Source organism: uncultured Campylobacter sp. (genome assembly GCF_947255105.1).
Taxonomy (GTDB): Bacteria; Campylobacterota; Campylobacteria; order Campylobacterales; family Campylobacteraceae; genus Campylobacter_B.
On sequence record NZ_CAMYFP010000001.1, the window covers coordinates 115,343 to 230,685 of the forward strand.

Consider the following 115,343-nt stretch of genomic DNA (forward strand, 5'->3'; position numbering starts at 1 on the left):
TTACAACATTTTGAATGGCTGCAGCGATCTGTTCGGTAAGCTGTTCTTGAATTTGAAGCCTTTTTGCAAATATATCCACCATGCGCGGTATTTTAGAAAGCCCAACAACTTTTCCATTTGGTATGTAGGCAACGTGCGCTCGTCCGATGATTGGCAAGAGATGATGTTCGCAAAGGCTATAAAACTCAATGTCTTTTATTAGCACCATTTCGCTGTTGGAGCTGCTAAAAAGTGCATCGTTTAAAACCTCTTTTGGATTTTGTTCATAGCCACTTGTTAGGTATTGATATGCTTTCATAACTCTTTCTGGAGTTTTTATAAGCCCCTCTCTTTTGGGATCTTCGCCTATAAGTTTAAGTATAGTTTTGACGGCATTTTGAAAATCTTCGCTTTTTTCTACCATATATTTCCTTTTTTTGCTTGATTTTACTCTTTTTAGACTTTTATACTCTTTAAATTTGTGTAAATAAAAATAAAGGTAATTTTTGCTATATTGACAGATAAAAAATTTTAAATTTACAAAACAAAAAGGAATAATATGGAGATTAGTTCACAACTCTTAGACTCTGCAAATGCAGTTATAAAGGCAAAGATAGATCAAGAAAGTATCGATAAAAAGATAAAAGAGCTTGCTACAAAATGGTCAAAACAGGTAAAGATAGATGGCTTTAGAAAGGGAAAAGTTCCACTAAATGTAGTGTTAAATCGATACAAAAAAGAGCTAGACAGAGATGCCAAACAAGAGCTTTTTAAAGAGATCGTAGATAGCGGTTTAGAAAAGATTGGCAAAAAGGCAGATGAGATTTTAGGTGATCCTATATTTTCTAAATTTGAAGAAAAAGAGGGACTAGATCTTGAGATGGAGGTTGCTTTTAGACCTAAAGTAGATATCACAGGATACGAAGAGGCAATTCCTACCTATCAAACTCCACGAGTTACAAAAAAAGAGATAGAGGCAAAAGTAGATGAGTTTTTGAAGATGATTGCACCGATTAAGCCATCAGAAAAAGAGGTATTAGAAAAAGGCGATTTTGCTAAATTTGACTTTGAGGGCTTTGTAGATGGAGTTGCGTTTGAGGGCGGTGCAGCAAAAGATTATCTTTTGGAGATTGGATCTGGTCAGTTTATCCCAGGCTTTGAAGATGGAATGATAGGCATGAAGGTAAAAGAGAGTAAAGAGATAAAAGTTACCTTCCCAAAAGAGTATCAAGCAAAAAATTTAGCTGGAGAAGATGCTGTTTTTAAAGTAGTTTTAAATGGTATTGAAGTTAAAGATGTTCAAAAAACTATCACAGATGAGACCTTGAAAAAATACTTTCCAAATGACAAAGAGATCAGTGTTGAGAAGTTTGAGGAGCGCATAAAAGAGCAGCTAAGAGATGGCAAGATGAAAAAACTTATAGAAGATGAGTTAAAACCAGCCTTTGCTAAAAGTATAGTTGAAAAGATTGAGTTTGATCTTCCTAAAAATATAGTAGAGCAAGAGATTGATATGAGATTTAGAGGAAAATGGACTGAGTTTAGCAAAGAGCAGTTGGATAAATTTAAAGAGGATAAAGAGGCTATCAATCAAGAGCGTGAAAAGCTAAGACCAGAAGCTGTAGAGAGTGTAAAACTAACATTTATAGTTGATGAGTTAGCTAAAGAAAAAAAGATAGAAGTAAGCGACAATGAGTTAGTTCAAGCAGTCTATCTAGAGGCTTATAACTATGGAGCAGATCCAAAAGAGCATTTTAAAAGATATCAAGAGCAAGGAGTTTTGCCAGCGTTAAAGATGGCAATGGTAGAGAATAAACTCTTTGATGAGCTTTTTGTAAAAAGTAAAAAGAAAGACAAAGAGGATGAGCAATGAGCTACTATATCCCTTATGTAGTAGAAAAAACTGCAAGAGGAGAGCGAAGCTACGATATCTACTCAAGACTTTTAAAAGACCGCATTATTATGCTTGGCGGAGAGATAGATGACGCTGTGGCAAGCTCTGTTGTAGCGCAACTTCTCTTTTTGGAAGCTGAAGATCCTACTAAAGATATCTATCTATATATCAACAGCCCAGGTGGCGTTGTGACAAGTGGGCTTAGTATATATGACACTATGAACTACATCAAATGCGATATATCAACTATCTGCATAGGACAAGCTGCCTCTATGGGGGCATTTTTGTTAAGTTGTGGAAGTAAAGGCAAAAGATATGCATTGCCAAATTCGCGCATCATGATACATCAACCACTTGGCGGAGCACAAGGTCAAGCAACAGATATCGAAATACAGGCCAAAGAGATACTTCGTATAAAAGAGGCACTTAACCAAATTTTAGCCAACAACACAGGGCAGAAACTTGAAAAAATCATAAAAGATAGCGATAGAGACTTTTTTATGAGCGCTGCTGAGGCGGTTGAGTATGGGCTTATTGACAAAGTTTTAAAGAAGAGTAACAAAGAATGATTCTTCCGGTTTTGACATATCCCAATCCAAAGCTCTATGAAAAATCAAAAAAGATAGATAAATTTGACGAAGAGCTTCACTCTTTTTTAGAGGATATGTATGAAACCATGATAGAAAAAAAGGGCATTGGACTTGCAGCCATTCAAGTTGGGCAGGCAGTGAGAGCACTTATTGTAAATCTTCCCAATGAAGAGGGAGAGCAAGAGCCTTCTAAGAGATTGGAGCTTATAAATCCAGTCATTACCAAAAGAAATGGCGAGATTTTATATCAAGAGGGTTGCTTGTCTGTGCCTGGATTTTATGAAGATGTAAAAAGAGCAAAAGAGATAGTAGTTGAGTTTCAAGATAGGCATGGCAAAAAGCAAAGCATTGAGGCTAGCGAACTACTTGCTGTTTGCATTCAACATGAGATCGATCACCTAGATGGACATCTTTTTATAGAGCATATTGGTTATAACAAAAGAAAAAAGTTTGATAGAGAGTTTAAGAAAAGATTGAAAAAATGAGATCGCTTAGATGTGCTACATTTAATGATGAACTAAACATTGTTGATGTAGAGTCTACTTTTATAAGGGGCTTGCCAAGCTTCAATATAGTTGGGCTTCCAAGTCAGTCTATAAAAGAGAGCGAAAACCGCATAAAAGCGGCTCTTCTAAATAGAGGTTTTTCATTTCCACCCAAAAAAATCATCATCAATCTCTCTCCATCAGATCTTCCCAAAAAGGGAAGTCACTTTGACTTAAGCATTGCTCTGCTTATTTTTTTACAACAAGAAGAGATAGATAGTGAGTTTTTTGTCTTTGGAGAGCTAGGACTTGATGGCTTAGTAAAATCAACAGCAACTCTTTTTTCACACCTACTTTTTCTAAGTAGCAAGGTAAAAAGTGCTAAAGTTTTAGTTCCAAATGAGATAGCCAATAGAGCGGCAAGCATTCCAAATTTAGAAATTTACACCGTTTCAAATTTGGACGATGCGATACAATTTTTTAGAGATGAAGAGTTTAAAAAGAGCTGTTATTTTGCAAAAAAACACAAAATATTTGAAAACGTTATAGAGATAGATGGTGAAATTTACGTGCCAAACTACAACTATCCGCTTGATTTTATCTCTGTAAGAGGGCAAAAAAGAGCCAAAAGAGCCTCGCTTATCGCAGCTAGTGGTATGCACAACTTACTATTTGAGGGAAGTCCTGGAAGTGGCAAAAGTATGTGTGCCAAAAGGATAAGATATATCTTGCCACCACAAAGCTTGGATGAGATACTGTTAGCATCGGCTTATGAGTCACTAGATAACAAAGATAGTGATTTTAGTGCCTTTCGTCCCTTTAGAAGTCCTCATCACACCTCTACTAGAGGTTCTATTTTTGGAGGAGGCTCACAAAATGCAAGAGTTGGCGAAGTTGCATTGGCAAATGGTGGAGAGCTTTTTTTTGATGAGTTGCCACACTTTCCAAAAAAGATTTTAGAGAGTTTAAGAGAGCCTTTGGAGGATAATAGAATTCTCATCTCAAGAGTAAATTCCAAAATTTGTTATGAGACGAAATTTATCTTTGTAGCGGCAATGAATCCTTGTCCTTGCGGCTTTTTATATAGCAAAAATAGCGATTGTATCTGTAGTGCAAATGAGATCAAAAGATATAAAAATGCCATCTCAGGACCACTTTTGGACAGAATCGATCTTTATGTTGCAATGGATGAGATAGACAAAAACGACACTTCAGATGTCAGTAGTAAAGAGCTATATAAGCTAGTTTTGAAAGCTTTTTATGCACAAAAACAAAGGGGGCAAAAAGAGCTAAATGCAAAACTAAGCGATGATGATGTGGAGAGATTTTGCAAAACTTCAGCCTTGGCAAAAGAGCTTTTAAATAGCGCTATATCAAGATTTGCTCTTACACAAAGAGGGATAAATAAGAGTTTAAAAGTTGCAAGAACTATAAGTGATCTAAGAGGCGAAAAAGAGATCTCAAAAGAGGCGATGATTGAAGCGCTTAGCTTTAGAGTGCGGGAGTAGATGTGTTAAATTTATATGAAGAGACAGAGTTTTTAGACAGGATTGCCATAGATGAGCTTGGGCTTAACAGTGAGATATTGATGGAAAATGCCGCCTTTGCTATCGCAAAAAGAGTTAGAAAAGAGCTTAAAAAAGGCTCTAAAGTATTGCTTTTTTGTGGAAGTGGCAACAATGGTGCCGATGGAGTGGCTGCACTTAGAATGCTTAGCAAAGAGTATAAAACTTATTGCTACCTTTGCTTTGATAAACTCTCGCCAATGCTTCAAAAACAACTTCTTATCGCACAAAAAGCTGGAGTTGTAGTAACAAAAGAAAAGATAGAGGCAAAGTGCTATTTAGATGGGATTTTTGGCAGTGGGCTAAATAGAGATATTGGGCAAAATATAGTAGAGATCATAGATTGGATAAATGACAAAAAAGGGCTTAGGATTGCTATAGATCTACCTAGCGGACTTGGGCGAAATACCACTATAAAGGCAGATTTTACCATAGCGATGGGTGGTATTAAATTGCTCTGCTTGAGTGATTTTGCCAAAGATTTTGTAGGTAAGATAGAGGTTGCAAATTTGGGAGTAGATAAAAGCCTCTATCAAAAAGAGAGCGACTATAAACTAGTTAGAAAAAAAGATCTAGAGCTTGTAAAAAGAGAACAAAATACTAACAAATCAGACTTTGGAAGAGTAAATGTTGTTATGGGCAGGATGAGTGGAGCAGCGATACTTTCAGCACTTGCAGCGCAAACAATGGGTGCTGGGCTTGTTAGCATTGTTAGTAAAGAGAGAGTATCTGTGCCGCCAACTATAATGACTAAAGAAAATATAGAAGATGACGCTGTTATTGTAGTGGGACCTGGATTTGTAGATGAGTTTAAAGAGTTTGATAAACTAACAAAAAAATCAGTCGTTATAGATGCTGGTTTGTGCTACAATAGCGCTACTATAGAGTTTTTAAAAAACAATACTAACACAGTTATAACACCTCATCCAAAGGAGTTTGTTAGCCTACTTTCTCTTTCAAGGTTAGCGCACATCGATGTGGCAACTCTTCAAAAGGAGAGATTTAAATTTGCAAAGATGTGGAGTTTGGAGTTTGGCGGAGTTTTGGTTCTTAAGGGTGCCAATACAATAGTTGCAAAAGAGGGCAAACTCTTTGTTGTTAGCTGCGGAACGCCAAAGCTTGCAAAGGGCGGAAGTGGCGATGTACTAACAGGAGTTATTGCAGCACTTATTGCACAGAAACAAAATCTATTGAAAGCTTCTATAAATGGAGTTTTGGCACATGCCTTGAGTGCCAAAAAAAGCAAGGTAAATGACTATGCATTTGATAGCATGGAGCTTATAAAAGGTTTAAAATGGTTATAAAAAAAATTGCAATTTTATTTAGTGGCAGCGGCTCAAATTTGGAGGCTATTTTACAAAAGGTTCATAACAAGACATTTGGCAATACAAAAATAGTCTGTTCGCTTCTCATCTGTAACAACAGCAAAGCTTATGGTATAGAAAGAGCTAACAAATATCAACTAACAACACAAATTATCGATCACAGAAAATTTAACAGTAGAGAAGAGTTCGATAGAGCGCTAGTTGATAGGATAAAAAAGGAGAATATTTCACTAACAGTTTTGGCAGGATTTATGAGAATACTAACACCTGTTTTTACAGATAACATCAAAGCTATAAATTTACATCCATCGATTTTGCCGCTATTTAAAGGGGCTAATGCTATAAAAGAGAGCTTTGAGAGCGATATGATGTTGGGCGGTGTTAGTATTCATTATGTTAGTAGTGAGCTAGATGGTGGCAAGCTTATAGTACAAAGGGCATTTGAGCGAACTAACAATATGAGTTTTGAAGAGTGGGAAGAAAAAATCCACTCCATAGAGCATGAGCTTTTGCCAGAGACTATTATAAAACTTCTTACTAAAAAGGTTGGCAATGCTTGATTGGATTTTTCTACCAGAGGCGTGGCTTAGCCTCTTTACACTTGCAAGTTTGGAGATAGTTTTAGGTATAGACAATATCATCTTTATCGCCATTATGTGTAATAAACTTCCGCTGCATCAAAGAGATAAGGCAAGATATCTAGGACTTGGCTTTGCTATGATAACAAGAATTTTGCTTCTACTTACGCTCTTTGTCATAATGAAACTAACAAAACCGCTTTTTTATCTCTTTGGACTTGGGATTTCGGGGAGAGATCTCATCCTTATAGTTGGTGGCGCCTTTCTTATCATTAAGTCTGTGATGGAGATTTTGCATAGCGTTAAACAAAGTGGAGAGAGCGCTCATCAAAGCTCTATAGGTAAAGGTGCAAGTTTTTTTGTCATTGTTTTTCAGATAGGGATTTTAGACATCGTTTTTTCACTTGATAGTGTAATTACAGCTGTAGGTATGGCAAATCATCTAGAGATCATGATACTTGCAGTTATCATAGCTGTTATTGTTATGCTTTTTGCAAGTGGAGCTATCAGCAAATTTATAGACAAAAACCCAACTATAAAAATTCTAGCTCTCGCATTTTTAGTGCTTATCGGCGTCTTTTTGATAATAGATGGTTTTGGCATACATCTATCAAAGAGCTATCTATACTTTGCTATGGGCTTTTCTTTATCAGTAGAGCTTATCAACATCTACATCAAAAAAAGGTCGGGTGGTTGAACTTACTAAAGGACGATATTCCAAAGCTTGTAAAAGATATCGCTCTGCCTGCAAGTACTGGCATGATATTTAGCACTTTATACAATGTCAGTGCTCTGTTTTTTGCTGGAATGATTTCAAGTAGTGCGGTTGCTGGGATTTCGGTCTGCTTTTTTCTCTACTTTCTAATCATTGCAGTAGGCTTTGGTTTTGGTGCGGCAATCACTGCTATTATTGGCAACTGTTTGGGCGATAGAAAAGTTCAAAGGGCAAAAATTTATGCTCATAAAGGGCTAGTTTTTATGATGCTTTTTGGCTGTTTTATGGCGGTTGTTGGCTTTTTGTCTGCCCCATTTATCATAAGAGTTCTTGGTGGTATTGAGGGTGGATTTTATCATCTAGCACTTTCATATATCCAAATCATCTTTTTATCAGCACCATTTTTTCTAGCAACAAATGCGCTAAATGGCATACTTATGAGTTTGGGGGATTCTAAAACCTATAGAAACTGGCTCATAGTTGGGCTTTTTATAAATATAGCACTTAGCTATCTTTTTGTTAAGGGCTATCTTTTTTTACCACCACTTTGTATGGAGGGAATTGCATTAGCTACTGCAATAGCTCAAATTTGCGGAGTTTTTTATCTGCTTTTGAAGGTCAAAAAGAGCGGCATGCTTACCTTTGTATCGCTTAAAAGATATCTTCCAAATTACCAAATTTATCGTCATATCATAGCTCAGGGCATTCCAAGTTGCCTAAACTACAGCTCTATTGCCATTGGAAGTTTTATTACGATGTATTTTGTCTCCACCTACGGAGTTGAAGCTTTGGCAGGAACTGGTGTAGGACTTAGAATTGAGCAGATGATTTTGCTTCCAGCTCTTGGGATTAGTAGTGCAACTCTTGCCATAGTTTCTAGGAACTATGGAGCCAAAAACTTTCAAAGGGTGAAATTTACACTTCAATATGTGCTTAAAATCATGATGATTTACTGCTTTTTTGCAGGCCTTTTGTGTATATTTTTTGGACCAAAACTTATAGCTTTTTTTGATAAAAGTTTGCCTGTCATAGAGTATGGATCTATCTATCTTTATGTAGATAGCTTGGGATTTATCGGCTATGCTACTATGTTTGTCTGTGCTGCATTTTTGCAAGCTGTAAAAAAACCTATGATGATTTTTATCTTAAATTTCTTAAGACAAGTTGTCTTTTTGCTAATCTCTTTTTATCTCATCGTTACTGTTTTTGGACTAGAGATTGTCTATATGTGGTTTGGAGTCCTTTTTACAGTCTATTTGGTAACTTCTATTTTTCTCATCTATAGCTTTTATCTACTAAAAAAAGAGGCTTGATATAAGCAGATATAAAACTTTTATTTAGTAGCATAGCTCATAGTTGGCTTGATTTTGATATTAATTATCTAAAATATCAAGATTTAGTGATTTTATTTGGAGATGGCATGAGTTTAGATGAGATGAAATGAGATGAAAAGTGGACAACGCTGTAGGATTCTGCTATAAACGCAAAATGGAAGTTGTTTAAAAAGCTTCTTGATATGAGATTTATCGTGGGATCTATAGTTGAAGTAGTTAGAACTGCACCTTTACTAGATCCAATAGAGTTAAAAATTCACAACTATTTAGTAGCTTTGAGAAATAGCGAAGCAAGGCTTATAGAGGTTGAAAAGATAGATGAGTAAGAAGATAAAGCTAGTCTTAGCAGGTCAGCCAAACTGCGGCAAATCAACACTTTTCAACATGGTAAGCGGGATTAAACAGCATATTGCAAACTATCCTGGTGTAACTATTGATAAGAATTCAGGTTATTTTAGCTATGACGATTATGATACCTAGTTTATAGACTTACCAGGCACCTACCTTTTAGCTCCTACTTAACTAAAGAGCGTATTACAAAAGAGGTTATTTTATATGAAGATCCAGATATAATTGTAAATATAGTAGATGCTTCAAATTTAAAGAGAAATTTATACCTTACATTCCAACTTCTTGAGATCTCAAAACCTACAATAATTGTCTTAAATATGATTGATGTTGCAAAAAGAAGTAGATATAAATCTCAAAAAGATATCCAAAGGGCTAGGATGCCCTGTTGTTGCGACAAATAGTGCCAAGGGAGTAGGCAAAGAAGAGGTTATGGAGGCTATATTGTCACTCTTTATGAGAAGCGCGACAAATACAACAATTTTTAAGATAAATTATGAAGAGCTTGAGCCTTTTATTGAAGAGCTAGAGCCCAAATTTAGAGATGAAAAGCTAAATATCTCTTCAAGATGGCTTACTATCAAAGCTTTGGAGAGCGATAATATAGTTTTTGATCTCTTTAAAGATGAGAAGCCAAAAAAGCTAGTTTTGGAAAAGTCAGAGCTCTTTAAACAAAAATACAATAAAGAGATTAGTTTTTTAGCAGCATATAGACATGATTCAGCCGACATCATCTAACACAACGTCATAACAGAGCAAAAAAGGGGAGAGCAGACTGCTACAGATATAGTTGATAAAATAGTTTTAAATAGATGGTTGGTCTTTCCTGTCTTGCTTTTGGTTATATTTTTGGTCTATTAGTTGGACATAGTTTTTGGCTACAAACTTACAGACTGCACTTGGCATATCCTTGCAGGCTTTAAGAGCTTTTTCATCTCTATATTGCCAGAGCCATATCTTGCGCAAGTCCCTATGATAACGGACTTTGGAGAGTGGATGGTAAATAGTGCAAACACACTCTTAAACTATATACTGATTTTTATAATTCTCTTTGCAATCATTGCAATTATTGAAGATGTCGGCTATATGCCACGAATCGCCTTTATACTTGATAGGATATTTAAAAAATATGGTCTTCACGGACAATCCACACTACCTTTAGTTTTGGGTGGAGCGGTTTTGATTGCAGCTTTGTATCTTTATAAAACTTACTTTAAAGGCAACAAAGGATGTGGTTGTGGCGATAAATCATGCGCCAAAGGCAAAAAAAGAAGAGGTCTAAAGAGTAGTTGCCCGCTTATAAAATAGCGGGCTTTTTTATTTGACTATTAAAGCAAGAGAAGATTTGTATTGATAGACTTTGCAATCTTTATTGCCCTAGCTCATCTTTGTTGCAGCTCTTGGGTATCATAAGCTATCGGTCTAACTAAACTCAAAAGCTGCAAAATTCATACCACTGCTGCTATAGTCTTTAAAACTTCCAAAAATTTACTCTTGTTGCAAAGCTTTGTATTTTTAAATTTCAATAATTTCTCTTTTTAAATTGAAGTGGGGTTATTTAAACATCTTTGTAGTAAATTTGTAGAAAAATTTAGCAAACACTGAGCCAGCGATACAATTACTATCTCTTTTTTAGTTTTATTTATCTCCCGCTTACCACCTTTTAATCCAGAGGGTTGCCTTATAGTAAGGTGCAACTATTTAAGGCTTCATTGATGGTTTTTTTTATTGCTCTTGCCAATAAGCGCTTCCCCCTTTAAAATAAGAGTAAAGGTCACTCGAAATTTAGCTTTGGTCTTGGGTGAGATTTTAACTTTGCAAGTTAATATGTATTATTTAAATTTAAGTGGCTAGCTTAATAGTTTTTAGTTTGAAATTTAAGAGTAAATTTATAATGAATGCGGCTGCTTGGAGAGTTTTTAAAAGTTTAGTTTTTTTGCTTGACAATAAATTTAAAATAAGCTACAATTATCCTTTGTTATTAAAAGAGCGACCAAATTACAACGACGGGGCGTAGCGCAGTCTGGTAGCGCATCTGGTTTGGGACCAGAGGGCCGAAGGTTCGAATCCTTTCGCCCCGACCATGTGGTGAGTTTAGCTCAGTTGGTAGAGCATCAGATTGTGGTCCTGAGGGTCACGGGTTCGATCCCCGTAACTCACCCCACTATATTGGCGCTCGTAGCTCAACTGGATAGAGCAACAGACTTCGGATCTGTAGGTTGAAGGTTCGATTCCTTTCGAGCGTACCATGGTTTTGATATTGATGCGTCCTTAGCTCAGCTGGATAGAGCAACGCCCTTCTAAGGCGTAGGCCAAAGGTTCGAATCCTTTAGGGCGTACCACTTTGTTATACACGTGCGGACGTGGTGAAATTGGCAGACACGCTAGACTTAGGATCTAGTGCTTTACGGCGTGAAGGTTCAAGTCCTTTCGTCCGCACCATCTTTTTAAAGTTTAAATTTACTTCTCATTTATACTGTCATAAAGTTCTGGCATTGAGGTAAAGATATGATTCTTGCCTATAAAGCTGGTAATATTTTTTATATTTTTCTTTTCTAACTGCTCTTTATTAAATATAAAATAGAGTGGCAAGTTCTTATTTTTCTGAGTTATAAAGAGATCTTTTAGTCCATAAGTTGCAGAGAGATCTATAAATTTAACACCTCTAAGATCGATCACCAAAGGCTCATCAAGATGAGATTCTATCTTTTGCATTGTGCTTGAGAGATTTGCAAAGAAAAAGCTATTTTTGATACTTATTAGGTTAAATTTCTCATATTTTATAACTTGTAGATCTCTTGACTCAACTACTATCTCCCAGAGCGAGAAAAGTGCTGAAAGAATCGATCCAATGGCAACTGCAACTATCAAATCAACAAAAACTGTTAGAAAAAAGACCACGCCTGCAACAACTAGCTCACTCTTTGGGACAGCTTTGTAGTTTTTCAAAAGTCTATAGTCAATTATGTCAAAGCCAACTTTTATAAGTATAGCGCTTAGTGCTGCTATTGGGATTTGTGCTACTAAAGAGCCAATAAACAAAAAGACAATCAACAAAAATAGCGCGCTAATTACGCCAGATAGCCTGCTGTTGCCGCCTGTTTTTATGTTGATGACTGTTCTCATGGTTGCTCCAGCACCAACAAGTCCGCCTATAAAACCTGCTGCCATATTGCCAAGACCTTGACCGATTAGCTCTTTGTTTGAGTTGTGCTTTGTGTTTGTTATGGAGTCTGCAACTACTGAAGTAAGCAAAGAGTCAATAGAGCCTAAAGCAGCCAAGATAAAGGCATAAGTTGCTATTTTTATAAGATGATCTGACTCTAAATTTGGGATTATAAAAGAGGGCAAAGAAGTTGGCATGGCACCTATTTTTGCTACATCTATATCAAACAGCACCACAATTGCTGTAATTGCTATGAGTGATATGAGCGGTGTTGGAAGCAGTGTAGCTATCTTTTTTGGCGTTAGATACAAAATTGCAAGTCCAAAAAATGTAATAAGCACTGTATTTATGTGGATATCTTTTAACATAAAGGGTATTTTTAAAAGATCTTTTGTAATGCTACCAGTTGAGTTATATCCTAGCATTGGGGCGATTTGAAGTAGGATGATGATAACTCCAACACCGCTCATAAAGCCAGAGACCACAGGATAGGGTATAAATTTGACAAAATCTCCTATTTTCAAAAATCCAAAGAGCATCTGCAATATTCCTGTTAAGATAAAGATAGCAGCCACAAGCCCAATATTTCCATCAAAAGCTAAAACTATCGTTGCAACTACAACAGTCATAGGTCCTGTTGGTCCAGAGATTTGTGTTTTGGTACCACCAAAGATGGAGGCAAAAAAGCAAAGCGCTATAGCGCCCCACAGTCCAGCACTTGCTCCAAGTCCGCTTGCTATACCAAAGGCTAGGCACAGAGGAAGTGCTACAATTCCCGCTGTTAGGCCGCCCGTTACATCACCAACTATTCTCATTAACTATCCTTAAATTTCTATTGCAATAACTCTAAATTTATCCATAAGATTGTAACATTTTACTTGTTTTATTTGAAATTTAGTATAATTGCATTTATTTGGAGGTATTTGATGAAAGAGGGATACAATTTTTTTAAAAACTCAAAATATGCATTTGAAGGAGTGCTTTATGCTTTTAAAAATGAGATGGCTTTTGTAATAGAGCTCTGTTTTGTCCTTATTTTCTCGGTATTGCTCATCTTTTTAAATTTAGAACTTCTTTTTAAGGCGCTACTTTTTAGTTCAATGTTTTTAGTTTTGATAGTTGAGCTTTTAAATAGCGGCATTGAAAAGACTGTTGATTTGGTAACTTTGGAGTTTCATCCTCTTGCAAAGGCTGCAAAAGACCTAGCATCAGCTGCTGTATTTTTCTCTATCTCAAACTCAGTAATTCTTTGGTTGGTAGCCTTTTACTATATTTTAAAATAATTTTTTTAGTGTATAATTTGGATTAAATTTACAAAAAGGGAAGTTATGAGAAATTCGTATCTCAATGTTTTTTTTGGTGGATTACTCATAGGGTTTATTATCTATTTTCTTATATGGGGCTTTGGTTTTATAGGCGATGGGAATAAAACTATTTTTGTGCTATCTTCTCTTTTTGGTATCTTTATGGCATTTAATATCGGCGGAAATGATGTTGCAAATGCCTTTGGCACGAGTGTAGGTTCTGGAACACTTACTCTTACTCAAGCACTTTGTATAGCTGCTATTTTTGAAGTAGGTGGTGCTGTTCTTGCTGGCTCAAACGTAACAAATACTATTAAAACTGGACTTGTAAAGCTTGATGATATGGGGCTAGATCCTCATGATTTTATCTTTATAATGATGAGTGCGCTAATTGCTGCTGCACTTTGGCTACTTATTGCTACATTTAAAGGTTGGCCAGTCTCTACAACTCATGCCATAGTTGGAGCAATAGTTGGCTCTAGCCTTACTTTTGGATTTATAATAGAAGATCCAAACATTCACATACTCTCTTTGGTAAAGTGGGGCAATCTCTCTAAGATAGTCATCTCGTGGTTTTTATCGCCTCTGCTTGGAGGGGTGGTTTCATATCTAGTTTATAAGGCGATTAAGTATTATATACTTGACTATAATGTCATAGCGCAAGCAAAGATTGACAATCTCAAAAGAAAAAGAAGGCAGCTAAAAAAGGAGCATAAAGAGTATTTTGACTCTTTGAGCGATAGGGAGAAGGTTATAGTTGCTGAGGCGATGAATAGAGATGCCCTTGCGATGAAAAGTCCCTTTTTTGAGCCAAGTGATCTTGACTCAACTTACTATAAAAAAATGTATGCAATAGATAGTAAAAAAGAGAATTTAAAGAGTCACAAAGCTTTGGAGATTGGCGTTCCTATAGTTGCAGCACTTGGAACCTTTGTCATTGGTAGTATGGTCATCTTTAAAGGTTTTAAGAATTTAGATCTTGGGCTTTCGTTGCTACAAAACTTTTTAATTCTTATTATGATTAGCTCTGCTGTTTGGATGTCGATGTTTATCTTGGCAAAGACACTTAGAAAGTCAAATTTATCCAAATCAACATTTCTTATATTTTCATGGCTTCAAGTCTTTACCGCCTCTGGTTTTGCCTTTTCTCATGGTTCAAATGATATTGCCAATGCTGTTGGGCCATTTGCTGCCATTTTTGATACTTTGCGAAATGGCGAGATTGCACTTACTTCAAATACTCAGCCAATAGTGCTTCTTACCTTTGGAGTTGCACTTGTTGTGGGGCTTTGGTTTATAGGAAAAGAGGTGATAGCAACAGTTGGTACACATCTTACCAAAATCCACCCCGCCTCTGGGCTAAGTGCTGAGCTCTCAGCTGCTGGAGTTGTGATGGGAGCTTCAGTTCTTGGGCTTCCTGTCTCTTCTACTCACATTTTGATAGGTGCAATTATTGGAATTGGACTTGTAAATAGAGAGGCCAACTGGCGCCTTATGAAAAAAATAGGGCTAGCGTGGGTTGTAACTTTGCCTGCTGCAGCACTACTTAGCTCAGTTGGATTTATATTAATTAGATCTCTTTTTTGATTTTTTAGTCAAATCGTTGCTAAGCAATATGGCAATGAGTTTTGTTTTTGGGTTGGAAGCTAGAGCAATTTGCATAGTCATAGTAAGTGGAATTGCCAAAAATAGCCCCGCAATGCCAAATATATAGCCCCAAAGAAGCAAACTAACCAAAACTAAAATGGTGGAGATACCAAGTCCTTCTCCCATGAAACGAGGTTCAATTATATTGCCAATCAAAATATTTACAAAGAGATAGACACTAGTAACCCAAAAAGCAGTTGTTATATCGCTAGTTGCAAGTGTGATAAAAAGCGTTGGAATGGCAGCTACAATTGATCCAATAGTTGGTATGTAGTTTAATAAAAAGGCAAGAACGCCCCAAAGTGCTGCATAAGGCACAGATAGCACCCAAAGTAGCAATGCTATAATCGCACCTGTTGCTCCAGAGGCGATAGTTTTTATAAGAAGATATTTTTTAAGATTGTAGATAAAAGTTGCTATAAAAACCTTTGCTCTTGGGTTGCTTCTATCTAAAAAATCAATCTTTTTTCTAAGTGAATCAACCTCAAATAGCATAAATGAGACCATCAAAAAGATAAAAAACGACATTGACAAAAACGATCCTGCACCTTTGATAAATTTCTTTGATGTTGCAAGCACGACATTTGTATCAAATCCAATTAGTTTGGTGTCTATATAGACTATACCATAGGAGTTTATTTTATCGATGCTTTCTTGCATGAGAAGTTGAAATTTATGCTGAAGTTCTGGAAATTGTGTTGTAAAATCAGCCAGTGTTGTAAAGATAATCTTTCCAACTATTGTGATGATTCCAAAAAAGAAGGCGCAGGTTATAAAAAAGGCGATAATACGCGGTATTTTAAATTTCTGTAATAAATTTAGAGCAGATGAGGCAATAACTGCCAAAAAAAGAGCCAATAAAAATGGCACTACCACGCTTGAGGCCGCTTTTAAGCCTGCCAATATGATGACTATACAACTAACTGAGATTAATGCTATTAAATTTTTCAACACAACTGCCTTGATTTGAAGTGTTAGAATTATATCATTAAAATAGACAACCAAAGCTATTTTTTAAAATGTGTAAAAAAAGAACTCACTATCTACTTTAGCTAAGAACAAAAAATATTTTAAAGATAAATCAAAGATTATTAAAGTAGAATTATCTAATATAACGATAAGGAGTTACTTAAATGTCACATATGGCTTATAGCTCTTATTTTGGCGCATTTGTGATGCTAATTCTTACCTTTTGTATATTTTGGCTTATAACTACACTTTCAGCTATGGTTGGCAATCGCTTGGCAGATAAAAAAGATGAGCGACTAAAAACAGAGACCTATGAGAGTGGTCCAGTATCAATCCGTCAGCCAAATAAGATAAATTCACATTTTTTTCTAATAGGAATGCTCTTTATCCTTTTTGATGTTGAGATAATTTTTATGTTTCCATGGGCGGTAAATTTCAAAATACTTGGCATGTTTGGTCTTATTGAGATGATTTTATTTATTACAATTCTTGTTATTGGACTAATTTATGCATGGAGTAAAGGGGCGTTGGATTGGCAGAGAGTAAAATAGACTATAGAAAAAATAACTCAAGTCCAGTTGTATTGACCACTATAGATAAGCTCATACAATGGGGAAGAAGTAACTCACTTTGGGCGGCCAATTATGGACTTGCATGCTGTGCTATAGAGATGATGGCAAGTGGAGCAGGAAGATATGATTTTGATCGCTTTGGAACTATTTTTAGAGGAAGTATAAAGCACTCTGAAGTTATGATAATTGCAGGGACGCTAACCAAAAAACATGCTGAGTTTACAAGAAGACTTTATGATCAGATGCCAGAGCCAAAATGGGTCATAAGTATGGGAAGTTGTGCAAATACAGGTGGAATGTTTAATACCTATGCAACAGTGCAAGGAGTCGATAGGGTAATTCCTGTAGATATCTATCTTCCAGGCTGTGCCCCACGTCCTGAGACTCTTCAATATGCACTTATGATACTTCAAAAAAAGATAAGAAAAGAGAGCCCAAAAAGAGCTAGAGCGCCAAAGAGGTTGATATGATGAGAGGCTATAAAGATAGATTTTACGTTCCTTTAAAAACTAAGAAAAAAGAACCAAAAGATACTAAGTTTGCTAGTGATTATGAGAGATTGAAGGGCTTTGTAGATGTTGGCTATGTTGAGTTTGAGCAACTTATACTAAAGGCAGATAGAGAGCTAAATTTAACCATCTTAAAAGAGATGAAAGAGCTTGGTTATACTATTTTGTGCGATATTTTTGGTGTTGATGAGATAGAGCAAAGGGGTGGTATTGAGGTTTCTTATCAGCTACTAGATATAAAAAGAGCCTTTAGGGCAAGAGTTGTTGTGTTTGTCAAAGAAAAGGAGTTTTTAAAGAGTGTAACTTCGCTTTACAAAAGCGCAAATTGGGCGGAGCGAGAGCTTTACGATATGATGGGAGTTTGGATAAAGGATCATCCAAATTTAAGCAGACTTATAATGCCAGATGATTGGCACGGACATCCACTTTTAAAATCCTATCCTTTACAGGGCGATGAAGCGGCAAAGTGGTATGAGGTAGATAAGATTTTTGGAAAAGAGTATAGAGCTATTATAGGCGAAGAAAATAGAGATCCAAGTTTTATCGATAGCAAAGATAGCTTCAACTTTGCAAGACTTTATCATGATAGCGAGTATGGTGGAGAGATTCCAGAAAAGCCATCTTTGACTGAGTATCAAGAAGAAGAGGGTGTAGCTTTTGTTAAAAAAGTAAAAAGAGATAAATTTAAAGAGATTAAAAAGAGAAAATAATGCAGCAACCTAACAGACTCAAAGCCTTTTTTGAAAATATAGAGTATGAAAAACTTGACTCAAAGATGATATTAAATTTCGGCCCACAGCACCCATCAGCGCATGGTCAGCTTCGTTTGGTGCTTGATATTGATGGTGAGCTTGTAACTAGAGCAAGGCCAGGAGTTGGTTATATGCATAGAGGCATTGAAAAGATGGCAGAAAACATGTTTTACAATGAGTTTATGCCGGTGACTGATAGGGTTGATTATGTAGCTTCTGGTTCCAACAACTACGGACTTTGTGCAGCAGTTGAAAAGCTTTGTGGTATAGAGGTGCCAAGACGAGCGCAGATTATCCGCACAATACTTTTGGAGTTAAATCGTATCTCATCACATCTTCTTTTTTTGGCAACTCATGCGCTTGATATTGGGGCGATGACTGTTTTTTTATACTGTTTTAGAGAGCGTGAGTATATACTCGACATGATAGAAAAGTATTCAGGTGCAAGACTTACACATCACAACATCAAGATAGGTGGAGTTTTTTTAGATCTTCCAGATGGTTGGTTTGATGAGCAAGATGAGCTTTGCAATAAAATTTTAGCCGGTGTGAAAGACTATGAAGATCTACTTGATAACAACAGAATTTGGCAAATGCGTACCAAAGGTGTTGGAGTAGTTACTAAAGAGATGGCGCTTTCTTGGGGCTGTAGCGGCGTTATGTTAAGAGGAAGTGGCTATAAATGGGATATAAGAAAAGAGGAGCCCTATCTTATCTATGATGAGCTTGACTTTGATGTCCCTTATGCGACAGAGGGCGATTGTTATGCAAGATATAAGTGCTATATGCAAGAGATTAGAGAGAGTGTGAAGATTCTTTTTCAAACAAGAGCTCTATACAACAGCTCAGATAGTCAAATCATTGCTAACAATCCAAAATATGTAAGTCCATCTAAAGAGCAGATAATGACTCAAAACTACTCTGTTATGCAGCATTTTGTGCTTATAACACAAGGGCTAAAACCGCCAGTTGGCGAGATATATCATGCTACAGAGACACCAAAGGGCGAGCTTGGCTATTTTATTTGTTCAAAGGGCGAGAGCAGCCCTTATAGACTAAAGATTAGAACACCTAGTTTTTGGCACTGTGCTATCTATGAAGAGCTTATGGTTGGGCAGTATATTGCCGATATCGCCGCTATAATTGGCAGCACAAACATTATCTTAGGCGAGGTAGATAGATGAAAAGATATGACTTAAGACATCTAAAGGGGAGTTTTTTGGTCCGTATGGGCGAGATTTTAAAGGACTCTAAAAGCGGCGAGGTTATGATTTTTTTGTTTGAGATTGGCGATTATAGCTCTGTTAAAAAGAGTGTTGAACTTGTATCGGCGCTAAATTTAACACTGCTTAACTCTTTGAAATTTAATCAAGTTGATTGGACTATAGTTGTAAAAAGGGGAATTATATGAGAATATTAAATTTAACTTCACTTTTGAAATTTGAAGATGAGGAGCTTTTTTCAAAGTATCAAGATGAAAATGTTTTAACGATAAGTCCGTTTGATGATCAAGGCTTTAAAAATGGCGAAGAAATAAAGTGTGAAATAGGGGCGATAAGCTATGTTTTGGCGCTAGTTTGCTCTAAATTTCAAAAGAGCGACTATTTTGCAAATTTAGACCATTGTTATTTGAGTGCTGAGTGCAGTGTTGGTGAAGATGAGATAGAGCATATTGAAGAGTTTTTAAAAAAGGGCTGTTGCTCTATCATCATCGAAAAAGATCAAATTTCTCATCACAAAGATAGCAATAACATAAAGGCTTTTTTATCCATCATCTCCCAAAAAACGGGAGCCAAGATAGTAGGACTTGATGGAAAAGAGTATAAGTTCAAGCAAGAGCTAGAAGAGTTAAAAGAGCTTGATGAGTATGATGGAGCTGTAGTTTTTAAACACAACAAAGATGAGCTTTTTAGAGGTGGCAAGTTTTTTGCACTTGCTGCCAAGATCAAAAATGGACAAAAAGTAAAGATTGAATTAAAAGATGGCATGATAGAAAAAGAGTTTGTTTTAGATGAGAGCTTAAAGGGGACAATAGCCTTACTTGGGCTTAAGAATGTCGATAATTATGCTTTTGAAGTGGCAAAAATAGCTAAAGTATAAAAATGGCACAAATTACAATAGACAATCAACTTATCGAGTGCAATGAGGGCGAATATATCCTTAATATCGCAAGAGCAAATGGGATTTTTATTCCAGCGCTCTGTTATTTGAGTGGTTGCACACCAACTCTTGCCTGCAGACTTTGCGTTGTAGAAGCAGACGGAAAGAGAGTCTATAGTTGCAATGCAAAGGCAAAAGATGGAATGAACATCACAACAGATAGCGAAGAATTAAACAAAGAGCGCAAAGCGATAATGCAAACCTACTGCATCAACCACCCCATAGAATGCGGAGTTTGTGATAAGAGTGGAGAGTGCGAGTTGCAAAACTATGTCCATCTTCTTGAGGTCGATGAGGTAAAATATGGCGTAGAAAACATCTTTAAACCTACGCAAAATTGGGGTATGTTAAGATATGAGCCAACACTTTGCATACTTTGTGAGAGATGTGTTAAGGTTTGCAAAGACAAAATCGGCGAATCAGCGCTAAAAGTTGCTCCAAGTGGCGCCATGCCTCTTGATAAGAGTCTAAAAGAGAGTATGCAAAAAGAGGCTTATGCAGTGCTTAACAGAGTTCAAAAAGGCACGATCTCCATAGAGGGCGACAAAGAGAGTCTTTTGTGTGGTATGTGCGGCGAATGTAGTGCAGTTTGTCCAACAGGTGCCATCATAACAACTCATTTTCAATACTCTTCTAACTCGTGGGAACTTACAAAAATACCAGCCTCCAATCCCCACTCAAGCGACTGCGAACTTATCTACTATGAGGTCAAAGAAAAGGGCATTGAAGAGAGAGAAAAAAAGATCTATAGAGTAAGCAATGACTTTTGCTTTGGGCATATAAGCGGCGCTGCTAGATTTGGTTTTGATTTTCACAAAGAAAAAAGTAGCAAAAATAGCATTGTTTTTGAAAGAATTGCCACCAAAATCCAAAATGGCACCATCAAAACTATCAAATTTAACAGCTTCATAACCAACGAAGAGGCCTATATGTTGGAGCTGCTAAGAGAGAAATTTAACCTAAATTTGATAAACGAAGAGGCTAAAAAATATCAAGACTTTTTAACTGAGTTTTCTAAATTTAGCGGTTCAAATTTATATAGCGGCAGCAGCAGCGATATTGCAAAAAGCGATTTTTTGGTCATAGCTGGAAGTTTTTTAAGATATGACGCGCCAAATTTAAGCTATAAGTTAAATAACGCCCTTAAGCTAAACAAATATGCTAGGGCGCTATATTTTCATCCACTGTCAGATAGTGTTTTGATGAATTACTCCAAAAAGATAGAGTCTGTTAAGCATAGTCCAAATTTAGATATTGAGATTTTACTTTGGATAGCGCAAAATTTTTGTCAAAATCTCCCTGCTTGGCTAGATGAAAAGCTCAAAAATGAATTTAGCAGCGAAAAAAAAGTAGTAAGTGGCGATGAAGAGCCTAGCAAAGATGAGGTTATAAAGATTTCAAATTATGCAAAAGTGCTTGGCATAACTCACCTAAATATTGATGAGATGAAAGAGAGTAGCTCGCCTCTTTTGATAGTTGGCGAGGACTTTATCTATAGTAAAAATAGCTTAGCGATAGCTAGAGTTTTGGGACTTATTCAGAAATTTAGCAAATTTAAGGTGATGATTATACCAACAAAGACCAATACTTTGGGAGTTTCTCTTATCTGTAAGCTATCATCTAAGCCAAGCGAAAAGATACTTGGTTATAACGAAGATGGCGATGTTAAGTTTGATGTTTATGATGGTGATTTGGACGCACCAGCGCTAAACCAACAAGATGGCAGCTTTACAAACTATGATAAAATGGTAGTTCCAACAAGAGCAGCACTTAGATACGATGGATATAGACTTAGTGATATTTTAAAAAGAGTTGGTCTAAATTTGGGAGAGCTTGCAAAAAGTCCCTATCAAAAAATAGAGTTTGAAACTCTTCAAAACTACTATGACAACGCAGGAGTTGCACATAGAGGATATGAGCTTGATTATATAAAAAGCAGTGGCAGCAACGAAGAGTTTAGCATAGAAAACCACAATAGCAAGCCAAAAGATATCACTATCTACAGAGCAAATCCTATCAATCAATTTAGCCGCTACACCAACAAAAGCACAAATCTAAATAGCGCAGGCGGGCTCTATGTTGGTGAGCAGTTTTTAAAAGAAAATAGTTTAAGCTTGGAAGATAGCGTTGTTATAAAAAGGGGCGAGAAGCAACTAACAGTAAAACTCATAAAAGATGACAATATCGACGCAGCTTATATTGGCGACTTTGATGAAAAAATAGATATTGATGGCTTTTTTGAGAGTAGATATGCAGAGTTTGAGGTAGAGAAAAATGGGTGATTTTGCATTTTTTGTCATTGTAACTGTGATAAAAGCTTTGGTTATATTGGCGATAATTTCGCTACTTGCAGGACTTGGAACTTATGCTGAGCGAAAGGTGCTTGCATATATGCAGCGCCGTGTTGGTCCGTGGATGGTAGGTCCGTTTGGTTTAATCCAAATTGTTGCCGATATGATAAAGCTTTTTACCAAAGAGGATAGCGTTCCAGCCAACTCAAACCAAATCATTTTCAAAATAGCACCACTTATCTCAGTTTGCGGCGCCTTTGTTGCACTTAGCGTTGTGCCATTTTTGCCCGAATTTACACTTTTTGGGCGAACTATTCATCCGATATTAAGTGATGTAAACATCGCTTTGCTTTTTTTACTTGGAGTTAGTGCAACTTCTGTTTATGGACTTCTTGCGGGTGGCTTTGCAAGCTATAACAAATGGGGTCTTATTGGCTCTATGAGAACTGTGCTGCAACTTTTAAGCTTTGAGATTGTAAATGGGTTAAGTCTTATACCGATAGTTATGATGGTTGGCTCACTCTCTCTTATAGATATTGTCAATTATCAAAAAGATGGGATTGGCAACTGGCTCATTTGGTATCAGCCACTTTGCTTTATTTTGTTTTTGACGGCAAGTTTTATAGAGTGCAACAGAACGCCGCTTTGTCTTACCGAAAATGAAACAGAGCTTGTGGCAGGTTGCACAACTGCCTATTCTGGTATGCGTTTTGGAACATTTTTTATAGCCGAATATGCAAACATGATTACCTACTCCATAGTGATATCGCTTCTATTTTTTGGCGGCTTTAACTCTATGTGGTTTATACCAGGTGGCATTATGATGATATTAAAGTCAAGCTTCTTTTTCTTTTTGTTTCTATGGGCAAGAGGAGCGTGGCCTCATCTTAGACCAGATCAGCTTATGTGGCTTTGTTGGAAGGTGCTTTTGCCACTTGCTTTGCTTTGCGTATTTGTAACAGCTATTGTTTTGATTTAGGAGTTTGGTTATGGGTGATTATATAAGAGTAGATGAGCGCATAGAGCCAAAAAACTCTTTTGAGAAATTTAAAAGATTTGTGAAAAATAGCTTTGGAGCCGATCTTTTGATAGGACTTTGGGTTGTCTTTAGAGAGATGGTTAAAAAGGGAAACTCACACACTCTTTTATATCCAAGAGAAAAACTCATCTTAAATGACAGGTATCGTGGCGTGCATAGACTTTTGAGATTGTTAGAAAGTGGTAATGAGCGCTGCATTGGATGTGGGCTTTGTGAGAAAATTTGTGTTAGTAACTGCATAGCTATGCAAACTAGCTTAGATGAAAATGGCAGAAAAAAGGTGGAAAACTACTCTATAAATTTGGGTAGATGTGTCTATTGTGGGCTTTGTGCCGATGTCTGCCCAGAGTTGGCTATTGTTCATGGAGGCGAGTATGAGATTGCAACTGAACAAAGAGCTAGCTTTGGCTTTAAGGAGGATTTTTTAACTCCAGCTTCAAAGTTGCGAAGTCAAAAGGAGTTTGGAGGATATGGCTCACTACCAAAAGATGCAGATGAAGCTGTGAAATTTACACCTTTTTGGATGCAAATTGATGAGAGCGGGGAGAGCAAAGATGTTTGAGACTATAGCTTTTTATTTTTTTAGCGCTACTGCAATTATCTTTTTTGCAATAAGTGTTATCTCTAAAAATGTCCTAAATGCCATGACCTCTCTTGCTGCTGCTATGATATTTGTCTCAGGACTTTTTTTTCTTTTAAATGCAGACTTCTTAGGAGTTGTGCAAATCATCATCTACACAGGCGCTGTTATGGTGCTTTATGCTTTTGCGATGATGTTTTTTGATGCCAATAAGGAGATAAAAGAGCAAAAAAACTCAGCCGCTTGGATACTTAGCATCTCTATAGCGATTTTACTTATCTTTATAACGCTATTTGTCACCACCAAAACAAATTTGCAGATAAGATATCCAGTTGTAGAAAACCTCGATAACATAAAATATATCGGTATTTTGATTTTTACACACTATTTGGTGGTATTTGAGTTGGTTGCCATTATGCTTTTGGTTGCTATGATAGGTGGTATTGTGCTTGTTCACAGACAGATGGACAACTCCATAACTACAAAGGAGGAGAGATGAGCATAGGACTTATGCACTACTTAGTAGTTGCTTTTATAATGTTTGCCATTGGACTAATAGGCGTTTTAAAAAGGCAAAATATCCTTATGTTGCTTTTTTCTACAGAGATATTGCTAAACTCAGCAAATGTTGCACTTGTTGCTATTGGGCACTATTATAGCGATTTTGCAGGTGAGATTTTTGCACTTTTTATCATAGCCATAGCTGCTAGTGAAGTTGTTGTTGGACTTGGACTTTTGATACTTTGGTATAAGAAAAGTGGCTCAATCGAACTTAATAGTTTAGAAAATATGAGGTGGTAGAGAATGCTTTTTTATATCTATGTTGCATTTTTTGCTCCGCTTGTCTCATTTATCTTTGCTGGACTCTTTTTTAACTCAAAAAAGTCGCTCTTTGTTGCTATTATCTCAACATTTTTGATTGTTGCAAGCACAATTTGCTCTTTTATGCTCTTTGAAGTTGTTGTAAGATCTGGCCATATGACTATAAATTTGGGAGATTTTATAACTATAGGGGGGCTAAATTTCACCTATTCGCTACTTTTAGATCAGTTAAGTGTAGTTATGATGAGTATAGTTGGCATTGTTGCAAGTGTGGTTCATATCTACTCTATCGGCTATATGGAAGATGATAGAGGCTTTAACAAATTTTTTAGCTATTTGGGACTTTTTGTCTTTTCTATGCTTTTTTTAATCACTAGTGACAACTTTATTGGACTTTTTATCGGCTGGGAGGGAGTTGGACTCTCATCTTGGTTGCTTATTGGTTTTTGGTATGAGCGCAAAAATGTAAGCTGGTGTGCAAATGAGGCTTTTATCATGAATAGAGTTGCAGATCTTGGACTTTTGGTCGGTATATTTGCCATCTATGTCTATTGTGGGACAATTAAATTTAGCGACTTTTTCTTCATGTTAGATACTCTTAGCAGTGGCACACTACTTTTTATCGCTATAGCTCTGTTTATCGGTGCTATGGGCAAGTCAGCGCAGTTTCCATTTCATACATGGCTAGCCGATGCAATGGCAGGACCAACGCCTGTTTCTGCACTCATTCACGCAGCTACAATGGTAACAGCTGGAGTCTATCTTGTAGTAAGAGTCTATCCACTTTATATGATGGTGCCAGAAGTTTCGGCATTTATCGCCTATCTTGGCACCTTTGTTGCACTTTTTGGCGCCTCTTTGGCTTTGGTTTGTAGAGATTTGAAAAAGATTATTGCCTACTCAACGCTTTCACAACTTGGTTATATGTTTGTTGCAGCGGGCATTGGGGCATATGGCATTGCGATATTCCATCTAGCAACTCACGCTTTTTTTAAGTCGCTTCTGTTTTTGGGAGCTGGCAATATCATGCACTCTACAAAAGATGAGCTAAATATCTTTAAGATGGGCGCTTTTTATAGCTATTTAAGACCAACAGCACTGCTTATGATGATTGCCTCTTTGGCACTTGTTGGTATCTATCCATTTGCAGGATTTTTCTCAAAAGATCAAATTTTGGAGGCGGCATTTGGGTCAAATTTATACTATATTTGGGCGGCTCTTTTGGTTGGCGCTATCTTTACAGCCTTTTATAGCACTAGACTTATAATGGTCGTTTTTTTTGGAGAGAGAAAGCTTAGTTTTGAGCCAAAAGAGGTGAAAAACTTTATGTTAATCTCACTTACACCGCTTGCACTACTCTCCATAATCGCTGGTTGGTTTGGTGATAGTTTTTTAGAGATTATGGCTATTTTCCTACCGGAGCTTAAGTTAGAGCTAACTCACAAAGCCCACTATAGCCTTATAGCTTTGACACTTTTTCTTGTCATTGCGACTATATTTTTTGCCATTTATGCCTATAAAAAAGAGCTATTTGGGGCGAAATTTAAAGATAATTTCATCTACAGAGTTCTTATCAACCAATACTACATTCCGCACTTTTATGATAAATTTGTTGTAAAACCATATTACGCGCTTTCTAGGTTTTGTGCGGCGGTTGATAGTAGAGTTATAGATAAGTTTGTAGATGGCTTGGCGAAATTTATAATGGAGATAGGAACGGTTGCTACTAGACTTCAAAGTGGCAATCTCTCATCTATGATTCGCCTTATGGTGATAGGCTTTTTTATATTTTTGCTCTATATTTTGGTTGTTTAAAGGAAGTTTATGGACTATATTTTGACGCTTATTCTGTTTTTTCCAGCAATTGCTGCACTTTTTGCATTTTTTATAGATGAGAAAAGCATTAGAGTTTATTCTATCTTTGCCGCTTTTTTGGAGCTTGCCTTTACTATCATTTTGTGGATAAATTTCTCTTTATTACAAACCAAAGCACCATTTATAGCAGATCCTACGATAAAAATAGTCTCTGAGCTTGGATTTAATTACCAGCTAAAGGTCGATGGAATTTCTCTGTTTTTGGTAATTCTTAGCTCATTTATAACACTTTTAACGCTAATTAGTCTAAATTTAAAAAAGCGAGTAAAACAGAGTATCATCGCAATCTTACTGCTTGAAATGACAATGATGGGAGTTTTTTTAAGCAACGATGCCATACTTTTTTATCTCTTTTGGGAGCTCTCACTCTTACCAATGCTTTACATCATAGGATATTGGGGCGGAGAAAACAAAATTTATGCTGCGGTTAAGTTTTTTATCTATACCTTTTTTGGCTCAATGTTTCTACTAATAGGCATAATAACTCTTTCATATCTACACTATAAGCAGTTTGGAGCCTATAGCTTCTCACTAGATGACTGGAAGAATTTAACCTTGCCATTTAAGACTCAAGTGTGGCTACTTCTTGCACTCTCTTTCTCATTTGCTATAAAAACGCCACTCTTTCCATTCCATACATGGCTTCCATATGCTCATGGCAAAGCACCAACAGTTGGCTCTATACTACTAGCGGCTGTGCTTTTAAAGATGGGAACTTATGGTTTTGTTAGATTTGACCTTCTATTTTTTCCAGATGCGTCACTTTATTTTGCACCATTTTTCTGTATAGTTGCCATTATTATGGTTATTTATGCCTCTTTTATAGCCTTTTTTCAAGAAGATATTAAGCAGGTTATTGCCTATAGCTCTATCGCTCATATGGGAATAGTCATGCTTGGTATCTTTTCTATGAGTGTTGAGGGAGTTGGTGGGGCGCTATTTTTGATGATAAGTCATGGCCTAGTTAGTGGTGGGCTTTTCATGCTTGTTGGCTTTATCTATGATAGAAGAGAAACAAAGCTAATGAGTGAGTTTGGAGGAGTTGCAAAGGTCATGCCTCTTTACTCATTTTTGTTTGCAATAGTAATGTTAGGCTCTATTGGTCTTCCGCTAACTATTGGTTTTGTTGGTGAGTTTTTGAGTTTGCTTGGTGTCTTTAGACTATCGCCATTTTATGCTATATTTGGTGGGCTTGGTATCATAATGGGTGCGATATATAGTTTAAATTTATACAAAAGAACCTTTTTTGGTGAGCTTTCCAACCCTAAAAACAAAGCACTGGAGGATCTAAATTTCAAAGAGCTCTTTTCAATAGTTCCAATCGCTATTTTGGTCTTTGTTTTGGGAGTCTTTCCAAACATTATCCTAAAAGATATTGATAGCGCTGTTAAGGATCAAATGACTCAAATTTATGAGAAGTCATCACCACAAACTAAAGCAAAGCTTGACAATACCATCTATTTTGAGGAGTTTTAATGGGAAGTAGTTTTATTTTGGATTTTGGCACCTTAAACATCTCAACCATAGCTCCGATGATGACACTTTGTTTTTTTGCACTATTTTTGCTTACCATTGCAATAGTAAAAAAGGAGCTTTCAAACAACTTTTATGCACTAACTTCTGCTATGGCTATCATTTTATCAATGGGGCTGATTTTTGGTGCAAAAGAGCTAAGAAGTGGCTTTGGAGGGCTTATAATACTAGACAATATTGCACTTATAGCAATAGTGCTTATATTGCTTTTTGCTCTCTTTTTTCTCTTTATGAGCTTTTCTAGGCTTAAATTTCACGAGTATAGTTTGCATGAGTATTTTGTGCTCTATCTTTTTATGTTGGCGGCATATTGCTTTATGGTAAGCTCCAACAACATAATTCTTATCTTTATCTCTTTAGAAACTGCCTCTCTTGCACTTTATACTTTGATAGCACTGCACAACAAAAAAAGAGCGATAGAGGCGGCAATTAAGTATTTTGTAATGGGAGCGGTAAGTGCTGGCTTCTTTGCCTTTGGTGCGGCACTTTTATACTATGCTAGTGGAAGTGTTGATATTGGCGATATTATCTTTGTTAGCTCAAGACTTGGAGAGGGCGAGGCAAAGATAGTGCTTTTGGGCTCTATATTTATACTACTTTCTGTTGGTTTTAAGATCTCAGTAGTTCCTTTTCATACTTGGCTTGCCGATGTTTATGAGGGCTCTAGTGAAGTAATGGCTGGATTTATCTCAATAGTTCCTAAAATAGCAGCTTTTGTCATCGCTATAAGGCTTTTTGAGCCATTTTTGTTGGGGAACTTTTATGAGTTTAAGTTGCTTCTTTTGGTTGTATCACTTATCACTATGACCTTTGGAAACTTGGCCGCCCTTAGACAGGTAGATATAAAAAGAATGCTTGCTTTTAGCTCCATTGCTCATGCTGGATATATTCTCTCTGTTTTGGTTATTGCTACAGATGTGGCAATAGCTTCAATTTTTGTCTATTGGGTGATGTTTGGTTTCATAAATGTTGGGGCATTTGCCATACTTTGGATCTATGCAGACAAACAAAACAACAGATTTGACCATCCGCTAACAAAATATTGCGGCATGGTTAAAAATGCGCCACTACTTGCTTTAAGTCTTGCTATTTTTATGTTTGGGCTTACAGGAATTCCACCTTTCGGAGTCTTTTGGGGAAAGATGTTTTTGCTAAATACTCTTATCTCAAGTGGCTTTAATTTAGTTGCGTTGGTTGTTGTGATAAATAGTGCAATAGGAGCCTATTATTACTTAAGAGTTATAGTTTTTGTCTTTTTAAAAGAGCCTAAAACAGAGCCTTTTATTGAGAGAAATGGCACAAATGCACTCTATACAATAGTTGGCTTAATGACAGCTTTTGCAATACTATCTGTTTTTGTTATGAAGTATGTAACATGGCTATTTATGGGCGTTTAAATATAAATTTAAAGAGATTGTAGATGGGTAAATTTAAAAAGATTATATTAGATATTGGTGAGCTTATAGTTTTTAAACACTCTGTTTTTGCACTTCCATTTATCTTTGTTGCAATGATTGTTGCTTCAAAGATAGCAAATGGCTCTGCATGGTTTGGATATAGGCTTTTGATTCTTGGGCTTTTGTGTGCAGTAAGTGCTAGAAATTATGCTATGGCATTTAATAGACTTATGGATGAAGATATTGATAGACCCAATCCTAGATGTGCCAACAGACCAAGTGTTGATGGCAGAATCGGACGGGGCAATATGATAATATTTATCTTAGCAAACGCAGCTGTTTTTGTAGTAGTTGCCTACTTCATAAACTCTCTTGCCTTTGGGCTTTCCATTCCGATACTTCTAATTCTTGGCGGATACTCTATCTTTAAACGATTTTCGCCTTTGGCTCACATTGTGCTTGGCTTTAGTTTGGGACTTGCACCAATTGCAGGAAGTGTTGCTGTTATGGAGGCGATACCACTTTGGGTACTTTTGCTCTGCATGGGAGTTGTCTTTTGGGTTGGTGGGTTTGATATACTCTACTCTTTGCAAGATATGGAGTTTGATAGAGCAAATAAACTTTATAGCATTCCCTCTATTTATGGCAAAGAGGCCGCTATGTTTATCTCTAAGATTTTTCATTTTTTAACTGTTCTGTTTTGGCTCTTTTTTGCAATGGCAGCAGGACTTGGCGCGGTAGCCTATGTTGGGGTTGTGGTTTGTGCGGTTATACTTTTTTTCGAGCATAGAATAGTTGCTAGAGATTTTACAAAGATAGATAAAGCTTTTTTTACTCTAAATGGCTATCTTGGAATACTCTTTTTTATATTTATTCTTGCTGATATTGCAGTTTTTAGTTAATTTTGAAAAATGTATAGTATAATAATCTATCTTAAAAAGGGGAGTTGTGATGGTCGATAGTGCAATTTTACTAGGTCTTTGCATAATTATCTTTATACTTATTGTCTATATCTACATAAAAGATAAAAATATGGAGCAAAAATTTACACGTTTTGATACCATCATAACAGAGCATATCAATGAGTTTTTTCTCATCAAAAAAGAGAGTGCACAGCTAAAAGAGATGATAGAAGAGACAGCAAAAAACAAAGATGAGGCGCTAGAGGAGCTAGTAGAAAACAAACTTGAGCCCATCTTAAACTCTTTAAAAAATATCAATGAGATGGTTAAAAACAACATCTCAACTACAAGCGATGAAGAGGCCATTATAAGAGAGTATAGAAGCGGGCTTAGTATAGAGCAAATTGCAGCTTCTAGAGGAATGAGTAGCTCAAGGGTTGAGTTTATCCTCAAATTTAACAAAGTTATATAATTAGTTTTTCATACTTTCGTTTTCCATATAAATTTATAAGTGCTATCAAAATGGCTAATCATTAGAAGTTAGCTATTGCACTATCAATATAAAAAAATCATTTTGAAATTTAGAAAAACTATTTTAAAATAGAGTTAAATTCACTCAAGGAAAAAGTATGCTAGTAGATGGATATAACAGAAAGATCAACTATCTTAGGATCTCAGTTACACAAAGATGCAACTTTAGATGTAGATACTGCATGCCAAATACTCCCTTTAGCTGGACGCCAAAAGAAAATTTATTAAGCTTTGAAGAGCTATTTTTGTTTGTAAAGGCTGCCATTGATGAGGGAATCAACAAGATAAGGATAACTGGAGGCGAGCCACTTATTAGAAAAGATATCGATAAGTTTATAGAGATGATTGCCTCTTATGATAACTCAGTCGATCTAGCTCTTACAACAAATGGATATTTTTTACAAAACTACGCAGCACTACTTAAAGAAAAAGGGCTTAAGAGAGTAAATATCTCACTTGATACACTAGTTGCACAAAAAGCGGAGTTTATCACCCAAAAACAGGGATTTTATAAGGTGCTAGATGGGATAGATAGCGCCATCAAATCAGGACTTAAAGTGAAGTTAAATACAGTTGCGCTAAAGGGCTTTAATGACGATGAGCTTTGCTATCTACTTGATTTTGCAAGAGATAAAAATGTGATGATAAGATTTATCGAATATATGGAAAACAGACATGCCAATAATGGTCTTTTGGGACTAAAAGAGGATGAAATTCTAAAGATACTATCACAACAGACAAAAATAACAAAAATAGAGTCAGAAAAAAACTCCCCATCATCTCTTTATCAAACAGAAGATGGTTATAAATTTGGCATTATAAACCCGCATAATCACAGCTTTTGTAACAGCTGCAACCGCATAAGACTAACAGCTGAGGGCAACCTCATACCATGCCTTTATTTTGATGAGGCGATGAGTATCAAAGAGGCATTAAGAAACAAAGATATTAATAGTGCTTTGGATATCTTAAGAGCTGTCATAAAGCAGAAGCCAGAGCAAAACAGATGGTGCATAGATGAAAAAAGCCAAATTTCAAAAAGGGCATTTTATCAAACAGGTGGCTAAATTAGGAGTTGTAGAGCACTTTTACTCTTTGCAAGGTGAGGGCAAATATAGCGGAAGAGCGGCTCTGTTTTTTAGATTGGCGGGGTGCAACCTAAGATGTAGAGGCTTTGGAGTAGAGTTAGCTATAAACTCAGAAAAAATAGTTGGTTGTGATACCATAAGAGCAGTCTATACAAATCACTTCAAACCACGTCAAATATCCACTCTATCGGAGCTAATAGCTATCTTAGATGGGTATAAATTTCAAAAAAAGCCTATAGTTGTAATCACTGGTGGAGAGCCGCTATTGTGGTATAAGAACGAACTTTTTTACTCTTTTATAAACTATATTTTAGACAGTGGCTACTCTTTGCACTTTGAGACAAATGGGACTATAAATTTGGATTTTGAAAGCTATCCACGCTATAAAGAGGCTGTTTTTTGCATTAGTCCAAAGCTTTCAAATAGTGGCGAGAGCAAAGAAAAGAGGCTAAATCCAAAGGCTTTGAGCTCAATAAAACAAAATGCAAAAGAGTTTTTTTATAAATTTGTGATAGACAAAAGCATAGATAGCGCTGAGATTGATGAGATTGTTGATATAGCAGAGGGAGATGTTTATTGTATGCCACTTGGAAGCAACAAAAAAGAGCTAGATGCAAATACCAAATTTTGCTTTGAGTTTTGCATGAAAAAGGGCTATAATTACAGCGACAGGCTTCATATAAGAGCATTTGATGATAAAGAGGGAGTATAAATGCGTATAAGAAAAATTTATGATTTTGAAAACGCACACATTGTTCGGCTTTGCTCATCAAAAAGGTGCAAAACAAGCCTACACGGACACTCTTACAGATGTGAAGTGATATTGGAGTCAAACTACTTAGATAGAGCCGGTATGGTTTATGACTTTGGGCTTATGGGGCTTGGCGTAAGAACTATAATAGATAGTTTCGATCACGCTACAACTATCTTTAAAGATGACGACAAAGACTACATCAACGATATTAAAAAACATTCACAAAGGTGGATTAGCATACCATTTAACCCAAGTGCAGAGCAGTTTAGCAGGATTTTTTTTGTCCTTATTGATAGACTTTTTGAGCTATCCAAGTTTAAAAATGGCGAGCGAGAGATAAAGCTATATAGTATCATAGTGCATGAGACAAAAAGTGGCTATGCACAATGTTTTAGAGAGGATGCTTATAGCCATTTGATGGGCAATATAAATTTATGCGACATTGAGTTTAGCAAAGCTATTGTTGATGAGTGGAGCGACAAAGAGTTTTTTAATAAGCTAAAAGAGGGAAGTGAGTTTGAGTTTCCAGATGAGTGCTAGATGGCTTGGTGCTATTGTATTGCTTTTTATGGTTGGCTGTAGTGATACTTCTAACAAAAATAAAGAGCTAGAGAGACCAACTATTGATGAGAGCGAGGCAAAAGAGCTTCCAATTAGCAAAAGTGAGTCAAACCTTTCTATAAATTTAGAACTCCCGCCAGAACCTGTGAGCGAGTGATGGACTATCTCTATCAAAGCGCACTTAGTTTTCACAAGGTATTTGTGGCTATATTTTTGCTGCTAAATATCTTTTATTTTTGGCTTTCACAAAGAAAATATCAGAGCAATTACATAAGAGATATTAGACTTTTTTTGCCACTTTACTACACTTTTTTGGCATTTATTTTTACTACAGGTTCAGTTATCTTGCCAATATTTAAGTTTAAGATGAGTTTTGGTGTAGTTTTGATGATTGTAGTTTTTATCTATTTTATCGCCATAAACATAGTCTGTTATAAGAAATTTAAAGCCTCCTTTAAAGACAAAAAATTTTTAGGCTACAAAAAACTTATGCAAAAGGCAACTTTTTTCAATGTTTTTTTTATTTTGATCTTTTATTTTTAGGAATGATATGGTTTTTTTATATAGCAAAGAGGCAGGAAAAGAGGAGATTTGCCTCTCTTTGGAACAGTTTTTACACTTAAGAGCTAGAAGAGTTGAGGTTGGAGATAGGATAGATGTAAGAAATTTAAACGATAGCTATAACTACATCTATGAGATAAGAGAGATTGCTAGAAAAAAAATCTCATTAGAGCTAGTTTTAAAACACAGCATAAAACAGCTCAAAAAAGAGCTAATTATCGCATGGAGCGTTGTTGAAGCGCAAGTTATCGAAAAAACATTGCCAATGTTAAATGAGATGGGAGTTTTAAAACTAATCCTAGTCTATAGTGACTTTTCACAAAAAAACATCAAGCTTGACTTGCAAAGATTTGAGCGAATTCTTATCCAGTCATCACAACAGTGCGGTAGAGAAGACCTTTTGCAAATAGAGGTAGTTGATAGTAGTGATGAGTTTTTTAGTAGATACAAAGGGATAGTAAGAGTTGATTTTGATGGCAAAATGGAAAGAGTTTTTTTAAAAGATTTTATCTATTTTATAGGGGCGGAGGGCGGTTTTTCGCAAAGAGAGCGAGAGATGTTTAAAGATAGCATAGCGCTAAACTCGCCCTATATTTTACGTTCCAATAGTGCAATTTTAGCTGTAACATCAAAAATAATTTTTTAAATTTGATTTTTAACTATATTTTTAATATAATCATTAGTTTATTAAAAAGAGTAAGGAAAAGCAATGAAAAAAGAGATTCATCCAGACTATGTAAAATGCACCGTAACTTGTGCTTGTGGCAATACATTTGAGACAAGATCAAACAAACCAGAGCTAAGAGTTGATATCTGTTCAGAGTGCCACCCATTTTTTACAGGTAGCGAAAAGATAGTAGATTCAGCAGGAAGAGTTGATAAATTTAAGAAAAAATATGGAATGAAATAGCAAAATTGTTCTATTTTATTCCTACGCCGATAGGAAATTTAGGCGATATCTCACAAAGAGCCTTAAAAACCCTTGAAAAGTGCGAGGTAATTTTTTGTGAAGATAGTAGGGTTACTAAAAAGCTCTTGGCTCTGCTATCAAAAGAGTATGAGTTAGAGTTTGGCGATAAGCAATTTTACTCCATGCACTCTCACAACGAACAAGAGCTTTTAAAGCAGATTGACAAAGAGATTTTTAAAAAAGAGTGCTGCTATCTAAGCGATGCAGGGATGCCTTGCATTAGCGATCCTGGGATTTATTTAGTAAATTATCTTCAGAAAAACTCCATTTGCTATGAAGTTTTAAGTGGTTCAAATGCCGCTTTAGTTGGCGCTGTTGCAAGTGGAATGATAGAAAAAGAGTTTATCTTTTTAGGTTTTTTGCCAAATACAGGCTCAAAAAGAGATGCAGCCATTTTAAAACTTACCACCAACAACTATCCTACGATTGTCTATGAGTCGCCAAAAAGAATTCTGTCTTTGTTAAGTGAGATTGCCAAGATAGACAAAGAGCGCGAGATTTTTATCATAAAAGAGGCAACTAAGAAGTTTGAAACCAAATTTAAAGCAAGTGCTAAAGAGCTTTTAGAGATTGCAAAAGAGCTGAATTTAAAGGGCGAATGGACTGTTGTAGTTGCACCAAGCAGTAGTGCGGCACCAGAGCATTCAATAACTCTAAAAGACATTGAAGAGCTTGTTATCCCTCCAAAACAAAAAGCAAAACTCATCTCTAAGCTAACTGGCGAAAATATAAAAGATATTTATAATAAACTCAGCAAATAAGTTAAATTTCAAAAGATTTTAGATATTATTTTGGAATGATAATTTACGGAAAACAACTATTTTTACATCTGTTAGAGAGAAGAAAAGAGCTTATAAAAGAGATCTATCTTTCAAAAGAGTGCGACAAAAAACTATTTTCTAAAATTGCTGCACTAGCTCTTCCCATAGTTAGAGTCGATAACAAAAAGGCGCAAGCTATGGCAAGAGGTGGCAACCACCAAGGTTTTTTAGCTTTGGTTGAGGACTTTGTCTTTTTTGATGTTGAGGCGATGAAGCGCTTTAACAACATTGCCCTGCTTTATGAACTTGAAGATGTCGGCAATATCGGAGCTATCATTAGAACCGCTTACGGGCTTGGGCTAGATGGAGTGATAGTAGTTGCTAAAAATTTAGCGATAGAGGGCGTTGTTAGAGCTAGTAGTGGAGCTGCTTTTGAAATCCCGTTAGCACTTTGTAGCGATGGACTCACTCTTTTAAATGAGCTTAAACAGAGCGGATTTTGTCTATATGCTACAAAAAAGGGTGGCAAGCCGCACAATAAGATTGTTTTCGGTAATAAAAATGTTTTGATTATGGGAAATGAGGGCGGCGGTATGCCAAAAAGAGCTTTTCAAAAATGTGATGAAAGCATTGGCATAAAGATGAGAAAGGACTGGAACTCGCTAAATGTGAGTGCCGCGTTTGCTATTATTTGTGATAGGATGATGGATGAAAGATAAAAACAGCAAATTTGACGAGATAGAAAAACTTCAAAATATACCTTTAATAGAGATATCTGAGAAAACACATCTTGAAAAAGAGTATATTGAGGCTCTTTTAAAAAGAGATTTTGAGAAATTTAAAGACAAAAATTTAAAAGCCTATATCAAGATTTTGGAGCGTGAGTTTGATCTAAATTTGGACTCAATCTTAAAAGAGTATGAGGCCTTTGTTGGCGAGCCAAAAGAAGATGTTAGCCCTACTATAAAACCAGCGATAATAAAGTCACTTAATCTTATTCCTGCAAAAAAAAGTAGGCTTTATTGGATAGTTGTAGCGCTAATAACAGTCATTTTGCTATGGATGATCTTTTATTTTAAGCTTTATGAGAGAGTTGGATTTGCAGATAAGCTCTTTAACAAAAGCGAAGAGCCGACTACTTATAGCACTCAAGAGGTTGTAGAAAGAGTTGAAAACAAGCTTGAAGATGTTGGTATTGTGGTGCCTAAAGTAGAAGAAGAGTTAGAAGATGAAAATGAGAGCAACATCACCGCAGCTGCACTTAGCGATGAGCTTGATGGCCTAAACGCGCTAGATAGAGCCATTGTTATGGAGCAAAACAAAAGTATAGATAATATTGATGAAAATGAGAGCAAAGAGGAGGAGATGGCCAATGAAGAGGAGCCAGCCGCAACTTTTTTGGAAGCAACAATAATTCCAAAAGAGGATCTTTGGATTGGGATAATAGAGCTTAGAAGTGGCAAAAAAACAACCAAAATTACAGATGAGCCATTTAAATTTGACCTTACCAAAGAGCAGCTTGTCTTAACAGGACATGGCAATTATGACTTGGAGATAGGCGATGAGAAGATTAGCTCACAAAGCAAGTCATCAACTAGGTTTCTTATACATAACTCAACAATGAAAAAGATAAGTTATAGCGAGTTTTTAAAGCTAAATAGTGGAAAGGCTTGGTAATGTTTGACGAGTTCAAATTTAACACCATAGAGCGGCTTCCAAAATATCTCTTTGCGCAGGTAAATGAGCTAAAAATGGCAGCTAGAAGAGATGGCAAGGATATCATAGACTTTTCTATGGGCAATCCAGATGGCAAAACTCCATCTCACATAGTAGAGAAGCTTTGCGAAAGTGTGCATAAGGACAAAACTCACGGATACTCTGTATCGCAAGGTATCTATAAGTTGCGTTTGGCATGTGCAAATTGGTATAAAAGAACATATGATGTTGATTTGGATCCTGCAAGCGAAGTTGTTGTTACAATGGGAAGCAAGGAGGGCTTTGTCCATTTAGCGATAGCTACTATCAATCTAGGCGATGTTTCTATAGTGCCAGATCCAGCCTATCCGATACATACTCAAGCATTTTTGATAGCCGGTGGAAATGTGGCAAAAATCAGATTAAAATACAACGAAGAGTTTGTTCTTGATGAGGATGATTTTTTTATCCAGCTAAACAAAGCCTTTGATGATAGCATTCCAAAGCCAAAATATGTAGTTGTAAATTTCCCTCACAATCCAACAACAACCGTTGTAAATAAGAGCTTTTATGAGAGATTGGTTGGGCTTGCCAAAGAGAAGAGATTTTATATCATAAGCGATATTGCTTACGCAGAGCTAGTTTTTGATGGCTATAAAACTCCATCTATTTTTGAGGTAGAGGGTGCCAAAGATGTAGCGGTTGAGACATATACTCTTTCTAAAAGTTACAATATGGCAGGTTGGCGAATCGGTTTTGTCTGTGGCAATAAAAGATTAGTTGATGCACTAAAAAAGATAAAGTCATGGTTTGACTATGGAACCTTTACTCCGCTGCAAGTTGCTGCAACTATAGCACTAGATGGACCGCAAGAGTGCGTAGAGCAAAACAGAGAAATTTACCAAAAAAGACGAGATGTTTTGATAGAGTCCTTTAGCAACGCTGGTTGGCAAATAGCTATTCCAAAAGCCTCTATGTTTGTCTGGGCAAAGATCCCACAGTGGCTAAATTTAAAGAGCTTGGACTTTTCAAAAGAGCTTTTACAAAAGGCAAATGTAGCTGTAAGCCCGGGTATTGGGTTTGGTGTTGCTGGCGATGACTATGTAAGAATTGCCCTTATAGAAAACGAAAACCGCATAAGACAGGCAGCAAGAAATATAAAAAAATACTTAAAAGAGGCTAGATGAGAGTAGCGATACTTGGAGTTGGAACTGTAGGAGAAGCGGTTGTAAATATCCTAAGAAAAAACGCTGCTTTGATAGAGGCTAGATCTGGTGAGAAGATTGAGCCTGTAGTTGGCGTTGTAAGGGATTTGACAAAGAGAAGAAATTGCGATTTAGAGCTTTGCACCGATATGGATAGTGTGCTAAAAAGAGATGATATAGATGTCTATGTTGAGTTAATGGGTGGCGTTGAATACCCTTACGAGATAATTAAAAAAATCCTAACTCGAAAAAAGGCTGTAGTTACAGCAAACAAGGCGCTACTTGCCTATCATCGCTATGCTCTTGAAAAGCTCTCAAATGGCATACCTTTTGGATATGAGGCAAGTGTTGCAGGTGGCATTCCTATCATCAAAGCTCTAAGAGAGGGACTTAGTGCCAACCGTATAGAGAAAATAGCCGCTATTTTAAATGGCACTAGCAACTACATACTAACAAGTATGATGCAAGATGGCAAAGAGTTTGACGCTGTTTTAAAAGAGGCTCAAGAGTTGGGATTTGCCGAAGCAGATCCAACTTTTGATGTAGATGGCTTTGATGCAGCACATAAACTACTCATTCTTTCAAGCATTGCTTATGGTGTTCATGGCAACCCTGAAGATATTTTGATAGAGGGCATAAGAGGCATTGGCAAAGAGGATATCTATTTTGCCAAAGAGTTTGGCTATGTCATCAAGCTACTTGCAATATCCAAGATAAAAGATGACAAAGTTGAGTTAAGAGTCCATCCAACACTTATTGCAAACAACAATATCTTAGCCAAAGTTGATGGCGTGATGAATGGCGTAAGTATCTATGCAGACGCAGTTGGCGAGACGATGTATTATGGAGCAGGAGCTGGCGGGAAGGCAACTGCAAGTGCTGTTATAAGTGATCTTATAGATGTTGCAAGAGGCAATAAAAATCCAATTTTAGGCTACAAAAGCACCAATCAAAAGGTCTTTCTTCTTCCAAAAGATGAGATACAGACAAAATACTACATAAAAGTCAGAGTCAAAGATAGAGTTGGAGTTTTAGCAAAGATTACAAACTTGATGAGCAAAAACAACCTCTCAATAGATAGTTTCTTACAAAAGTCAAAGTTTTCAAACGACGATAGCACAACACTTTTCTTTACAACTCATCAGAGTTTTGAAAGAGATATCAACGCACTTTTCCTAGAGCTATCCAAAGAGGACTACATCACAGAGAAGCCATATATGATAAGGATAGAAGAGTAGTTGGGACTTAAAGAGTATCTTTTTGGCAAAAAAAGCGAAGATTTGGCGACTAATTACCTGCTAAATTTGGGCTATGTTATTGTTGAGCGAAACTTTAGTTCCAAATTTGGCGAGATAGATATAGTTGCCAAAAAAGCGGAAGTCTATCACTTTGTTGAGGTTAAAGCTACTATGAGCGAGTATGAGATTGAGTATAGAATCGATGCACAAAAAATGGAAAAACTTCTAAAAACTATTCAAATTTACCTTTCAAAACACTCTATTGACGCCCCTTATCAGCTAGATGGACTCTTTGTAAAAGATGATAAATTTAAGCTTATCGAGAATATAACACTTTAGTTTTTGTCTTTAAATTTATTAACTAAATGTATAATAGCAGATAACTATTTTTAAGGAGATAATATGTCAAAATATATAGAGCTTACTTCAGAGAACTTCAACCTAGCAAAAGATGGCGTTGCCTTAGTTGATTTTTGGGCACCATGGTGCGGACCTTGCAGAATGCTTGGACCAGTTATTGAAGAGCTTGCAGTTGATTTTGAGGGCAAAGCTAGAATTTGCAAAGTAAATACCGATGAGGCGCAAGATTTGGCAGCTGAGTATGGTATAAGATCTATTCCAACACTTCTATTTTTTAAAGATGGCGAAGTTGTTGATCAGATGATTGGCGCGCAGTCAAAACAGGCAATTGCCGACAAAATAAATTCACTTTTATAAAATGGAGCCGCGAAAGCGGCTCTTTATTGTTTTATAAAGTCTATTTGAGTAGTTTTTATCAAATGATAAATTAGGAGAGATAGATGTTAGATTTGGCTATTATTGGTGGCGGACCAGCAGGACTTTCAGCAGGACTTTATGCCACTAGAGGCGGATTAAAAAATGTAGTTATGTATGAAAAGGCTGTTTTTGGCGGACAAATAACTACAAGTAGCGAGCTTGAAAACTATCCAGGTGTTGCAACGCCGATGGACGGGCTCTCTTTTATGGAGCCGTGGATTGAGCAGAGCAAGAGATTTGGACTAAAGCATGAAGTTGCAGCGGTTAAGAGAGTTAGCAAAGATAGTGATGGCTTTTTTACAGTTTGGTTTGAATATGGCGACCCAGTGCGAGCCAAAACTATCATCGCAGCAACAGGAGCATCGCCTAGAAAAGCAGGTTTTAAAGGCGAGAGTGAGTTTTTTGGCAAAGGGATAGGCACTTGTGCTACTTGCGATGGATTTTTCTATAAAAATAAAGAAGTTGGTGTTCTTGGTGGCGGCGATACAGCTTTGGAAGAGGCGCTTTATTTGGCAAATATCTGCTCAAAAGTCTATCTAATCCACAGACGTGAAGGCTTTAGAGCAGCGCCAGTTACCGTAGAAAAGGTAAAAAACAATCCAAAAATAGAGCTAGTGCTTAATGCAACTATCGATGAGGTTGTTGGTGATAAGAGCGGTGTTACTGCTGTAAAGCTAAATTTCAAAGATGGTAGCAAAAGGACGTTGGATGTTCCAGGGCTTTTTGTCTTTGTTGGTCTTGATGTTAGAAATGAGATTTTAAAAGATGAAAATGGCGAGTTTATCTGCAATGTCAACTCCATCACAGGACAAGCGATAGTTGATCTTAGGATGAATACCAGCGTAGCTGGGCTCTTTGCTGCGGGCGATCTTAGGATAGATTCTCCAAAACAGGTTGTTTGTTCGGCAAGCGATGGCGCAATTGCAGCACTTGAGGCTTTACATTATATAGAAAATTTAAAATAGGATAAAAGATGATTCAGATTGGAATTTATGGTGCTAGTGGCAAAATGGGGCAGATGATTGCAAGTTGCCTAAAGGAGAGCAAGCTTGCAAAGCTTAGTGTTGTTTATGATAAAAAAGTTGAGAGCTTGACAGGTTGTAGTGCAAAGGTTGCAAAAAATTTAGATGAGCTTTTTAACTCTTGTGATGTTGTCATTGACTTTACTATAAATGACGGGACAAAAGCTCTTTTAAACTTTGCCAAAAATCACCAAAAACCACTCTGTATAGGAACTACTGGACTTGATGATGAGGCAAAAAAACTTCTAAACGAATGTGCAAAAACTGCTCCAATTTTATATGCTACCAATATGAGTTTGGGAGCTGCAATTGCAAATAAACTTGTTGCCATCGCCGCTAAGGCTTTGAGGGATTTTGACATTGAGATAGTTGAGATGCATCACAAACATAAAAAAGACGCCCCTAGTGGAACAGCTCTTACTCTTGCAACAACTGCTGCAAATGCTAGAGGCTTAAATTTAAAAGATGTTATAAATACGGGTAGAGATGGTCTTGTTGGAGAGAGAAAAAAAGATGAGATAGCTGTGCTTGCTAAAAGAGGTGGCGATATAGTTGGCGAGCATGATGTTGGGTTTTATGGCGAGGGAGAGTATTTGCAAGTATTGCATACTGCGACCTCAAGAGCAACATTTGCAAATGGTGCGATAAAAGCAGCTCTTTGGCTAGTTGGCAAAAAGCCGGGGCTTTATAGTATAGATGATTGTTTAGGTATATAAGATGTGTGCAGTTGTAGGAGTTATTAACTCAAAAAATGCCTCCAAAATCGCCTATTATGCTCTTTTTTCTATGCAGCATAGAGGTCAAGAGGCAAGTGGGATAAGTGTAAGTTGCAATCACAACATCACAACCAAAAAGGGTGTTGGTTTGGTAACTGATGTTTTTAGTGATAGAGAGTTGCAAGAGCTAAAGGGCGATATTGCTATAGGGCATAACCGCTATGCAACATCTGGTAATTGTAGTGAGTTTGATACGCAGCCGATTTGGGCCAACTACTCTTTGGGGCAGATTGCTATTGTTCATAATGGCAATTTAGTAAATAGAGATGAAGTTAGAGAGGAGCTTGTAAGAGAGGGCGCTATCTTTCAGTCTAGTATGGATACTGAAAATATTCTTCATCTTATTGCAAAAAGCCAAAAAAGAAAGCTAGAAGATCGCATAGTCGAGGCACTTTCAAAAACAGTTGGAGCATATTGCTTCATCATAATGAGCCGCTCAAAAATCTTTGTCATAAGAGATAAATACGGCATAAGACCTCTTAGTATCGGACGCCTTGAAGATGGCGGTTATATCATCGCTAGTGAGAGCTGTGCATTTGACTTGGTTGGAGCTAAATTTATAAGAGATGTAAGACCAGGCGAGATGCTAGTCTTTAAAGAGGGCGATGATGAGTATATCTCAAAGCAGCTTTTTGAAGATGTTGATCCTAGATTTTGTGCATTTGAATATGTCTATTTGGCAAGACCAGATAGCATAGTTGAGGGCAAAAATGTCTATGAAGTAAGAAAAAAGCTTGGCGAGACTTTGGCAAGTAGGTATGATGTGCCAAAGGCTGACTTTGTAGTGCCAGTGCCAGATAGCGGAGTGCCAGCTGCTATGGGATATGCTGCCAAGAGTAAGATTCCATTTGAGATGGCAATAGTTAGAAATCACTATGTTGGAAGAACTTTTATAGAGCCAACGCAAGAGATTAGAAATTTAAAGGTAAAGCTTAAGCTAAATCCAATGGCTCATCTTTTTAAGGGTAAAAGTGTCATAGTTATAGACGATAGTATAGTTAGAGGAACAACCTCTAAAAAGATAGTTGAGCTTTTAAGGGGCGTTGGAGTTAAAGAGGTTCATTTTAGAGTTGCCTGTCCAGAGATAAAATATCCTTGCAAATATGGCATAGATACACCAAGCTACAAAGAGCTTATAAGCGCCAATAGAACCAAAGATGAGGTTTGCAGATATATAGGAGCCGATAGTTTGGAGTTTTTAAATTTGAATGACTTCATAGAAAGTCTAGGAAGTGAGCGAAAATACTCACTTGATAGTTTTGATGGAGATTATTTTGTAAAGTAAATTTAGCCTCTAAAAAGGGGCTAAATTTAAGACTTTCTCTGCCTTTTTTCCTCTATTCCGCTAACTCCCTCTCTTCTTTTGAGCTCATCATAAATTTGAGATGGATGGATATTGTGTCCAGCAAGAGTAACCAATATATGAAATATCAAATCACTAGCCTCATAGACAACATCATATTCCGGATCGCCAGCTCTATGTTCGCCAAATTGTTTAGAATCAAGCTCTTTTGATAGGCTAAGATCTTTAGATGCCAAAGCAAACTCTGCCGCTTCTTCAGAGAGCTTTTTAAGTAGAGCGTTTTGCCCGCTAGCAAAGAGCTTTGCAACATATGAGCTTTTAGGATCGCCATTTAACTTTCTATCGATAATCGTATGATAGAGTTCGTCTATTATGTGATAGTTTGGCTTTGGTGGCTTTGTGTTTTGCGCTGGAATTGTATTTAGTGACCTAAAAAAGCAGCTTTTTTCACCTGTGTGACAAGCCACACCTTTTTGAGTGACCTTTAAAAGGAGAGTGTCATTATCACAATCCCAAAAAATCTCATCTACCTTTTGAGTGTTGCCACTCTCTTCGCCCTTTTTCCAAATGCGATTTTTGCTTCTTGAGAAGTAGTGTGCATAGCCACTTTCAAGTGTAAGTTTCAAAGCTTCTTTGTTCATATAGGCAAGCATCAAAACTTCGCTACTTTGGCTATCTTGGGCGATGGTTGGGATTAGCCCTCCCATCTTTTCCCAATCAAGCTCTTCTAAGATAGTTTTACTGTCCATTTATGGCGCTCTGTCTTGCTTTGTCTTTTGTATCAACCCAGATATTTGGCACTGCACCACCTGGAGTTAAGAAGATTTTAGCATCTTTGTTTTCTCTAAGCGCTTCGTTAAATTTGGCTTGAGTCTCTATTTGTTTTAGGTGCAATAGGTTATTGTCAAGACTTTTTGCTATCTCTTTGTTTGCATAAGCTGCGGCATCTGCCTCTATCTTTACAGCATCGGCTCTACCTTTTGCCTCTATCTTTATCGCCTTGGCTGTTCCTTCAGCAAGAGCAGCTTTTTTTAACGCCTCTTGATTTGCTCTTTCGACCTCATATTTTGTTCTTTCAGCCTCTTGTTTTGCTATTTGAACTCTTTCTATCTGCTCTTTTATCTTATCAGGCAAGATTATCTCTCTAAGTTGCACTGCCAAAAGCTCAACTGGTAAATTTGGTTGAGACTCTATCTGCTCTCTAATACCATGATCTATCGATCTTGCGATCTCATTTCTCTTTACAGGCAACTCTTCTGCAGTATATTGTCCAATTACACTTCTTACGATATCTTTTACATATGGATCAATTATCTTATTTTCCCAGCTAAGTCCCCATTCTGCGATGGTTGTTGGAGCTGTTTTTTGATTTAGGCGATATTGAATTGTGATGTCTATACTAACAGGCAAGTTTCTTGCATCAAGCACAGAGATTGGATTTTTGCTTATAATTCCGCCATGAGTTGCCTTACTTACGATTTCGCCTCTATCTTCTCCAGAGGTGTAGTTTATAATACGAACCCTAGTATCTACAACCAAAACATCCTGTATAAATGGTATAAAGATGTGAAAACCAGGTAAAAGTGGGTTGCTCTCATACTCTCCAAAGTGAGATTTGATACCAACTTCTCCTGAGTGAATGACGACAAATGGTCTAGTAAGAACTATTATCAAAGCGATGATCAAAACAGCATAGATAACTCCGCTAAATTTGCCAAAGCCACCGAAGTTGTTTAAATTTAGGTTGAAATTTCTGTTGTTTGAGCTACTATTTTTTCTATTGTTAAAATAATCATTTAAATCTGCTGGCATTTTTATCCTTTTATATAAGTTAGATATTTTTCATATTTTTTGTTGTTACCAATGACTACATCAAAATAGGCCTTTTGGAGTTTTTGTGTCACTTCGCCACAATATCCATCTCCTATAATCCTGCCATCTACATTGCTTATTGGAGTTACTTCGGCTGCAGTTCCAGTAAAAAACGCCTCATCTGCTATATAGACCTCATCTCTTGTGATTCTCTCTCTTTTTACCTCATATCCCAAGTCTTTAGCTATCTCAATAACTGTATTTTGAGTAATACTCTCCAAGCTTGTATCGTTTGGCGGAGTGATGATAACGCCATCTCTTACTATGAAAAAGCACTCGCCACTTCCTTCAGCTACAAAGCCATCATAATCCAAAAGTAACGCCTCATCATAACCTGCATCAAGTGCTTCAAAATTTGCCATCTGTGAGTTGAAGTAGTTTGCACTTGCCTTTGCTTTGCTCATCATAGAGGTTGGCGGGTTTTTGATCCATGAGCTTATCTTTACTTTCACACCTTTTTTAAGTGCCTCATCGCCCATATAAGCGCCCCATTCCCAAGCAATAAGTGCAACTTGAGTTGGTGAGCCTTTGTGTGAAACTCCCATTGAGCCATATCCTAAGAAAACTAGCGGTCTAAGATAGGTTGTGTTTGTAAATTTGTTTGCCTCCATAAGCTCAATTTGTGCCCTTTGTAACTCATCTTGTGAGTAAGGGACCTCTATAAGGCATGCTTTTGCTGAGTTTAAAAGTCTTTTTGTATGCTCTTGCAACCTAAATATCGCCATACCTTTTTTAGTTTTGTAGGCTCTAACTCCTTCAAAAACAGCATTGCCATAGTGTAAAGAGTGAGTTAAAACATGAATTTTCGCATCAGCCCAAGGTATTATTTTGCCATCAAGCCAAATAAATTTAGCCTCTTTTATCTGTGCCATTTTCGCTCCTTTTAGTTTTAAATTTCAATAAATTTTTTCATTATAGCCAAATTTAAATCTCAAATTTATTCTTGTGGCGCCAAGATATTATAAACATCATCTAGCAAAAAATACTTCTTATCGGCAGTTCCCTTGTAGAACGGATCAAAAGTATTTTGATAACTCGTCTTAAACCATCCAGAGTGGCTAAGATCTATAAGTCTTTTATTGACTATTTTTATAAGCTCTTTGTTGGCCTTTGTTGCTCCAACAGAGACAAATGTATAAGAGCTTATATTTTTTTGGATAACTTCAACATTTGAGTCAATTACAGGATAACCAAGCATCGCAACATTGTCTCCAACTACAGCATCAACTTGCTTATTGATAAGTAGTCTATAGCCATCTTTGTACCATTTTATGTAGCTTAATTGCTCTTTGTTAATGCCCTTTGATAGGATATATTTTTCAGCTAAGGTGTTTGTCTGAAGAGCTATTCTTTTGTCTTTGATATCTTTAAAGGTCTTTAGATGATCTTCTGTTCTTGTAAGAATTCCCGTATTTAGACTAAGATATGGCATAGAAAACTCCACAATCTCTTTTGCTTCATCTGTTTGAGGAAATAGCGCGATAACTAAATCAACTTTATTGCTTTGCAAAAATGGGATTCTCTCTATAAATCTTGTAGCTATAAAATCAACTTTATATCCAGCAATGCCATTGAAAATCTCATCTGCCAAAGCCTGTGCAAGTTCTATTTCAAAGCCTCTAAAAGAACCATCTTCCTCTTTTTTGCTAAATGGAAGGTAGTTTTCCAAAACTCCAACAACTAAGACTTTAGAATTTCTTATCTCGCTTAAGTCTCTAGCCACACTTAAACTAATACAGCAGCATAAAGTGGCTAAATAACAAATAAATTTTCTAAGCATTTGAAATTCCTTATTGCTAAAGTTAATTTTGATATTATAATATCTTTTAATTAACTTTATATATAGGAGTAAAAAATGAGTGATTTTTTAAAAGAAGATAAAGAGAGAAAAGTAACTTTACAAAAAGGAGATAGGGCTCCAAATTTTAGCCTTAAAAATCAAGATGGTGTTGAGATAAATTTAAATGATTTTATAGGTAAAAATGTGATTTTATATTTTTATCCAAAAGACAACACTCCAGGTTGCACAACAGAAGCTTGCGAGTTTAGTCAAAATTATGATGATTTTATAGCAAATGATAGTGTAATCATTGGCATTAGTCCAGATTCTGTAAAAAGCCACGAAAACTTTATAAAAAAACATGACTTAAAACACATTTTACTAAGTGATGAAGATAAAAATGTTAGCAAGCTTTATGGTGTTTGGCAAGTTAGAAAAAACTATGGTAGAGAGTATTTAGGTATAGTTAGAACAACTTTTGTAATTGATAAAAAAGGCAACATTTTAAAGGTTTATAAAAGCGTAAAAGCAAAAGATCACGCAGCAAAAGTTTTAGCTGATTTAACTTCAAATTTAGAGTAGAGTTTTGCAAGACAAATTAGAGCAAAAGATAAAATTTTTTGATTTATTATCGTTTATAGCTTTGCAGCCGGTTTTTATCGTTATTTTTTGGTATATAATCTCATATATTGTCTGGGCTGCACTTCTTGCGATATATATTGTTATTTCGTCTATTTGCGCTTATTTGTTTGATATTCATGACATTTTGCTTAAGTATATGAATGATTGGAGTTTTAGTATGACTATTGCCCGTGCTATAGCGCTTGTTCTCTATCTAAATTTTTTATATGAAAGGTTTGAAAAAATTAAAGATATTAAAGTGATTGTTTCAAATAGCTCTTTGAAATTTAGTATTTTTACTGCTGCTGTTTGTGTTGTTTTTACGATATTTGCTTTTTTATCTTTTCGTGCATCAAAATACAATATGGAGTATTTTATAGTTACCACAATTAGTTTTATAATTTTTGCATATTGTTTTAAAAAAAGAGGACTTGATTGTTAGTTCAAATTTGCTGTAGTGTTGATAGCCACTATTTTTTAAGAAAATTAAAGGAGATTTATCCAGATGAGAGGATAATTGGCTATTTTTATGACCCAAATATCCATCCATATAGTGAGTTTTTACTCCGCTACGAGGATGTTAAAAAAAGTGCAAAAGCTCTTGGGATTGAAGTTATTTTGGGTGATTATGAGCTTGATGAGTGGTTTAGGTTTATAAAAGGGCTTGAAAATGAGCCTGAAAAAGGTGAGCGTTGTCAAAAATGCTTTGATTTTAGGATGGAAAAAACAGCCATTTTAGCTAAAAAATTGGGTGAAAGCTCAATAACCACAACGCTTTTAATGAGTCCTAAAAAATCCCACGCCCAACTGCAAAAGTCTTTATCAAAAATTTGCGCTAAATTTAACCTTGATTTTGTAGCGCCTGATTTTAGGAAAAATGGCGGAAGCAAAGCTCAGTTTGATTTAGCAAAAAAAGATAACTTATATCATCAAAATTATTGTGGCTGCATCTATGCTATGAAAATGCAAAATAGAGCTAGTTTGGAATTTGAGCTAATGAGTTCTATAAACCACCAAATTCAGCCAAACTCCCCAGAAGATAGAGTTAAATTTTATAGAAATTTAAGAGCCTTGGAGGAGCAAAAGGTCAAATTTAGGCTTCAAAAAGATAGTTTTATAAATTATAGGCTTTTAAGAGGGTTAGTTAAATTTGATGAAAAAGTTATAAAAAGTTATTTTTTATTTAACTCTTATTTTGAGAGAAATTTAGTTAAATTTAGTATAAATTATGAGTGTGATGAGTTTGTAAAAAACAATATAATAATTTTTAGCTTTGATAAATTTAAAGAGATTTTAGGGGTGAAATTTAAGAGTTTTGATGAGTTTTTAAAAAAACCTTTAAGTGTTGATGAAGAGTTAAATTTAAGAGAAAAAATTTGTGAAAAAGGTAGCTTTTCACCAATTATCGTAATTGAAAAATTAGTTCCAGCAAAGGTGGAAATTGTAGCTTTTTCAAAAATATATTTAGATGTTAGGGAAATTTTAGTAACTTTTTGATATTATTGTCGATTGGAATAAACAAAAAAAAGAGAGAGAAAATGTTAAATGTAAATGAAATTATGCAAATTCTTCCACATAGATATCCGTTTTTACTTATAGATAGAGTTTTAGAGCTAAATCCTGGCAAAAATATCGTTGCTTACAAAAATGTCTCCATTAGCGAACAGGTTTTCCAAGGGCATTTTCCAGGGCATCCTATCTATCCAGGAGTTATGATTATTGAAGGAATGGCACAAGCTGGCGGCGTGCTAGCTTTTAAGAGCATGGATGAGAGCGAGCTTAAGGACAAGGTTGTCTATTTTATGAGTATTGATAAGGCGAAATTTAGAAAGCCTGTCCGTCCGGGCGATAGACTTGAGTATCATATCGAAGCTATCAAACATAGAGGTAGAATTTGGGTCCTTGATGGCAAAGCTTGCATAGATGGTGCAGTTGTTGCAGAGGCAGTTCTTCAAGCGATGATAATGGATAAATAATGCAAACATCACTCATACATCCAACAGCCATAGTTGAAGATGGCGCTATTTTAGGAGATGGCGTTAGAGTAGAGGCTTATGCCTTTATCTCAAAAAATGCCAAGATAGGTGCTGGTTCAGTTATAAAACATGGTGCTAGAATTATTGGCGATACAACAATTGGCGAGAATTCAAGAGTTTTTAGCTATGCCATAGTTGGCGAGATACCGCAAGATATAAGCTTTAAAGAGGGCGAAAAAACCTCTCTTATAATAGGCAAAAACGCAACCATAAGAGAGTTTTGCACAGTAAATTCAGGCACAAGCAAGGGCGATGGAGTTACTAGGATTGGCGATAATGTGCTTTTAATGGCATATGTTCATGTTGCACATGATTGCAAGCTTGGGGACAATATTATTTTAGCCAACAATGCAACTCTAGCAGGGCATGTTGAGCTTGGCGATTACGCTGTTGTTGGAGGACTTACTCCAATACATCAGTTTGTAAAGGTTGGCGAGAGCTGTATGATAGCAGGTGCAAGTGCGCTTTCTCAAGATATAGTTCCATTTTGTTTGGCTGAGGGAAATAGGGCCTATATTAGAGGGTTAAATTTGGTAGGCATTAGAAGACGTTTTGATAAAGAGATGGTAGAAGAGATAAATAGAGCTTACAAATTTATATTTAACAAAGGAACCAACATAAAAGAGCAGGCAAAAGAGCTACTTGCCAAGACCAAAAATCTAAATATAGTAAAAATGTGTGAGTTTATAATGAATACAAAAAGAGGCATTCCTTTGAAAAAGAGGGCACTAAATGGTATATAAGTGCAGTTTTTGCGGCGAGAGTTCGGCTGATGGAAGAAGAATCTTACCAAATGAGAGAAAAGATGGCTTTATTTGTGAGTATTGCGTAGATGCAGCATATGAGATAATACATGGCGGAGAAGATGTTCAAAAAGAGCAAAAACAAGAAGAGATCAACTTCAAAGAATTTACGCCAAAACATCTAAAAGGGGTGCTTGATGACTATGTTATAGGACAAGATAGAGCCAAAAAGACCTTTAGTGTTGGAGTTTATAACCACTACAAAAGGATTTTTAAGCAGAGCTTGATAGATGATGATACCGAAATCTCAAAGTCAAATATACTACTCATTGGGCCAACAGGAAGTGGCAAAACACTCATGGCGCAAACTTTGGCTAGGTTTTTAGATGTGCCAATTGCAATATGCGATGCGACAAGTCTTACAGAGGCGGGCTATGTTGGCGAAGATGTTGAAAATATCCTAACTAAGCTTTTACAAGCGGCAAATGGCGATGTTAAAAGAGCGCAGCAAGGCATTGTCTTTGTTGATGAGATAGATAAAATCGCTAGAATGGGCGAAAATAGAAGTATTACAAGAGATGTAAGTGGCGAGGGCGTGCAACAAGCTTTGCTTAAGATAATTGAAGGAAGTGTTGTAAATATCCCACCAAAAGGCGGCAGAAAACACCCAAATCAAGACTTTATCCAGATAGATACTTCAAATATACTCTTTGTTTGTGGTGGCGCCTTTGATGGAATTACAGATATCATCAGAGCTAGAGTTGGCAAAAATGTCTTAGGGTTTGCGCAGGATAAAAGGGTTAAATTTGACAATAGTAATGATCTTTTTGAACTAATTGAGTCTGATGATTTAGTAAAATATGGTCTTATACCAGAGCTTATAGGCAGACTTCACGTAGTTGCCACTCTAAATGAGATTACCAAAGAGGATATGGTTCAAATCTTAACAGCTCCTAAAAATGCTATCTTAAAACAGTATCAAAAACTTTTTGCTATAGATGGTGCAAACTTAAAATTTGAAAAAGATGCACTTTTGCAGGTTGCAAATTTGGCCATTGCAAGGCAGACGGGTGCCAGAGGGCTTAGGGGAATTATGGAAGAGACGATGCTAGATATTATGTATGAGTTGCCAGAGCTTAACGGCTATGACGTTATAATTACAAAAGATGTTGTGGATAAAAAAGAGAAGGCTATTTTAGTTAAAAATGATACAAACAAAAATAAGGAAGAAAAATGATTGATGCAATTCTTGGGCTATTTTCAAGTGATATGGCGATTGATTTAGGCACTGCAAATACCTTAGTTTTAGTGAAAAAAAGAGGCATTGTTATTGATGAGCCAAGTGTGGTTGCTGTGCAAACTGAAAAATATGGCAAGCAAAAGATACTTGCTGTTGGACATGAGGCAAAAGAGATGGTTGGTAAGACTCCAGGCGGAATTGAGGCTATTAGACCGATGAAAGATGGAGTTATCGCTGATTTTGATATGACAGAGAAGATGATAAGACACTTTATCGAAAAGACTCATAGAAGAAAAAGCTTCATCCGCCCTCGCATTATCATCTCAGTCCCTTATGGCTTAACTCAAGTTGAAAGAAAGGCTGTAAGAGAGAGTGCCTTAATGGCAGGAGCAAGAGAGGTCTTTTTGATAGAAGAGCCTATGGCAGCAGCTATTGGAGCAAATTTACCGATAAAAGAGCCAAAGGGAAGCTTGGTTGTTGATATTGGTGGCGGAACTACTGAGATAGGAGTTATCTCTCTTGGCGGGCTAGTAATTAGCAAGTCTGTAAGAACAGCAGGAGATAAGATAGATAGCAGCATAGTAAGCTACGTAAAAGAAAAATACAATCTTTTAATAGGTGAAAGAGCGGGAGAAGAGATTAAGATTAAGGTTGGAACGGCAGTTCAGCTTCCAAAAGAGCTTATAACTACAGTTAAGGGCAAAGATCAAGTAAGTAGGCTTTTAAGTAGAGTTGAGCTAACAAGCGAAGATGTAAGAGAGGCGATGAGAGAGCCATTAAAAGAGATAGCCGACGCACTTAAAAATGTTTTAGAGGCTATGCCTGAAAACTTAGCAGCCGATATTGTAGAAAATGGTATTGTTTTAACAGGTGGTGGTGCGCTTATTAGAGGCATTGATAAGTATCTAAGTGACATTGTAAAACTTCCTGTTTATGTTGCCGATGAGCCACTCTTGGCAGTTGCAAGAGGAACAGAAAAGGCTTTGGAAGAGATAGAGATTTTAAAACAAATTTCAAATAACTAAAAAAATGGATAGCGCTAAACCTCTACTTTTTATAATGTTGCTTATCGCTACATCATTGATTCTTGGATCACAGATAAAAGCGGGGATTTTAGACCTATCTTCAGTTGTTTTAAGAGGATATTTCAATACAAAAACCTATATAATTAACGCCATAGATAACCACTTCAATCAAGTAGATGAGATAAAAAAACTAAGAGCAGAAAATAGAGAGCTTAAAAGATCGGCCGCTCTACTCTCAACATTTGCTAGCCAACTAGATCAAATCCTAATAGACAGAAACTCAAGTCGTTACAATCCAAACATAGAGTTAGTAAAGACACTTTCTTATGTGCAAATTGGCGATTTTAATAGCTTTTGGGTAGATTTCAAAGGCTTTGATAGCTCTAAAGTTTATGGCGCTATTTATGAGGGCAATACTATCGGAGTGGTTGCAAAAAAGGACAATAGACCACTTGCAATATTACAAAACGATCCAAGAGTGGCTTTTTCAGTCTATATAGGCATAGATCGTATTCCTGGACTTTTAAATGGAGATGGAAAAGATGCGGTAGTTAAATATATTCCACAGTGGTTAGAACCAAAGGTTGGCGATAAAGTATATACAAGCGGGCTTGATGGTATATTTTTTGCAGGAGTGCCAGTTGGAGAGGTGGTTAGAGTTGTTGATGAAGAGCTTTACAAAAGCGCTGTTTTGAAAAGTTACTCTAAGCCAAATATCCCATCATATATCTATGTGATTACAAAGGAGAATTGATGAAAAAAGAGTTTAATACAGTTTTGGTTATAGGCAGCGGACCAATTGTTATAGGTCAAGCATGTGAGTTTGATTATAGTGGCACTCAAGCAACAAAGGCATTGAAAAAAGAGGGCTATAGAGTTGTGCTTATCAACTCCAATCCAGCCACCATTATGACAGATCCTGATTTTGCTGACGCGTCATATCTTGAGCCAATAACTAAAGAGAGTATTTTAAAAATTATCAAAAAAGAAAAAGTTGAAGCTATACTTCCTACTATGGGCGGACAGGTTGCGCTAAATGTTGCTATGGAGGTCTATGATAGCAAAGAGGCAAAGGGCGTGAAATTTATAGGCATAAGTCCAGAAGCTATAAAAAAAGGCGAAGATAGAATTGCCTTTAAAGAGGCGATGTTAAGGATAGGTATGGATTTACCGCGCTCTGCTTATGCTTACAATCTAACTGAAGCACTAAAGGCAGCCGAGGAGATAGGCTTTCCTTTGATTATAAGGGCAAGTTACACTCTTGGTGGAGCAGGAAGTGGTGTGGCATATAATATTGATGAGTTTAAAGAGCTTGCAAGTAATGGCATAAGTATTAGCCCGATAAATGAGATCTTGATAGAAGAGAGCCTGCTTGGTTGGAAAGAGTTTGAAATGGAGGCCATAAGAGATAAAAAAGGCAACGCTATCATAGTCTGTTCCATAGAAAATATCGATCCTATGGGTATCCACACAGGAGATAGTATAACTATTGCTCCATCTTTAACTCTTACAAAAGAGCAGTATGAAAAGATGAGAGTTGCCACTTTTGAAATTTTAAAAGAGGTTGGAGTAGATTGTGGTGGAAGCAATGTGCAGTTTGCTATCAATCCAAAAGATGGCAGAATGGTAGTAATTGAGATGAATCCGCGTGTTTCTAGAAGCTCAGCACTTGCAAGCAAGGCAACAGGTTATCCAATAGCCAAGGTATCGACTCTTTTAGCTTTGGGATATACACTTGATGAGATAGAAAATGACATCACCAAAACCAACTCAAATTTCGAGCCAAAGGTTGATTATATAGTCACCAAAATACCGCGCTTTACCTTTGAAAAGTTTCCAGGCACCAACCCACATCTTGGCACAGCTATGAAAAGTGTGGGTGAAGTGATGGCAATAGGTGCTACTTTCAAAGAGAGTCTTTTAAAGGCGATTAGTTCACTTGAGAGAGATTATTTTGGCTTCAATGAGCTAAAACTTAGCAAAGATGAGCTTATTTATGGACTTAGAAATGCAACACAAGATAGACTCTTTTATGTGGCACAAGCCTTTAGAGATGGGCTTAGTTTAGAAGAGATAGCACAATATTGCAAAATAGATCCATTCTTTTTAAATGAGATAGAGGAGATAGTTAAATTTGAAGAGAAGATCGATATGGATATTGTAAATGATAAAGAGCTTCTATTAAAGGCAAAGAAAATGGGCTTTTGCGATAAGATGATTGCTCACCTCATAAACAAAAAAGACAATATAGAGCTCACTCAAAACGATATCTACTTTGCTAGAAAAAAACAAAATATCACTCTTGATTATCGTCAAGTTGATAGCACAGCAGGAGAGATTAAGACAGATGTTTTATATCTTTACTCTACAACAGTTTTAGGTGAAGCCCCAAAAACTTTTAAAAAAGATAGTAGAAAAAAAGTTCTCATTATAGGTGGCGGTCCAAATAGGATTGGTCAAGGTATTGAGTTTGACTACTGTTGTGTCCATGCAAGTTATGCACTCAAAGATTTAGGCATAAAGACCATTATGTATAACTGCAACCCAGAAACTGTAAGCACTGACTATGATACAAGCGACGTGTTATATTTTGAACCAATAGACTTTGAACATGTAAGAAGTGTCATAGAAAAAGAGGAGCCAGATGGTGTAATAGTCCATTTTGGCGGACAAACTCCACTTAAATTTGCCAAAAAACTCACTATAAATGGCGCCAAGATCATAGGAACAAAGGCAAGAGTTATAGATATAGCTGAAGATAGAAAGAAATTTAGCGAGTTTATAAAAAGTATAGATGTAAAACAGCCTCACAATGATACAGCAACTAGCGTAGAAGAGGCAGTTAAAAAGGCGGCAAATATCGGCTATCCAGTTTTAGTTCGTCCAAGTTATGTGCTTGGCGGAAGAGCTATGAAAAGAGTGCAAAACGAAACGGAGTTAAGAGCCTATATGAGTGAGGCTGTAAGTGTAAGTCACCACTCACCTGTTTTGATTGATAAGTTTTTGCAAGATGCAACTGAGCTAGATGTTGATGCCATAAGCGATGGAAAAGAGGTCTTTATCGGCGCTATAATGGAGCACGTAGAAGAGGCAGGTATTCATAGTGGCGATAGCTTGTCTGTTTTGCCACCATTTACACTCAAAAAAGAGATGATTGACAAAATCAACAAAACTACAAAAGATATTGCGCTAAAGCTTGGAGTTGTTGGCTTGATGAATGTCCAATACGCTATTTATGAAGATGAGCTCTACATCATCGAGGTTAATCCTCGAGCTAGCCGAACTGTGCCATTTGTTAGCAAAGCAATCGGTCTTGCCATGGCAAAAGTTGCAACTAGAGTTATGTGGCAAGGAGACTTAAAAGAGGCTTTGAAATTTTACGATAACTATGGCGTTGTCAAAAAAGAGGGCGAGCTTTATGTTGCAAAGATCAAAAATCATGTCTGCGTAAAAGAGAGCGTCTTTCCATTTAACAAACTAAGTGGCGCCGATCTTATCCTTGGCCCTGAGATGAAATCAACAGGCGAAGTTATGGGCATAAGTGATAGTTTTGCCAAAAGCTTTGTAAAGAGCCAAATAGCTGCGTCAAACATCTTGCCAAGTAGCGGAAAGGTCTTTTTGACTTTGATGGATAGCGATAAAAAAGAGGCACCAACTTTGGCAAAAGATTTTATAAAGCTAGGCTTTGAGATAGTTGCTACAAGTGGCACATACAAAACTCTACTAGAACATGGTGTAAAGGCTGAGTTAGTCTATAAGATAAGCGAGGGCGGCAGACCAAACATTGAAGACCTTCTAAAAAATGGCGATATCGCTCTTGTGATAAATACAAGCGATAACAAGTCAAACACAACAGATGCAGCCAAAATCCGCCAAGAGGTCTTAAGGTTTAAGTTGCCATATTTTACAACAATGCGCTCAGCCTTAGTAGCTGCTAAATCCATCCATGCGATAAAAGATGGAAGTGCCTTTGAAGTTGAGTCTATCCAAAACTATTTGAGTAAAAATAGCTAAATTTCAAAGCTAAGATGAAAAGCTCTTTAGTCTATCTTTGCCAAACAGATACAACCGCTGGCTTTCTTAGCCAAAATTTAGAGGCACTAAATGCCCTAAAAAACAGAGATCGCTTACAAAAATGTCTTATAACTATAAGCGATCTAGCCACTTTAAAAGAGTTTGTAAGAGTGCCAAAGCTCTTTAAAAACCAAGTTAGGAAGGCTAGCAAAACTACCTTTATCTATCCAAATGGCAAGGCTTTGCGACTTATAAAAGATGAGAGGCATTTGAAGTTTTTACGCACTATCAAATGGGCATACTCAACAAGTGCCAACAGACACAACCAAAACTTTGATTTGGAGTTTGCAAAACAGAGTGTTGATGTTATTGTAGATGAAAATTTTTTTCAAAGTGCGCCGTCAAGGATAGTTAAGATTTCAAAAAAAAGAGCCAAAAAGATAAGATAGCTCAAATTTAAATAGTCTAAATTTAGCTAAATTTCAAATTAGCTTTTTTAAAACAAGCCAAGCAAGAGTTAGTCCAAAACTAGCAGTAACGCCCATAAAACTACCCATATTTTTGCAAAGCGGTTTTTCTGTTGAAAAGACCACCTCAAAGTCCCCATTAAAGCCACTTTTTTTAAGCTCATAACGAAATTTTCTAGCAAATGGATCATCGCTACTTTTCCAAACACTTGCTGTTTTGATGGCTGTTGGATCTATCCTCTTTGCCCCACCCATAGAGCTACATAGCTTCTCCCAAGTAGCATGTGCTAAGGCGATTTTAGCTGGCATATCATCAATAGCATCAACTACAACATCATACTTTGTAAAATCCATCTGTGAGATTATCTCTGGTGTGAGTTTTAAATTTAGCGCTGTTATACTAGGATAAATTTGTTTAAAAACATCGACCTTATAAGCGCCAAGATTTTGTGAGTAGAGCTGTCTGTTTTGGTTGGTAAGTTCAAATTTATCAAAGTCAATGATAGTCAAATTTAGCGCCCCACTTCTTAAGAGCGTATCTATACAGACTCCGCCAACTCCACCGCATCCACAAACTAAAATTTTTGCCTCTTGAAGAGTTTGAAATTTATCTTCCAAAAGCCATCTAACTCTTGTAAATTGATCTAATCTATCCACTCTTTTAAGCCTTTCAAGCTATGATGAGATGTCATATCAAGCATTATTGGAGTAAGTGAGGCATAGCCATTAAAGACAGCCTCTAGATCGCTTCCTTTGTTGATTTTGGGATCGTAATTCATAGTTGATTTTCCAAGCCAATAATACTCATTGCCGCGTGGATCTTTGTTTATCATCGCCTCATTGGGATAAAATTTAGTTCCTGCTGGAGCAACCTTTAGACCTCTATATTGCGCTTTTGAAACTGCGGGCAAATTTAAGTTTAAAAACTCTCTTTTTTGTAGTGGAAAGCCACCATTTAAGATCTTTTCTATCAAAGGAAGTGCCACTTCACAAGCTAAATCAAAGCCATATTTTTCAAGACTATCAGCTATATAAAGTTGCGATATACTAAGCGAGGCAACGCCTTGCAAAGTCCCCTCCATCGCGCCACCACAAGTCCCTGAGTAGGTTATATCTTCGGCTAAATTTGCCCCGTGATTTATGCCACTAATGACTAGATCTGGAAGAGTCTCTTTAAAAAGTGCGTGAATACCAAGATAGATACAGTCGCTTGGTGTTGCGTCGTCTAGTTTATAAAAGTCATCATCAACTCTTACAAATTTAAGCGGTTTTGTTATGGTTATGGAGTGAGAGGCGCCCGATTTGTGAGTAGCAGGTGCTACAACTGTTACCTTTGCTATCTTTTTTAGAGCTTTTATAAGTTCTAAAAGTCCCTCTGCTTCGTATCCATCATCATTTGTCACAAGAATTTCTTTCATCTATAGCCCCACTTTTTGACAAAGCTCTTCAAATGCGCGTAGCCTAAAAAGCTCCTCTTTGTTATAAAAATACCTTTTTTCAATTATCACCCCTTTTTCCAAAAGCAACCTAGTGCTTTTTTTGTTACAACTTTTGTTTAAAAAAGTGCTGTAATACTCATAATATAGTCTGTTTTTATAAATATTATCAATACGTTGCAAAAACTCAAAAGTTAGCACAACTTGATTTTTCTCACTTTTTATCTCTTCTAAAACAAGCAAAGGCGAAACCTGCTTTGGAAGAGAGTTAAATTTATTGCTTAACTCCTCTTTATAGATAAGTGCTAGCTCATTTGGAGTTTTGTTAAGTTGCGCCGCTCTTTTTAGTAGCACTTTTTTTGGCTCATAAATGACTTTTTTCTCTATTTTTGGCGCAGTTAGACAACCTGTAAAGAGTAGCGCCAAAGAGCAAAGTAACACTCTTTTCATATCCATCCTTTTTGTAGGGAGATTTTAACACATTTGATATAATAGAGAAATTTTTTACAAAGAAGAGTTATGAAAAAATATCTTATATCATCTCTTGAGTCCTCTGCAAATTTGCACCTTAGCTATGTTTTAGAAGAGCTTAAGAAATTTGGCGATTATGAAATTCTAGGGATTTTTGATAGTGCTTTTGCAAAGCCCTATCTTGATAGCAAAGAGTTCAACGCAATGGGCTTTATAGAGGTTTTGCCGCTAATCTTTAAAGCCAAAATAGCTATAAAAAAGATGGTAGAGCTAAGCAAAGAGTGCGACGCTATTTTGCTAATCGACTCGCCAGCCTTTAACTTGCCTCTTGCAAAGGCGATAAAAAAAGCAGGAGTTAAAGCGCCCATTACCTACTACATACTTCCGCAAGTTTGGGCATGGAAAAGCGGTAGGGTAAAGGTTGTTGAGAGATATTGTGACAACCTTGCCTCAATACTCCCTTTTGATAAGGAGTTTTATAACAAAAGCAGCTATGTTGGACATCCATTGCTTGATGAGATAGTGGTAAAAAACAGCCCAAACGATAAAACTATCGCCTTTTTACCGGGTTCTAGGAGGTCTGAGATAGAGCGACTAATGCCAATCTTTAGAGATGTTGCAAAGGAGTTTGTTGGATATAGAAAAATTCTTGCCATTCCACCAACACTAAAAGATAGGATAGATGAGTATTATGGTGATGTTTTGGACTTTGAGCTTAGTTTTGACTCAGTAGAGAGTTTAAGAGTTAGCCAGTTTGCATTTATATGTTCAGGAACTGCAACTTTGCAAGCAGCGCTCATTGCAACTCCTTTTGTGCTTTGTTTTAAGGCAAGAAGTTTGGATATCTTTTTGGCAAGAAAATTTGTAAAACTAAAGCATGTTGGACTTGCCAATATCATCTTTGATTTTATGAAAAAAGAGCCACTTCACAAAGAGTTTATACAAAACGAAGTGACAAAAGCCAATCTCTTGCAAGCCTACCACGAATGCGATAGAGATAAATTTAAAAAGGCTTGTGATAGTTTGAGAGAGTATCTGCTTTATGGAAGCGCTAAAAATGTAGCTAAATTGCTTTTTGAAGAGAGTTAAATTTTATATTAGAAGAGTATAATTGCCACTGAAAGGAATAAAATGACCGAACCAATGACTATTTATGGATATGAAAAAATAACAGAAGAGTTAAGAGATCTTAGACAAAACCAAAGACCAGCCATTGTTAAAGAGATTGATATTGCAAGAGGACATGGCGATTTGAAAGAGAATGCCGAATACCACGCAGCTAGAGAAAAACAGGCCTTTATAGACAATAGGATAGCCGAACTTAGCGATATGATAAGCCGCGCAAAGGTGATTGACCCATCAGAGTATGAGCATGACAAGGTGAGATTTGGCTCAACAGTGACTATTATGGACGTTGAAACCGAAATAGAACACTCTTATACCATTGTTGGAGCTAGTGAAAGCGATGTATCAAAAGGGCTAATAAGTGTCAATACTCCGCTTGCAAAGGGGCTTTTAGGCAAAGAAGAGGGCGATGAGATAACTTTAAATTTACCAAAGGGCGTTAGCGATATTGAGATTGTCAAAATTTGTTACAAAGAGATAAATTTCAAAGGATAGGAGATAGAAACTATAGCTTGCCAAAAGATAGGCGATGAGAGTTGAGCTTAAAAATGGAGCTTGGCTGATTGGCGATGCGCATGATGGGCTTAGTAGGGGCTCTCTCTTTGCTCTTTTAAAGGTGCTAGATAGCAAAAAACAGCTACCATCACAGCTCTTTTTTTTGGGAGATATGTTTGATTTTTTGACAGACACGCCATATTTGCTAGATTTTTATAAAAAAGAGATTGAGTTAATAAACTCACTATCGCAAAAAACAGAGCTTTTTTATCTTGAGGGCAATCATGACTTTGGGATAAGGAGAGTTTTTTTACATGCAAAAGTCTTTGCAAACAAAGAGCAGCCGCTTTATCTAAACGCTGGTAAAAAGGTAGTTGCTATGTCGCATGGCGATATTTTTTTGCCATTTATAACACAAAAAAGTCTACTTTTTCTAAGAGGCAAGCACTTTTTAAAGATGGCAACTTTTTTGGATGGCGCCTTAAATTTCAAACTCTCAAAAGCCATTTTAAACTCTCAAAAAGACAAATCGCTCTATTATAAAATCCCAAATTTCAAAGAGCTAATATCAAAAAAGATAGAAAACTACAGAGCCGATATCGTCATAGAGGGGCACTATCATCAAGATAGTTTTTTGAAATTTAGGGATAGGGAGTATTGGAACTTAAACTCCTACGCAGTTTCTCAAAAAATCTATGAAGTAGAGTTTAAAAATGGCTCGCTATCTCTTAACTCTTTAAGTTTTTCAAGTATAATGTCGCAAAAGGAGTAACAAGTGATAAAATTAGCAATATTTGACTTTGACTCAACGTTGATGGATGGCGAAACTATCACCATCTTTGCAAAAGAGGTAGGAAAGAGCGATGAGGTCGCAAAGATAACTCACAGAGCAATGAGTGGAGAGCTTGATTTTTACCACTCACTTAAAGAAAGAGTTGCACTTTTAAAGGGAGTTGATATCCAAAAAATCGAGCTTATCGCTCGAAATTTACCCTTTATAAATGGCGCAAAAGAGATCATTAGCTATCTCAAAGAAAAAAACATAAAGGTAGTTGTCTTTAGCGGTGGCTTTCACATAGCAACAGATCACGCCAAGCAGATTTTAGGCTTTGATGCAAGTTTTGCCAACTATTTAGATGTCAAAGATGGCAAGTTAAGTGGCGAAGTCTATGGCGAGATGATGTTTGATAGAGCAAAAGGTGCTGTTTTAAAAGAGCTAAAAGAGCTTTTTGCACTCAAAAAAGAGGAGGTGCTCGCTGTTGGAGATGGCGCCAATGATATAAGTATGTTCAAAGAAGCTGGTGTTTCTATAGCATTTTGTGCCAAAGAGGTTTTGAAGGCACATGCAACACATTGTGTAGATATAAAAGATTTAAGGGAGATAAAAAAATATGTATAAAAAGTTTAGTTTATGGTGTGACTTTATAGAGAGAGATTTTATTGAAAATGAGTTTGCTAGGCTGATAGATAGTGGCATTGTCAATGCAGCTACCTCCAATCCAGCGATATTTAAAGAGTCCATACTAAACTCACCAGCCTACAAAGAGCAACTAAGCAAGCTTAAAGGCAGGGATAAAAAAGAGATTTATGAAACATTGGCTATAACTGACATTAGAAATGCTGCCAAAAAGCTACTTAAAAACTACGAAAAGGGCGATGATGGTTTTATAAGTATTGAGGTAGATCCTAGACTTTGCGATGATGAAGTTTTGACTATAGATGAGGGAGTTAGGCTATTTAAGAGTATAAATATGCCAAATGTTATGATAAAAATACCAGCTACAAAGGCGGGATATGGCGCTATGAGAGAGCTTTTGTCAAGAGGAATCAACATAAATGCAACTTTGATTTTTTCGCCAACTCAAACAACCAAGTGCCTAGAAGTTATAAAAGATGGCATGGATAGTTGCAAACAAGAGAGCTTGCCGCACGCTGTTATAAGTATCTTTGTAAGCCGTTTTGATAGAGCGGCGGATGAGAAACTAGATGATAAGTTTAGATTAGGTATTTTAAATGCTACAAAGTGCTATCATCTCATAGAAAATGCAGCCGTTAAAAATACAAGAGCCCTTTTTGCAAGCACAGGAACAAAAAGCGATAAGTTGCCAAAGGACTACTATATAAAAGAACTTATGTATAAAAACAGCATAAACACAGCACCACTTGAGGCCATCAAGAGTTTTATCAAAAATAACAACAAGATAAAAGAGCCGCTCTGCATGGAAGAGGTGGAAAAAGAGCTGTCAATGATACAAAAGAAGATAAATTTAGACAAGCTTTATGAAAAGCTCTTAAATGATGGCTTAGAGCAGTTTAAAAAAGCCTTTGATGAAATCCTAAAGTCCATATAAGGAGAGAAGTGATGGATAAAATTGACACTCAAACCATAAGGCTAAATAGGCTTTTGGAGTTTTTGATAAAACATAACGGAAGTGACCTTCACATCAAATCCAACGCACTAATCTCTGCAAGGGTAAATGGTGATATTGTAAAGATTACCAAAGATAAATTTACTATGGAAGATGGCGACGCACTTGCCAAAGAGCTACTTGGCATAAGATATGCTGAGTTTCTAAAAGAAAAAAATATCGACTTTAACTACACTCTTAACAACGAATACCGCTTTAGAGTAAATATGTTTTTACAAATTGATGGTGTAAGCGCTGTTTTTAGAGCCATTCCTATGACAATACCAACGATTGATGAGCTAAATCTTCCTAAAATTCTAAAAAAAATCGCCCTTGAGACCTCAAGAGGTATTATTTTGGTTACTGGACCAACAGGATGCGGAAAGACTACTACCATTGCAAGTATGATAAATTTGATAAATGAAAACAAACCAAAACATATCATAAGCATAGAAGATCCTGTTGAGTTTATCTATAAAGATGCCAAAAGTGTAGTCAATCAAAGAGCTTTGGGGCAAGACTGTTCGGACTTTTATGACGCCTTAAGAGCAGCTCTTAGAGAAGATCCTGATGTTATATTTGTGGGTGAGATAAGAGATACAATTACCATGGAAACTGCCATAAGAGCGGCAGAAACTGGACACTTAGTCTTTTCAACGCTTCACACAATGGATGCAAAAGATACTCTAAACAGAGTTTTAGGTATGTTTGATGGAAGTGAGCAAAACCGCATTAGAATGGCATTTGCCTCTGTTCTTGGAGCTGTTATTTGTCAAAGACTTGTAAGAACAGTAGGTAACAAAAGAAGAGCTGCAGTTGAGATTATGATAAAAAATGCAAGAATCGAAGATATGATTTTGACTGGAAGAGAGCATGAGCTAGATGATGCCATAAAAGATGGTAAAAATACCTATGGAATGCAGACTTTTGGGCAACATCTTTTGGAGCTTTATGTTAATGGAGTCATTACGATGGACGAAGCGCTAGAAAAGAGTAGCAATAGAGCAGACTTGGAGATGGAGATAAGAAATCAACACCTAAAAACTGAAGATGCAAAAAGATATCAAGAGCAAGAAGAGGTAGGCGAGATAGCTCTTCAAGATATTTAAGTTAGCTAAAGGATTGTAAGATAGAAATTCAGGGTAGTTTCTATCTTTTTTCTATTTGGTGGTCAAATTTATTTTTTCTTTTAAATCGCCCAAATTTGGTTTAATAAATTTCACTATAACTTTATCATTTGTATTTTTTTCATCATCTTAAATTTACAATTTAAATAGAGAAAGAGCTCCAAGATAGCACCTTTTCATCATATGAAATTTAGACTAAATTTATATCAAATTTATATTAAATTTAAGCAAAAATTTATTTTCTCATTTTGTGACTTTTGATAAAATATTTTTCCAAAGAAACCACTTGGAGAAATATCATGAAAAACTTATCACTGTCAATAAGTTTTGCCTGTTGCATTGCAAGCGCCCAAAATATCGATATAAGCAACTTTTATTATAGAGATTTTTTGGACTTTGGACAAAACAAAGGCATATTTAAAAATGGCGGATTAGAACTAACTGGCAAAGACGGCACAAAGTTAAAGTTCCCAAACGCACCTAGTTTTAGCGCCTCTAGCAATTATGGCTCATTAACTCATGTTGGACGCGGATTTGTAGCAACAGCCAATCACGTAAGTAGCCCGATAGATATAGCCGAGCTTCGCAAATTTGGGCTTAGTGACTACAACATAGCAAACCAAAATGTTGGCAATATAAATGGCATTTCAAAGCCCTATGGAAGAGATAGTAAGTTTCTTCGCTTAAACAAATATATTGTTGAGGGCGAAGTGGATATGCTAGATACTACAAATACCACAACTTCATCCAGCCAGCAAAATGAAGCGACAAATTTAGAGAAGTTTAAAAGCGAGCTTGATAAGTTAAAAGATAGTGATGGCAACCTCTATCTATATCAAGCAGGTAGCGGAGTTATTAAGCTACGAAATGCCCAAAAAAGCCTTATGCAAACAAACAGCTCACAAAGTGGGCAATCAAAAGGTGGCGGCTTTGGAACGCTTAACTACGAAGCGATAAAATATGGCGACCTTGTAACTTGCGACGATTGCCAAACAGGCGATAGTCGTGGAATTGTCTTTAACTATGCACCAGATGAAAAGTTTAATAACCGTATCACTAACGGCGATAGTGGAAGTGGCATTTATGCATATGATAGCAATAACAAAAAATGGCTTTTGCTAGGCGTTGTTTCACAAAGCTTAGAGCATTTAGGATTAAATGAAGCAAAAATTTCTTATGTATCACAAAAAGACTTGGATGATTACCGCAAAAACTTTGAGCAAAATATCGCATTAAACCAAAGCCAAAACTACACAATGAACAATAGTGGCTTGATAGATGATGAGAGTTTTACTCAAAACAAAGATATAGTTTTTAGTGGTGGTGGAACTATTGAGGTTAAAGGAAACATTTACCGAAATATAAGCGGCTATGCTGGTGGCTTTGTCTTTTCTGACGCAAATTCGTCTACTACATATAAATTTATAAATGAAAACGGCTATCTTTTCGATGGCTCTGGACTTGATATTGGTAAAAATGTCACTGTTGAGTGGGCTTTGAGAAATAAAAGCGGCGAGAGTTTGCATAAGGTCGGTGCTGGAACGCTTATCGTAAAAACTGCCTACACACCAACAGCAAAAGAAAATCTTGGTTATCTTAAAGTTGGCGAGGGCAAAGTAGAGCTTGATAGCGATAAAAAGGCATTTGAGGGCATTTATATCACAAGCGGGCGAGCTAGTGTGGTGCTAAAAGAGGGCAGAGGTGAGGCAATTGGCGCTACAAAAAATAGCACGAACTCCTACACTTTGTCACAAAACTCCGCCAAAGAAATGGGCTTTTATTTTGGTAAAAATGGCGGTAAATTTGATCTAAATGGCAACTCTTTGCACTTAAATACAATTGCTGCAAACGATAATAGAGCCATTGTTACAAACTCAAATATAAATTTAGCAAACTTAGAGATTGATGGCTTTGGCTACAGCGCAGACAACGAAAAAACTACCAAAAAAGCCGATACTATCATTCATGCATCTATTGGCGAAAACCTAAATCTTATCACCAAAAGTGACACCAAAACGGATAAAAGCCTTATTTTTGATGGCGATATCAACATCAAAGGCAAGTTAGAAGCCAACAATTCAAACATCGTTTTGCAAGGCCACCCAACAGCCCATGCAACGCTTAGTAATGATGAGACTGTTGCTAAAATCAAAACCGCCGAAAGTGCCACAAAAAAAGCAATGGCTGATTATATGGATCTAAGAAAGCCATCAAATTTACACCAGCCTGATTGGGATGAGCGAAATTTCAGCATAAATGGTGGCATAAAACTTACAAACTCAACTCTTACACTTGGCAAAGCAGCCAAGCTAAAAGCCGATATTAACGCAACCAACAACTCACAAATCAACTTTGGCGCAAAGCACTTTATCGATGAGAGCGACACCAAAAACATCTGGGGCGGTGGATTTGGCTACTCTCAAGTTGTAAAAAGTGGCGATTTAAAGGATGATGAGAGTTATGAAAACAGCTCATATAGTGGCACAATTGTTGCAGATGGTGGCAAAATAGACTCGCAATTTAGCAACTTTGCGCCAAATTTAGAGCTTTTGGGCGGCGCAACTTTAAGTGCAAAATATCTTACTTTAAATAGAGAAAACCATCTCAATTTTCAAGGCTCAACTGCACAAATAGAAAATTTAGTGATAAGAGAGCTTTCAGATTTAAACGGAAAGGTTACACTTGATGGAGCCTCTAAACTTGAAGTGCAAAAGGGGCTTGTTTTTGACAGCTCAACTTTTAATTTAGGCTCACTCCAAAATTTAGGCTCAAACTCAATCACTTTAGCGCCCAACCACAACTTAACTCTTTTAAATGGCTCAAATGTAGATGTCAACGACTACTCAAACAGCGGCGAAAATGGCGAAATTGTGGTGCGTAACTCGGCTCTAAAAGCCACAAAAATGAGTTTTGAAAAGAGCGCCAAGGTGTTTTTAGATAGTGGCGAGTTAAAATCAGATGGCGATTTTGTGGCAAAAGATTTAAATTTCACTCTTACAAACTCAAGCAATTTTAAGGCAAATTCACTTCAAAGCACAAACAAAAGCGATATTGTCATTGACAAAGGCTCAGCTCTAAAGACAGCTGGCGATATAGAGTTAGCAAAAGCAAAGATTAGTTTAAATGGCGAAAACTCAAGCCTAGAAGCTAGAAATTTAACTTTAACTGATAGTTCAAATATCGTTTTAAAAGATAGAGCCGAAGTAGCAGTGCAAGAGCTAAAAGCTAAGAATTTAAACCTAACTCTTGCAAACTCAACCAAATTTAGTGCTAAAACACTTAACATAAGCGATGGGCTAAATTTAAATGTCGATGAAAACTCAAGTATTGTTGCTACCACGCTTGAACTAAACAACATCAACAATGCAAATATTGGCAGAAATGTTGCATTTTCTAGCTTAAATTTAAACCAAAGCAACGCCCAAATAGCTGCACTTTCAAATAGCCAAAATGTTGCCTTAAAAAACAGCTCCACTCTACAAATTGATGAGCTAAATTTCAACCAAAGTGCCACTCTATCAAGCGATGAGAGTTCAAAGGCAGAGGTTAAAAGAGCTAAATTTGACGCAAACGAGGGCTTAAATTTGACTCAAAGCAACCTTATTGTGAGTGAGAATTTTACACTAAAAAATGTCGGCAAAAATCTTGGCACTACCACCAACAAAGATGAAGCCCTAAAAAAGGATATGCTAGCCTTTAATTTTGCAAAAGATCTAACACTTCAAAATGGCGCCAAAGTCAATGTGGATTTTGCAAACATCGTAAAGCGGGATAACGCAAACTTGCAGTTTGATAAGTTTTATGAGATTTTTCAAGCCCGCAATCTAAATGGCGCAAATTCTCAAGTAAAACTCAATTTAAATGGCACAAACAACAACTTTTATGCGCAAGGCAAGTTTGAAAATAACAGATATTTAGTTTTGTTTAGAAAGCAAGATCCAAGGAACTTTGAAGAGTTAAATCCACATCTAAAAAACAGAGCCAACTCGCCGCTACTTGAACTTTTGTTGCAACATAACAAAAACGATGAGAGCATTGAAAAGGCGGTAAATGAGAGCAGTTATGACAAACTTAATGAAAGATTGGAAAGGATAAATAGAGATTTTGAAACTCTAGCAAAGAGCGATGAGTTGGTGTTTAAGATATTGCCGCTTTTACAAAAACAGCAAATTTCTCTTCGCATAGATGAAAACCGCTTTGGCAGAGCAAAAGGTGGCGAGCAAAATAGCTCAGCCCAAAGCAATGAGCCACAAAATAGAGTCTTTACAAATGCCGCAAGTAGCCACTTCACAGACAAAGAGGCGAAATTTAACCTTCAGACTATAAGCATTGGCTATGATAAAAATATCTTTGATGACTTTTTGCTTGGTATCATTGCAAGTGCTTCAACTGCCACGCTTTCATCAGACGAGATGAAATTTAAACCCCAAATTTACTCCGTTTCGCTCTACTCAAATGCTATTTTAAGTGATGGAGAGTTGCAAAATGAGCTTAGTTTTTCATCACTTAGTGGTGATAAAACGATAGCAGAGGTAACAGGCAGACAAAAAGGCAAGACTCTATTTTTTGAGACGCTTTATAAATTTGGTCACAAGAGTTTCAAGCCGCTAGTTTTAGCAAGGATAAATGCCAATAAGATGGATGAATTTTGTGCTGGAGAGTATAGGCAAAAAGGGGCAAATGATCTAAGTCTTGACTTTGGAGTTGGCGGGCAGATGATTTGGCAAAAGGAAAGTGGCTTTTATAGTGCTACTTTAACAGCCCAAAGAGCTGTTTTTCACACTCAAAAAGATGTTGATTTGACCTTAACAAACGCTCAAAAGCTCATCTCATACAAAACAAATGAGCCAAGTTTTAGCTTCAATCTCTACGCAAGCGGGATTGAAAACTTCACAAATGGTCTCTTTTTGCGATATGGCATAACTGCATTTATCGATACGAACTCATATAAGGGTATCAAGGGCGATTTGCAAGTGGGATATAGATTTTAGTCTATTTTTGGCGTGAAGTTTTTCTTTGCGCCAAACTTAAACTCTTTTATGACAATCAACAACCTTTCAAAGAGAAAAGAATTCAAATTTAAAGATAAAAGTTTAAATTTATCACATTTCTAAAACTTTAAATTTATAGATAAAAACAAAAAATTTCTCAAATTTCATCAAAATTTGAAAACAATCCATCCAACTTTGACTCAAAAAAGGTGTATAATCCAAAAATTATCCATTTAAATTTTAGTTCAAAAAGGATTTTTATGTTTGGAATTGTAATCGCAACAGTGGTTTTGTTTCTCGTTGGTTGGGCGATACTTAAGGGAAAATACGCTCCGCTAACTCTGTTTTTAGCTGGTGTTTTTATGCTGGTATGTTCAGTTTTGTTGGAAACTGGCTCATTTATGCCAAAAAAAGCGTTGCCAACAGGAAATGACTACCTAAACATCATCGAATTTATTAGGTATATGTTCTCAAATCGCTTGGCAAATCTTGGTTTAATCATCATGCTTATGGTTGGTTTTGCCTCATATATGACACATATTGGCGCAAACAACGCATTTGTCGCCATTGTCACAAAGCGATTGAAGGCGTTAAAAAATCCATATATTATGATTTTTATAGCATTTCTTATAGCAAAATTAATTAGCATGGTTATTACTAGTGCGGCTGGGCTTGGTGTGCTTTGTTTGGCACTTCTTGGTCCAATTTTGGCATCTCTTGGACTAAACAAACTAACAATTGGCTCAATTTGTGCTATGTCAGGTGCTGCGTCAATGGTGCTAATTGGCGGTTCAACTGCGGCTTCTGCAAAAGCAACAGGGCTATCGATACTTGATTATGTATTTTTGTATAAAATCCCAGCTGCAATTCCTACAATTATCGTTATGGGTATAGCGCTTGTCTTTTGGAATATGTATCTTGATAAAAAAGAGGGCTGGGTCTGTAAAAATCACGTCGGAGAGAGTTTGGAATTTGATGGCGAGGTTGAGACACCAAAAGAGGTAGCACCTAAAATTTATGCTATTTTGCCATTTTTGCCAATGATTTTGGTTGTTGTTTTTTCAAAATATTGCATTAGCTCAATCAAGCTTGACATCTCAGCTATTATAATTTTATCGGTCGTTATTGCTATGATTTGCGATACTTTTAGACATAAATTTAGCTTTGCTCCAATAGCAGATGGCTTGAAGCTCTTTTTCCAATCCATGGGACGTGCTTTAAGTGGCGTTGTCGTGCTAATCATAGCAGCTGGCGTGTTTGCTGAGGGATTTAAGGCACTTGGAATGATAGATGCTATTGTAAATTTAGCCAACACGCTTGGATTTGGCGGATTTGGAATGTCAGTGCTTTTTGTTGTCATTACAACGCTTGTTACTATTGTTGCTGGCTCAAATGGCGCTAGTTTTTATCCACTTGTAGAGATGGTTCCAAGTATCGCAGGAAAATTAGGTGTTAGCTCGGTAATGCTTGTGCTTCCAATGCATCAAGCCTCTACAATCGCTCGTCCGCTTTCGCCTATTGCTGGGGTTGTTGTGGCAATTGCTGGAATGCTTAAAGTAAATCCTTTTGCACTTGTAAAAAGGTGCAGCGTGCCTGCGATTTTGGGCTTGATAAGTCATCATATATTTGTATTTTTACTAGCTTTATAAAGGAAAAAATATGCAAAATTTACCACGTTGGCAATTTGACGATAGCTATGTCGATTTTGATAACGAAAAATTTAAGCTCTCTTTGGAAAAGTTAAAAAGTATAGTTAATGAAATTGCAGCTGCAAAAAACTTAAATTTGTGCGAACTTATTGCACTTTATGAAGGTGGTTTTGACATCGCAAGTTCGCTTCTTTCATTTTGTCGTTGCAAGTCAAGCGACAATACATTAGATGAAAGAGCGCTCATTTTTGAGGCAGAAATTTCAGCAAATTTATCAAAACTTAGCCAAATTAAAGAGATGATATTTAAGAAAATGGACGCTTTGTCAAAAGATGATGAAATTTGGCAAAAAGATGAGGTAAAGAGGTGGGAATTTTTCTACAAAGAGTATAAAAATAGCTGGATAAATCAGCTTCCAAGCAGCGAAAAATCTCTATACGAAAAGTTATCTAGTAGCAATTTTGTGCCATTATATGGGCTTTTTAGACATTTAAACAATTTTTTACTTATAAAAACTAGCGATAAAAGTGGCGCTACTAACTCATACAATCTTTCAAAATGCGTTGGCATCTTAAAAGGTAGCAGCGATGAGGTTTTGCGAAAAAATATTTTTGATGAGCTAAAAAAACATTATGAAAAATTTGCTCCACTTTATACAGATTTGCTAAATTTGCTTCACGCTTTTAGGTTAAATCAGTTTCAAAGTGCTGGAATTGATTTGTATCGTGCAAGTTTTGAGCAAAATAGAGTTAGTCAAATGGCGGTAAATGCGATGTTTGAAGCTCTTAAAGATAGACTTGATGGCATTAGAGAGTGTGTAGGGCTTAGAGCAAAATATTTGGGTGGCAATAAGATGAGAGCTTGTGATTTGCTTGCTCCATCGCCATTTAGCGAGAAAAGCTCCATTCCTTATGATGAGGCAATTAAACTTATTTGTGATGCTCTTGGCGAAGTTGGCAAGGAAATCCCGCAGTTTATTCATACAATGCTAGAAAAACGTTGGATAGAAGCCGATGTTCGTGAAAACAAAGCAGGCGGGGCATTTTATATAAGATTTAATGAGTTTAAACAGCCACGAATCTTTTCTTCGTATTTAGGTACTTTTGCCCACTTTATCCAACAAGCCCACGAGCTAGGTCATGCGTGGCACTATTGGATTATGCGCGATATGCCGACATTGCAAACGGAGTTTCCAATGAGCTTGGCAGAGAGTGCTAGCACATTTAATGAGGCAGTTTTGCGAAACTATCTTCTAAAAAATAGTAAAGATAGCGCCTTGAAATTTGATATTTTGTGGCAAGAGTTAAAAGCAGCGGCAAATTTTATGCTTCACATCTCTGTGCGATATGATTTTGAAATTTCTTTTATCGAGGCTAGAAAAAATGGCATTGTAACGCCACAGCAAATAGGTGAGATGTTAAAAAGTGCGTGGGAAAAATGGTATGGCGATTGCACTAGCGATTATGAGAGCTTTTTGCCATATTTTAAACTACATTTTTATAAAACAGATCAATATATTTACAACTATCCTTATACTATCGGCTATCTTATATCACAATTTCTAATCGCCAAATTTAGGCAAAACTCTAGTGGTTTTATCGATATTTATAAGGCATTTTTGAGGGATTGCGGTTCAAATAGTGTTGATTTTGTGATAGAGAAACATTTTAAGAAAGACATAAAACAAAAGGAGTTTTGGCTTGAATGTATCGACAATGCCTTACAATATGCAGATGAGTTTAAGAGGCTAAATTTTAGTGATTTAAATTTGGTTAAAAAAGCTTAAATTTAAGCGATTTTGTCTGAATTTGAGCCTTAAATTTCTAAATTTCACTTTATGGTGGCTCTCTTAAAGCTAAATTTATTTAAACTTATATATAATGACAGATTATTTTATTGTAAAGGAAAGAGATGTTAGAAGGAATTGTTAGAGAGAGTATCGGCAAAAAAGCTGCAAAAGCTTTGAAAAGAGATGGTTATCTAATAGCTAATATCTATGCAAAGGGAGTTGATAACGTCTATGCAGCTTTTAAAACAAATGAGTTTATCAAAGCTGTAAGAGCTAAAGAGACTCTTGCATTTGATGTAAAGGTTGGAGATAGCGTTTATAAAGTGGTTGTTGAAGAGTATCAAAAGCACCCTGTCACAAACGAGCTAACTCACGTTGATTTACGTGTTGTTCATGATGATGTTTTGGCAAGATATTTTGTGCCAATTACTATAACAGGAAGCGCTATCGGACTAAAAAATAGAGGAATTTTAGTTCAATCCAAAAGAAGACTACCAGTTCAATGCAAAGGAAAAGATCTTCCAAATGAGTTTGTGCTAGATGTAACAAATCTTGATGTTGCAGACTCTTTGTTGGTTAGAGATGTAGAGGTTCCAAAAGGTGTAAAACTACTTGACAAACCAGATGTTGCCTTAGTCGGGGTTCTTACAGCCAAATAGGAATTTTTGATGATATTAGTTGCAGGTCTTGGCAATCCAGGACCTAACTATATAAACACAAGGCACAACATTGGCTTTATGCTAATTGATGAGCTCTTAAAAGAGGGCGATTTTGCCTTCGTTGGCTCATCTAAATTTAAAGGAGAGCTCTACAAAAAGGGCACGACCTTGCTTTTAAAACCACTTACTTTTATGAATCTAAGCGGACTTTCACTCTATGAGGCAGTTAAGTTTTACAAACCAGAGAGAGTTGTTGTAGTGCATGATGACCTAGATCTTAACTTTGGCGCTATAAGATTTAAATTTGGCGGAAGCAACGCAGGACACAACGGGCTCAAATCAATAGATGAGATGATAGGAGCTGATTATGAAAGAGTGCGACTTGGCATCTCAAAACCACTTTTAAAACAGTCAGTTTCAAACTATGTCTTGGGTACTTTTAACGAGCAAGAGAGAGGTCACTTAGGGGAGTTTTTGACTGCTGCAAAAAATGGAGTAAAGGAGCTTATTAAAAGCGATTTAAAGAGTGCTTCTAACAAATGGACTATAAAAAAAGGCTTTAGCAGTGAGACTTTATGCTAGATATATAGCCTATCTCTACATTAAATTTTTTTTTATAGTTTTTTTATCATTGGAGTTTTTTTACGTAGGAATTGATCTTTTAACCAACCTAAACAAGCTTCCACAAGGCGCCAACACAAAGGTGCTATACATCATTTTTACAGCGCTTGATGCGATAAACTATACCTTGACTATCAGCCTTATTTTGGCCTTGATAATAGTCAAATTTAATATGATTAGAAATAACGAATTGGTAAGCTTCTATGCGCTTGGAGTTGATAAAAATAGCGTAATATTGCCCCCTTTTTTAACGGCACTTGTTATCACGCTTTTTTACATAGCTCTCAATCAGACAAATTTCGCCTATGCTAGAGAATATCAAAAAAATGTTACAAACCTAAATATATTCTCAAAGCCATCAAGCTCTTTGCTTTTGAAATATCAAGATGACTACATCTACATAGGTAGGCTAGATCCTAGCAAGAAACATGTCTCAAATATAAAGATTTTTAGCAAACTAGATGGAAATATAAGCTCTCTTAAGGAGGCAAAAGCTGGCTTTTATGATGGAGAAAAGTGGCATTTAAAAGAGTTAAAAGAGATTAGTTTTAACAAAAATTTAGAGCTTGGCAAAGATGGATATGAGGTGATAAAGCAAGAGCAAGCAGCCACGCTAAGTGATTTTGATCCAAAGATAATCGGACAATTTGCTAGATCTGTAAATAACTACTCAATAAAAGACGCTCTAAAAGTAATTGCCACTTTTGACAAAGAGGGAGTAAATGTAAGGTCAATAAAAGCAGTGCTTTATAACCTCATATTTTTTCCATTATTTGCCCCATTTATGGTGCTAATCCTCTACTATTTTTTGCCAGTAACGGGCCGCTTTTTTAACTTGGCAATTGTTAGTTTTCTCTTTGTTTTGGTTGCCTTGCTACTTTGGGGAGTACTTTTCTTGCTTGCTAGATTTGCCTTTAATGGAGTGATCTATCCAGAAGTTGGCATAATAGCTCCTATTGTCTTGCTTGGTGGATATGGAGGATATCTTTATGTTAAAAATATTTAAATTTATTAAGGACAAAAATGGATTATAAAAAACTTGCTTCAAAGTATGAAACACCGCTCTATATCTATGATATAGATGAGATAAAGAGTAGATATCTAAAGATAAAAGAGCAGTTTTTTGCAAGAAAATCGCTTATCTGTTTTGCGCTTAAAGCAAACTCAAATTTAACCGTTTTAAAAGAGCTTGCAATGAGTGGCGCAGGTTTTGACTGTGTTAGTTTAAATGAGATAAAAAGGGCGCTTTTGGTTGGTGCAAAACCTTATAAGATCATCTTTTCAGGCGTTGGAAAGAGCGATTTTGAGATAAAAGAGGCGCTTAAGGCTAAGATACTTATGATAAATGTAGAGAGTTTTGCAGAGCTTAAAAGAGTTGAAGTGGTTGCAAAAGAGCTTGGAGTTGTTGCAAATATGAGTGTTAGAGTCAATCCAAACATAGATGCCAAAACTCATCCCTACATCACAACCGGACTTAGCAAGGATAAATTTGGAGTCTCTATAGAGAGCGCAAAAGAACTCTATATCTATGCTAAAAAGAGCGATTATCTAAACCCAATTGGTATCCATTTTCATATAGGTAGCCAAATCCTAGATACTACACCGATAATAGATGCTGCAAAAGTTGTCTCAAATTTGGTAAGTAGTCTAAAAAGTATCGATATAGAGCTTAAGTTTTTTGATGTTGGTGGTGGGCTTGGAGTTAGATATAAAGATGAGGTTGAGCCAGATCTCTACTCTTATGCGCAAGGAATTTTAGCAGCGCTTAATGGCAAGGATATTACAATTGTTGCAGAGATTGGTCGCTATATCTGCGCAAATGCGGGAGTTTTTCTTACAAAGGTTTTGTATGAGAAACAAAACGAACAGAAGAGGTTTGTCATAGTTGATGGAGCGATGAATGACCTTATCCGCCCTAGTCTTTATGGTGCATATCACAAGATTGAGTCACTAAAAGGCGGCGATAGCTCTTTGTGCGATGTTGTTGGTCCAATTTGTGAAAGTGGCGATTTTTTGGGCAAAGATATAGAGTTGTCACATCTTAATGGCGGCGACTTGCTTTTGGTAAAGGGTGCGGGCGCTTATGGATTTACAATGAGTAGCAACTACAACTCAAGAGCTAGAGTGGCTGAAGTTGGTATAAAAGACGGCAAAGACTTTTTGATTAGGAAAAGAGAGAGTTTTGATGACCTGATTAAAAATGAGCTTTGTTGTTTGGAGGGAGGCTGTTTTGAAAAACATTGACGACTTAAGAGGCGGAATTGATAAGATTGATGCTGATATTTTGCAACTCTTAAAGGAGCGTATGGTCTATGTAAAGAGCATTGGCGAGCTAAAGCAGTCAAGCAACAGCACCATTTATAGACCAGAAAGAGAGAGGGCCATTATCAACCGCTTGGTTGAGCTTGGACTTGGAGATCTCAACAAAAAGGCTATTGAGGCGATTTTTTTTGAGATATTTTCAGTCTCTAGAAATTTAGAAAAGCCACAAAAAGTAGCGTTTCTAGGACCTCTTGGAACATATACTCATCAGGCTGCAAGAGCTAGATTTGGCGCTATTAGCTCATATAGTCCGCTAGCAACTATTGAAGCTGTTTTTAAAGAGATTGAAAATGGCGAGGCAAAATATGGCGTAGTCCCCATAGAAAACAATACCGAAGGTGCCGTTGGCGCGACACTTGACTCACTTGGCAAATATGACAATGTAAAGATAGTGGCTGAAATTTATATGGATATTCACCACTCATTTGTTAGCAGATATGAAAATATCAACGATATAAAAAAGATCTACTCTCATCCGCAAGGCTACAACCAGTGCTTGAATTTTTTAGAAGATCACGGACTTAGTGAGATTGAGTTTATCCCTACCAAATCAACTGCACTTGCAGCCAAAATGGCGGCTAAGATAGACAATAGCGCTGCAATTTGCTCTCAAATAGCAGCCAAGCTTTACAATGTTCCTATAATGTTTGAGACTATTGAGGACAACAGTGCAAATAAAACGCGCTTTTTTGTGCTAAGTGACTTTAAAAATAGCCTAAGTCAAAATAGCAAAACAACCATACTTGCCAAAACAGACCATAGGCCAGGCGGTTTGGTGGAGCTTCTTTTGATGTTTAGAAATGAGAATATAAACTTAACCAAACTTGAGAGCAGGCCGATAAAAAATAGGGAATTTAAGACAAATTTTTATATAGATTTTGAGGGACATATTGATGATGAGCATGTAAAAAGAGTGCTTGATCTTGCCCAAAGAAGTGGCCATGATATAAAGTGGCTTGGAAGCTATCTAAATGGAGAGAAGTGATGAAATTTAATGAGACATTAGACAAAATAAAGACATATGAAGCGGGCAAACCAATAGAACTAGTAGTAAAAGAGTTTGGCATAAAAAAAGATGAGATAATAAAACTTGCAAGTAACGAAAACCCTTATGGTGCCGGTAAAAAAGCGATAAAAGCCATCAAAAAAGGGGCCAAATTTGCAAGTCTTTATCCAGATGATAGTATGAGCGAGTTAAAAGCGGCATTGGCTAAAAAGTATGAGCTCGAATTAAAAAACATCATCATAGGACAGGGAAGCGATGAGATTATTGAGTTTTGTGTCCATGCAAAGGCGAACAGGCACAAAGGTATTTTAACCGCTGGTGTAACTTTTGCGATGTATGAAATTTACGCCAAGCAAATAGGTGCAAAAGTCTTTAAAACAGAGTCAAAAGAGCATGACTTAGATGAGTTTTTACAAATTTACAAAGAGAAAAAAGAGGAGATTGCAATTATCTTTTTATGCATTCCAAACAACCCGCTTGGCGAATGCGTCCGCACAAAAGAGCTTTATGATTTTTTGGATAAGATAGATGATGAGACCTTGGTTGTCATAGATGGCGCTTATAATGAGTTTGCAAGCTACAAAGACAAAAACAGAGCGCTCTGTCCAAAAGAGCTCATTAGCAAATATCCAAACACCATCTATCTTGGAACATTTTCCAAGCTTTATGGACTTGGTGGCATGAGGATAGGTTACGCGCTTAGCAAAGAGGAGATTATCTCAACTCTTATGAAAGTAAGAGCGCCATTTAATGTGACAACTCTTAGTCTAATCGCAGCAACAGCGGCGCTACAAGACAAAAAGCAGAGCAAAAAGACTCTTAAAAATAATCTCAAAGAGATGAAAAGATATGAAGAGTTTGCCATAAAAAAGGGGCTTAAATTTACAGATAGCTACACCAACTTTATAACTTTTTATCACAAAAACTCAAGCAACATTTGCAACGAGCTTTTAAAAAGTGGAGTGATATTAAGAGATCTAAAGAGTTATGGGCTTGATGCTTTTAGGATAACGATAGGGACAAAGAGCCAAAATGATAGAGTTTTGGGACTTTTAGATGAGCTACTTTAGGTTTAAATTTATATTAGTTTGATAGTATTTAGATTATTTAAAAAGAGTAGAAAGTGGATATAAAAGGCAAAAACATAGAAGAGCTAAAAGAGCTTTGTCAAGAGATTAGAGAGCGTATTTTAGAAGTTGTTAGCAAAAACGGCGGTCATCTTAGTTCAAATATAGGAGCTGTCGAGTTAATAGTTGCTATGCACTATGTTTTTGATGTAAAAAAAGATCCATTTATCTTTGATGTAAGTCACCAAAGTTATGCACACAAGCTCTTAAGCGGTCGTTGGGATAGCTTTAGCTCACTTAGAAAATTTGGCGGAATTAGTGGCTATACCAAACCAAGCGAGAGCGAGTATGATTACTTTATAGCTGGACATAGCTCAACTTCCATCTCTTTGGCAGTTGGAGCTGCAAAAGCCATCAAGCTAAAAAACGAAGATAGGCTTCCAGTAGTTTTGATAGGCGATGGTTCGATGAGTGCAGGTCTTGCATATGAGGCGTTAAATGAGCTAGGCGATAGAAAATATCCCTGTGTTATCATCCTAAATGACAATGAAATGTCCATCTCAAAGCCAATAGGCGCACTTAGCAAGTATCTTTCCAAAGCGATGGCAAGTAAAGGCTATCAGAGCTTTAAAAAAGGTGTTAGTGGCTTTTTGGAAAAGCTACCAGCAAGTGCTAGCTATATGGCTAAAAGAGTTGAAGGGAGTTTTAAGCTCATAATTCCAGGGATGCTTTTTGAAGAGTTAGGACTTGAGTATATAGGTCCTGTCAATGGTCACAATATCAAAGAGCTTATAGAGACCTTCCAGATAGCAAAGCAGATAAAAAAGCCAGTTTTGATACATGCTCAAACTCTCAAAGGCAAAGGCTATGAAAAGGCGGAGGGCTATCTTGCCAATTGGCATGGAGTTGGACCATTTGATTTGCAAAGTGGCAAATTTGTTAAAAAGTCAGACAAACCAAGTGCGACAGCGATATTTTCTACAAAGCTTTTGGAGCTAGCGCAAAGATATGACAATATCGTAGGCGTTACAGCAGCTATGCCAACGGGAACGGGACTTGACAAGCTTATAGAGAAATTTCCAGATAGATTTTGGGATGTTGCCATTGCAGAGCAACACGCAGTAACTTCAATGGCTGCTATGGCAAAAGAGGGCTTTAAGCCCTATATTGCGATTTACTCTACATTTTTGCAAAGAGCCTATGACCAAGTTATTCATGATTGTGCCATTATGAGTTTGCCAGTTGTCTTTTGTATGGATAGAGGCGGAATTGTTGGCGAGGATGGCGAGACACATGAGGGAGTTTTTGATATAAGCTTTCTAAATGCCATACCAAATTTAACTCTTATTGCACCAAGAGATAGGAAAACTTTTGAGGCGATGTTGGAGCTTGCTTATAAATTTGACAAACCTTTGGCTATTAGATATCCAAGAGGTAGCTTTGTGCTTGAAAATGAGTTTAGTAAAGTAGAGTTAAAAACTACCATGCTTGAAGATAACAGCTCAGATATCACTTTTATAGGCTATGGCAACAGCGTAGGCGAGGCATATCTTGTAAAAGAGCTTTTAAAAGCTGACAATATAGTTCCAAATTTGGTAGATTTGGTCTTTGCAAAGCCGCTAGATAAAGAGTTTCTTATAAATTTAGCCAAAAAAAGCAAAAGATGGTTTATCTTTAGTGAGTCGGTTAAAAAGGGCGGTATAGGCGAGATTCTTAGTGGATTTTTGCAAGAGAGTAACATAATTGACGTTTCTATTGTAAGTTTTGAGATAGAGGATATTTTTATACCGCATGGCGATACAAAAGAGGTCAAAAAATATCTAAATATCGATATCCAAAGTATGAAAGAAAGAGTTAAGCAATGCTTACAAAGCTCCTAAAACAAAGCGGTCTTAAGGCGACAAAGCAACGACTTTTTATACTTGAAGAGTTGCTGCTTCACACTCATCCTACTATTGATGATCTCTATGCCAAAATCAAACAAAAAGAGCCAAAACTCTCACTTGCAACGCTTTATAAAAATTTAAATCTTCTTATAGAAAAAGATATTGTAACAAAGATAGAGATTAAAAATGAAAAGTCCAGATTTGATATATTTGATAAGCCGCATATCCACTCAGTTTGTAGCAATTGCAAAGAGATTGTAGATCTAGACGATGAGCTTTTGGATTTGTGCAAAGAAAAGATTGAAGAGAGACTAAACGAAAAGGTAGAGAGGTTGCATGTAGTTTTATCTACAGCTTCTTGTAAAAAGTGTAAAGAGGGCTAAAATGGATAAATTTATAGTAGATGAAGAGAGTTTAAAAGAGCTGATTTGCAATGCCAGATGGCTAACCTCTGATGAGATAAAGCTCTATTCTATAGCAGATGAGTGCTACATCAAAAAAAATGATGACTATTTTTTAGAAAAAGAGGGTAAAAAAGAGCACATTTTAAAAGAGCAGTTCGAACCCAAAAAAAGAGTTGGCTCATTGGTAATAAAGACAACCCATCTTATAAATTTAGATGGTCATGTTTTTAGTGTTGATATCTATAAAAAACCACAAAGAAATTTAACCATTATAAGCTCAAAAGAGGAGAATGATTACCTAAAAGAGCACTTTAGCAAGTTAGAGGATTTTAGCGACAAAGAGCTTTGCAAGTTTGCAAGAGTAGATAAAGAGGGCGGATTTGTAGCAAGTAGTTCGTATGATTATTTTAGAGAAGTTTTAAAGAGAAGTTGTGAAGATATCGATTTTGCTCTTTTTCAAAGAGTGCTTTTTAAATTTGGCTTTTTTTTGCAAGAGAGTATGCGAGAGTTTTTAGAAGATATCGACAAAGAGAGCTTTATCTTGGCTAAAGATAAAGATACTATCGATGTTGTGATAAAAGATAAGAGCCATTTTTATGCAAAAAATGATCTCTCACTTAAGTATTTTATCTCTGAAGAGATAGCAAAAAAGAGTTATAATCTCTCTGAAAATTTAAAAGAGAATGATTTGGATAACTTTTTGATAGGGTTGGCGCCACTTTGCGAGATTTTTGATGAGTTTGGCGGTATCTATTATGAAAAAAGAGAGCAAAGGCTTATAGAAAAGCTAAATAGAGCTTTTAAGAAGTTTTTAGAGATTAAAAATAGCGATGTCGAGCAACTTGTTAAGGAATTTGATATAAAAGATAGGATAAAACAGCAGCAAATCGAGCATAAACTAGACAGCCTCTACTTGTTGCTTAGAAATTATAAATAAGGAAAATTGTGGAAAAAGAGGAAAAGATAGTCTCAATGTTTAACCAGATTGCTCCAACTTATGATAGAGCAAATAGGGCTATGAGTTTGGGTGTGGATTTGGCTTGGAGAAGAAGTGCTTGCAAAATTGTCTATAAAAAGACTGCACAAAAAGAGATAAGTATAGCAGACATAGCTTGCGGAACGGGCGATATGATGGGGGTTTGGCAAGAGATGGCGGCTAAATTTGATAAAGAGATTGTAAGTTTAGTTGGGGTCGATCCAAGTAGCGGAATGCTTGAAGTTGCAAAAAAGAAGTTTCCGCAGTTTAAATTTATAGAGGCTTTGGCAGATAATACAACGCTTGGTAGTGGGATTGCCGATATATTAAGCATTAGTTATGGCATAAGAAATATTCCAAAGCGAAAAGAGTCATTAAGAGAGTTTAATAGAGTTTTAAAAAATGGCGGTCATCTTGTAGTTTTAGAGTTTGCCAAAAATGATAAAAAGAGCTTTATCTCTAAATTTAGAGAGTTTTATCTAAAAAATATTGTCCCAAGAGTAGGTGCTTTTATCTCTAAAAATAGAGCTGCATATGAGTATCTTCCAAACTCAATAGATAATTTTCTAGATAAAGATAGCTTTTGTGATGAGCTAAAGGAGTGCGGTTTTGAGCTTGAGTTGGTAAAGGGCTATAGCTTTGATATCTCAACTCTATTTCTTGCAAAAAAGGTAAAAAATATATGATTTTGTCTGTTGGAGAGCTAAACGAACAGGCAAAAGCTCTACTAAATAGCACTTTTTCACTTGTCGAAGTAAGAGGCGAGGTGAGCAAATTTACAAAGCATTCAAGCAAACATTGGTATTTTACTCTTGTTGATGAGGAGCAAAATAGCATAGATGCTGTGATGTTTTATTTTCTAAATAAAAATGTTGCCAAGATACCAGAGATAGGCGATAGTGTGATAGTTGGTGCAACAGTTGATCTATATGCCAAAACGGGGCGATATCAACTAAATGTAAAGTCTATGCGAGCAGATGGTGAGGGCGAGATAGAAAGAGAGTTTAGAGAGCTTAAGAAAAAGCTAGAAGATGAGGGACTTTTTGAAAATAAAAAGCCAATTCCCAAGTTTCCAAACCGCATAGCTATCATCACTAGCACAACCTCTTCAGCCTATGAGGATTTGAAAAAAACAGCATCCAAGAGATGGCAACTTTGCAAAATCGATGTTTATAACTCTTTGATGCAGGGAAATGAGGCGCCAAGCTCTATTATGGCTATTCTTTCAAAGATCGATTTAGCTGGTTATGATGTCATCATCATAGCAAGGGGCGGCGGTAGCAAAGAGGATCTGAGAGCTTTTAATGATGAGTCTTTGGCAAGAGCAATAGCCTTTGCTAAAACTCCGATAGTTACTGGAGTTGGGCATGAAGATGACTGGACGATAGTTGATTTTGTAAGTGACCACAGAAGCTCCACTCCAACAGCCTCAATAGTCGATATTTTGCCACATTTTGAGACAATTATGCAAGATTTAGACACAAAAGAGAGTGCGCTTAAAAGCTATATCTTAGCTATCCTAACAAACAACAAAAATACTCTAGCACTTCTAAAAGAGCGGCTAAACAGACATGATCCAACCTCTACAATAGAGCTATTTAACCAAAAAATAGTAGCAAGAAAAGAGAGCCTGAAGCGAGATTTGGAGCTTAAATTTATGAAATTTAGCGAACTTTTAAAGAGAAAAGAGCTAGTTTTAAATGAAAAAAAACATCAATTAGATAGTGTTTCAAATTTAGTAAATGTCCTAAAAGGTGGTAAAATTTGCGATATATCGATGCTAAGTAGTGGCGATAGCATAGAGTTAGTTTCAAAAACAGCAGTAAAAAAAGCAATCATAGAGTAAGGAGAGATAATGAGAGTTAGAAATTTCAACGCAGGACCTGGCGCAATACCTTTGGAGGTTTTGCAAAAAGCAAGAGATGAGTTTTTGGATTTTAATGGCAATGGCTGCTCAATAATCGAGCTTTCACACCGTTCAAAAGCCTTTGATGAGGTGATAAATAGCGTTAAGATGAGAGTAAAAAGGCTCTACTCATTGACAGATGAGTTTGAGATTTTGTTTTTGCAAGGTGGTGCTAGCTTGCAGTTTGCACAAATTCCTATGAATATGACAAATGGCGGAGTTGCACAATATGTAGATACTGGTGCTTGGACTAAAAAAGCGATAAAAGAGGCTGAGATTTTAGGTATAAAGCACGAAGTAATCGCAAGTAGCAAAGAGGATGGTTATAGTTACATTCCTAAGTTTAAATTTAGCGATGATGCAGACTATGGATATATCTGTTCTAACAACACAATTTACGGCACACAATACAGGGAGCTTCCAAAGACAAAGTGCCCTCTTATAGTAGATAGCTCAAGCGATCTTTTTTCAAGACCTATTGATTTTGGCAATATTGGACTTTTTTATGGTGGTATCCAAAAAAACGGCGGTCCATCGGGAGTTGTGCTAGTTATCATAAGAAAAGAGCTAGCAGAGCAAAGAGACAAGAGCAACCTACCAACTATGCTTAGATATATGCCACAAATTCAGGCAAATTCTATGGTAAATACTCCAAATACCTTTGGTATCTATATGCTTGGACTTACACTTGAGTGGATAGAGAAATTTGGCGGATTGAAAGAGATAGAGAGATACAACGACAAAAAATCAAAACTTCTTTATAAGAGCATTGATGAGATGAGTGAGTTTTATATAGGTCATGCAAGGGCTGATTCTAGATCAAAGATGAATGTTGTCTTCAATCTCGCCAACAAAGAGCTTGAGGCTAAATTTATAGAAGAGTCGCTTAAAAATAATATGATAGGCTTAAAAGGACATAGATCGGTTGGCGGCATAAGAGCCTCTATCTACAACGCTGTTACATATGAAGATGTAGAGGCACTCACCTCATTTATGAGTGATTTTGCAAAGAAAAATGGCTAAATAGCCACAAATTTGTCAAATTTACGCAAAAAAAGGCGTAAATTTGGCTTTTATAAAGGCTTTATTAGACAAAAGAGATGATGTAGTCTTGCGGCTTTGAGATTTTTCTTAATGACTCTTTTATATATGTATGTTGTTTGATACCATCTACTAAAAGAGTTGCGTCTTGTAGTTTAAATTTGATATTTTTTTCATTACACATATCAAGCACCTTTGCCACCTCTAGCAGGTGACTTAGCCAAACGATAGTCTCTTTGCTAGGTAGCAGAGTGCCAAACATCTTATACCTCTCTTCATTGATAGCTTTTTTGCCATGTAGCTCTACTATCATTGCAATTAGTGCTTTTTGTTCATGAGTAAAGCCGTAGTTAAGAGCATTTAAGATGATATAAGCGGTGTGATTGTGAGTGGCATAGTAGCCAATTTTATTGCCGATGTGACAAAGTCTAGCAGCAACTCCAAGCTCAAAAGAGTAGGCGCTATCTAGCTTATGGATAGGTAGAAGTTCTTTAAAAAGGGCTCTTGTAATCTTGCTAAGATTTGCCGTTTCGTCTATACCAAATCTATCAAGCAAACTTTTTAAACTAGGGCTAAAACCCTTTGGAAATTTGGGATTGCGAGGCATTAGACTACAGAGAAAAAGCCCCTCTCTAACGCCAACGCCACTAGTATAAATCTCCTTTGCACCAACTAAAGAGGCTGTTTTATTAAAGATCATTGCCCCCTCTCTTATGGTATCAAAACGCTCTTTTTTGATACAGAAGTTGGCTAGATCTTTTATTTTGGCATTTGATAGAGCAGTTATAAACTCTCTGTTTTTCTCAAAGTCATATTTAAAGCCATGCAGGATTTTGATGGGGTAGTTGCTCTTTTCTACTATGGCATTTGAGATGGCTCTAAGACTTCCACCGATGGCAATGACAGTTTGACCTTTGAAGTGTAATGGGACTTTTGCAAGTTCGCTATCGATAAATTTATCAACTTTTTTAAACTCATTTTTATCAAAAAATAGCTCTTTTATCCTAACAGTTCCTAAATTTAAGGAGCAAACCTCCTCTATCTTGCCATCTTTGATATGGACTAACTCAGTAGAGCCACCGCCAATATCAACACAGATAGCATCTTGCAAAGGTGGCAAAAGATTGAGTGTGGCAACACCATCATAATAGGCCTCTTTGTTACCATCAATCACCCTAAGACCGATACCCAAAGTCCTTATGCGTTTCAAAAACTCATCTTTGTTTGGTGCATCTCTAAGAGCCGATGTTCCAACTGCCATGACCTTTCTTACTTGATATCTCTTTATAAGTTTTTTAAACTCCAAAAAGGCCTCATAGCTATTTTGCATAGCACTTTCTTGCAAAAGACCGCCATTTTCGTAGGCACCCTCGCCAAGCTTAACATTTATCTTAAACTCACCAACTGTAAAAAATCCTAGTCTGCTAGTTCTTTCGAAAATCGCCATTCTTACGGAATTTGAGCCAAGGTCGATAATCGCTACTCTTTTACTCATTATGAACCTTAAATATTGTCTTTCTTTTTGTTTTTGCTAATAGGCAATTTAAGAGTTGCAACAACTCCTCTTACCTCTCTATTTTCAACTAAGATAGTTGCATTCATCGCTTGAGCTGCCCCTTTTGCCAAAAAAAGCCCTAGCCCAACGCCACCGCTTCCAAGATCCTTTTTAAAAGGCGCATAGATGTCGATATTCTCTTTTAGCCCGCACCCTTCATCTAAAACTTCAATTATAAACTCGCTATTTTTTATGTAGGATTTGATGGTAATTGATGAGCCTTTTGGTGAAAATTTAATAGCGTTTTGAACGAAGTTTTGTATGATATGCAAAAAAAGAGTAGGTTGGATTGTTAGATAAATTTTGCTAGGACTTAGCTTTGTGATGATAAATTTATCCTCATTTTTGGCCAAAATTGCAAAGTTTTGAACCAGCTCTTCTATGTAGCTAACCATCTCTTTTTTGATTGCTTTTTCAAATTGTGCGCTCTCTTGCCTGCCTACTTTTAGGATTGAGGTTATGGCTTTATTCATCTCATCAATAGTTTCTATATTTTTTTCTAGCGCTTCGATATATTTTTGTGTATCTCGTCTTTTTAGAAGTGTAACTTCGTTTTTTGTCTTCATCACAGCCAAAGGAGTTTTTAGCTCATGCGCGATGCCAATAAAGAGCTCTTTTTGATACATAATAAAGGTTTTTATCCTATCAATAAGCCTATTTATACCGATAGCAAGTGGCCTAAACTCAAGCTCAATATCCTTTTCATCAATGTTTAGAAGAACTTTTTCATTTAGACTAGCAAGTTTGTTGCTCAGTGTTTTTATAGGTATGAGAAGAGTGCGTGATAGTAGCATTGCATAAAAAAGTATCAAAAATATCATCGTTACATTCATGATGATGATATCAGCAAGAATTTGTTTAACAATGTTGGTATAAATGGTAGTTTCGGTCTTTAGAATAAGAATTTTGCTGCTGTCTTCTAATGGATATTTAAGAGTTAGAAAACTTCTTTCATCTAGTTGCTCTTTTGTATATTTTGGCTTTTTTATGCCGTCTAAATTTGGCTCTATTTTTATGATAAATTCACTGTTGTTATTGCTATTTTGGTAGATATCAACTCCATTTTGAATGCTCTTTGCGATATGACTCGCCTCTATAAGTAGAGTTTGTGATGAAGTTTCAAATACTGTGATTTTTATATAGCGATAAAGCATCACAGAAAAAATTAAAATTAGCATCGCAGATGCAGATGCTAATTGTATAACAAATTTAACTCTTAAGCTTTTTTGGGAAAACAAAATCTATATCCGCGTCTTCTTACTGTCTCTATAGTAGAAATTCCTAGCGGTTTATCCATCTTTTGGCGGATTTGATTGATAGCAACTTCGATAACATTTGGAGTTACAAGCTCAGGCTCTTCCCATATGGCATCTAAAAGCTGCTCTTTGCTAACTATTTGATCACTATGTCTTGCAAGATGAGTAAGAACTTCAAATGGTTTTCCCTTAAGCTCTACCTCTTTGCCTTTATAGGTAATCTTTTCCTCATCTGGATCTATAATCAAATCATCTATTTTTATGACATTTGTCCCGCCAAATCTAAGTCTAGCTTCTATTCTTGCGATAAGTATCTCAAAGTCAAATGGTTTTCTGATGTAGTCATCAGCACCCGCTTTTAAGGCTTTGATTTCACTCTCTTTATCATCTTTTGCAGAGACTATAACAACAGCTGTTCTTGGTAATTTATCTTTCACTATATTTATAAGATCTAGTCCGCTACCATCAGGCAACATCCAATCTGCCAAAACTAAATCATAATTTCTAATATCTATATAATATTGAGCATCTGCAAAGCTTTCTGAACTATCTGTTTGATATCCAAACTCTGTAAGCCCCTCTGTTATAGTCTTGTTTAGAGTTACTTCATCCTCTACTATCAAAATCCTCATCTTACACTTCCTTGTAAATTTATATTAAAAACGGACATATTTTAACATAATTTAAGAATGATTACAAACATTTCAGTAGTGCCATTTTAAAATCGCCCCAACTTTGGCATCGGCAACTATCTTTTCTTTGGTGATTTTCATCTTAAGAAATTTAAGAGTTTTAAATCTTTTTTTGAAAAATACCTTAAAGAAATTTAGGGCATCTTCAACATAAAAAAACTCTTCGCTCTCAAAAAGTGCCTTAGTTTCATAGATAACTTGAGTGTAGTCTATAAACTCATCGGCTCTTAGCTTGATATCTAAAGAAATCTCTTGTTTATTCTGTCTTTCATGCTCTAAAATGCCTATAATCGTTTGAAATTTAAGCTCTTTTATAAAGATAGTTGTCATATAACTTTGCTCTCTTTGCCCTTAAAAAGCCTGATAATATTTGGAGTGTGTTTATAGACTATTATAAAGGTTATTATGCAAACTGGCGCCTTTATAGAGAGGTTATCGGGATTGAGTAAAAACATCGAGATAAGCAGAGCGGCAACTGCCAAAAGCGAGGCAAGACTTGAGATTTTAAGGACTTTTCCCACGATAAACCAAACAGCTAGAGCTATTGCAAGCTCTATTGGCAAAAATAGCAGCAACGCTCCAGCGCCCGTTGCAACGCCTTTGCCACCATGAAATTTAAGATAGGGACTAAAGCAGTGACCAACAACTGCAAAGAGAGCAACGCTTAGTTGAGTATCAAATGAAAAGCCCATAAGCTTTGTAATTAGCACAGGAAGAAAACCTTTTAGTCCATCAAGCGCTATGGTGGCGATTGCTAGTTTTTTTGCCATTTTGTTGTTTTGCTGTTTTAGCACTCTTAAAACATTTGTCGCACCGATACTTTTGCTACCCTCTTGTCTGATATCTATCTTTGCAAACTGCTTAACTAAAAGCAGTCCAAAAGGGATAGCGCCAATAAGATAGGCTAAAATGCAAGCAAGAACATTTGGATTTAAAAATATCTCTTTCATCTTATCTCCTTAATTTTTCCAAAGAAGTGCAATATCTTCATCAAATATATCGCTTTTTTTAGGAGCAATAGAGTCTATTTTTATCTCAATATTTTTCAAGTCATAACTCTTTTTTAACTCTTTTATCTTTTCGTCATACTCATCTACTAAATTTTGAAGATCGGTTGAGATTTTATCTACATCGTATTGTGCCATCTCTAGGTTTTTACGTTGATTAAGCGCCCTTGTTGCACTTCTTGCGCCAGAGGCTGCTTTGGCAACATTTGTTCTTGATAGGACTTTGTTGCCCAAAAATCCACCTATGATGGATGAGCCAACATTTACAACAACATCTAAAATTTTAGAGGTGACATTTGCCTTCTCTTTTGAGAGTTTTTGTTCTGCTTTAAAAAGTCTATCTTGAAGCTTTGACTGCTCTGTTTTAAATTTGGCGCTAAAACTTTCAGTCTCTTTTTCCAATACCTCGTTGCACCTATCATGAAGTCTAAGCATAAACTCCTCTTTACTTTCTTGTGGCTCTGATCTTAGCCCAAGGGCGTTAAATAGCTCTAGTTTGGCGTTTCTATAAAGATAGTCTTTGAGTTTGCGCTCTTCATCTTTAAAGTCTTTTAGCGATGAGATATAGGATGGCAACTCTTCGTAAGATAAATTTAAATCTTCTTTTGCTTTTGATGGCTTAAAGTCTGGATTTATGCTTGCTTGATCCCAATCAACACTTTTTGTATCATCAAGCGCATAAGCATAAGAGAACTCTTTTGTATAATCAAGTCCCTTATCATAAAATCTCACCTTTGCAGTTGCATAGAGATAGGCTCTTAATGTATCGCCGCCGCCATAGCTATAGCACTCTTTTATGTTTGGAGAAAGAAGTGGTTTTTTACCCTTTTTTACCTGCGTAAATAGTGGCTGCTCTTTTTTAAATTTAGCCATTAGACTATCTATTTGCATAGAGCTTAGCGGACCTTTTAGGTAGCTTAGTGCAAACCTAGTCCCAATTATCTGTAATCCATCTTCGTGAACATTTTTTACTAAAAACTCTCTTTTGTTTAGGTTGGAGATCTTTTCTAAAAGTTCGGATTTATCCATATCGCTACCACTAACACCTGTGATACCGCTAATTATACGCTCTTTGTCTTGAGCAGTTTGAAGACGACCTATAAACCAAGTTCCCATATTTGAAAGACCTTTGTAGTCAAGATCTACTGGATTTTGCATAGATAACACAACTCCAACGCCATGTGCTCTTGCCTGTTTTAAAAGTGTAAGCATTGGCTTTTTAGTTGGTGGATTGCCATTTGGTGGGAAAAAGCCAAAAATCTCATCCATATAAACTACCATTCTAAGGCTATCTGTTCCCTCTGTAGTTCTCATCCATCTAACTATCTCATTTAAAAGTAGTGCTACAAAAAAGACCCTTTCATCATCGCTTAAATGAGAGATAGTAAAGATATTGCAGCGCGCCTTGCCATCTTTGGTAAAGAGCATTTTAGAGATATCCAAACTATCGCCCATGCACCACTGCGAAAAGCTAGGACTTGCAAAAAAGCCATTTAGCTTCATTGCCAATGCCATTCTTTTGTCTGATGGATAAAAGCTCTCTAAGTCACTAACTCCAACTTTGTCAAATGGTGGGTTGGCTATTTGGTGGATTAGATCAACGATGTTTAGGTCCTTGTTCTCTTTGAAATTTGCTAAAAATATATTTTGAAGCAGCACAATTTCTGGCGAAGTTACGCTTTGGTTTTTGATACCTATTAGCAAAAGTAGTGAGCTAGAGAGTGCAAGAACATAGTCATCAAGTTCCTCTTTGGAGCTGTTTTTCGGTGCTACAAAGTCCCTTAATAGACTCACACTTAACCCGCTGCTACTTTTTGGAGTATAGATCCTAAACTCAGCACTCTCTTTAAAAAGCCTAATTCTATCTTTATCTTGATAGCTCGCTTCTAGTCCGCTTTGCCAAGTAGAGGCTAGTTTTTGTGCCATCTCATCTTTGGTTTTGTTGCTGTTTTTTGCCTCATCTTCATCGATATATGGCAAAAAATCCTCTTTTGCAAGATTTGGAAATGAGAGGCAAAGGTTAGTCATATCGCCTTTTGGATCTATTATAATTGAAGGTATATTGTCAATGCAAGCCTCTTCAAGTAGAGTTATTCCAAGCCCAGTTTTACCGCTTCCAGTCATACCAACTATAGTTGCATGAGTTGTTAGATCTTTGTTTTTATAAAGATATGGTTCTTTATTCTCTTTTAATCCAAGAAAAAAGAGCTTTAAATCTTCTTGTAAAGTTTTCATAAAATACCTCTAAGCTAAAAATTTAGAGCTATTATACTAAAATTTAGTTATGTAATTTATAAGTGAAGTAGTTAAGGATAGTAAAGGGTTAAATTTCAAAAGGTTAGTGGAGGCAAGTGGCATAAAAGCCACTTGTGATTAGAGTTTAGAAGCGTTATCTTTAAGATAGCTTGCGACACCTTCTGTTGATGCTTTCATCGCTTTATCGCCTTTGTGCCATCCAGCTGGGCAAACTTCTCCATGCTCATTTGTAAATAGCATAGTATCGACCATTCTAATCATCTCATCTATGTTTCTTCCAAGTGGAAAATCATTTACAACTGAGTGTCTTACTGTGCCATCTTTGTCTAGCAAAAATGATCCTCTAAGAGCAACTGCTTCACCAAAAAGCACATCAAAATCTCTAGAAATTTGTTTTGTCAAATCGGCTACTAATGGGAATTGTACTTTGCCTATGCCACCTTTATCAACCGGAGTTTCTCTCCAAGCAAAATGGCTGTATTCATTATCACAACTTATTCCGATAACATTTATGCCACGCTCTTGAAAATCTTTAAATCTATGATCAAAAGCGATTATTTCGCTAGGGCAGACAAATGTAAAGTCTTTTGGATAGAAAAATACAACTGCTCCATTTTTACCTATATTTTTATAAAGATTAAAATCTTCAACTATTTGTCCATTACCTAAAACAGCTGGAGCTGTAAAATCAGTAGCTTTTTTTGTTACAATCATCATTTCTCCTTTAATTAATAAATTTTATTGATTAGGCAGTTAGTATAGAAGAATTTAGTTAATATTTGATTAATCTATCAAAAAATAAAAGCTCTATAGAGAAATGAGCTTAAATTTATATATATCTATGGCAAATTTTAAACAACTGTTTATAAAATTTTGATAAACTACACTGTTTTACATTAGAGTTAAAAGGAGAAAAAATGGCTGTAAAGATACTAGATATCTGTATAAGTTGTGGTTCTTGCATCGATGAATGCCCAGTTGAGGCTATTGTTGATGAGTCAGATAACCCAAATGGAGATGATTTTTACTATGTATATGCCGACAAATGTGTTGAGTGTGTAGGATATAATGATGAGCCAGCTTGCGCAGATGCCTGTCCTACTGATGGTTGCATAGTTTGGAGTGATGTTGTTGGAAGTCAACCAAGTAGAGAAAACATCACAAAAGAGCAGCGAGCAAATCAAGAGCCAGTCAATAATTAGTCGGATAAATTTAAAAAATTTGTGAGTTTGATTTGATGGTTGATTTTTGATTGTGTTTTCAGTATAATGCCATCTTTTATCAAATTTAAAGAGTAAATTTATAGTTAAATTTCAAGGATAGAAACAATGGAAAGAACTTTATCGATTTTGAAGCCAGATGCCGTAAAAAAGGGCGTTATAGGCAAGATTGTAGATAGATTTGAGAGCAATGGTTTAAGAGTTGCAGCTATGAAGAAGATAAGACTTAGCAAATGCGACGCAAAAGAGTTTTATGCAATTCATAAAGAGAGACCATTTTTCAATGATTTAGTTGAGTTTATGACAAGCGGACCAGTTGTTGTTATGGTGCTTGAAGGAAAAGACGCTGTTGCAAAAAACAGAGAGCTTATGGGCGCAACCAATCCAAAAGAGGCAAAAAAAGGAACAATTAGAGCTGATTTTGCTGAAAATATCGATGCAAATGCCGTTCATGGAAGTGATAGTTTGGAAAATGCAAAAACAGAGATTGAGTTCTTTTTTGCAAAGAGAGAAATTTGTTAGATAACAAAGATACAAAGATAGCTTTTGTTAAGATCTCAAACGATCCAATGGAGTTTGAGATAACTAAAGATGATCTTAAATTTATAGGCACTCTTAGCAAAAAAAGCGACGATTTGGTTTTGTGTGTAGCCAAAATTGTTGGCTTTATGGAGCATGTTTGTGATCGTTGTGGCAAAGAGATGGTATTAAAGATTGATGAGAGTTTGACTCTATTGCTAAGTGATGGATTATACAAAGATAAAGAGCATAAAGTCGAGGATGTTGTGGAGTTTTTTGATGGCTTTATCAACCTTGATGAGCTTTTTATAAGTGAGATAGAGTCTTATAAGAGTGACTATATCTATTGTGATAGTTGTAAAAATTTATAAAGGAGAGTATTATGGCAGTTCCAAAGAGAAGAGTTAGTAAGACTCGTGCGGCAAAAAGAAGAACGCACTACAAAGTAACACTACCAATGCCAGTTAGAGATAAAGATGGCAGCTGGAAGTTACCACATAGAACCAATCCTACTACAGGACAGTATTAAAAGATGTTAAAGATAGCAATAGATGCTATGGGCGGGGATTTTGGACCAAGCCCCATCCTTGATGGCGTATTTAGTGCGTTAGATGAGAAAGAGTTTTTACCCTACTTAGTTGGGGATGAAAAAGTTTTAAAAGAGATAATTCCACAAAATTATCTAAGTAGAGTCAAGATAGTCCATGCAAATGAGACCTTTCCTATGTCGCTTGGTGCAACAGATGCACTAAAGCGAAAGGAGTGTAGCATCTATAAAGCGGTTGAACTTGTTAGAGATGGCGAGTGCGTGGCTGTCGTTTCTGCTGGACATAGTGGCGCTACTATGAGTCTTGCAACACTTATGTTAGGCAGGATCAAGGGCATTTCAAGACCTGCTATTGCTACAATGATGCCTAGTAAAAATCCCGGTGGCACCTTAGTTTTGGATGTTGGGGCCAATGTTGATTGCAAAGCTATGCATCTTTTTGAGTTTGCTATCATGGCAGAAATTTATGCCCAAAAAATCATGAATATACCAAAACCAAGAATTGGCTTATTATCCAACGGCGAAGAGGATTGCAAAGGCAATGAGATCACAAAAGAGACCTTTGCTATGCTAAAAGAGTTAGATAGTTTTGTTGGTAATGCAGAGGGCGGTCAGATTTTTGATGGCTCTATTGATGTTATGGTTTGTGATGGTTTTATGGGAAATATACTTCTAAAGACTAGCGAGGGCGTTGCAACGGCGATTAGTGAGCTTGTCAAAAAAGGGATAAAAAGCTCACCAGTTGCACTACTTGGTGCGTTGCTTATGCGAGGAGTCTTTAAGACTATTAAGAAAAATACCGACTATGATGAATATGGTGGCGCGCCACTTCTTGGTGTGAAAAATTGCGTTATCATAAGTCATGGTAAAAGTAGCTCAAAAGCCATTAAAAATGCAGTTTTTGCAGCACTTAAATTTAGCAATTCCGATATTTCATCGGCTATAGAGTCAAGAGTTGCAACCTTAAAAAACGGTGGGTTACAAAGTGAGAAAAAAGTCAAAGAAAATCCAGAGATAAAAAAGAGAAATTTAAAAGAAAAAGATGAAGTGAGCAAAGCATGATAAAAGCAACAATACGCTCAATAGCGGCCTATATACCGCCTGATATCATCACAAATACTGACCTTGAAAAGATGGTTGATACTTCAAATGAGTGGATTGTCCAAAGAACAGGCATTTTAAAAAGACACATTGCCAAAGATGAGGTAACGAGCGATTTAGGATATAGAGCGGGAGTTATGGCTATTGAGCGAGCTGGTATCAAAAAGTCTGATATCGATGCTATCATTTGTGCTACAATAACACCCGATCACTTCTGTATGCCATCAACTGCTTGTAAAATTGCAGATAAATTGGCTCTTTATGATGTTATGGCTTTTGATATAAGTGCGGCTTGCACAGGCTTTATCTATCTTATAGAGATAGCAAAATCCCTTATAGAGAGTGGTGCTAAAAAAAATATCCTAATAATTGGTGCTGAAAAACTTAGCTCTATTGTTGATTGGAGCGATAGGCGTACCTGTGTTCTTTTTGGAGATGGCGCAGGTGCTGCTGTTGTCTCAAGAGCAGATGATGAGGACTACATTTATGATGTTCATACATCAAGTGATGGAAGTAAGGGCGATTTATTGATGACTCCAGGTTGTGGGAGCGCATATCCAGCTTCTAACTATCTACTTGAAAACAAACTTAACTTTATCCATATGTCAGGCAATGAGGTCTTTAAAATAGCTGTCAATACGCTCACAAAAGATGTTATAAAGATGCTAGAGAAAAACAACATTAACAGCAGTCAAATAGATCTTTTTATTCCTCATCAGGCAAATTTAAGGATAATCGACGCTGTTAAAAACAGATTGAAATTTAGTGATGAGCAGTGTGTTGTAACTGTTGGCGAGTATGGCAATACAAGTTCAGCCTCTATCCCTATGGCGATGAATAGGGCTTTTGAAGATGGCAGGTTGAAAAAGGGCTCATTAATTTTGCTTGATGCTTTTGGTGGCGGCTTTACATGGGGTTCAGCGCTACTTAAATTTGGCGGTGCTTTTAAATAATAGGCTTAAATTTAGCACTCAAAAAGAGCATTTTAAAAGTCAAATTTCTACCTATTGCTTAAATTTATTCCATTCCAAACTCTTTTGCAAGAAACTCTCCTGTATAAGAAGCTGTTTTTTTATAATTTTTAGCAACCTCTTTTGGTTTGCCTGCAGCTATGACTTTGCCGCCACCTGCACCACCTTCAGGCCCCATATCTATGATATAGTCGCAGTTTTTGATAACGTCCATATTGTGCTCGATGACAAAAACGCTGTTGCCAAGATCTACAAGATTACAAAGCACACCGATGAGTTTATCTACATCGCCAAAATGTAGTCCAGTTGTAGGTTCATCAAGTATATAGAGAGTTTTGCCCGTATCGCTTCTACTAAGTTCTTTAGCAAGCTTTACTCTTTGTGCCTCTCCGCCACTTAGTGTAGTTGCTGGTTGTCCAAGAGTTAGATATCCAAGCCCTACATCTTGCATTGTTTTTAGCTTTTGATAGACTTTAGGCACAGCTTTGAAAAAATCCAACGCCTCTTCGATACTCATAGCCAAAACCTCAGCTATATTTTTGCCGCGATACTCTATTTCTAGGGTTTGTGCGTTGTATCTAGTGCCGTTGCAAGCATCGCAAACTACATTTATATCGGGCAAAAAGTGCATCTCTATCGTTATCTCGCCCTCGCCTTGACACTTTTCACATCTTCCACCCTTTACGTTGAAGCTAAATCGCCCAATCTTATAATCCCTAATTTTTGCCTCTTTTGTCTGTGCAAAAAGAGCTCTTATATCGTCCATGGCACCTGTATAGGTTGCAGGGTTGCTTCTTGGAGTTCTTCCTATTGGACTTTGATCAAGGTAGATAACCTTATCTAAATTCTCAAGTCCCTCAATAACAGCGCCCTCTACACTATCTACCTTTTTTGCGCGATTTAGTGTGGAGAGTGCGGTTGGAAGCAGTGTTTGGATAAGTAGTGAGCTTTTGCCGCTTCCACTAACTCCAGTTAGACCAACTAAATTTGAAAGTGGAAATTTGGCGGTTAAATTTTTGATGTTGTTTATGGTGACATTTTTTAGAGTTAGCCAATTTTTCTGCTCTCTTTGTTTAAAATACTCTATTTTTTTGATTCCTTTTAGATAGAGTGCTGTTTGTGTATCGCTATTTAAAAGCCCCTTGATATCGCCACTATATACAACCTCTCCACCAAATTTACCAGCTCCTGGACCAATATCTATGATAAAATCTGCCGCTTCTATAGTTTTTTTGTCATGCTCTACAACCATGACGCTATTGCCCTTTTCTTGCAGACTTCGTAATGTTTTAATGAGCTTTAATGTATCTCTTTCGTGCAGTCCAATGCTAGGCTCATCAAGCACATACATAACGCCACTTAACCCACTTCCAATCTGTGAAGCTATGCGGATTCTTTGCGCCTCGCCGCCACTTATTGTCCTTGCATCTCTACCCAAGGTAAGATATCCAAGTCCAACCTCATATAGAAATTTAAGCCTCTCTGCTATCTCTTTTAATATCGGTGTTGCAATGCTTTTGTCAGTTTGGCCTAGCTCTTTAAAGTTGTTTTCATCTAAGAAAAAGTGATAGCACTCTTTTATGCTCATATCCAAAATATCGCCTATCTCAAGCCCTCCAACTCTAACTGCTAAGCTCTCTTTTTTGAGTCTATGCCCGTGGCAGGTCTCGCAAACTTTCTCTCTCATATAGTTTTCAAGATCTTTTTCATCTTTTAAAAGATCATAGGCTATCTTTATAACTCCTTCAAAAACTCTACTTATGCGGTGCCTTTTCCAAAGAAACTCTATCGGACTTACATTGCCATATAGGACAAGTCTTCTTTTGTCGCTACTTAGGTTGGCAAATGGTATTTTGATATCAATGCCATTTTTCTCACAAAAGGCTGTTAGAAATTTAAAATAATAGCTTTTGTTAAAGCCATACATCGTTTTTATAGCACCATTTTCAATACTTTGAGTCTCATCGATGATTTTGTCCATATCTAGGCTAAATCTTATCCCAAGCCCATCACAATCAGGGCAAGCGCCCTTTGGAGAGTTGAAGCTAAAGGAGAGTGGCTCAAGCGGTGTGTATGAGATCTTGCAGTCAAAACATGCCAAATGTTGGCTATAGTGGATAGTTTTTGACTCATCAACAAGTTGAACTTCCATCTGTCCATAGCTAAGCTCTAAGGCCTTTTCAACGCTTTGTGCAATTCGGCTTTCATTTTCTTTGCTAACTGTTGTTCTATCGACCACCGCTTTTATTGTATGTTTTTTGGTCTTGCTAAGCTCTATTGGTTCATCAAGTCTTACGATATTGCCATCAATCATCGCCCTTACATAGCCCTTTAGGCGCAAGTTTTCTATCAAATCTACAAAGGTGCCCTTTTTTTCATCTATAAGTGGAGCAAAGATGATGATTTTTGAGTTTTCTTGCAGTTTCATCACCTCATCTATGATATCACTTGCATTCATCTTTGAGATAGGCTTTTTACATTTGTAGCAGTACTGCACTCCAACTCTTGCATAAAGAAGCCTAATATAGTCGTAAATTTCAGTTATCGTTCCAACAGTAGAGCGCGGATTTTTGGAAGTTGTCTTTTGATCTATCGCAATAGCAGGAGTAAGTCCCTCTATCTTATCGACATCTGGCTTTGCAACTCTATCCAAAAACTGCCTTGCATATGAGCTAAGGCTTTCGATATATCTTCTTTGACCCTCGCTATAGAGAGTTTTAAAGGCAAAGGTTGATTTACCACTTCCGCTAAGTCCAGTAAAGACAACTAGCTTGTTTTTAGGTATAGAGATATTTATATTTTTTAAATTTTGCTCTCTAGCGCCAGTAACTACTATATAATCATTCATCTAAGTATCACCTCTTTTAAAGTTAATAAAAACATAGCTATATAAAGTCCAAGAAGCCACTTTTTTTGGCTATTTTTGTCTATTTTGTAGCTTAAATTTGTTCCAATATAGACCCCAAAAAGACTTGCAACGCCAAGTATAATGCCGGCTTGATAGTTTATAAGTCCATTATAAGCAAGCGAGATAAAGCCACTTATTGCGCTAAACATCACAAAAAACAGCCCCATCGAAACTGCTTTTTTTATATCAACTCCCAAAAATCCAACCAATATAGGAGTTAAAAAAAGAGCGCCGCCTATCCCCATGCTTATGGCAAATGCCCCAACAACAAAGCCCAAAACAAATAAAAGCCAGTTTGCAACTTCATTGTCCAAAGAGGTCACATCAGTTTTAAAAAATTTAATAATTGCTATAAGAAGAGCTATCAAAAGTCCATATTTTAGGAGCTCTCCAGGCACAGCACTTACTATAAAACCGCTAAAAAGTCCGCCACAAAAACCGCCAACACCAAGATAGATTCCGCTATTTAGCTTTAAATTTTTGTTTTTGAAATTTACAAAAGAGCCAAAGGCAGAGCTAAAGAGCATTTGAAGTATAGAGATGCCGACTGCCTCTTTTATATCTATTCCAAAATTAAGCATAATTGGCACGATAACTGTTCCACCACCTATGCCAAAAAAGCCTCCACAAAATCCAGCAAAAACTCCAAAGATTAAAAATATTAAAATATCTAATAAGCTTTCCACAAATTTCTCAAAATTATAATTTTAAAAATTGTATCAAAAATAAGTTAAATGCAAATAATAGACACTTCAAAATAAAAAATAGATAAATATGAGAGTTTGATATGAAATTTAAGCTGTCAATTTCCATGTTTTTTGATTAACAAAAGCATTCGTTGATTTTTATTTAATACTGCAAGGGCAAGGTGTTGTAAAGACTAGGCATTAATCAAAAATATCAGTTTAAATTATTACATTTTATAATTCTTATAATCTATATCAAATTATATTTTTTTAGCAAATTTTTAGTGGCATTATTGTACCATATGCAAATTTTTTTAAGGAGATTGCAATGGAATTTTTGCAACTTTTATTGGTCTTAGTGGCGGTTATTCTTATCATCTGCAAACCTAAATTTGAAAAACTTGCATTTGGTTTAGTAGCTTTTTCTTGGCTTTTCATGATCTATTTTTATATAGGGCACAAATCAGCCAGTTTGCTCACAATAATGAATTTATAGGAGTTTAAAATGAATGAGATAAAAAAAGCAAAATTATTTTACGCTCTTATGTGTTTAGCCGGATTTTTGATAATTCTTTTGCCTGTTGGCATAGCAAATTTTTATTTCGGTTATGTTTTGAAAGATAGTCCTTGCACACTTTGTTGGGGACAAAGAGAGGCGATGATATTTATAGGAGCAATAGCTCTTTTTATAGTTAGATATGGAATGAAAGCTAAATACCTAGCTTCGCTTCTTGTAGTTACGGCTTTTGGACTTTGGCAAAGTTTTGCACATTTTGGAAATCACGCGCATAGAGATTTAGATCAAGGTTTTGGTCTAGCTGTTTTTGGAATTCATACTTATTTTTGGGCAGAAGTTGTATTTTGGGCTGTTATTTTACTGCTAGGAATTATGCTATTTTTTGCTCCAAAATTTAGTGCATTTGATAAGGAGATGGAAGGAAAGACCTACAGAGGTTTAAGCAAACCTGTGTTTGTAGTGTTTGCAATATCTGCATTTATAATAGCTTCAAATGTTTTTCAAGCCTTTGTAAGCACTGGAATTCCGCCATATTATGGACAAGGAGATCCAGTTAGATTTTCGCTCAATCCCAAATATATTATCTGGGATAAAAATGGATATAAAAATCACTTTAAAACTATCTCTTTTTTAGGAAAAAGAGATGTTAAGGCGCCTGATTATGCCTTTTCACCGGCTACAAAGCTTGGTATAAATTTTGACAATAATCCACAAAATTCACCAATTATTCCTAATGAGAGCCTAGATATCAAATCAAAGCAAGTCATTAAATTTGATAAACCAATTAATACGATTGATTTTATAGATAATGAGTTTGTTATAAGTTCTAAATGGGACGCTTATTTTATGGATGAAAATTTCAAAATAAAAAGTTCATTTGAACTAGATCCACTCTTTTCAGCTACGATTGATCCAATTGTTTCTATAAATAAAATAGATGCAAAAAGATTTGTTTTAATGGGCTCAAATAAAACATTTTTAAAATTTACAAAAAATGAAAAAGCAGACGAAGTTGTGCAATATGCTGATTTTATAAAAGGAAATGATAAATTTGAAGGTCAAGGCGATGGTCTTGGACGTGGTAGAATCGATACAGTTAGAGCTAAATTTCATCATATCGCAAGCATGACAAACGATGGAAAATATCTCTATATCGCAACAGTTCCAAACAATAAAGACAAAAAGAAATTTATCATTTCAAAAATTTTGATGAAAGATATGACATTAAGTGGCGAATTTACTCCGATTGCAAATTTGAAAGAAAATGCTAGTTTAGGGGATTTATATATAACTTCAATGATGTATTTTGAAGGTAAAATTTATGCACTTAGCAAAAATCATAATGTAATAATACAAATCGATCCGTTAAATGAAGAAGTTCAAAAAACTATTTCATATCCGAGTGAAATAAAAAATGCAAGAAGTATTTTTGTAAAAGATGGTGAAATTTTTATACTTTCTTATCAAGACAATCAAAATATATTATTTAATATGAGTGGTATGTAACCTATGTATAATCTAGCGGATGGGTTGATTGTGAAAGTGTTGGCTTTATCAAAAGCTCTAGCTAGTCTAAGATAGTTTGTAAGTATTTTATACGTAGATTTTATCTATTTTATGAGACAGATTAGTAAAGAGGATTTTGGAGCTAAACTTAAGAGTCAGTGGTTTGATAGGTCAAATCATTGACTCAAATATTACTTTGGGCAACTTACTTTAAAATAAAACCATTCATACTTGGGATTTAAATTTGGCTTTGTAGTTGTTAAATTTATCAAATTTAAAAGAGCAAAATTAGATAAAATGGATATTTGGTTTTAAATTTGCAAAATAGTTAAGATTTTTTTATAATTCTAGCTATTGGCTACTTTTGTAGATATCAAAGTCAAATTTAACAGCAGGAGTGACTATGCAAGATTTTGCACCATATATGATAAAACTTCAAAATGGTTATCCGCTTGATAGCACTGATTATGAGGCGATTTGCAAAGCACTTTATGAGAAAGATTATGATCTAGTTCAACTTGCAGGGCTTTTGGTGCTTATTAGTGAAAAAAGTCTCTATCCTGATAGTCTTGCAGCTTTTGTTAAAAATATCTTAAAATACTCCATTACCTACAGCAATCCAAACGGCTACTTTGACATTGTAGGGACGGGCGGCGATAGACTAAAGACCATCAATGTCTCAACAACTTGTGCATTTATATTGGCAGGGCTTGGTGTAAAGGTTGCAAAACATGGCAATATGGCAGTTACAAGCAAATCAGGCAGCAGCGATACCCTAAAGGCGCTCAACATTCCATTAGCAGCAAATATCAAAGAGAGTGAACGACTAATAACAGAGAGAAATTTAGCCTTTTTTCACGCACCGCTTTTTCACAAAATAACAGCAGAGGTAAAAGAGGTTAGAGATAGACTTCACATTGGAACTGTTTTTAATATCTTGGGACCACTTCTAAATCCAAATTTATCCTTAAGTTATCAAATGGCTGGCAACTATCTAGCAGAGGTAAATGAGCTTATAGCAAAAACTCTTCTTTTGCTTGGCAGAAAGAGGGCTTTGGTTGTGCATGGACTTGATGGAATGGATGAGATAACGATATGCGATGAGACACTAATCCACGAAGTAAGAGATGGTGCTATTTTGGAGTATAAGATAACTCCTGAGCAGTTTGGTTTTAAAAGGGCATTTCACAAAGATATCGAGGGTGGAAGTGCTATAGACAATGCCAAGACTTTGGAAGCGACACTAAGAGGCGAGATAGATGGTGCTAAATTTGATATAGTTGTTTTAAATGCAATGTTTGGGCTATATTGTGCTAAAAGGTGCAAAACTCCTATGGAGGCAAAAAAGCTTATTATTAATGCCATTATGAGTGGTGCTATTTGGAAGTTTTATTGTGATTATAAAGGAATGTTTTGAAAATAAAGATATGTGGAATAAAAAGTGCTTATGAAGCGATGGAAGTAGCAAAGCTTGATGTTGATTTTTTGGGAGTTATCTTTGCACCCTCTACTAGGCAAGTGACTCTTCAAACAGCAGCTATCATCTCTCAGATAGCTCACCAACATGGCAAAAAGTGCGTGGGAGTTTTTGGGGATTTAAACGATCAAGAGATTGCATCTAAGTGCAAAAATGCCAATCTTGACATAGCTCAAATTTATGGTGACTATTCGCTAGAGTTAAAAGCTCATTTGATGGCCAAGTTTGTAGAAGTTTGGAAAGTATATAGAGTTGATAAGACATTGCCAAAGATAGAAAAAGGGCTATGTAGTATGCCGCTATTTGACTACAAAGGGGAGAAGCTTGGTGGCAATAGCAAGAGTTTTGATTGGGAGCTTTTGAGAGGATTGGAGCCAAATAGTTTTGTTTTGGCGGGTGGTATTGGCAAAGACAACGCAAAAGAGGCGGCTAGTTATCGTCCTTATGCTATCGATATCAATAGCAAAGTTGAGGGAAGCGACGGACTTAAGGATACTAGGCTAATTAAAGAGATTATAGATATTGTAAAGGATGAAAGATGAAAAAGAGCTATTTTGGAGAATTTGGCGGTCAGTTTATACCAGAGACTGCTATGTTTGTCTTAAAAGAGTTAAATGAGGCATATGAAAAAATTGCAAAAAGCGATGAGTTTCAAAAGGAGCTTAACTGTTTGTTGAAAGACTATGTTGGTCGTCCAACACCGCTTTATCATGCCAAAAATTTAAGTAGCTACTATGGACATGAAATTTACCTAAAAAGAGAGGATCTAAACCACACAGGAGCGCATAAGATAAACAACGCTTTAGCACAAACTTTGCTTGCCAAAAAGATGGGCAAAAAGAAGGTTATTGCCGAAACGGGCGCTGGACAACACGGCGTAGCAACAGCTACAGCAGCGGCACTTTTAGGACTTGAGTGTGATATCTATATGGGCGAGGTTGATGCCAAAAGGCAAGAGCTTAATAAATTTAGAATGAAGCTTTTAGGTGCAAATGTTGTTGAGATAAAAGAGGGGCTAAAGACCCTAAAAGAGGCCACAACTGCCGCCATTCAAGCTTGGGTAAATGAGATAGAGAGCACCTACTATGTAATAGGCTCAGCTGTTGGCCCACATCCCTATCCCACTATGGTTAGGGAGTTTCAAAAGATAATTGGAAAAGAGGCAAAGCAGAGTTTAGAAGAGCTTGGCATAAAGGCGGACTATGTTGTTGCTTGTGTTGGAGGCGGGAGTAATGCTATAGGAATTTTTAGCGCCTTTTTAGATGATAAAGAGACTAAGCTTATAGGCGTTGAAGCTGGAGGACTTGGAGTTGATACGCCATATCACGCAGCAACTATAACAAAGGGAAGCAAAGGCATAATCCATGGTATGAAAACCATAGTGCTTCAAGATAGATATGGCAAAATAAGTCCGGTGCATAGTATCTCAGCAGGACTTGACTATCCAGGCGTTGGACCACAACATGCAGATTTAGCGGCAACTAAAAGAGCACAATATTTTGCAGTAACTGATGATGAGTGTATAAACGCCCTAAAGCTTTTGGCACAAAAAGAGGGAATTATAGCAGCGATTGAGAGTTCGCACGCACTTGCTTATTTGGAACATCTTTGCAAAAACCAAGACAAAAAGTTAAATATAGTTGTAAATTTATCAGGAAGAGGCGATAAAGATATGGCAAATATTATGAACTATCAAAAAGGAAAAATTTATGGATAAGATAAAGAGAGCATTTGAGGGCAAAAAGGCAAATATAGCCTATGTAGTTGCAGGCTATCCAGATCTTGAAAAGAGTAGAGAGTTACTTTCAAATTTGAATAGAAGTAGTATTGATCTTATTGAGATAGGCATACCATACTCTGACCCGATAGCCGATGGAAAGATCATCTTTGACGCAAGTTTTAAAGCTTGTCATGATGGCGTTAATACCGATGTTGTATTTGACCTTTTAGAAGAGGTAAAGATAGAGATTCCAGTTGTTTTGCTAGTTTATTACAATCTTATCTATGCTTATGGAGTTGATAATTTTGTAAAAAGAGCCAAAGAGTGCGGTGTGAGTGGCTTTATAGTGGCAGATCTTCCATATGAAGAAAACGAGGAGTTTTATAAAATTTGCACTAGCTATAAACTTGCCCTTATACCGCTAATTAGCGTTACTTCAGTAGATAGAATTAAGATGATTTTAACTAGAGCTAGCGGCTTTATCTATGCACTTGGTGCCATTGGAGTTAGCGGAACAAAGCAAACTCCACACGAAAGAGTTGCTTGGCTTGTAGATACTATCAAGAAAAATAGCACTCTTCCTGTTGGCGTTGGCTTTGGCATAAGGGACAATAGTGATGTAAAGCGGATAAAAGCGATTGCAGATGGTGCTATAGTTGGAACTTCTATTGTAAAACTTACTTCAAAATATAGCGGCGATGAGTTGATTGAAAAGATAAATGAGCTCTTTAAAGAGTAAATTTAGAGCTTAAATTTCAAAAGATGGCTTTCTAGCCATCTTTACTCTTAGTATATTATATCTTTTACAGGGTAGTCTTTGCCATCAATAGTTATGATTCCATCACTCTTTTTAAAATGAACCTCAGCCCCGTCTCCTACCATTCTCATACCACTTGCTGTGACTGCATTTTTGACTTTGTAACTTTTGCCATCTGGAGCAAATAGAGTTCCGTCTTCAAAATCTTTAGAGTCAGCCTTTAGTACATATGAGCCTTGCTCTGTCATAAAGGTTATTACGCGATCTTCTTTTTGTGATGAGGTTATCGCACAACCTGACAATAGAAAAAGCCCAGCAATAGTGAGCGCTACTAATTTTTTCATCTTCTCTCCTTTTATAAAATGTTTAATTATATAACTATTTTTTCAATCTACAAATTTAAGAGTTAATTTTTGCTATTATAGTCTAAATTTATAGCAAGGTGTAAAATGAAGACTTTAACGATTATAGATACTTTTGGATTTTTTTTCCGACTTTACTATGCTATGCCCTATCTTCAAAACAAAGAGGGCAAGCCAAGTGGTATGGTAAATGGTTTTGCAAATTTTATTATGAACTTAGAGCGAGATTTTAAGAGTGATTATATTATATTTGCTCTTGATAGCAAGGGCGAGACCTTTAGAAGCAAAATCGATCCAAACTATAAAAAAAATAGAAAAGAGCCGCCAGCCGCACTTCTAAAACAACTTCCAGTCTGCATTGAGATGATAGAAAAGATGGGACTTTGCTCTTATGCAAAAGATGGTTATGAGGCCGATGATATCATCGCTAGTATGGTTGAGTCACTAAAAGACAAAGAGATAGAGATATCCATTGTTTCGCATGATAAAGATCTCTATCAGCTAATTGATAAAAATGTCAAAATATTTTCGCCATCAAAAAGTATCACTTATGACAGAGTTGGTTGCTATGAGAGATATGGCGTCTATCCAGAGCAGATAAGGGATTTTTTGGCAATAACAGGCGATAGTTCAGACAACATTCCAGGAGTAAAAGGCATAGGCGACAAAGGGGCAAAAAAGCTTCTTGATGAGTTTGGAACTCTTGAAAATATCTATGCAAACATTGAGCAAATTTCAAATGAAAAAGTAAAAAACAATCTCATCGCCGGCAAAGAAGAAGCCTATCTAAGCAAAAAACTTGCCTCACTTTATAGCTCTTTAGAGTCGATAGATTTGCAACAAGCAACCTTTCCTAGCTCCAATCCACTCTTAAAAATAACAGATATTTTAGAAGAGTATTCGCTAAATAGAGTTCTTTCGGAGCTAAAGATAAAAAAGAGCCAAAGCCAAAGTACCAAATTTAACGCCTATTTACTAACCAAAAAAGATGAGCTTTTTGAGCTTTTAGATGGACTTACAAAAGAGAGTAAAGTTGCATTTGACACCGAAACTACAGGACTTGATAGCAGAAATGACAAAATAGTTGGTTTTTCTTTTTGTATAGATGGCATAAATAGTTACTATGTGCCTTTGTCTCATCGCTATTTGGGCGTTGGCGAGCAGATAGATATGCAAAATGCCAAAGTGGCGCTAGAAAAGCTTTTTCAAAGTCATATCATCGGTCACAATCTCAAATTTGACTTTGAGGTCATATATCAAAACTTTGGGATAGAAAAGACTCAAAACTACAGCGATACCATGCTTCTAGCGTGGCTTATAGATCCGCAAAGTCCAGTTGGAATGGATCCTTTGGCACTTAGATATCTAGGTTATGAGACGATTAAATTTGAAAGTATGGTAAAAAGAGGCGAAAACTTCTCATCAGTAGAGCTTAACAAAGCTTGCAACTATGCAGCCCAGGATGCTTGGGTGACTTTGAAGTTTTATGATAAGTTTATGAGCTTATTGAGCGATGAGTTAAAAGAGGTAGCAAGCAAGATTGAGTTTCCATTTATCAATGTTTTAAGGGCAATGGAGCAAGAGGGTATCAAGATAGATACTAAAAAGATAAGAGCTTTGATTGAAAAAAACAATGGGCAGTTAAAGAGCTTGAGTGATGAAATTTACCAGTTAGCAGAAGAGAAATTTAACATAAACTCCACTCAGCAACTTAGCACTATACTTTTTGAAAAGCTAAATCTCCCACCTCAAAAAAAGACAAAAACCGGCTATAGCACAGATGAGAGTGTTTTAATTGCACTTAGAGATCTTCACCCAATAGTTGATCTTTTGCTTGATTACAGAGAAATTTACAAGCTTCAAAGTACCTACACGCAGCCACTTCTAAAACTTTCAGAGGATGATAAAAACAGCAGAATTTATACTACATTTTTACAGACAGGCACAAGCACAGGAAGACTTTCTAGTAGAAATCCAAATTTACAAAACATTCCAGCAAGAGGAAGTATGGCAAAGGAGATGAGAGAGTGCTTTATAGCAAAAGAGGGCTATAGTTTTGTTGGGCTTGACTACTCACAGATAGAGCTTAGACTGTTGGCGCACTTTAGCAAAGATGAGGCACTTTTAAAGGCTTTTGCAAGTGGCGAAGATATACATGCAAGAACAGCTATCTCTATATTTGGTGTAAGTGACGATGAGAAAAGAGCCATAGCAAAGAGTATAAATTTTGGATTAATTTATGGCATGGGCGCTAACAAACTATCTCGTGAGTTAGGGATAAAAAGAGCAGAGGCCTTGGAGTATATCGAGCGATATTTTGCAGCCTTTGGCACGATAAAGAAGTTTTTAGACTCTCTTAAAGAGGAGGCAAAACAAAATGGCTACATCACAACGCTACTTGGCAGAAGGAGAAGCTTTGACTTTAGCAAAGCCAACCCAATGCAAGTTGCCATGTATGAAAGGGAGGCTACCAACACTAAATTTCAAGGAAGTGCGGCCGATATTATAAAAATGGCAATGCTAAAGTTGCAACCAACATTAAATAGTGATAAAAAACTGCTTTTACAAATTCACGATGAGCTTATTTTTGAGGTAAAAGATGAGATGGCAAATGAGTTTGGCGAGTTTGCAAAGAGCGTGATGGAGAACATTTATAAGTTAAATGTTCCGCTTCTTACAAGTCTAAATATAGCCAAAAATTGGGCGCAGCTAAAGTAAATTGATGTTTGAAATTTAGCACTTAAATTTCATCAAATTAGCCAAAATAAGAGCATTTGTTAGTTAGTTAAAATGTTTAAATTTTTGTATAATTAGCAACTAAGATAAATTTATAGGGATAACATGAGAAATATTAGGAATTTTAGCATAATAGCTCACATAGATCATGGCAAAAGCACCTTAGCAGATAGGCTTATAACTGAGTGCAACGCTGTTAGTAAAAGACAGATGAGCTCCCAAGTTATGGACACTATGGATATCGAAAAAGAGCGTGGTATCACCATAAAAGCCCAAAGTGTAAGACTTGATTATAAGCACAATGGAGAAGATTATATTTTAAATCTTATAGACACTCCAGGGCATGTTGATTTTAGTTATGAAGTTAGTAGAAGCCTTGCAAGTTGCGAGGGAGCTATCCTTGTAGTTGATGCAAGCCAGGGTGTGCAGGCTCAAACTATTGCAAATGTTTATATAGCGCTTGAACACAACCTTGAGATAATTCCGGTTTTAAACAAAATTGATCTTCCAGCAGCAAACCCTGAGCGTGTAAAAGAGGAGATTGAGCATGTTATTGGGCTTGATTGCAGCGATGCTATAGAGGTGAGTGCAAAAACAGGCGTTGGCATAAAAGAGCTACTTGAGGCCATCATCAAGCGTATTCCAGCACCAAAAACAGATGACAAAAAGCCACTAAAAGCACTTATTTATGATAGTTGGTTTGATAACTACTTGGGTGCTTTGGCTCTTATTAGAGTCTATGATGGCAAACTTTGTAAAAATGATGAAGTTTTAGTTATGGGGACTGGCAAAAAGCATTTAGTGCTTGACCTTTTATATCCAAATCCAGTATCTCCAACTAAAACAGAAGAGATAAGAAGTGGCGAAGTTGGCATTGTGGTGATGGGCTTAAAAGATGTTAGCGATGTTGCAGTTGGCGATACTATAACTCTTCTTAAAAACAGAGCCACCGAGCCAGTAGCTGGCTTTGAAAAGGCAAAATCATTTGTTTTTGCAGGAATTTATCCGATAGAAACTGATAAATTTGAAGACTTAAGAGACGCATTAGAAAAGTTGCAGTTAAATGACAGTTCTATAAGTTATGAGCCTGAAACCTCCGCAGCACTTGGTTTTGGGTTTAGAGTTGGGTTTTTGGGATTACTTCATATGGAAGTTGTAAAAGAGCGGCTAGAAAGGGAGTTTGATCTTGATTTAATCGCTACAGCGCCAACTGTAACTTATGAAGTTTATAAAACAGATGGAAATATGCTTAAAATTCAAAATCCAAGCGAGCTTCCACCTGTAAATGAGATAGAGCTTATAAAAGAGCCTTATGTAAAGGCAACTATGATAACGCCAACTGAGTTTCTTGGCAACCTTTTGACACTTTTGAATATAAGGCGCGGAATTCAAAAAAAGATGGACTATATAACTACCGATAGAGTGCTTTTAGAATACGACATACCGATGAATGAGATTGTGATGGATTTTTATGATAAACTAAAATCCTGCACAAAAGGATATGCTAGTTTTGACTATGAGATGACCGACTATAGACAGGGCGATTTGGTTAAACTAGATATAAGAGTTGCTGGTGAGACCGTGGATGCACTCTCTATAATAGTGCCACAAGATAAGGCTGAGTCAAAGGGCAGAGACTTGGTAAAGGCTATGAAAGATATCGTTCCAAGACAGCTTTTTGAAGTAGCTATCCAAGCAAGTATCGGCAATAAAATAATAGCACGTGAAAATGTCCGCTCAATGGGCAAAAACGTAACAGCAAAGTGCTATGGTGGCGATATCTCACGAAAAAGAAAGCTGCTTGAAAAGCAAAAAGAGGGCAAAAAAAGAATGAAAGCCATCGGCAAGGTAAGTTTGCCAAGCGAGGCATTTTTAAGCGTTTTAAAGATTGATTAAATTAAAGGTTTTGGGATGAAATTTATCTATATTTTTGCAGCGCTGTTTTTGGTGGGATGTAGCACGAACACTATAGAACTAAAAGATTATGGCGCAGCACCAAAGTCAAATTTGGCAGTTAGTGACAATAGAGCCGATAAAAGTTATGTAGTAAAGATGCTCTCATCAGATGGACAGCCCACAAAAAAGATTGCAACCAATATAAATTTAGACGAGTGGTTTAGCAAAGCTCTCTCATCAAAGCTTGACTCCATTGGCGTAGATACCGAGAAAAACTTCAAGTATATTGCTGTTTTTATAGACAAAGCAGAGCTCTCTTTTTCTAAATTTCGAACTAAAAATCTCATCACAGATGGCTCTGTTAGGATTATGATAAAGAAAAAAGATAGGATTATCAAAAGAAAGATCTCCCACTCAAAGAGAGAGTGTTCCTCTTTTTCAGACCTAGATACTCTTAAAGCCAACGTTGATGAGCTTTTGCTCTATCTTGTAGATGAAAGTGCCAAAGAGATAAAAGAGAGTCTGTGAGATGCCTAAATTGCGCTAAATTTAGCTTTAGATTTATCTGTAAAAGCTGCACCTCTCATCTACAAAGGGGTAGTTTTTTAAAAAGGCAGATAGATGATCTTGTTATTTATAGTGCCTTTTACTATAGCGAAGTAAAACCTTTGCTCTATTCAAAACATCACATTTATGGCGCTTTTGTCTATAAATCTTTGGGCAAGATAGCAAAAAGTAAGATAAACTTAGATCTTTTAGAGGGCAAATTTAACCTAATTCCAATAGATGATCACGTAGAAAATGGCTACTCACATACCGCAATCATTGCAAAAGAGCTTTCATCTTCCAAATTAAAGCCACTTTATAACTCTTTAAAAGCTACAAATAAGGTCCATTACAGTGGCAAACCACTCTCATTTAGGAAAGCAAACAAAAGAGGGTTTAAGGTGCTAAAGAGGGCAAATTTTCCTATCATTTTAGTTGATGATATTGTAACTACTGGCGAGACTTTGCTTCAAGCAAAAAAGGCGCTACAAAAAGAGGGCTTGGAGGTGATTTGCGCTATAGTTTTGGCAGATGCAGGGACATAATTAAGCACAAAACAAACAAAATTTAGATAATATAAGAGCTTTTAAGTAAGGTTGATAAGGGAGAATATGCAAAACAATATAATAGATGAAGATATCGAGCTACTTGATGTTGAAGACTCTATAAAAGAGAGTTATCTTGACTACTCGATGAGTGTTATTGTAGGAAGAGCATTGCCAGATGCTAGAGATGGACTAAAGCCAGTTCATAGGCGCATTTTATATGCTATGAATGTTCTTGGTGTAAGCAGTAAAGATCGTTATAAAAAATCAGCAAGAATTGTTGGAGATGTCATAGGTAAATACCATCCACACGGCGATACAGCAGTTTATGATGCTCTTGTTAGAATGGCACAAACTTTTTCTATGAGAATACCTACAGTTGATGGACAGGGAAACTTTGGCTCAATAGATGGCGATAGCGCGGCTGCTATGCGATATACTGAAGCTAGAATGACTCCTTTAGCAGAAGAGCTTTTAAAAGATATAGACAAAGAGACTGTTGATTTTGTTCCAAACTACGATGAAAGCGAGATGGAGCCAGATGTCCTGCCATCAAGAGTGCCAAATTTACTCTTAAATGGCTCAAGCGGTATAGCAGTAGGTATGGCTACAAACATTCCGCCACACAGCCTTGATGAGCTAATTGACGGACTTTTATTGCTAATTGAAAACAAAAATGCAACTTTAGATGAGATTATGGAGTGCATAAAGGGACCAGACTTTCCAACAGGTGGGATAATATATGGCAAAAAAGGGATAGTTGATGCCTACTCTACAGGTAGAGGTAGAGTTAAGATGAGAGCCAAAACTCACATTGAGACTCAAGGTAGCAAAGAGATTATTGTCATAGATGAACTTCCATATCAAACCAATAAAGCAAGGCTTATAGAGCAAATTGCCGATCTTGTCAAAGAAAAGCAGATAGATGGTATCTCTGAAGTAAGAGATGAGAGTGATAGAGATGGCATTAGAGTTGTGATTGAACTAAAGCGTGATGCGATGAGCGAGATTGTTTTAAATAATCTTTTCAAATCAACCACTATGGAGGCAACTTTTGGTGTCATAATGCTTGCTATTGCTAACAAAGAGCCAAAGGTATTTACTCTTTTAGAGCTTTTAGATCTCTTTTTAAATCACAGAAAAACTATTGTCATTAGAAAGACAATTTTTGAACTTCAAAAGTCACGTGCAAGAGCTCACATCTTAGAGGGTCTTAAAATCGCCCTTGACAATATCGATGAGGTTATCGAAACTATTAGAAATAGCCAAAATACAGCCATTGCAAGGGATAGCTTGATTGCTAAATTTAGCTTAAGTGAACTTCAGGCAAATGCAATACTAGATATGAGATTGGCACGTTTAACTGGGTTAGAGAGAGAAAAAATTGAAGCCGAGTTAAAAGAAGTTTTAGAGCGTATCCAAAAGCTTGAGGCGATGTTAAAGAGCGAAGAGCTTATAGAGGCGGCTATAAAAGAGGAGTTGTTGGATATCAAGTCCAAATTTAAATGCCCACGCAAAACAGAGATAGTTGATGACTACGATGAGATAGAGATAGAAGATCTCATTCCAAATGAAAATATGGTAGTAACTATTACTCATAGAGGCTACATCAAGCGAGTGCCAACCAAAACTTACGAAAGACAAAGAAGAGGTGGTAAAGGCAAAGTTGCAGTAACTACCTATGATGATGATTTTATAGAGAATTTCTTCATCTGCGATACTCACGATACTCTTATGTTTGTGACAGACCACGGACAGCTTTATTGGCTAAAGGTCTATAAGATTCCAGAGGGAAGCAGAACCGCCAAAGGCAAGGCAGTAGTCAATCTAATCAACCTTGCACAAGATGAAAAGATTATGGCTATTATTCCTACGACAGACTTTAGCGACAGCAAGTCTTTGGTCTTTTTCACCAAAAAAGGCGTTGTAAAGAGATCAAATTTGAGCGAATATGCAAACATAAGAAATGTTGGTATAAGAGCTATAAATTTAGATGATGATGACGAAGTTGTAACAGCTTTGATTGTAGATAGCACACTAAATAGAACAGAAAATGAGCCAACTATGCTCTTTGTAGTGACCAAAAAGGGAATGTGTATCAAATTTGACATAGAAAATGTAAGAGAGATAGGGCGAGTTGCAAGAGGCGTGCAAGCTATTAGATTTAAAGAAGATGGCGATCAAGTTGTAGGTGCTGCTGTTATCTATAGTGATTTGCAAGAGATTTTAAGTGTTGCAAGCAATGGTATAGGTAAGCGAACTACAGCTGATGAATATAGACTTCAAAACAGAGGCGGAAGCGGTGTAATTTGCATGAAGTTAACCACCAAAACAGGATATTTAGTAGGCATTGTCATAGTTGATAATGAGATGGATCTAATGGCGCTTACTACAAATGGTAAGATGATAAGAGTTGATATGCAAAGCATACGCAAAGCAGGCAGAAACACAAGCGGAGTAAAGGTTGTTGATGTTGATGGTGAAGAGGTTGTAAATATCGCAATTTGTCCAAAAACAGAAGATGAGATTGACTTAGCAGATATTAGTGAGATTGGCGAGGTATAGAGATGAGAAGATACAACATAGCAGTAGTTGGCGCAACAGGAGCCGTTGGAGAGGAGCTTTTGTTAGTTTTGCAAGAGATGAACTTTCCGGTTGGAGAGCTTTTGCTGCTTGCAAGTGCTAGAAGTGCAGGAGAGATGATAGAGTTTGGCGAAAAGGAGTATAAGGTCCAAGAGTTAACCACAAGCAGCTTTGATGAAAATGAAATAGATATAGCATTTTTTTGTGCAGGTGGAGGAGTATCAGCTAAATTTGTCCCTTATGCAGTGGAGAGTGGCGCTTTGGTTATTGACAACACAAGCCACTTTAGAATGCAAGAAAATGTTCCTTTAGTGGTGCCAGAGTGCAACTATGAAGATATCAATAGTTGGCAAGCAAGCGGTATCATCGCCAATCCAAACTGCTCAACTATCCAAATGGTTCAAGTCTTAAAGCCATTGGATGATGCTTTTGATATAGAAAGAGTTGATGTTAGCACCTATCAAGCAGTAAGCGGTGCTGGCAAAGAGGGCATGAATGAGCTAGTAGAACAGATGCAGGCGTTTTTTGCCTTTAAGTTAGATGAGAGCAAGGCCGATGTTTTTCCTCATCAAATAGCACTCAATCTCTTCCCTCACATCGATGTTTTTATGGAAAATGACTATACAAAAGAGGAGATGAAGATGATTGATGAGAGTGCCAAGATTTTGCACAAACGCATTCCCATCTCTGCAACTTGTGTTAGAGTTCCAGTTCTTAGAAGTCATAGCGAGGCGATAACTATTAAATTTAAAAAAGATTTTTCAGTTGAAAATGTAAAAGAGATTTTGAAAAATGCGCCAAGTGTAAAAGTTGTAGATGACAATAAAAACAACCTCTATCCTATGCCAATTATTGCCACCAACACGGACTATACCTTTGTTGGGCGTATAAGAAGAGATCTTTTTGATGATAAGATTCTTCATCTTTGGTGCAGTGCCGATCAGATACGAACAGGAGCTGCAACCAACGCAGTAAGGATAGCTTTGAAGTGGATTGAAAATAACTAGTCTATGAAATATCAGCTCTTTATCCCCTCTGGCAATCCAACTGCGCTTGTAGAAGATGAGGGTTTTTTGGTTAAAGAGCGACTTTTTATAAACGAAAAGATTATGAAAAGTGATAGCTCCATAGAGCAAGTTGGCTTTGTGGATAGCGACTTTAGGCTTGTTATGGCAGGCGGTGAGCGCTGTATCAACGCCATAAGGTGCGCTGGACTTTTTTATATGGATA

117 protein-coding genes, 5 tRNA genes and 1 pseudogene (2 of these 123 running past the window's edge) are annotated in these 115,343 nt (G+C 36.5%); 103 read left to right on the top strand and 20 right to left on the bottom strand.

Translation table 11 applies throughout. The annotated features are described in order from the left end of the window. Positions 1-403, bottom strand: partial view of a GTP cyclohydrolase I FolE gene (gene folE / locus Q0X52_RS00605; protein WP_297573441.1) — the 5' portion only. 179 nt of this gene lie to the left of the window's left edge; only the first 403 of its 582 coding nucleotides appear in the window; it begins with the start codon at positions 401-403; the stop codon falls past the left edge of the window. Between the two features lie 135 nt (positions 404-538). Between folE and tig the strand changes: the two genes are divergently transcribed. From tig to Q0X52_RS00695, 18 genes are all read left to right on the top strand, one after another. After that, positions 539-1,852: a trigger factor gene (tig, locus tag Q0X52_RS00610; protein ID WP_297573444.1), complete on the top strand. Its 1,314-nt coding sequence runs from the start codon at positions 539-541 to the stop codon at positions 1,850-1,852. After that, entirely contained in the window at positions 1,849-2,442 is a 594-nt protein-coding gene (clpP, locus tag Q0X52_RS00615; protein ID WP_297573447.1) for an ATP-dependent Clp endopeptidase proteolytic subunit ClpP, read from the top strand. The genes tig and clpP overlap by 4 nt, the downstream gene beginning before the upstream one ends. Then, entirely contained in the window at positions 2,439-2,948 is a 510-nt protein-coding gene (gene def, locus Q0X52_RS00620) for a peptide deformylase (protein WP_297573450.1), read from the top strand. Before clpP ends, def begins: the two co-directional genes overlap by 4 nt. Further along, entirely contained in the window at positions 2,945-4,456 is a 1,512-nt protein-coding gene (locus Q0X52_RS00625) for a YifB family Mg chelatase-like AAA ATPase (RefSeq protein ID WP_297573453.1), read from the top strand. The genes def and Q0X52_RS00625 overlap by 4 nt, the downstream gene beginning before the upstream one ends. A 2-nt stretch (positions 4,457-4,458) precedes the next feature. Next, positions 4,459-5,817 carry an NAD(P)H-hydrate dehydratase gene (locus Q0X52_RS00630; protein WP_297573456.1) on the top strand — a complete coding sequence of 453 codons (1,359 nt, stop codon included), beginning with the start codon at positions 4,459-4,461 and terminating at the stop codon, positions 5,815-5,817. Then, positions 5,808-6,398 carry a phosphoribosylglycinamide formyltransferase gene (gene purN / locus Q0X52_RS00635; RefSeq protein ID WP_297573459.1) on the top strand — a complete coding sequence of 197 codons (591 nt, stop codon included), beginning with the start codon at positions 5,808-5,810 and terminating at the stop codon, positions 6,396-6,398. Before Q0X52_RS00630 ends, purN begins: the two co-directional genes overlap by 10 nt. Continuing rightward, on the top strand, positions 6,391-7,113 hold the full coding sequence (locus tag Q0X52_RS00640) for a TerC family protein (protein WP_297573462.1): 723 nt from the start codon (positions 6,391-6,393) through the stop codon (positions 7,111-7,113). The genes purN and Q0X52_RS00640 overlap by 8 nt, the downstream gene beginning before the upstream one ends. After that, a complete protein-coding gene (locus tag Q0X52_RS00645; RefSeq protein ID WP_297573464.1) occupies positions 7,110-8,444 on the top strand; it encodes an MATE family efflux transporter in 1,335 nt (444 codons plus the stop codon). The genes Q0X52_RS00640 and Q0X52_RS00645 overlap by 4 nt, the downstream gene beginning before the upstream one ends. A 182-nt stretch (positions 8,445-8,626) precedes the next feature. Beyond that, positions 8,627-8,791, top strand: coding sequence for a FeoA family protein (locus Q0X52_RS00650; protein WP_297573467.1), 165 nt, complete (start codon positions 8,627-8,629; stop codon positions 8,789-8,791). Further along, on the top strand, positions 8,784-8,945 hold the full coding sequence (locus Q0X52_RS00655) for a FeoB small GTPase domain-containing protein (protein WP_297573470.1): 162 nt from the start codon (positions 8,784-8,786) through the stop codon (positions 8,943-8,945). The genes Q0X52_RS00650 and Q0X52_RS00655 overlap by 8 nt, the downstream gene beginning before the upstream one ends. 89 nt (positions 8,946-9,034) lie before the next feature. Continuing rightward, positions 9,035-9,217, top strand: coding sequence for a FeoB small GTPase domain-containing protein (locus tag Q0X52_RS00660; RefSeq protein WP_297573988.1), 183 nt, complete (start codon positions 9,035-9,037; stop codon positions 9,215-9,217). Then, positions 9,141-9,551, top strand: coding sequence for a hypothetical protein (locus Q0X52_RS00665; protein WP_297573472.1), 411 nt, complete (start codon positions 9,141-9,143; stop codon positions 9,549-9,551). The genes Q0X52_RS00660 and Q0X52_RS00665 overlap by 77 nt, the downstream gene beginning before the upstream one ends. Positions 9,552-9,674: 123 nt before the next feature. Next, positions 9,675-10,121, top strand: a complete 447-nt coding sequence (locus tag Q0X52_RS00670; RefSeq protein WP_297573476.1) for a nucleoside recognition domain-containing protein — start codon at positions 9,675-9,677, stop codon at positions 10,119-10,121. Positions 10,122-10,820: 699 nt separating this feature from the next. Further along, positions 10,821-10,897: transfer RNA gene (locus tag Q0X52_RS00675), tRNA-Pro, on the top strand. Positions 10,898-10,901: 4 nt separating this feature from the next. Beyond that, a tRNA-His gene (locus Q0X52_RS00680) sits at positions 10,902-10,977 on the top strand. 8 nt (positions 10,978-10,985) lie between these two features. Further along, a tRNA-Arg gene (locus Q0X52_RS00685) sits at positions 10,986-11,062 on the top strand. Between the two features lie 16 nt (positions 11,063-11,078). Beyond that, positions 11,079-11,155, top strand: a tRNA-Arg gene (locus Q0X52_RS00690). A gap of 15 nt (positions 11,156-11,170) precedes the next feature. After that, positions 11,171-11,255: transfer RNA gene (locus tag Q0X52_RS00695), tRNA-Leu, on the top strand. 18 nt (positions 11,256-11,273) lie between these two features. Here Q0X52_RS00695 and Q0X52_RS00700 read toward each other — a convergent pair. Then, positions 11,274-12,794, bottom strand: coding sequence for a SulP family inorganic anion transporter (locus tag Q0X52_RS00700; RefSeq protein WP_297573479.1), 1,521 nt, complete (start codon positions 12,792-12,794; stop codon positions 11,274-11,276). Positions 12,795-12,905: 111 nt separating this feature from the next. Between Q0X52_RS00700 and Q0X52_RS00705 the strand changes: the two genes are divergently transcribed. Together Q0X52_RS00705 and Q0X52_RS00710 are read left to right on the top strand one after the other, a co-directional pair. Next, positions 12,906-13,262 carry a diacylglycerol kinase gene (locus Q0X52_RS00705; protein WP_297573482.1) on the top strand — a complete coding sequence of 119 codons (357 nt, stop codon included), beginning with the start codon at positions 12,906-12,908 and terminating at the stop codon, positions 13,260-13,262. Between the two features lie 45 nt (positions 13,263-13,307). Beyond that, positions 13,308-14,870 (top strand): inorganic phosphate transporter, encoded by a 1,563-nt coding sequence (locus tag Q0X52_RS00710; RefSeq protein ID WP_297573488.1) that lies wholly within the window; start codon positions 13,308-13,310, stop codon positions 14,868-14,870. On the opposite strand, the gene Q0X52_RS00715 is transcribed toward Q0X52_RS00710, so the two are convergent. Beyond that, the gene (locus Q0X52_RS00715; protein ID WP_297573496.1) at positions 14,850-15,881 is read right to left on the bottom strand and encodes an AI-2E family transporter; all 1,032 of its coding nucleotides are present in this window, start codon (positions 15,879-15,881) and stop codon (positions 14,850-14,852) included. The two genes, Q0X52_RS00710 and Q0X52_RS00715, sit on opposite strands and share 21 nt — an antisense overlap. 182 nt (positions 15,882-16,063) lie before the next feature. On the opposite strand from Q0X52_RS00715, the gene Q0X52_RS00720 reads away from it, so the two are divergent. The 33 genes from Q0X52_RS00720 (at position 16,064) to purF (ending at position 43,555) form a co-directional block, all read left to right on the top strand. Continuing rightward, the gene (locus Q0X52_RS00720; RefSeq protein WP_297573499.1) at positions 16,064-16,450 is read left to right on the top strand and encodes an NAD(P)H-quinone oxidoreductase subunit 3; all 387 of its coding nucleotides are present in this window, start codon (positions 16,064-16,066) and stop codon (positions 16,448-16,450) included. Continuing rightward, positions 16,432-16,941 carry an NADH-quinone oxidoreductase subunit B family protein gene (locus Q0X52_RS00725; RefSeq protein WP_297573502.1) on the top strand — a complete coding sequence of 170 codons (510 nt, stop codon included), beginning with the start codon at positions 16,432-16,434 and terminating at the stop codon, positions 16,939-16,941. The genes Q0X52_RS00720 and Q0X52_RS00725 overlap by 19 nt, the downstream gene beginning before the upstream one ends. Next, positions 16,938-17,690 carry an NADH-quinone oxidoreductase subunit C gene (locus Q0X52_RS00730; RefSeq protein ID WP_297573505.1) on the top strand — a complete coding sequence of 251 codons (753 nt, stop codon included), beginning with the start codon at positions 16,938-16,940 and terminating at the stop codon, positions 17,688-17,690. Before Q0X52_RS00725 ends, Q0X52_RS00730 begins: the two co-directional genes overlap by 4 nt. Then, positions 17,690-18,916 carry an NADH dehydrogenase (quinone) subunit D gene (gene nuoD, locus Q0X52_RS00735; protein WP_297573507.1) on the top strand — a complete coding sequence of 409 codons (1,227 nt, stop codon included), beginning with the start codon at positions 17,690-17,692 and terminating at the stop codon, positions 18,914-18,916. Before Q0X52_RS00730 ends, nuoD begins: the two co-directional genes overlap by 1 nt. Beyond that, positions 18,913-19,143, top strand: a complete 231-nt coding sequence (locus tag Q0X52_RS00740; protein ID WP_297573509.1) for an NADH-ubiquinone oxidoreductase subunit E family protein — start codon at positions 18,913-18,915, stop codon at positions 19,141-19,143. Before nuoD ends, Q0X52_RS00740 begins: the two co-directional genes overlap by 4 nt. Continuing rightward, on the top strand, positions 19,140-19,832 hold the full coding sequence (locus tag Q0X52_RS00745) for a hypothetical protein (protein ID WP_297573512.1): 693 nt from the start codon (positions 19,140-19,142) through the stop codon (positions 19,830-19,832). Before Q0X52_RS00740 ends, Q0X52_RS00745 begins: the two co-directional genes overlap by 4 nt. Positions 19,833-19,834: 2 nt before the next feature. Further along, positions 19,835-22,174 (top strand): NADH-quinone oxidoreductase subunit G, encoded by a 2,340-nt coding sequence (locus Q0X52_RS00750; protein ID WP_297573515.1) that lies wholly within the window; start codon positions 19,835-19,837, stop codon positions 22,172-22,174. Further along, positions 22,167-23,162 (top strand): NADH-quinone oxidoreductase subunit NuoH, encoded by a 996-nt coding sequence (nuoH, locus tag Q0X52_RS00755; RefSeq protein WP_297573518.1) that lies wholly within the window; start codon positions 22,167-22,169, stop codon positions 23,160-23,162. Before Q0X52_RS00750 ends, nuoH begins: the two co-directional genes overlap by 8 nt. A 10-nt stretch (positions 23,163-23,172) precedes the next feature. Beyond that, on the top strand, positions 23,173-23,784 hold the full coding sequence (gene nuoI, locus Q0X52_RS00760; RefSeq protein WP_297573521.1) for an NADH-quinone oxidoreductase subunit NuoI: 612 nt from the start codon (positions 23,173-23,175) through the stop codon (positions 23,782-23,784). Next, positions 23,777-24,301: an NADH-quinone oxidoreductase subunit J gene (locus Q0X52_RS00765; RefSeq protein WP_297573524.1), complete on the top strand. Its 525-nt coding sequence runs from the start codon at positions 23,777-23,779 to the stop codon at positions 24,299-24,301. Before nuoI ends, Q0X52_RS00765 begins: the two co-directional genes overlap by 8 nt. Continuing rightward, positions 24,298-24,603 carry an NADH-quinone oxidoreductase subunit NuoK gene (gene nuoK, locus Q0X52_RS00770; RefSeq protein ID WP_297573527.1) on the top strand — a complete coding sequence of 102 codons (306 nt, stop codon included), beginning with the start codon at positions 24,298-24,300 and terminating at the stop codon, positions 24,601-24,603. The genes Q0X52_RS00765 and nuoK overlap by 4 nt, the downstream gene beginning before the upstream one ends. 3 nt (positions 24,604-24,606) lie before the next feature. After that, on the top strand, positions 24,607-26,439 hold the full coding sequence (gene nuoL / locus Q0X52_RS00775; RefSeq protein ID WP_297573529.1) for an NADH-quinone oxidoreductase subunit L: 1,833 nt from the start codon (positions 24,607-24,609) through the stop codon (positions 26,437-26,439). A gap of 9 nt (positions 26,440-26,448) precedes the next feature. Continuing rightward, positions 26,449-27,975: an NADH-quinone oxidoreductase subunit M gene (locus Q0X52_RS00780; protein ID WP_297573532.1), complete on the top strand. Its 1,527-nt coding sequence runs from the start codon at positions 26,449-26,451 to the stop codon at positions 27,973-27,975. Then, positions 27,975-29,429 (top strand): NADH-quinone oxidoreductase subunit NuoN, encoded by a 1,455-nt coding sequence (gene nuoN / locus Q0X52_RS00785; RefSeq protein ID WP_297573534.1) that lies wholly within the window; start codon positions 27,975-27,977, stop codon positions 29,427-29,429. Before Q0X52_RS00780 ends, nuoN begins: the two co-directional genes overlap by 1 nt. A 23-nt stretch (positions 29,430-29,452) precedes the next feature. Next, the gene (mqnP, locus tag Q0X52_RS00790) at positions 29,453-30,331 is read left to right on the top strand and encodes a menaquinone biosynthesis prenyltransferase MqnP (protein ID WP_297573536.1); all 879 of its coding nucleotides are present in this window, start codon (positions 29,453-29,455) and stop codon (positions 30,329-30,331) included. Between the two features lie 49 nt (positions 30,332-30,380). After that, the gene (locus Q0X52_RS00795) at positions 30,381-30,803 is read left to right on the top strand and encodes a hypothetical protein (protein ID WP_297573539.1); all 423 of its coding nucleotides are present in this window, start codon (positions 30,381-30,383) and stop codon (positions 30,801-30,803) included. A 157-nt stretch (positions 30,804-30,960) separates the two neighbouring features. Further along, positions 30,961-31,929 carry a GTP 3',8-cyclase MoaA gene (gene moaA / locus Q0X52_RS00800; RefSeq protein WP_297573542.1) on the top strand — a complete coding sequence of 323 codons (969 nt, stop codon included), beginning with the start codon at positions 30,961-30,963 and terminating at the stop codon, positions 31,927-31,929. Beyond that, entirely contained in the window at positions 31,880-32,662 is a 783-nt protein-coding gene (locus Q0X52_RS00805; protein ID WP_297573545.1) for a 7-carboxy-7-deazaguanine synthase QueE, read from the top strand. The genes moaA and Q0X52_RS00805 overlap by 50 nt, the downstream gene beginning before the upstream one ends. Beyond that, on the top strand, positions 32,663-33,244 hold the full coding sequence (locus Q0X52_RS00810; protein WP_297573548.1) for a 6-carboxytetrahydropterin synthase: 582 nt from the start codon (positions 32,663-32,665) through the stop codon (positions 33,242-33,244). Beyond that, on the top strand, positions 33,216-33,422 hold the full coding sequence (locus tag Q0X52_RS00815; protein WP_297573551.1) for a hypothetical protein: 207 nt from the start codon (positions 33,216-33,218) through the stop codon (positions 33,420-33,422). The genes Q0X52_RS00810 and Q0X52_RS00815 overlap by 29 nt, the downstream gene beginning before the upstream one ends. Further along, on the top strand, positions 33,422-33,808 hold the full coding sequence (locus Q0X52_RS00820) for a hypothetical protein (protein WP_297573553.1): 387 nt from the start codon (positions 33,422-33,424) through the stop codon (positions 33,806-33,808). The genes Q0X52_RS00815 and Q0X52_RS00820 overlap by 1 nt, the downstream gene beginning before the upstream one ends. Positions 33,809-33,815: 7 nt before the next feature. Beyond that, positions 33,816-34,472, top strand: coding sequence for a 16S rRNA (uracil(1498)-N(3))-methyltransferase (locus tag Q0X52_RS00825; protein ID WP_297573556.1), 657 nt, complete (start codon positions 33,816-33,818; stop codon positions 34,470-34,472). A 63-nt stretch (positions 34,473-34,535) separates the two neighbouring features. After that, on the top strand, positions 34,536-34,736 hold the full coding sequence (gene rpmE, locus Q0X52_RS00830; RefSeq protein ID WP_297573560.1) for a 50S ribosomal protein L31: 201 nt from the start codon (positions 34,536-34,538) through the stop codon (positions 34,734-34,736). 5 nt (positions 34,737-34,741) lie between these two features. After that, positions 34,742-35,557 (top strand): 16S rRNA (cytidine(1402)-2'-O)-methyltransferase, encoded by an 816-nt coding sequence (rsmI, locus tag Q0X52_RS00835; RefSeq protein WP_297573563.1) that lies wholly within the window; start codon positions 34,742-34,744, stop codon positions 35,555-35,557. A gap of 35 nt (positions 35,558-35,592) precedes the next feature. After that, positions 35,593-36,276 carry a 23S rRNA (guanosine(2251)-2'-O)-methyltransferase RlmB gene (gene rlmB, locus Q0X52_RS00840; protein ID WP_297573566.1) on the top strand — a complete coding sequence of 228 codons (684 nt, stop codon included), beginning with the start codon at positions 35,593-35,595 and terminating at the stop codon, positions 36,274-36,276. Then, positions 36,266-37,234: a hypothetical protein gene (locus Q0X52_RS00845; protein ID WP_297573568.1), complete on the top strand. Its 969-nt coding sequence runs from the start codon at positions 36,266-36,268 to the stop codon at positions 37,232-37,234. The genes rlmB and Q0X52_RS00845 overlap by 11 nt, the downstream gene beginning before the upstream one ends. Further along, a complete protein-coding gene (locus tag Q0X52_RS00850) occupies positions 37,234-38,439 on the top strand; it encodes an LL-diaminopimelate aminotransferase (protein ID WP_297573571.1) in 1,206 nt (401 codons plus the stop codon). The genes Q0X52_RS00845 and Q0X52_RS00850 overlap by 1 nt, the downstream gene beginning before the upstream one ends. Beyond that, positions 38,436-39,695, top strand: coding sequence for a homoserine dehydrogenase (locus tag Q0X52_RS00855; protein WP_297573574.1), 1,260 nt, complete (start codon positions 38,436-38,438; stop codon positions 39,693-39,695). The genes Q0X52_RS00850 and Q0X52_RS00855 overlap by 4 nt, the downstream gene beginning before the upstream one ends. Next, positions 39,696-40,034 (top strand): YraN family protein, encoded by a 339-nt coding sequence (locus tag Q0X52_RS00860; RefSeq protein WP_297573577.1) that lies wholly within the window; start codon positions 39,696-39,698, stop codon positions 40,032-40,034. It begins immediately after the preceding gene. A 63-nt stretch (positions 40,035-40,097) separates the two neighbouring features. Further along, the gene (gene trxA / locus Q0X52_RS00865) at positions 40,098-40,412 is read left to right on the top strand and encodes a thioredoxin (RefSeq protein WP_297573580.1); all 315 of its coding nucleotides are present in this window, start codon (positions 40,098-40,100) and stop codon (positions 40,410-40,412) included. Positions 40,413-40,495: 83 nt separating this feature from the next. After that, positions 40,496-41,437, top strand: coding sequence for an FAD-dependent oxidoreductase (locus Q0X52_RS00870; RefSeq protein ID WP_297573583.1), 942 nt, complete (start codon positions 40,496-40,498; stop codon positions 41,435-41,437). An 8-nt stretch (positions 41,438-41,445) separates the two neighbouring features. After that, positions 41,446-42,210 (top strand): 4-hydroxy-tetrahydrodipicolinate reductase, encoded by a 765-nt coding sequence (gene dapB, locus Q0X52_RS00875; protein ID WP_297573586.1) that lies wholly within the window; start codon positions 41,446-41,448, stop codon positions 42,208-42,210. Position 42,211: 1 nt separating this feature from the next. Next, a complete protein-coding gene (purF, locus tag Q0X52_RS00880) occupies positions 42,212-43,555 on the top strand; it encodes an amidophosphoribosyltransferase (RefSeq protein ID WP_297573589.1) in 1,344 nt (447 codons plus the stop codon). A gap of 26 nt (positions 43,556-43,581) precedes the next feature. On the opposite strand, the gene hisIE is transcribed toward purF, so the two are convergent. The 4 genes from hisIE to Q0X52_RS00900 form a co-directional block, all read right to left on the bottom strand. Continuing rightward, positions 43,582-44,322: a bifunctional phosphoribosyl-AMP cyclohydrolase/phosphoribosyl-ATP diphosphatase HisIE gene (hisIE, locus tag Q0X52_RS00885; protein WP_297573592.1), complete on the bottom strand. Its 741-nt coding sequence runs from the start codon at positions 44,320-44,322 to the stop codon at positions 43,582-43,584. Continuing rightward, a complete protein-coding gene (locus Q0X52_RS00890) occupies positions 44,312-45,385 on the bottom strand; it encodes an SPFH domain-containing protein (protein ID WP_297573595.1) in 1,074 nt (357 codons plus the stop codon). Before Q0X52_RS00890 ends, hisIE begins: the two co-directional genes overlap by 11 nt. A 2-nt stretch (positions 45,386-45,387) precedes the next feature. After that, the gene (locus Q0X52_RS00895) at positions 45,388-46,317 is read right to left on the bottom strand and encodes a branched-chain amino acid transaminase (RefSeq protein WP_297573597.1); all 930 of its coding nucleotides are present in this window, start codon (positions 46,315-46,317) and stop codon (positions 45,388-45,390) included. A gap of 65 nt (positions 46,318-46,382) precedes the next feature. Beyond that, the gene (locus tag Q0X52_RS00900; RefSeq protein WP_297573602.1) at positions 46,383-47,225 is read right to left on the bottom strand and encodes a transporter substrate-binding domain-containing protein; all 843 of its coding nucleotides are present in this window, start codon (positions 47,223-47,225) and stop codon (positions 46,383-46,385) included. Between the two features lie 75 nt (positions 47,226-47,300). Here Q0X52_RS00900 and bcp point away from each other — a divergent pair, with 75 nt between their 5' ends. From bcp to Q0X52_RS00950, 10 genes are read left to right on the top strand one after another with little or no spacing between them, the layout of a single operon-like run. Further along, on the top strand, positions 47,301-47,807 hold the full coding sequence (gene bcp / locus Q0X52_RS00905; protein ID WP_297573605.1) for a thioredoxin-dependent thiol peroxidase: 507 nt from the start codon (positions 47,301-47,303) through the stop codon (positions 47,805-47,807). Between the two features lie 4 nt (positions 47,808-47,811). Beyond that, positions 47,812-48,288 carry a hypothetical protein gene (locus Q0X52_RS00910; RefSeq protein ID WP_297573607.1) on the top strand — a complete coding sequence of 159 codons (477 nt, stop codon included), beginning with the start codon at positions 47,812-47,814 and terminating at the stop codon, positions 48,286-48,288. Further along, entirely contained in the window at positions 48,282-49,343 is a 1,062-nt protein-coding gene (locus Q0X52_RS00915; RefSeq protein ID WP_297573610.1) for an epoxyqueuosine reductase QueH, read from the top strand. The genes Q0X52_RS00910 and Q0X52_RS00915 overlap by 7 nt, the downstream gene beginning before the upstream one ends. A 41-nt stretch (positions 49,344-49,384) precedes the next feature. Beyond that, on the top strand, positions 49,385-49,822 hold the full coding sequence (gene fabZ / locus Q0X52_RS00920) for a 3-hydroxyacyl-ACP dehydratase FabZ (RefSeq protein ID WP_297573613.1): 438 nt from the start codon (positions 49,385-49,387) through the stop codon (positions 49,820-49,822). Next, positions 49,822-50,625, top strand: coding sequence for an acyl-ACP--UDP-N-acetylglucosamine O-acyltransferase (gene lpxA / locus Q0X52_RS00925; RefSeq protein WP_297573615.1), 804 nt, complete (start codon positions 49,822-49,824; stop codon positions 50,623-50,625). The genes fabZ and lpxA overlap by 1 nt, the downstream gene beginning before the upstream one ends. Further along, complete coding sequence (gene clpX / locus Q0X52_RS00930; RefSeq protein WP_297573618.1) at positions 50,615-51,862, top strand: ATP-dependent Clp protease ATP-binding subunit ClpX; 1,248 nt, start codon at positions 50,615-50,617, stop codon at positions 51,860-51,862. Before lpxA ends, clpX begins: the two co-directional genes overlap by 11 nt. Next, entirely contained in the window at positions 51,859-52,890 is a 1,032-nt protein-coding gene (locus Q0X52_RS00935; RefSeq protein ID WP_297573621.1) for a rod shape-determining protein, read from the top strand. Before clpX ends, Q0X52_RS00935 begins: the two co-directional genes overlap by 4 nt. A 4-nt stretch (positions 52,891-52,894) precedes the next feature. Further along, a complete protein-coding gene (mreC, locus tag Q0X52_RS00940; RefSeq protein ID WP_297573624.1) occupies positions 52,895-53,644 on the top strand; it encodes a rod shape-determining protein MreC in 750 nt (249 codons plus the stop codon). Then, positions 53,644-56,904, top strand: a complete 3,261-nt coding sequence (gene carB, locus Q0X52_RS00945; protein WP_297573627.1) for a carbamoyl-phosphate synthase large subunit — start codon at positions 53,644-53,646, stop codon at positions 56,902-56,904. Before mreC ends, carB begins: the two co-directional genes overlap by 1 nt. A 14-nt stretch (positions 56,905-56,918) precedes the next feature. Beyond that, complete coding sequence (locus Q0X52_RS00950; protein WP_297573630.1) at positions 56,919-57,353, top strand: Sua5 YciO YrdC YwlC family protein; 435 nt, start codon at positions 56,919-56,921, stop codon at positions 57,351-57,353. A 33-nt stretch (positions 57,354-57,386) separates the two neighbouring features. Here Q0X52_RS00950 and Q0X52_RS00955 read toward each other — a convergent pair whose 3' ends face one another. Genes Q0X52_RS00955 through Q0X52_RS00965 form a run of 3 tightly spaced genes read right to left on the bottom strand, consistent with a single transcriptional unit; the run spans position 57,387 to position 59,257 of the window. Continuing rightward, positions 57,387-58,028: a ThiF family adenylyltransferase gene (locus tag Q0X52_RS00955; protein WP_297573633.1), complete on the bottom strand. Its 642-nt coding sequence runs from the start codon at positions 58,026-58,028 to the stop codon at positions 57,387-57,389. Next, entirely contained in the window at positions 58,016-58,789 is a 774-nt protein-coding gene (gene surE / locus Q0X52_RS00960; protein ID WP_297573637.1) for a 5'/3'-nucleotidase SurE, read from the bottom strand. The genes Q0X52_RS00955 and surE overlap by 13 nt, the downstream gene beginning before the upstream one ends. Beyond that, a complete protein-coding gene (locus Q0X52_RS00965) occupies positions 58,790-59,257 on the bottom strand; it encodes a hypothetical protein (RefSeq protein WP_297573640.1) in 468 nt (155 codons plus the stop codon). A gap of 69 nt (positions 59,258-59,326) precedes the next feature. On the opposite strand from Q0X52_RS00965, the gene lpxB reads away from it, so the two are divergent. The 21 genes from lpxB (at position 59,327) to serC (ending at position 84,732) form a co-directional block, all read left to right on the top strand. Then, positions 59,327-60,367, top strand: a complete 1,041-nt coding sequence (gene lpxB / locus Q0X52_RS00970) for a lipid-A-disaccharide synthase (RefSeq protein ID WP_297573649.1) — start codon at positions 59,327-59,329, stop codon at positions 60,365-60,367. Between the two features lie 42 nt (positions 60,368-60,409). Further along, positions 60,410-60,898 carry a transcription elongation factor GreA gene (gene greA, locus Q0X52_RS00975; RefSeq protein WP_297573652.1) on the top strand — a complete coding sequence of 163 codons (489 nt, stop codon included), beginning with the start codon at positions 60,410-60,412 and terminating at the stop codon, positions 60,896-60,898. Between the two features lie 34 nt (positions 60,899-60,932). Beyond that, the gene (locus Q0X52_RS00980; RefSeq protein WP_297573655.1) at positions 60,933-61,670 is read left to right on the top strand and encodes a UDP-2,3-diacylglucosamine diphosphatase; all 738 of its coding nucleotides are present in this window, start codon (positions 60,933-60,935) and stop codon (positions 61,668-61,670) included. A gap of 3 nt (positions 61,671-61,673) precedes the next feature. Further along, a complete protein-coding gene (gene serB, locus Q0X52_RS00985) occupies positions 61,674-62,297 on the top strand; it encodes a phosphoserine phosphatase SerB (RefSeq protein ID WP_297573657.1) in 624 nt (207 codons plus the stop codon). Then, positions 62,290-63,249 (top strand): transaldolase, encoded by a 960-nt coding sequence (locus Q0X52_RS00990; protein ID WP_297573660.1) that lies wholly within the window; start codon positions 62,290-62,292, stop codon positions 63,247-63,249. Before serB ends, Q0X52_RS00990 begins: the two co-directional genes overlap by 8 nt. Positions 63,250-63,260: 11 nt before the next feature. Then, positions 63,261-64,415 (top strand): type IV pilus twitching motility protein PilT, encoded by a 1,155-nt coding sequence (locus Q0X52_RS00995; protein WP_297573663.1) that lies wholly within the window; start codon positions 63,261-63,263, stop codon positions 64,413-64,415. Between the two features lie 317 nt (positions 64,416-64,732). Further along, on the top strand, positions 64,733-69,424 hold the full coding sequence (locus Q0X52_RS01000) for a S6 family peptidase (RefSeq protein ID WP_297573666.1): 4,692 nt from the start codon (positions 64,733-64,735) through the stop codon (positions 69,422-69,424). Between the two features lie 260 nt (positions 69,425-69,684). After that, positions 69,685-71,073, top strand: a complete 1,389-nt coding sequence (gene dcuC, locus Q0X52_RS01005; protein WP_297573669.1) for a C4-dicarboxylate transporter DcuC — start codon at positions 69,685-69,687, stop codon at positions 71,071-71,073. A 10-nt stretch (positions 71,074-71,083) separates the two neighbouring features. After that, positions 71,084-72,859 carry a M3 family metallopeptidase gene (locus Q0X52_RS01010; RefSeq protein ID WP_297573671.1) on the top strand — a complete coding sequence of 592 codons (1,776 nt, stop codon included), beginning with the start codon at positions 71,084-71,086 and terminating at the stop codon, positions 72,857-72,859. Between the two features lie 125 nt (positions 72,860-72,984). Further along, positions 72,985-73,521 carry a 50S ribosomal protein L25/general stress protein Ctc gene (locus Q0X52_RS01015; protein WP_297573674.1) on the top strand — a complete coding sequence of 179 codons (537 nt, stop codon included), beginning with the start codon at positions 72,985-72,987 and terminating at the stop codon, positions 73,519-73,521. 9 nt (positions 73,522-73,530) lie between these two features. Beyond that, entirely contained in the window at positions 73,531-74,103 is a 573-nt protein-coding gene (pth, locus tag Q0X52_RS01020; RefSeq protein WP_297573677.1) for an aminoacyl-tRNA hydrolase, read from the top strand. After that, a complete protein-coding gene (locus Q0X52_RS01025; RefSeq protein ID WP_297573681.1) occupies positions 74,087-75,148 on the top strand; it encodes an LptF/LptG family permease in 1,062 nt (353 codons plus the stop codon). The genes pth and Q0X52_RS01025 overlap by 17 nt, the downstream gene beginning before the upstream one ends. 17 nt (positions 75,149-75,165) lie before the next feature. After that, on the top strand, positions 75,166-76,386 hold the full coding sequence (lysA, locus tag Q0X52_RS01030; RefSeq protein WP_297573684.1) for a diaminopimelate decarboxylase: 1,221 nt from the start codon (positions 75,166-75,168) through the stop codon (positions 76,384-76,386). Next, complete coding sequence (pheA, locus tag Q0X52_RS01035) at positions 76,343-77,449, top strand: prephenate dehydratase (RefSeq protein ID WP_297573686.1); 1,107 nt, start codon at positions 76,343-76,345, stop codon at positions 77,447-77,449. The genes lysA and pheA overlap by 44 nt, the downstream gene beginning before the upstream one ends. Beyond that, positions 77,449-78,540, top strand: coding sequence for a histidinol-phosphate transaminase (gene hisC, locus Q0X52_RS01040; RefSeq protein WP_297573688.1), 1,092 nt, complete (start codon positions 77,449-77,451; stop codon positions 78,538-78,540). The genes pheA and hisC overlap by 1 nt, the downstream gene beginning before the upstream one ends. 53 nt (positions 78,541-78,593) lie before the next feature. Beyond that, on the top strand, positions 78,594-80,417 hold the full coding sequence (dxs, locus tag Q0X52_RS01045; RefSeq protein ID WP_297573691.1) for a 1-deoxy-D-xylulose-5-phosphate synthase: 1,824 nt from the start codon (positions 78,594-78,596) through the stop codon (positions 80,415-80,417). After that, complete coding sequence (locus Q0X52_RS01050; protein ID WP_297573693.1) at positions 80,399-80,806, top strand: Fur family transcriptional regulator; 408 nt, start codon at positions 80,399-80,401, stop codon at positions 80,804-80,806. Before dxs ends, Q0X52_RS01050 begins: the two co-directional genes overlap by 19 nt. Before the next feature lies 1 nt (position 80,807). Continuing rightward, positions 80,808-81,764, top strand: a complete 957-nt coding sequence (locus tag Q0X52_RS01055) for a hypothetical protein (protein ID WP_297573696.1) — start codon at positions 80,808-80,810, stop codon at positions 81,762-81,764. An 8-nt stretch (positions 81,765-81,772) separates the two neighbouring features. Further along, entirely contained in the window at positions 81,773-82,489 is a 717-nt protein-coding gene (ubiE, locus tag Q0X52_RS01060; protein ID WP_297573699.1) for a bifunctional demethylmenaquinone methyltransferase/2-methoxy-6-polyprenyl-1,4-benzoquinol methylase UbiE, read from the top strand. Next, positions 82,486-83,649: an exodeoxyribonuclease VII large subunit gene (gene xseA / locus Q0X52_RS01065; protein ID WP_297573702.1), complete on the top strand. Its 1,164-nt coding sequence runs from the start codon at positions 82,486-82,488 to the stop codon at positions 83,647-83,649. The genes ubiE and xseA overlap by 4 nt, the downstream gene beginning before the upstream one ends. A gap of 9 nt (positions 83,650-83,658) precedes the next feature. Further along, the gene (serC, locus tag Q0X52_RS01070; RefSeq protein ID WP_297573705.1) at positions 83,659-84,732 is read left to right on the top strand and encodes a 3-phosphoserine/phosphohydroxythreonine transaminase; all 1,074 of its coding nucleotides are present in this window, start codon (positions 83,659-83,661) and stop codon (positions 84,730-84,732) included. Positions 84,733-84,796: 64 nt separating this feature from the next. On the opposite strand, the gene Q0X52_RS01075 is transcribed toward serC, so the two are convergent. From Q0X52_RS01075 to Q0X52_RS01105, 7 genes are all read right to left on the bottom strand, one after another. Next, the gene (locus Q0X52_RS01075; RefSeq protein WP_297573707.1) at positions 84,797-86,245 is read right to left on the bottom strand and encodes a Ppx/GppA phosphatase family protein; all 1,449 of its coding nucleotides are present in this window, start codon (positions 86,243-86,245) and stop codon (positions 84,797-84,799) included. An 8-nt stretch (positions 86,246-86,253) separates the two neighbouring features. Then, positions 86,254-87,483 carry a HAMP domain-containing sensor histidine kinase gene (locus tag Q0X52_RS01080; RefSeq protein WP_297573709.1) on the bottom strand — a complete coding sequence of 410 codons (1,230 nt, stop codon included), beginning with the start codon at positions 87,481-87,483 and terminating at the stop codon, positions 86,254-86,256. 38 nt (positions 87,484-87,521) lie between these two features. Further along, entirely contained in the window at positions 87,522-88,193 is a 672-nt protein-coding gene (gene hsrA / locus Q0X52_RS01085; RefSeq protein WP_297573711.1) for a homeostatic response regulator transcription factor HsrA, read from the bottom strand. A 72-nt stretch (positions 88,194-88,265) separates the two neighbouring features. Continuing rightward, positions 88,266-88,583 carry a dihydroneopterin aldolase gene (locus tag Q0X52_RS01090; RefSeq protein WP_297573714.1) on the bottom strand — a complete coding sequence of 106 codons (318 nt, stop codon included), beginning with the start codon at positions 88,581-88,583 and terminating at the stop codon, positions 88,266-88,268. Beyond that, the gene (gene plsY / locus Q0X52_RS01095) at positions 88,580-89,203 is read right to left on the bottom strand and encodes a glycerol-3-phosphate 1-O-acyltransferase PlsY (RefSeq protein WP_297573717.1); all 624 of its coding nucleotides are present in this window, start codon (positions 89,201-89,203) and stop codon (positions 88,580-88,582) included. Before plsY ends, Q0X52_RS01090 begins: the two co-directional genes overlap by 4 nt. A 9-nt stretch (positions 89,204-89,212) precedes the next feature. Next, entirely contained in the window at positions 89,213-91,495 is a 2,283-nt protein-coding gene (locus Q0X52_RS01100; protein WP_297573719.1) for a helicase HerA-like domain-containing protein, read from the bottom strand. A gap of 138 nt (positions 91,496-91,633) precedes the next feature. Further along, positions 91,634-92,230 carry a peroxiredoxin gene (locus Q0X52_RS01105; RefSeq protein WP_297573722.1) on the bottom strand — a complete coding sequence of 199 codons (597 nt, stop codon included), beginning with the start codon at positions 92,228-92,230 and terminating at the stop codon, positions 91,634-91,636. 203 nt (positions 92,231-92,433) lie between these two features. Here Q0X52_RS01105 and Q0X52_RS01110 point away from each other — a divergent pair, with 203 nt between their 5' ends. The 6 genes and pseudogenes from Q0X52_RS01110 (at position 92,434) to Q0X52_RS01135 (ending at position 95,856) form a co-directional block, all read left to right on the top strand. Then, on the top strand, positions 92,434-92,718 hold the full coding sequence (locus tag Q0X52_RS01110; protein ID WP_297573725.1) for an NADH-quinone oxidoreductase subunit I: 285 nt from the start codon (positions 92,434-92,436) through the stop codon (positions 92,716-92,718). A gap of 126 nt (positions 92,719-92,844) precedes the next feature. Next, positions 92,845-93,258: a nucleoside-diphosphate kinase gene (gene ndk / locus Q0X52_RS01115; protein WP_297573728.1), complete on the top strand. Its 414-nt coding sequence runs from the start codon at positions 92,845-92,847 to the stop codon at positions 93,256-93,258. After that, positions 93,252-93,626: a hypothetical protein gene (locus Q0X52_RS01120; protein WP_297573731.1), complete on the top strand. Its 375-nt coding sequence runs from the start codon at positions 93,252-93,254 to the stop codon at positions 93,624-93,626. The genes ndk and Q0X52_RS01120 overlap by 7 nt, the downstream gene beginning before the upstream one ends. Positions 93,627-93,637: 11 nt before the next feature. Beyond that, on the top strand, positions 93,638-93,784 hold the full coding sequence (gene rpmF / locus Q0X52_RS01125) for a 50S ribosomal protein L32 (protein WP_297573734.1): 147 nt from the start codon (positions 93,638-93,640) through the stop codon (positions 93,782-93,784). Between the two features lie 3 nt (positions 93,785-93,787). Continuing rightward, a pseudogene (gene plsX / locus Q0X52_RS01130) lies at positions 93,788-94,765 on the top strand (phosphate acyltransferase PlsX); the annotation flags it as partial. Positions 94,766-94,860: 95 nt separating this feature from the next. Next, positions 94,861-95,856, top strand: a complete 996-nt coding sequence (locus tag Q0X52_RS01135; RefSeq protein ID WP_297573740.1) for a beta-ketoacyl-ACP synthase III — start codon at positions 94,861-94,863, stop codon at positions 95,854-95,856. A 64-nt stretch (positions 95,857-95,920) separates the two neighbouring features. Here Q0X52_RS01135 and uvrA read toward each other — a convergent pair whose 3' ends face one another. Next, positions 95,921-98,722 carry an excinuclease ABC subunit UvrA gene (uvrA, locus tag Q0X52_RS01140; protein ID WP_297573743.1) on the bottom strand — a complete coding sequence of 934 codons (2,802 nt, stop codon included), beginning with the start codon at positions 98,720-98,722 and terminating at the stop codon, positions 95,921-95,923. Further along, positions 98,719-99,468, bottom strand: a complete 750-nt coding sequence (locus Q0X52_RS01145) for a sulfite exporter TauE/SafE family protein (protein WP_297573746.1) — start codon at positions 99,466-99,468, stop codon at positions 98,719-98,721. Before Q0X52_RS01145 ends, uvrA begins: the two co-directional genes overlap by 4 nt. Positions 99,469-99,796: 328 nt before the next feature. On the opposite strand from Q0X52_RS01145, the gene Q0X52_RS01150 reads away from it, so the two are divergent. From Q0X52_RS01150 to trpA, 6 genes are all read left to right on the top strand, one after another. Continuing rightward, entirely contained in the window at positions 99,797-99,964 is a 168-nt protein-coding gene (locus Q0X52_RS01150; protein WP_297573749.1) for a dihydroneopterin aldolase, read from the top strand. A gap of 9 nt (positions 99,965-99,973) precedes the next feature. After that, a complete protein-coding gene (locus tag Q0X52_RS01155) occupies positions 99,974-101,491 on the top strand; it encodes a disulfide bond formation protein B (protein WP_297573752.1) in 1,518 nt (505 codons plus the stop codon). Between the two features lie 403 nt (positions 101,492-101,894). Next, entirely contained in the window at positions 101,895-102,908 is a 1,014-nt protein-coding gene (trpD, locus tag Q0X52_RS01160; RefSeq protein WP_297573756.1) for an anthranilate phosphoribosyltransferase, read from the top strand. After that, positions 102,905-103,510: a phosphoribosylanthranilate isomerase gene (locus Q0X52_RS01165; protein WP_297573759.1), complete on the top strand. Its 606-nt coding sequence runs from the start codon at positions 102,905-102,907 to the stop codon at positions 103,508-103,510. The genes trpD and Q0X52_RS01165 overlap by 4 nt, the downstream gene beginning before the upstream one ends. Then, positions 103,507-104,685, top strand: coding sequence for a tryptophan synthase subunit beta (gene trpB / locus Q0X52_RS01170; RefSeq protein WP_297573761.1), 1,179 nt, complete (start codon positions 103,507-103,509; stop codon positions 104,683-104,685). The genes Q0X52_RS01165 and trpB overlap by 4 nt, the downstream gene beginning before the upstream one ends. Continuing rightward, positions 104,678-105,427, top strand: a complete 750-nt coding sequence (gene trpA, locus Q0X52_RS01175; protein ID WP_297573764.1) for a tryptophan synthase subunit alpha — start codon at positions 104,678-104,680, stop codon at positions 105,425-105,427. The genes trpB and trpA overlap by 8 nt, the downstream gene beginning before the upstream one ends. A 47-nt stretch (positions 105,428-105,474) precedes the next feature. Here trpA and Q0X52_RS01180 read toward each other — a convergent pair whose 3' ends face one another. Continuing rightward, positions 105,475-105,789, bottom strand: a complete 315-nt coding sequence (locus tag Q0X52_RS01180) for a hypothetical protein (RefSeq protein ID WP_297573767.1) — start codon at positions 105,787-105,789, stop codon at positions 105,475-105,477. A gap of 105 nt (positions 105,790-105,894) precedes the next feature. Between Q0X52_RS01180 and polA the strand changes: the two genes are divergently transcribed. The 7 genes from polA to Q0X52_RS01215 all read left to right on the top strand — a co-directional run. Further along, complete coding sequence (gene polA / locus Q0X52_RS01185; RefSeq protein ID WP_297573770.1) at positions 105,895-108,525, top strand: DNA polymerase I; 2,631 nt, start codon at positions 105,895-105,897, stop codon at positions 108,523-108,525. A 123-nt stretch (positions 108,526-108,648) separates the two neighbouring features. Continuing rightward, on the top strand, positions 108,649-110,439 hold the full coding sequence (lepA, locus tag Q0X52_RS01190) for a translation elongation factor 4 (protein ID WP_297573773.1): 1,791 nt from the start codon (positions 108,649-108,651) through the stop codon (positions 110,437-110,439). Positions 110,440-110,454: 15 nt separating this feature from the next. Next, on the top strand, positions 110,455-110,967 hold the full coding sequence (locus tag Q0X52_RS01195) for a hypothetical protein (protein WP_297573775.1): 513 nt from the start codon (positions 110,455-110,457) through the stop codon (positions 110,965-110,967). Next, entirely contained in the window at positions 110,964-111,530 is a 567-nt protein-coding gene (locus tag Q0X52_RS01200; RefSeq protein ID WP_297573777.1) for a ComF family protein, read from the top strand. The genes Q0X52_RS01195 and Q0X52_RS01200 overlap by 4 nt, the downstream gene beginning before the upstream one ends. A gap of 66 nt (positions 111,531-111,596) precedes the next feature. After that, positions 111,597-114,095: a DNA gyrase subunit A gene (gene gyrA / locus Q0X52_RS01205; RefSeq protein WP_297573780.1), complete on the top strand. Its 2,499-nt coding sequence runs from the start codon at positions 111,597-111,599 to the stop codon at positions 114,093-114,095. A gap of 2 nt (positions 114,096-114,097) precedes the next feature. Then, positions 114,098-115,120 carry an aspartate-semialdehyde dehydrogenase gene (locus Q0X52_RS01210; RefSeq protein ID WP_297573784.1) on the top strand — a complete coding sequence of 341 codons (1,023 nt, stop codon included), beginning with the start codon at positions 114,098-114,100 and terminating at the stop codon, positions 115,118-115,120. Positions 115,121-115,123: 3 nt separating this feature from the next. Beyond that, on the top strand, positions 115,124-115,343 hold the 5' end (the start) of the coding sequence (locus Q0X52_RS01215; RefSeq protein ID WP_297573787.1) for a hypothetical protein. It continues 509 nt past the right edge of the window; only the first 220 of its 729 coding nucleotides appear in the window; it begins with the start codon at positions 115,124-115,126; its stop codon lies off the right edge, out of view.

Bases quoted from the DNA above. Each gene is read 5' to 3' on its own strand.
- Q0X52_RS00805 (WP_297573545.1), top strand. From the start codon at position 31,880: ATGAAAAAAGCCAAATTTCAAAAAGGGCATTTTATCAAACAGGTGGCT.
- tig (WP_297573444.1), top strand. From the start codon at position 539: ATGGAGATTAGTTCACAACTCTTAGACTCTGCAAATGCAGTTATAAAG.
- Q0X52_RS00700 (WP_297573479.1), bottom strand. From the start codon at position 12,794: ATGAGAATAGTTGGTGATGTAACGGGCGGCCTAACAGCGGGAATTGTA.
- serC (WP_297573705.1), top strand. From the start codon at position 83,659: ATGAGAGTTAGAAATTTCAACGCAGGACCTGGCGCAATACCTTTGGAG.
- ndk (WP_297573728.1), top strand. From the start codon at position 92,845: ATGGAAAGAACTTTATCGATTTTGAAGCCAGATGCCGTAAAAAAGGGC.
- Q0X52_RS00795 (WP_297573539.1), top strand. From the start codon at position 30,381: ATGGTCGATAGTGCAATTTTACTAGGTCTTTGCATAATTATCTTTATA.
- Q0X52_RS01090 (WP_297573714.1), bottom strand. From the start codon at position 88,583: ATGACAACTATCTTTATAAAAGAGCTTAAATTTCAAACGATTATAGGC.
- Q0X52_RS00845 (WP_297573568.1), top strand. From the start codon at position 36,266: ATGAAAGATAAAAACAGCAAATTTGACGAGATAGAAAAACTTCAAAAT.
- lpxA (WP_297573615.1), top strand. From the start codon at position 49,822: ATGCAAACATCACTCATACATCCAACAGCCATAGTTGAAGATGGCGCT.
- carB (WP_297573627.1), top strand. From the start codon at position 53,644: ATGAAAAAAGAGTTTAATACAGTTTTGGTTATAGGCAGCGGACCAATT.
- Q0X52_RS01010 (WP_297573671.1), top strand. From the start codon at position 71,084: ATGCAAAATTTACCACGTTGGCAATTTGACGATAGCTATGTCGATTTT.
- mqnP (WP_297573536.1), top strand. From the start codon at position 29,453: ATGGGTAAATTTAAAAAGATTATATTAGATATTGGTGAGCTTATAGTT.
- fabZ (WP_297573613.1), top strand. From the start codon at position 49,385: ATGTTAAATGTAAATGAAATTATGCAAATTCTTCCACATAGATATCCG.
- bcp (WP_297573605.1), top strand. From the start codon at position 47,301: ATGAGTGATTTTTTAAAAGAAGATAAAGAGAGAAAAGTAACTTTACAA.
- Q0X52_RS01105 (WP_297573722.1), bottom strand. From the start codon at position 92,230: ATGATTGTAACAAAAAAAGCTACTGATTTTACAGCTCCAGCTGTTTTA.
- Q0X52_RS00710 (WP_297573488.1), top strand. From the start codon at position 13,308: ATGAGAAATTCGTATCTCAATGTTTTTTTTGGTGGATTACTCATAGGG.
- Q0X52_RS01000 (WP_297573666.1), top strand. From the start codon at position 64,733: ATGAAAAACTTATCACTGTCAATAAGTTTTGCCTGTTGCATTGCAAGC.
- Q0X52_RS01155 (WP_297573752.1), top strand. From the start codon at position 99,974: ATGAATGAGATAAAAAAAGCAAAATTATTTTACGCTCTTATGTGTTTA.
- plsY (WP_297573717.1), bottom strand. From the start codon at position 89,203: ATGAAAGAGATATTTTTAAATCCAAATGTTCTTGCTTGCATTTTAGCC.
- trpA (WP_297573764.1), top strand. From the start codon at position 104,678: ATGGATAAGATAAAGAGAGCATTTGAGGGCAAAAAGGCAAATATAGCC.
- Q0X52_RS00855 (WP_297573574.1), top strand. From the start codon at position 38,436: ATGAGAGTAGCGATACTTGGAGTTGGAACTGTAGGAGAAGCGGTTGTA.
- polA (WP_297573770.1), top strand. From the start codon at position 105,895: ATGAAGACTTTAACGATTATAGATACTTTTGGATTTTTTTTCCGACTT.
- Q0X52_RS00820 (WP_297573553.1), top strand. From the start codon at position 33,422: ATGGACTATCTCTATCAAAGCGCACTTAGTTTTCACAAGGTATTTGTG.
- Q0X52_RS01050 (WP_297573693.1), top strand. From the start codon at position 80,399: ATGCTTACAAAGCTCCTAAAACAAAGCGGTCTTAAGGCGACAAAGCAA.
- lysA (WP_297573684.1), top strand. From the start codon at position 75,166: ATGGATTATAAAAAACTTGCTTCAAAGTATGAAACACCGCTCTATATC.
- hisIE (WP_297573592.1), bottom strand. From the start codon at position 44,322: ATGGACAGTAAAACTATCTTAGAAGAGCTTGATTGGGAAAAGATGGGA.
- Q0X52_RS01055 (WP_297573696.1), top strand. From the start codon at position 80,808: ATGGATAAATTTATAGTAGATGAAGAGAGTTTAAAAGAGCTGATTTGC.
- mreC (WP_297573624.1), top strand. From the start codon at position 52,895: ATGGATAGCGCTAAACCTCTACTTTTTATAATGTTGCTTATCGCTACA.
- rpmE (WP_297573560.1), top strand. From the start codon at position 34,536: ATGAAAAAAGAGATTCATCCAGACTATGTAAAATGCACCGTAACTTGT.
- gyrA (WP_297573780.1), top strand. From the start codon at position 111,597: ATGCAAAACAATATAATAGATGAAGATATCGAGCTACTTGATGTTGAA.
- Q0X52_RS01180 (WP_297573767.1), bottom strand. From the start codon at position 105,789: ATGAAAAAATTAGTAGCGCTCACTATTGCTGGGCTTTTTCTATTGTCA.
- Q0X52_RS00740 (WP_297573509.1), top strand. From the start codon at position 18,913: ATGAAAAGATATGACTTAAGACATCTAAAGGGGAGTTTTTTGGTCCGT.
- clpP (WP_297573447.1), top strand. From the start codon at position 1,849: ATGAGCTACTATATCCCTTATGTAGTAGAAAAAACTGCAAGAGGAGAG.
- Q0X52_RS00730 (WP_297573505.1), top strand. From the start codon at position 16,938: ATGATGAGAGGCTATAAAGATAGATTTTACGTTCCTTTAAAAACTAAG.
- Q0X52_RS00640 (WP_297573462.1), top strand. From the start codon at position 6,391: ATGCTTGATTGGATTTTTCTACCAGAGGCGTGGCTTAGCCTCTTTACA.
- trpD (WP_297573756.1), top strand. From the start codon at position 101,895: ATGCAAGATTTTGCACCATATATGATAAAACTTCAAAATGGTTATCCG.
- Q0X52_RS00990 (WP_297573660.1), top strand. From the start codon at position 62,290: ATGTATAAAAAGTTTAGTTTATGGTGTGACTTTATAGAGAGAGATTTT.
- Q0X52_RS01075 (WP_297573707.1), bottom strand. From the start codon at position 86,245: ATGAGTAAAAGAGTAGCGATTATCGACCTTGGCTCAAATTCCGTAAGA.
- Q0X52_RS01015 (WP_297573674.1), top strand. From the start codon at position 72,985: ATGTTAGAAGGAATTGTTAGAGAGAGTATCGGCAAAAAAGCTGCAAAA.
- Q0X52_RS01135 (WP_297573740.1), top strand. From the start codon at position 94,861: ATGATAAAAGCAACAATACGCTCAATAGCGGCCTATATACCGCCTGAT.
- purN (WP_297573459.1), top strand. From the start codon at position 5,808: ATGGTTATAAAAAAAATTGCAATTTTATTTAGTGGCAGCGGCTCAAAT.
- Q0X52_RS01080 (WP_297573709.1), bottom strand. From the start codon at position 87,483: ATGCTAATTTTAATTTTTTCTGTGATGCTTTATCGCTATATAAAAATC.
- nuoD (WP_297573507.1), top strand. From the start codon at position 17,690: ATGCAGCAACCTAACAGACTCAAAGCCTTTTTTGAAAATATAGAGTAT.
- lepA (WP_297573773.1), top strand. From the start codon at position 108,649: ATGAGAAATATTAGGAATTTTAGCATAATAGCTCACATAGATCATGGC.
- Q0X52_RS00850 (WP_297573571.1), top strand. From the start codon at position 37,234: ATGTTTGACGAGTTCAAATTTAACACCATAGAGCGGCTTCCAAAATAT.
- Q0X52_RS00810 (WP_297573548.1), top strand. From the start codon at position 32,663: ATGCGTATAAGAAAAATTTATGATTTTGAAAACGCACACATTGTTCGG.
- hsrA (WP_297573711.1), bottom strand. From the start codon at position 88,193: ATGAGGATTTTGATAGTAGAGGATGAAGTAACTCTAAACAAGACTATA.
- lpxB (WP_297573649.1), top strand. From the start codon at position 59,327: ATGAAAAAATATCTTATATCATCTCTTGAGTCCTCTGCAAATTTGCAC.
- dapB (WP_297573586.1), top strand. From the start codon at position 41,446: ATGATTCAGATTGGAATTTATGGTGCTAGTGGCAAAATGGGGCAGATG.
- Q0X52_RS00890 (WP_297573595.1), bottom strand. From the start codon at position 45,385: ATGCCAGCAGATTTAAATGATTATTTTAACAATAGAAAAAATAGTAGC.
- nuoK (WP_297573527.1), top strand. From the start codon at position 24,298: ATGAGCATAGGACTTATGCACTACTTAGTAGTTGCTTTTATAATGTTT.
- greA (WP_297573652.1), top strand. From the start codon at position 60,410: ATGACCGAACCAATGACTATTTATGGATATGAAAAAATAACAGAAGAG.
- Q0X52_RS00965 (WP_297573640.1), bottom strand. From the start codon at position 59,257: ATGAAAAGAGTGTTACTTTGCTCTTTGGCGCTACTCTTTACAGGTTGT.
- rpmF (WP_297573734.1), top strand. From the start codon at position 93,638: ATGGCAGTTCCAAAGAGAAGAGTTAGTAAGACTCGTGCGGCAAAAAGA.
- Q0X52_RS00665 (WP_297573472.1), top strand. From the start codon at position 9,141: ATGTTGCAAAAAGAAGTAGATATAAATCTCAAAAAGATATCCAAAGGG.
- pheA (WP_297573686.1), top strand. From the start codon at position 76,343: ATGAGCTTTGTTGTTTGGAGGGAGGCTGTTTTGAAAAACATTGACGAC.
- Q0X52_RS00900 (WP_297573602.1), bottom strand. From the start codon at position 47,225: ATGCTTAGAAAATTTATTTGTTATTTAGCCACTTTATGCTGCTGTATT.
- nuoN (WP_297573534.1), top strand. From the start codon at position 27,975: ATGGGAAGTAGTTTTATTTTGGATTTTGGCACCTTAAACATCTCAACC.
- trxA (WP_297573580.1), top strand. From the start codon at position 40,098: ATGTCAAAATATATAGAGCTTACTTCAGAGAACTTCAACCTAGCAAAA.
- Q0X52_RS01110 (WP_297573725.1), top strand. From the start codon at position 92,434: ATGGCTGTAAAGATACTAGATATCTGTATAAGTTGTGGTTCTTGCATC.
- Q0X52_RS01150 (WP_297573749.1), top strand. From the start codon at position 99,797: ATGGAATTTTTGCAACTTTTATTGGTCTTAGTGGCGGTTATTCTTATC.
- Q0X52_RS00750 (WP_297573515.1), top strand. From the start codon at position 19,835: ATGGCACAAATTACAATAGACAATCAACTTATCGAGTGCAATGAGGGC.
- Q0X52_RS00980 (WP_297573655.1), top strand. From the start codon at position 60,933: ATGAGAGTTGAGCTTAAAAATGGAGCTTGGCTGATTGGCGATGCGCAT.
- Q0X52_RS01195 (WP_297573775.1), top strand. From the start codon at position 110,455: ATGAAATTTATCTATATTTTTGCAGCGCTGTTTTTGGTGGGATGTAGC.
- Q0X52_RS01100 (WP_297573719.1), bottom strand. From the start codon at position 91,495: ATGAAAACTTTACAAGAAGATTTAAAGCTCTTTTTTCTTGGATTAAAA.
- xseA (WP_297573702.1), top strand. From the start codon at position 82,486: ATGATTTTGTCTGTTGGAGAGCTAAACGAACAGGCAAAAGCTCTACTA.
- trpB (WP_297573761.1), top strand. From the start codon at position 103,507: ATGAAAAAGAGCTATTTTGGAGAATTTGGCGGTCAGTTTATACCAGAG.
- Q0X52_RS00765 (WP_297573524.1), top strand. From the start codon at position 23,777: ATGTTTGAGACTATAGCTTTTTATTTTTTTAGCGCTACTGCAATTATC.
- Q0X52_RS00935 (WP_297573621.1), top strand. From the start codon at position 51,859: ATGATTGATGCAATTCTTGGGCTATTTTCAAGTGATATGGCGATTGAT.
- Q0X52_RS00745 (WP_297573512.1), top strand. From the start codon at position 19,140: ATGAGAATATTAAATTTAACTTCACTTTTGAAATTTGAAGATGAGGAG.
- nuoI (WP_297573521.1), top strand. From the start codon at position 23,173: ATGGGTGATTATATAAGAGTAGATGAGCGCATAGAGCCAAAAAACTCT.
- Q0X52_RS00895 (WP_297573597.1), bottom strand. From the start codon at position 46,317: ATGGCACAGATAAAAGAGGCTAAATTTATTTGGCTTGATGGCAAAATA.
- Q0X52_RS00780 (WP_297573532.1), top strand. From the start codon at position 26,449: ATGGACTATATTTTGACGCTTATTCTGTTTTTTCCAGCAATTGCTGCA.
- Q0X52_RS00705 (WP_297573482.1), top strand. From the start codon at position 12,906: ATGAAAGAGGGATACAATTTTTTTAAAAACTCAAAATATGCATTTGAA.
- purF (WP_297573589.1), top strand. From the start codon at position 42,212: ATGTGTGCAGTTGTAGGAGTTATTAACTCAAAAAATGCCTCCAAAATC.
- dcuC (WP_297573669.1), top strand. From the start codon at position 69,685: ATGTTTGGAATTGTAATCGCAACAGTGGTTTTGTTTCTCGTTGGTTGG.
- rlmB (WP_297573566.1), top strand. From the start codon at position 35,593: ATGATAATTTACGGAAAACAACTATTTTTACATCTGTTAGAGAGAAGA.
- surE (WP_297573637.1), bottom strand. From the start codon at position 58,789: ATGAAAGAAATTCTTGTGACAAATGATGATGGATACGAAGCAGAGGGA.
- Q0X52_RS00870 (WP_297573583.1), top strand. From the start codon at position 40,496: ATGTTAGATTTGGCTATTATTGGTGGCGGACCAGCAGGACTTTCAGCA.
- Q0X52_RS00655 (WP_297573470.1), top strand. From the start codon at position 8,784: ATGAGTAAGAAGATAAAGCTAGTCTTAGCAGGTCAGCCAAACTGCGGC.
- Q0X52_RS00950 (WP_297573630.1), top strand. From the start codon at position 56,919: ATGAAAAGCTCTTTAGTCTATCTTTGCCAAACAGATACAACCGCTGGC.
- Q0X52_RS00995 (WP_297573663.1), top strand. From the start codon at position 63,261: ATGGATAAAATTGACACTCAAACCATAAGGCTAAATAGGCTTTTGGAG.
- def (WP_297573450.1), top strand. From the start codon at position 2,439: ATGATTCTTCCGGTTTTGACATATCCCAATCCAAAGCTCTATGAAAAA.
- Q0X52_RS00825 (WP_297573556.1), top strand. From the start codon at position 33,816: ATGGTTTTTTTATATAGCAAAGAGGCAGGAAAAGAGGAGATTTGCCTC.
- clpX (WP_297573618.1), top strand. From the start codon at position 50,615: ATGGTATATAAGTGCAGTTTTTGCGGCGAGAGTTCGGCTGATGGAAGA.
- Q0X52_RS01210 (WP_297573784.1), top strand. From the start codon at position 114,098: ATGAGAAGATACAACATAGCAGTAGTTGGCGCAACAGGAGCCGTTGGA.
- nuoH (WP_297573518.1), top strand. From the start codon at position 22,167: ATGGGTGATTTTGCATTTTTTGTCATTGTAACTGTGATAAAAGCTTTG.
- nuoL (WP_297573529.1), top strand. From the start codon at position 24,607: ATGCTTTTTTATATCTATGTTGCATTTTTTGCTCCGCTTGTCTCATTT.
- uvrA (WP_297573743.1), bottom strand. From the start codon at position 98,722: ATGAATGATTATATAGTAGTTACTGGCGCTAGAGAGCAAAATTTAAAA.
- Q0X52_RS00720 (WP_297573499.1), top strand. From the start codon at position 16,064: ATGTCACATATGGCTTATAGCTCTTATTTTGGCGCATTTGTGATGCTA.
- pth (WP_297573677.1), top strand. From the start codon at position 73,531: ATGATATTAGTTGCAGGTCTTGGCAATCCAGGACCTAACTATATAAAC.
- hisC (WP_297573688.1), top strand. From the start codon at position 77,449: ATGAAATTTAATGAGACATTAGACAAAATAAAGACATATGAAGCGGGC.
- Q0X52_RS00625 (WP_297573453.1), top strand. From the start codon at position 2,945: ATGAGATCGCTTAGATGTGCTACATTTAATGATGAACTAAACATTGTT.
- moaA (WP_297573542.1), top strand. From the start codon at position 30,961: ATGCTAGTAGATGGATATAACAGAAAGATCAACTATCTTAGGATCTCA.